The organism is Rathayibacter sp. AY2B5 (assembly GCF_002931645.1).
GTDB lineage: Bacteria > Actinomycetota > Actinomycetes > Actinomycetales > Microbacteriaceae > Rathayibacter.
Genome location: NZ_PSUE01000001.1, coordinates 130621 through 245963, shown reverse-complemented (window position 1 = coordinate 245963; position 115343 = coordinate 130621). Strand labels below are relative to the sequence as shown.

Here is a 115343-nt window from a genome sequence, read left to right as displayed (position 1 = left end):
GGCGAGGATGCCGATCTCGCCCTCGACCGTGCGAGCCGTGAGCTGCTTCGCCTCTCCGGACCACACCTCGGCGTTCGCGGACACGACGCTGACCTTCAGGGTCCCGGCCATGATCAGCCGTTCTCCTTCTGGATCTGGGTCCACTTCTCCTCGACGTCCGAGATCGAGCCGACGTTGAAGAACGCCTGCTCGGCCACGTGGTCGAACTCGCCCTTGGTGATCGCGTCGAACGACTCGATCGTGTCCTTCAGCGGGACGGTCGATCCCTCGACACCGGTGAACTTCTTCGCCATGTAGGTGTTCTGCGAGAGGAACTGCTGGATCCGGCGCGCACGCGACACCGTGATCTTGTCCTCCTCCGACAGCTCGTCGACACCGAGGATCGCGATGATCTCCTGCAGCTCCTTGTTCTTCTGCAGGATCTGCTTCACGTTCGTCGCCACGCGGTAGTGGTCGGCGCCCAGGTAGCGGGGGTCGAGGATGCGCGAGGTGGACGTGAGCGGGTCGACGGCCGGGTAGAGGCCCTTCGACGCGATCTCACGGGAGAGCTCGGTGGTCGCGTCGAGGTGGGCGAAGGTGGTCGCCGGCGCCGGGTCCGTGTAGTCGTCGGCGGGGACGTAGATCGCCTGCAGCGAGGTGATCGAGTGTCCGCGCGTCGAGGTGATGCGCTCCTGGAGCACACCCATCTCGTCGGCGAGGTTCGGCTGGTAGCCCACCGCGGAGGGCATGCGGCCCAGGAGGGTCGACACCTCCGAGCCGGCCTGCGTGAAGCGGAAGATGTTGTCGATGAAGAGCAGCACGTCCTGCTTCTGCACATCGCGGAAGTACTCCGCCATGGTCAGTGCCGACAGGGCGACGCGCAGACGCGTTCCCGGCGGCTCGTCCATCTGGCCGAAGACGAGCGCGGTCTTGTCGAAGACGCCCGCCTCCTCCATCTCGGCGATGAGGTCGTTGCCCTCACGGGTGCGCTCGCCGACGCCGGCGAACACGGACACTCCACCGTGGTCCTGCGCGACGCGCTGGATCATCTCCTGGATGAGGACGGTCTTGCCGACGCCCGCGCCGCCGAACAGGCCGATCTTGCCGCCCTGCACGTACGGAGTGAGCAGGTCGATGACCTTGATGCCGGTCTCGAACAGCTCGGTCTTGGACTCGAGCTGATCGAACTGCGGGGGCTTGCGGTGGATGGGCCAGCGCTCGGTGATCTCGAACGACTCGCCGTTGATCTTCCCGTCGGCGTCGGCGTTGAGCACCTCGCCGATCACGTTGAAGACCTTGCCCTTGGTCACGTCGCCGACCGGGACCGAGATCGGCAGGCCGGTGTCGTGGACCTCCTGGCCGCGGACGAGTCCGTCGGTGGGGTTCAGGGAGATGGCCCGGACGAGGTCGTCGCCCAGGTGCTGCGCGACCTCGAAGGTCAGCTTGCTCGAGACGCCCTCGACCTCGACGTGCGTGTAGAGCGCGTTGTAGACCTCGGGGATCGCGTCGTGGGGGAACTCGATGTCAACGACGGGGCCGGTGACGCGGGCGATGCGGCCGATGGCCCCGCCCGACGTCCCGGTCGCCGCCTCAGGTGCGGTCAGTGTCATTGCTACTTCCTTCTGTGGTCTCACCGCTCCCGGAGGGCGGAGTCGAAACTGTGTGGAGCGGAGCCCTCTTACTTGGAGGAGGACAGGGCGTCGGCGCCGCCGACGATCTCGGCGATCTGCTGCGTGATCTCGGTCTGGCGGGCGTTGTTGGCGAGACGCGTGTATGTCTTGATCAGCGTGTCCGCGTTGTCGCTCGCCGACTTCATGGCCTTCTGGCGTGCCGCGTGCTCCGAGGCCGCCGACTGCAGCATCGCGTTGAAGATGCGGCTCTCGACGTACACGGGCAGGAGGCGGTCGAGGACCGTCTCGGGGTCGGGCTCGAACTCGTAGAGCGGGTACAGCTCGCTGTTCTGCTCCTCGGCGCCCTCGACGACCTCGAGCGGCAGCAGCCGGACGACGGTCGGCTGCTGGGTGACCATGCTGACGAAGCGGTTGTAGACGAGGTGGATCTCGTCCACGCCGCCCTCCTCGTCATCGAGGTTGTACGACTCGACGACCGCGTCCGCGATCTCCTTCGCCGTCTCGAACACGGGCTGGTCGGTGCCGCCCGTCCAGACGCGGACGCTGGCCCGCTTCCGGAACGAGAAGTACGCGTTCGCCTTGCGGCCGACCAGGTAGAAGACGACCTCCTTGCCCTCGCTGCGCAGCAGCGCGGCCAGCTCCTCGGCCTCCTTGAGCACGCTCGAGGAGAACGCGCCGGCGAGGCCGCGGTCGGAGGTGAAGATCACGATCGCGGCCGTGTCCAGCTTCTCGCGCTCGGTCGTGAGCGGGTGCTCCACGTTCGAGTAGGTCGCGACAGCGGACACGGCGCGCGTGATCGCGTTCGAGTACGGCGCCGCGGCAGCGACGCGGTTCTGCGCCTTCTGGATGCGCGAGGCCGAGATCAGCTCCATGGCCCGAGTGATCTTCTTGGTCGTCTGGGCCGAGCGGATCTTCGACCGGTAGACCCGGAGTTGCGCTCCCATGTGTCTCCTGTTGTCCTAAAAGTGGCGAATCGACGGGGTGCCGCTGGTCAGCGACGGCCCTTGACGATCTTCTCCTGGCCGACCTCGTCGGCCGCGATGGCCTGGTGCTCCTCGCGCCCGACCGAGGCGAGCGGCTTGCCCTCACCGGTCTGGAACTCCAGCTTGAAGCCGTCGACGGCACGGTTGAGCTCGGCGACGGTGTCGTCGGAGAGCACGTTGGTGTCGCGGAGGGTGTTCAGCACCTGGGTGTTGCGGCCCAGGTAGTCCAGGAGCTCGCGCTCGAAGCGCAGCACGTCGGGGACCGGGACCTCGTCGAGCTTGCCGTTCGTTCCGGCCCAGATCGAGACGACCTGCTCCTCGACGGGGTACGGCGAGTACTGCGGCTGCTTGAGCAGCTCGGTCAGGCGGGCGCCGCGGGCGAGCTGACGGCGCGAGGCGGCGTCGAGGTCGGAGGCGAACATCGCGAAGGCCTCGAGCGAGCGGTACTGCGCCAGCTCGAGCTTCAGCGTGCCGGAGACCTTCTTGATCGACTTGACCTGCGCGTCGCCGCCGACCCGCGAGACCGAGATGCCCACGTCGACCGCGGGACGCTGGTTGGCGTTGAAGAGGTCGGACTGGAGGAAGATCTGGCCGTCGGTGATCGAGATCACGTTGGTCGGGATGTAGGCCGAGACGTCGTTGGCCTTGGTCTCGATGATCGGGAGACCGGTCATCGAGCCGGCGCCGAGCTCGTCGGACAGCTTCGCGCAGCGCTCCAGCAGACGGGAGTGCAGGTAGAAGACGTCACCCGGGTACGCCTCGCGTCCCGGCGGGCGGCGCAGGAGGAGCGACACGGCGCGGTAGGCCTCGGCCTGCTTCGACAGGTCGTCGAAGATGATCAGGACGTGCTTGCCGCCGTACATCCAGTGCTGGCCGATGGCCGAGCCGGTGTAGGGGGCGAGGTACTTGAAGCCGGCGGGGTCGGAGGCCGGGGACGCGACGATGGTCGTGTACTCCATCGCTCCGGCGTCCTCGAGCGCGCCCTTCACCGAGGCGATGGTCGAGCCCTTCTGGCCGATGGCGACGTAGATGCAGCGGACCTGCTTGTTGGTGTCGCCCGACTCCCAGTTGGCCTTCTGGTTGATGATCGTGTCGATCGCGATGGCCGTCTTGCCGGTCTGGCGGTCGCCGATGATGAGCTGGCGCTGGCCGCGGCCGACCGGGATCATCGCGTCGATGACCTTGATGCCGGTCTGCAGCGGCTCGTGGACCGACTTGCGCGACATGACGCCGGGAGCCTGGAGCTCGAGGGCGCGGCGGCCCTCGGAGGCGATCTCGCCGAGTCCGTCGATCGGGTTGCCGAGCGGGTCGACGACGCGGCCGAGGTAGCCGTCGCCGACGGGGACCGAGAGGACCTCGCCGGTGCGGGTGACCTCCATGCCCTCCTCGATGCCGGAGAACTCGCCGAGGACGACGACGCCGATCTCGTTCTCGTCGAGGTTCTGGGCCAGGCCCAGGACGCCGTTGGAGAAGCGGATGAGCTCGTTGGCCATGACGCCGGGGAGGCCCTCGACGTGGGCGATGCCGTCGGCGGCGTCGATGACGTAGCCGACCTCGGTGGTGGAGGCCTTGCCCGGCTCGTACGACGAGACGAAGTCCTTCAGCGCGTCGCGGATCTCATCCGGGCTGATGGTGATATCTGCCATGGGAATTCCTATTCGTTGGGTCCGTGCGAGCCGAAGAGGTCGTCGGGGCCTGACCTGGATGGTGCGGGGGTCGAGGGCAGTGCCCTCTGAGGATACGTGCGCCCGTCAGGACGCGAGCTGGAGCTTCAGGTCGGACAGCCGTGCGGAGACGGTTCCGTCGATGACCTCGTCGCCGACGTGCAGGCGCATCCCGCCCAGGAGGGAGGGATCGACCACGACGTTGACGGAGACCGGTCGGCTGTACTGGCGCGTGAGCGCCGAGCGGAGCCGGTCGAGCTGCTCGGGGGCGATCGGTGCGGCGACCGAGACCGTGGCGAGGATGAACCCGCCCTGGTCGGCGACCACGCCTGCTGCGAAGCGGACGAGCTCCGGGATGCGGCGACCGCGCGGGTGCGCGATCAGCTGCCGGAGGATCGCCAGCGTCTCGGCCGCGGCCTTGCCCTCGAGGAGGCGCTGCACGAGCGCGACCTTCGAGTCGGCGGCGGCGAGCTTGCTGCCGAGCGCGAGCTCGAGCTGGGCGTCGGAGGCGACGACCTCGCCGAAGGAGTGGAGCTCCTTCTCGAGGTTGACGCCCTCCGGAGCGGACGACGCGATCGCGCGGACCCCGACCTCCTCGACCCCGGCGACCATGTCGCTCGGGCTCGACCAGCGGTGGCCGACGATCACGGTGAGCAGGCGCTTGGCCGGCTCGCCGAAGGGACCGAACACGCGGGCGACGAGAGCCTGCTTGCTGCTCGAGTCGGCGCTCGGGTCGGCGAGGGCCGCGCGCAGCTGCGCCTGGCCGTCGATGACCCGTGCGGCCTCGAAGAGCTGCTGGGCCGTGTCGAGGGACGCCTGACCGGCGAGGGCGGAGAGCTCCGCCTTCGCCGATGCGAGTGCCTGCCTGGACGCGCTGCCCATCAGTTGTTCGCCTTCTCCGAGGCCTCGAGGTCGGCGAGGAAGCGGTCCACGATCGCGGACGCCTTCGCGTCGTCGTTGAGGCTCTCGCCGATCACGCCGGAGGCGAGGTCGATGGCGAGGGTTCCGACTTCGGAGCGGAGCGAGACCACGGCGGCCTGACGGTCCGCCTCGATCTGAGCGTGCGCGTTGTGGAGGATGCGCTCGGCCTCGACCTGCGCCTGCTCCTTCTTCGCCGCCACGATCGCGTTGCCGTCGGCGTTCGCCTTCTCACGGATCACTCCGGCCTCGGCGCGGGCCTCGGCCAGCTGGGCGGTGTACTTCTCGAGGGCGGCCTCGGCCTGTCGCTGGGCCTCGTCGGCCTTCGCGATGTTCCCCTCGATCGCGGCGGAGCGCGCGTCGAGCATCTTCTGCAGGCGCGGCAGGACCAGCCTCCAGAAGAAGAACAGCAGGATGAGGAAGATCACCCCCGACCAGAAGAAGTCGTAGAACTCCGGGATCAGAATGACCGCGGGGACGTCACCTTCTTCCGCAGCGATGTTCACAGCGGTGCTGAACACGACTACGCCGCGAAGATGAAGTAGGTGGCGAGGCCGATGAGCGCGAGCACCTCGGTGAACGCGATGCCGAGGAACATCGTGGTCTGGAGGCGGCCGGCCATCTCGGGCTGGCGCGCCATGGCCTCGACGGTCTTGCCCGCGACGATGCCGACACCGATGCCGGGGCCGATCGCTGCGAGGCCGTAACCGACCGTCGCGATGTTGCCGGTGAGTTCGGCGAGAACGGTGACTGAGTCCACGAGTGGGTCCTTTCAGTGGGGTGATCGTGAGAACGGGCGGGAGCCCGTGAGTAGTGGGGTCAGTGCTCCTCGGCGACGGCCAACTGGATGTAGACCGCAGCGAGGAGGGTGAAGATGTAGGCCTGCAGCACGGCGACGAGGAGCTCGAAGAGCGTGAACGCACCGCCGAAGGCGAAGGTCACGACGCCGAAGAGCTTGAAGCCCGGGTCGATCTGGGAGCTGAAGAGGAAGAACTGCGTGGCCGAGAAGCACAGCACCAGCAGGAGGTGGCCGACGATCATGTTCATCACGAGCCGCAGTGCGAGCGAGAGCGGACGGATGATGAACGTCTGCAGCAGCTCGATCGGCGTGAGGATGAAGTAGATCAGGAACGGCGCTCCGGGCGGGAACAGGGCGTTCTTGAAGAAGCCCATCCCCCGGTCCTTGATGCCCGCGTAGATGAACGTCACGTAGGCGACCAGGCCGAGGAAGAGCGGCATGCCCACCACGGAGGTCCCCGCGATGTTCAGGAACGGGACGATGCCGGTCAGGTTCATCGAGATGATCGCGAAGAAGATCGTCACGAGGATCGGGAGGAACCGGCGCGCGTCCTTCTCGCCGAGGATGTCCTTGGCGATGGTGACGCGGACGAAGTCGAACGCGAGCTCGACGACGTTCTGGAAGCGGCCGGGGACGAGGCGCAGCTTGCGCGTCCCGAGCCAGAAGAACAGCATCAGTGCGATGACCGCGATGAAGCGGACCAGCATGACGCGGTTGATCTCGAAAGGGGTTCCCTCGAAGAGGAAACCGGGCGGGAAGAACTCGGAGATCGACGGGGTGTGGAAGTCACTCTCACCGGTCGAGGACGAGACCAACAGGGTCACAGCGTTAGCAAACAGCGCTAGCTCCTGGAATTCGGGGCGTGGCACGTTGCAGCCGACCGAATCGAATCATTCGGACGCAACGCTCTCGCGACGACGAAAGGTGGGGTTTTCCGCTCGGACGGCGATCGTGCTCGACGACCGCCATCAACGATGAGACGATCTGAGGACACGTTCGCCTGCGGGATTCGTCCCTACTGTAGCAACAGAACGGCCTGAGAGCCGAATCGTGGTCCTCTCAGGAACCGTTCGGCTCGTCCTCATCGAGCGATGTCGCTGACGTTCGGCATGCGCGAGCGCGAGACGACGAGGACGTCGATCACCAGGGACCCCAGGACGGCGACGATGATCGTGACGAACATCGCGGTGCTGTTCAGCCACGGCTGATCGCGCAGGACCAGGGCGGCGATCACGAACAGCACGAACTTGGCGAGCCACGTGCCGAGGACGACGGCGAAGAACCCGCCGATGTCGAGGCGGTTGGCGACGAGGATGCTCGCGGCGGTGAGGAGCACCATCACGCCGCCGACGATCGCGCCGAGGAGGGCTCCGATCGCGCCCTCTCCCCCGGCGGCGATCCCGCCGACGACGGTGCCGAGAACGGCCAGGGCGAGCACGAAGAGGCCGCCCACGACCAGCGCGCGGCGCAGGACGGGGACGGACGCGGGCTGCGGACGGGGGGTGGCCGGGGAGGCTCCGGTCATGATGCTTCCTTCCGCGCCGTGGTCGGCGCTGTCGTGTCCCGGTCGATCGGGAGTCCGGCCGGCGGACGGAGCAGCTCCGTCGAGGACGCGCGGTCGAGGGGGTCGAGGACGGGTGAGGCCTCCGCGGACTGCGCCGCCGCCTCGAGCCGCTTGCGGCGGCTGAGCGGGGCGAGCGTGACGACGGTGCAGACCAGCAGACCGACTCCGAGGAAGACGAGCGGGACCCACAGCACGTCGACCACGAACATCAGCAGGCAGCTGACGGCGACGACGGCGGTCCACGCGTAGAAGATCAGCACGGCGTGCAGGTGGGAGTGCCCCATGTCGAGCAGGCGGTGGTGCAGGTGCTTCCGGTCGGCGCTGAACGGCGACTTTCCCGCGCGCAGGCGCCTGATCACAGCGAGGCCGAAGTCCATCAGCGGCACCACGAGTATCGCGAACGGCAGGATGATCGGGATGAACGCGGGCAGGAGCTCCTTCGCCGCGAGCTGGGCCGGGTCGATCTGGCCGGTGACCGCGATCGCGGAGGTGGCCATCAGCATCCCGATCAGCAGTGCGCCGCTGTCGCCCATGAACATCCGCGCCGGACGCCAGTTGATGGGGAGGAATCCGGCGCAGGCGCCGACGAGCAGGACCGCGATGAGCGAGGCCAGGTTGAAGTAGTCGGTGGGCGAGGTCTGCTGCACCAGCAGGTAGCTGTAGAGGAAGAAGACCCCGTTGGCGATCAGGGCGACGCCCGCCACGAGGCCGTCGAGGCCGTCGATGAAGTTGAGAGCGTTGGTGACCAGGACGATCGCGAGCACGGTGATGATCAGCGACATCCACGGCGAGCCGACGGTCAGGCCGCCGATCGGCAGGGAGACGATCTGCACGCCCTTCCAGGCGATCAGGCCCGCGGCGATCAGCTGACCGGCCAGCTTCGTGGTCCAGTCCAGGTCCCAGATGTCGTCGGCGACGCCGATGAGGACGATGAGCAGGCTCGCGCCGAGGATCGCGAGGATCGGCTCGGGATTGGCGAACACCAGCCGGAAGTAGGGCAGCTGGGCCGCGATGCCGAAGCCGACGAGGATCCCGAGGAACATCGCGATGCCGCCCAGGCGGGGGGTCGGCCGCGTGTGCATGTCCCTGACGCGGATCTTCGGGTAGAGCCGGTACTTCAGGCTCAGCTTCCAGATGACCCACGACAGCGCTCCGGTCACGAGCGCGACCGCGAGCGAGACGAGGGCGAAGGTGATCACCGGTTACTCACCCGGAGCGGAGTCGGTGCGGGCGGCGCCGGTGCCGGTGTTGGGCGTCGGCGCGTTCGTGCTCGACGAACCCGTGTCCGGCGCATCGGCGGAATCGACGGGAGCGGAGTCGTCCTGCAGGCGGGCACCGGAGGCCCAGTCGGGGCGCGCTGTCGGGGTCCGCTCGAAGGCGTACGGGTCGCTGCCGGTCGCGGTCTCGGCGGGCTCCTGCTGGTCCCCGGCCTGCGCCGCGCCGACCGTGGAGGCGTCGGGCTCCGACGTCTCGGCGCGGGGCGCGTCCGGATCCGGCAGCAGGTCGCCGACGACCTCGCGGATCCGCTCGGCCGACACGACGCCCTGGCGCAGGATGCGCAGGGTGCCGCCCTCGAAGCTCAGCGCTGTCGCATCGACGATCGTCGAGGACTCGCTGGCGCCCGCGGGGCGGTCGCTGTAGCGCGATCCGGCGGCGCCGGCGTCGAGATAGACGTCGACGGAGTCGCCGAGCTGGTCGAACGCCTCCTGTGCGGTCGTGGCCGAGGGCTGCCCCGTGCGGTTGGCGGAGGAGACCGCCAGCGGACCGGTCTCGGCGAGGAGCTCGATCGTCACCGGGTTGTCCGGCATGCGCAGCGCCACGGTCCCGCGCGTCTCGCCCAGGTCCCAGACCAGGGAGGGCTGGGCGTGCAGGACGATGGTGAGCCCGCCGGGCCAGAACTCGCGCGCGAGGTCGCGCACCGCCTCCGGCACGTTCTCGGCGAGGGCGTCGAGGGCGGCCACGTCCCCGATCAGGACGGGCGGCGGCGACTGCCTCGTCCGTCCCTTCGCGTCGAGCAGGCGCTGGACCGCGGCGGCGTCGAACGCGTTGGCCGCGACGCCGTAGACGGTGTCGGTGGGGATCACCACGAGCTCGCCGCGGCCGATGGCCGTCCGCGCGAGACGGGTGCCGGTCAGGAGGTCCGTGTCGACGGAGCAGTCGTAGATGCGTGCCATAACGGGTCGATGATACCGGCGCGGTCCGTGTCCGGACCGGCTGCGGCGCGGCGGTCGCGTCAGCGCCGCCCGAGGCCGGGGCTCGGCGGCCGTCGCAGCGGCGCCCGACCCGCGCCGGCCGAGGCCGCCGGAGCGCTTCCGTGAGGCACTCGGCCCGGCGTGGCGGGCGCCTCCGCCGACAGGACGCCCACGAGCGCCACGGAGACGGCGAGCGTCGCGAGCGAGTGCTGATCGCCGAACCAGGTGGTGTTGTCGGCCATCCCGTGCAGGAACGTCCAGAGGACGGCGACGGCGAGCGCCCCGACGGCGACGGCCTCGTTCCGGGCGACCCGGAGGAGCAGGCGCACGACGGCGATGGTGGCGAGGAGGAGGAACGCGAGGACGGGGAGCGCGATCAGGAGCCCGCCGTTGGTCCACGCGGTGACGAGGAGGTTGTGAGGCGGGCGCGGCTCGCTGTGCTGGGTGAACTGCGACCCGCGCGCCAGCCACAGCTCCTGCCATCCGCCGTACCCCAGCCCCAGCAGCCAGTTGTCGGGGAACGCACTCGCAGCCAGGCGCAGGAAGTCGCCGCGGGCCCCGAGCGTGAGCACGCCCGCCTCCGCCAGCTGCGGGAAGGACACGGCGACGGCGTACACGGCCGTGATCCCGGAGGGGATGGTGATCATCCAGGCGACCGGACCGAGGCTGCGTCCCTTGAGTCCGCGGATCGCGGCGACCAGCAGGGGCAGGACGATCGCGAGGACGATCGCGGTCTTGGACAGCGTGAAGAGGGCGCCGACCAGCCCGGCGACGGCGACGAGCAGGAGGAGACTCCCCCGCTGCCGTCTCCAGACGGCGAAGGCCAGCGCGCCGGTCGTGGCCATGTACATCGAGGCGATGTTGCCGTTGAGGAAGAACCCTCCCGACTTCTCCTGCAGGACGTTGTTGAAGGACGTCGTGAAGATGTCCCGCACGTAGATGTCGGAGAACAGCACCGCTTCCGGCCACCGGAGGTAGGCGGTCTCCTGCACGGGATCGAGCTGGAAGAGGATCGTGAGCGTCACCTGGAGGAGGAACACGGGCGCCGCCCAGTTGAGGGCGCGGCCGACGACACGCCAGGCGCCGTCGCCGAGCCCGCGGACGGCCAGGTACGGAGTGAGGAAGGAGACGACGGAGACCACGTCGCGCAGCGCGGCCGCGCGTGCTCCGGAGTAGGTGAGCGCGAAGAGGGTGCCGGCGATCACGAGGAGGACCACGACCACGAACCGGTCGATCCGCCCGCCGCGCAGCCGCGCCACGGAGTACGGGAGGAAGAGCAGGCTCCAGGCGACCGGAGCGGTGACGGGGCCCAGGGTGTAGAGCTGCACGACGCTCAGCGCCAGGAGCACCGCGAGGAAGACGAGGACGATCCGCTCGTGCCGCCGCTGAGCGGGATCCGCCGGCGCGCGCGACGGCCGCCCGCGGGTCTCCGGAGCGTCGGTGACGCGGGTCGCGGCGATGACGGAGGGACGAGAGGCGGTCGGGCGGCGGAGGAGGGCGTCGTCGGCGTGGCGGCCCATGTCAGAGCCGTTCCGCGGAGGTGCTGGTGGCGGCCTCCGTCTGGCGGAGCGGAGGAGCGGCGCGCCGATTCCGGGACGACGGGCCGACCTCTCGCGGCGGGAGGGTCGTCCGCGGGCGCCGGTCCGGGGCGGGAGGCGGATCGAGCAGCACGGGAGAGGCGGTGGCGTCGGCGGACGCGGGCGGGAGAGGGGATGCAGGTGGCATGTCGCGCCGACACTAATCGCGCGGCACGAGCCTCGACGGGCTTGGCGCGGAACGTCGATCCGCGTGCGCGCGGCGGCCCCGCGCCTCAGCCACGGGGGTCTGCCAGCAGCTCGTCCGCGCGGCGGGCGATGCCCGGCCAGCCGAAGTCCGCCGCTCGGCGCCGCGACGCCGCAGCGACCTCCGCGCGTCGCCGGGGATCGCGCAGCGAGGCGATGAGGGCGGGGAGCTCCGCGAGGACGGCGTCCGCGACCTCCTCCTCCGTGCCCGGCGGGACGAGGACGGATCCGTCGACCACTCCGTCGGAGGTGCGCAGGATCTCGGAAAGGCCTCCGCGCTCGACCGTCACGACGGGGATCCCCCGCGAGAGCGCCTCCACCACCACCATCCCGAACGGCTCGTCCCAGCGGCAGGGGTAGAGCAGGAGCGCCGAGGAGCCGAACAGCTCCAGCAGGTCCTCGTGCCGGAGGAACGGGAGCCGGCGCACGACGCCGGGCAGGGCGGCGACAGCCTCGTCGAGCGCTCGGACGTACGGGGTGGGCGTCGCGTCGTCCCCGAGGCCCGATGCGCCGGCGATGACCAGCCGCAGATCGGCGCCGTGCTCGGTCCGCATCCGCCTCACGATCTCGACGGCCTCGCGGGCTCCCTTCTCGGCCACCAGCCTCCCGGCGAAGACCGCCTCCGCAGTACCGCCGAGCGGCGCCGGCGGGACCTCGGGCGGAGGGACGACCCCGTTGTACAGGACGGCTGTGGCGATCAGGCCGTACCGGTCGACCGCCCGGGCGCGCAGGAACTCGCTGCAGAAGATCCACTCGTCGACCGCGTCGAGGTAGCGCCGGGCGGCGGCGGGATCGGGTGGCAGGTGATCGAGCAGGTCGTTGTGCAGGTGTGCGACGATCCGCCCCCGGTAGCCCAGGCGGCGCAGGCGCACGGCGTAGCGGGGGCGGTTGTGGATCCAGACCGTCGGGACACGGCGCAGCGACGGAGCGAGCACCAGCAGCCAGAAGCGCCCGCCGAAGGACAGCCGGCGCAGCTCGGCGCCCGGGTCGCTGTCGCGCCGATGCGCCAGGAGGAGTGCCGCGCGCCGCTGAACCGCGTAGATCCGCCGGTACAGACGATGGGGCCTGACGTCCACGCCCGGTGACGCCGACGACCACGGCGCGTGCACGGCGATCCGGAGCGAGGACCGGGACACCGTCTCGCGGACCCAGGTCGCCACGGCTCCCCCGCTGCCGTCGAAGCGCTCCTCGGCGGCCAGCACCACGGCGACCTCGACCGGGGCGGCGGAGCCGAGCCGGAGCCGGGCGGGCAGTCGCGACAGGACGAGCGATCGCGCCTCGGCGATGTCGCGGCCCGGCGCCAGGAGGGCGGTCGCTCCCAGCACGAGGCCCGCGAGCGCCAGCTCCACCGGGAGCAGCCGCAGGGGCGCGCCCTCGGGGAGCAGGCGGAGCAGGAGCAGCACGATCGCCATCGGTGCGGCGAGCAGCGGCCCCGCGGCGCACGCGCGCAGGAACGCGCCGAGGCGCACTCCGAGCACCACCCGCAGCACGGCGCAGGTGACGGCGAAGCCGAGAGCGCTCGAGAGCAGCAGCCCGCCGATCAAGCCGTCGAGTCCGAACAGCACTCCCCCGCCGACGATCATCGGGACCGTGATCGCGGTCTTCACGATGTTCACGACCAGCCCGAACCGCACCCGGTCCATCGCCATCAGGATGAAGCCGACCGGATTGCCGATCGCCCGCACCGCGCCCACCACCGTCAGTGCGCTCGTCATGCCCGCGATCCAGCCCCAGCCGGGTCCGTAGAACAGCCGCACGATCTCCTCGGAGCGCAGCGCCACCAGCATCAGCGGCGGGATGCTCGCCATGCTGAGCACCGCGGTGACGCGGAGGTGGTTCCGCGCGACGCGCTCACGGTCGTGCTGGATCGAGGAGAACACCGGGAACATCACCCGCGTCACGATCGGGTTGACCCTCGCGGGGAGGTTCACGGCGAGGTTGTATCCCAGGGTGTACCCGCCCAGCTGGGCCGGTCCGAGCAGGCGGCCGATCGCGAGCGAGCCGGCGTTCGAGCCCAGGTAGTTGACGATGCCGTCGAGGGTCTGGAAGACGCCGAAGGAGAGGAAGCGGGCGGTCTCGCGGATCCGGAACCGGAACCGCAGCCGGAACCAGCGGCGGGCCTGCACGAGGGCGAGCACGGAGCGCAGAGCCGCGGTCGCGACGAGCCCCCACGCATAGGAGAGCGCCCCCGCGCCCGAGACCGCGAGGCAGACCGTCACGGCGAAGCCGCCGACGAGAGCGGTCGTCTCGGACACGGCGACCGCTCGGAACCGGATCCCCTTCTCGAGCACCGCTCTCGGCACCTGCCCGGCTGCGCTGCCCACGAACACGAGCGAGGCGACGCTGAGGACCGGCGCCGCGGCGGCGGACCCGAGCAGGGAGGCGATCGGTGCGGCGCCCAGGAGGACGGCGACGGTGACCAGGAGCCCGACGGAGAGGTTGAGCCAGAAGACCGACGAGAGCTCGAAGCTGGTCGCCCGCCGGCGCTGGATGATCGCCTGGGCGACCCCCATGCCGAGGAAGATGTCGACGAACGCGTTGAGCAGGGCGACGATCGCGATGATCCCCATCTCGGAGGGGTCCAGCAGTCTCGCCAGGAGCGCGAACTGCCCGAGCTGCACGACGAGCGCGACGGCGAACGAGACCGCCGTCCAGGCGGTCGCGTCGACGGTGCTCCGGCGCAGGCTCACCTCTCCCGCCCGGCGGAGGCTGGACGGAGGCCCGGTCGCGGATCGCCGGCGCGGTGCTCGGCGCGGCTCATCCGCGATCTCCGTCCGTCGTCGTCGGCATCGATCGGCCGGCCGCCCGGTCGTAGAGGTCCTCGAGGTCGCGGATCCGCTCGGCGAGGTCGAACGAGGCGAGCACGCGCTCCCGCCCCTCCGCGGCCATCCGCTCCGCGCGGTCCGGGTCCCGGAGCAGGGCGGCGAGCGCCCCGGTCAGGCCGGGCACGTCCCCCTCCGGGACGAGCAGCCCGGTGACGCCGTCCTGGACCGCCTCCGGGACGCCGCCGTGGCGGTACGAGACGACAGGGACGCCTGCGAGCGCGGCCTCGAGGAAGACCATGCCGAAGCCCTCGGAGTCGCCTGTCGCCGCGGTCCGCGACGGTGCGCAGAAGACCGCGGCGCCGGCGAGGATGCGGGCGACCTCGGCGGGGGGCAGGGAGCCGGTGAAGGTCACCTGCAGGCCCAGCCGCGCCGCCTGCTCGACGAGCGCCCCCCGCAGGTGGCCGTCGCCGACGACGGTCAGGGGGACGTCGCGGATCGGTCCGGGGAGGGCGGCGACCGCCTCGAGCAGATCCGGAACGCCCTTCTTGTCGGTGAGGCGTCCGACGAAGACGATTCCCGCGCGCTCCGCAGCCGGTGCGGCCTCGGGGCGGGAGGTCGGGACGCCGATGTAGCCCACTCCGGTGCGCCGCGGGTCCGCCCCCAGGCGCAGGAGCCCGTCGGTGATGAAGCGGGAGACCCCGATCACCGCGAGCGCGGTGCGGAAGACGGCGCGGGCCTCGAGGGCGCGGTGAGCTCGGGCGAGGGGGCGGAGCAGGCGCGGAGCTCCGGTCGCGAGCGGCCAGCTGGTCACGTCGTAGCCGTGCCCCGTCACGACGAGCGGGAGGCGCCTCCTCCGTGCGTACCGCGCGATGAAGACGGCGTCGATGAGGAAGTGCGCGTGGATGAGGGCGGGCCGGTGCTCATCGACGATCGCGTCGAGCCGTCGTGACACTCCGAACCACCGCAGGAGGAGGGACCGCCGCCCGCGAGGGGTGATCGGATCGTGCAGGACGATGTCCGTGCGGTCGTGGAGGACGCCCGAGCCGGTGCGCTCGAGGCCCACTCCGAGGGCGCGCCAGCGCTCGAGTCCGTGCATCTGATTGCGGACGAACGTCTCGGAGTCCTGCAGCCACGCGCGCTTCCAGACCAGGACCAGCGGCCTCTCGGCGGCGGCGGCGACTCCCGCGTGCTCAGCGGACGGCACGGCGCACCCGGTAGCGGAGGGCCGCGACCACGCTCGGCAGCACCCGCACGGCGTCGCCCAGATAGCGCCGCCAGAGCCTGCCGGGCTCCCGGCTGAGCCGGTGCGCCCACTCGAGGCCGAGGCGCTGCACCACGAGCGGCGCCCGCGGGATCTCGCTGGCGAGGAAGTCCACGGCGGCGCCGACGCCGAGGCACACCGCTCCCGTGCCGCCGACGGCGAGCAGGCGCTCGCGGACCTCCTCCTGCTTCGGGGAGCCGAGGCAGAGCGCGACGATGCGGACGTCGGCCGCGCGCAGGGTCGAGGAGAGGCGAGCGAGGTAGGCGTCGTCCGCGAGCTCGGCCGGCTCCGGCGAGACGACGACCGGCACCTGCAGCCCGGCGAAGCGCTGCTGCAGCTCGGCGGCTGCGCGATCGCCGACTCCGGGGCGTCCGCCGATGAGAGCGATCGGCGCGCCCTCGAGCGCCGCGCGACGGCAGACCTCGGTGAAGAGGTCGATGCCTGTCACGCGGCTCGCCGTGCGGTGACCGTACGAGCGGGCCAGCCAGACCAGAGGCGCCCCGTCGAGCACCACGAGGGACGCCCGGCCGTAGTACCGCCGGAACTCGCCGGAGTGCTTCCAGCGCACGAAGTGGTCGGTGTTCGGCGTGACGACCAGCTCGTCGCGGCCGCTCCGGGACAGCTCGAGCACGGCCTCCGCCGCCTCGTCGAGCGTGGTGATGCTGGCCGGCATCCGCTCGATGCGGCCGGTGATGTAGGAGGTCATGCCGGTGCTCCTCGGGGGTAGGTGCGGGAGGGAGGGAACGGAGCTGGTGTGCGGAAGGGTCCGGTCGCGGCCGCCTGCACGGGGACGGTCACGTCGTCCACCGGGTGCTCCTCCGATCGGAGAGCCGGCGGCGGGTGTCGTGCACGGCGTAGAGGATCCGGCTGAGCGCCGTGAAGGCGGCGGGGACGTGCTTGAGCACCAGCCCCAGGACGAGCAGCCGCGGCGACCGCGCGGAGCGGAGCACGCGGACGTCGCGCAGCGCCTCGGACCCGAGCCGGACGCCGGTCTCGACGAGCGCCGCGTCGGAGTTCTGGCGGATCGGGGTGAGCGCGACGGGGACGGCGTAGAACCAGGTCGTGAACCAGTCCGACAGCGGGCGCGGCACCTCCTCGAACGTACGGGCGAGCGCCACGCGCATCTCCTCGGCGCAGACCAGGAGGTTCCGGAGGTCCGGGTCGCGCCGACGGGTGATCGAGGACGCCGTGTGGACGTAGGAGTAGAGGATCTCCGGCACGAAGAGCACCCGTTCCGCCGCCTGGACGGCCCGCAGCACGCCGACGAAGTCGGACTGGGAGCTCAAGCGCGGGAAGAGCTCCTCCTGCAGGACGGCGCGGCGGAAGAGCTTGTTCCAGAGGAAGCCGTGCAGGCGCCCGGACGCCATCCGCTCGAGAGCGAGTTCGGACGAGACCAGTTCGCGCCGGTCGAGGCCGTCGATCACACGTCCGGAGGTCGACTGCCGGGTGCGGTAGAGCGCCCGGCAGACGACGACGTCGGCCGCCGTCCGCTCGGCCTCGGCGGTGAGGGTCCGAAGGATCTCCGTGTCCCACTCGTCGTCGACGTCCACGAACCAGACGAACTCGGAGTCGATGCCGTCGAGGGCGCGGTTCCGGGCGGCAGCGACGCCGCCGTTCTGCTCGAGGAGCAGGACCCGGGCGTCCTCGCGTCCCTCGGCCCACTTCTCGAGCACCTCCGCCGTGCCGTCCGAGGACGCGTCGTCGACGAGGACGACCCGCGTCCCCGGTCCGAGAGTGAGTGCGAGCCGCGCGAGGAAGCCGTCGAGCCGGGCGATCGCGTTGTAGCAGGGAGCCACGACGGTCACCGAGTGCACGCCCCCGCTCACCGTCGGCCCCCGAGCTCGCGGTAGGCGGCGACGACGGGTCCGAAGACGGCGTCGGGCGAGGCGGCCTCGTCCACCCACGCCTTCGCGCGGTCGGCCTGCATCAGGAGCCCCTCGGGTCGCTCCAGAGCGGCGGCGAGGAGCTCGGCGATCCGCTCCCCGTCGGCGTCGGCGGGGAGCAGGAGGCCCCGACCGTCGGCGAGCAGCTCGCCCACACCGCCGACGTCGGTCGCCACGACCGGGCGACGGCGGGCCATCGCCTCCAGCATCACGAGCGGAGTCCCCTCCCACCGCGAGGTCGACAGGAGGAGGTGCGCCGCGTCCAGCGCTCCGGTCACGTCCGCCGACGGACCGGCGAAGTCGACCACTCCGGCTCCCCGGGCGCGCTCGCGCAGCACCGGCAGCATCGGACCGTCGCCGAGCCAGGTGCCGGTGACGGGCCGGACCCGGGCGAGGGCCTCGACGGCCGCGAGGAAGCGGACCGGGTCCTTCTGCTCCGCGAGCCGCCCGATGCCGAGGACGCGGACGACCGGCTCGGCGAGTTCCGGCGCGCTCGCGGGCTCCGCGGTGACGTTCGCCGGGGCGTTGCCGGTGACCACGACGCGATCCTGCGGGCGGCCGTAGCCCTCGACGACCATCCGCCCCACTGAGGCGGAGACGGCGAACACCCGCCGGGAGCGGAAGGAGAGCGCTCGCCTGTCGATCCCGGGCAGCTCGGTGTGCGCGTGCTCGACCACGGGGACACCGAGCGCGGCGCCGACGAGGAGGGCCAGCAGAGCCTCGCGGCGCTGGTGGGCGTGCAGGACGTGCGGGCGGAACCGGCGGACGGCGAGTGCGAGCTCGCGCAGATCGGCCGCGAAGCCCTGTCCGGGTCTCGGCACCACGAAGACGGGCGACTCCTGCGCGGCGCGGTCGCTGAGCGGCCCGGGACGCCCCCAGTAGGCGGTCTCGCAGCCGTGCTCGCGGCTCCACGCACACAGGGAGAGGGCCACACGCTGCGCGCCCCCGTCCTCGAAGGAGTCGAGGACGTGCAGGATCCGCAGGGAACGGGAACGGGCTGCCCTCATGAGAGCGCCCCGTCGGGAACCGCGCCCGGGAAGCGGACGTCGAGTTCGGCCAGGACGGCGTCGACGTCGCGGCCCATCGTCCCGGGGTCGACGTCGTAGTGATCGGCGAGGAGGTCGACGACCTCGTCCCGGGGCCGGCGCTGCCTGATCACGGCCTCGAAGACCGAGGCGGCGCTCAGCGAGAGCACGATCGGGGGCACCGACGGGCGGGACAGGTCGAGCACGTAGACCTGACCGTCCGTGCGCTCGACGGCGAAGCGCTGGGCCGGCGGCGCGCTGCCCCCCTGCGCCTCCGCGGAGGCCTCCACCGGATGCACGGCGCTCGCCGCGGGGTCGGACGAGGCCGGGAGGTCGCTCGCCGGCGCCGTGGCCTCCGCGATCGCCTCGAACGAGGACGCCGGGCCCTGCTCCTCGCTGCGGCCGCTCAGCGCCACCCGGGCGAAACCGGTGAGGGCGGAGGGGAGGCCTCGGAGCGCCCGCAGGGTCCGCTCCCCCCGGAGCCGGAGCCGACGCCGGACCGTCGTCGCCTCAGGATGGCTCGCCTCGAGATCCGCGCGGGTGGGGAAGGCGGCTCTCACCAGCAGGCCTCCCTTCAGGTGCCAGGGAGCGGACGCCACGGCGTGCAGCCAGTTGAAGGTGTGCCGGTCGGAGCTGCGGCGCACGTCCCAGAGAATCTGGGCCTGCCGGTAGCGCTCCTCGGGCGCGGCGGGGACTCCCCAGGAGGTGAGGAGCTCCGTCATCGGCGTCTGCGCGCCGAGCTCGACGGCCGCGTCGCGGATCGCCTCACGCTCCTCGCTCGGAAGGCCGGCGGCGTGCGCCTTCAGAACCGCCAGCGCCGTGGTCGCCGAGGCGGAGCGCGCGCTGCGCAGCTGGTGCAGGGCGTGCAGCACGAGGTGGTGCGCGCGCCCGGGGATCCGCAGGGTCTCGTCGCTCAGCGGCAGATCCTCGGCGGCCGCCCAGAGACGGTCGAAGACGATCCGCTCCTCCTCGAAGGCACCCGGGAAGGAGCGGTGGACGTCGACGTCGCACGGCCACGAGGGGTGGACGAGCGTGATCGAGTGGTCGACGAAGAGCGTCCAGCTGAGAGCCTCGGCGCGGCGGCGCCAGCCCATCGAGGCGAGCAGCCCGAGAGCCTCGTCGAAGCGCTCGGGGTCGACCCAGAGGTCGACGTCGGCCGACGTCATCGGCGCGCGGATCCCCTGGCGGTGCAGACCCTCGCCCTTCACCACGAGGCTGCGGACGCCGTGCGTCCGCAGGGTGTACTGCACCAGCACGGCGGCCAGGCGCAGGGCGACGGCGTTCGGCAGCATCGCGTCGGCGGAGGCGCCGACAGCAGGAACCGGTTCAGGCGACACGGACGCGTCCCTCCGCGAGGGCGAGGATCTCCTCGGCCGCGACGGACCACGGGCGCTCCCGCGCGAGCTCGGCGGCCCCCCGGGAGAGAGCCGTCCACTCGCGCCGGAGCCGATGGAGGGCGTCCTCGTAGTCCTCGCGCGTCGCGTCGTCGGAGAGGACCACGCCCGCCCCCGCCGCGCAGAGATCGGCCAGGACGCTCGACTCGATCGCGAGGACCGGCAGCCCGCTCGCCAGCGCGTCGAGTCCGGCGGCCGCGCCGGTCGTCGACGGCGTCAGGTGGGCGTACACGTGGGAGTGGCGGAGCACCTCGACGACGCCGTCGCGGTCCTGCTCGCCGACGGAGCGCAGCCCCGACGCGAGGTCGTCGGCGATGCCGCCGCCGTCGTCGATCACGGTGACGTACTCGGCGCCGTCCAGGCGGGCGAGGAGATCGAGCCGCTCGGCGCCCCGGTCGAGACAGGAGGCTCCCACGGCGGCGAAGCGGAGGGGCCCGTCGGGGGCGGACGGCATCGGGAACGACGCGTCCGGCAGGCCCAGGGTCACGACCGTTCCCGCGAGGGCTGACGCGAGCCGCTCCGTCGGGGTGACGACGACAGCACCGCGGCGCTCCTCTTCGAACCGGAGGCGCGGGAGTGCCGGGAGGTCGTCGGCCAGGAGGACGGTCATCGGAGCGAGCCCGGCGAGCTCCACGGCCGTCCCCGGGAGAGCCACCACGAGGTCGGGCCGCTCCGGAGCGAGCAGTCGGCGGGCCCGGCGCGTGACGACGGCGAGCCCGACGGACCCGGCGCCCCTCCGGCCGGCGGGCTCGAGGAAGCGGGCGAGCACGCTGGGGCGGAGCTCCGCCCCGCTGAACCCCTCCGGGTCACCGGTCACCACGACCACGCGGTGTCCCTGGCGGCGCCAGGCGCGCTCGAGCGGAGCCGCGTGCCAGGCATCGAGGGCGACGATCCCGATGGTCAGCACGGGCGGACTCCCCCCGTCAGGGGGAATCGGCGGCAGGGACCGGGAGACGTAAGGAGCGCGGAGTCCCGCTGGTCGATGACCTCGTGCACAGGGCGGTACCTCTCTCCGTCGCGGCAGGCGGAGCCGCGGACGTCGGAGAAGTTATCCCCGTGCCCGGCGGCCTCCGAGTGGGAGGCGCGATACGGACGCGGAGGCGGCGTGCGCGCCGCTCACGGAGTCGGATCGCGTCGGCAGCGGTCGCTCGACCGTCAGTCCCCGCCACGGGTTCCGCGCCCGCTGCACCGGCATGCGGAGGCACCGAGGCGCCGCCGATAGAGTCGGCTCCGTGACCCTCTCCCCGCAGATCTTCACGCTCCCCTCGGCGGTGCAGCGGACCCCCGCCGCCGCTCCTCACCCGGGGCTGCTCCGATGAGGGGCATCGTCCTCGCGGGTGGTTCGGGGTCGCGGTTGTGGCCGATCACCAAGGGCATCTCGAAGCAGCTGATGCCGATCTACGACAAGCCGATGATCTACTACCCGTTGTCGACGCTGATGATGGCCGGGATCGACGAGGTCCTCGTGATCACGACCCCCGAGTACAACGACCAGTTCCGCGCCCTGCTGGGCGACGGGTCGAGCCTGGGCATGCGGATCGAGTACGCCGTGCAGCCCTCCCCCGACGGGCTCGCGCAGGCGTTCCTGATCGGCGAGGAGTTCATCGGCGACGAGTCGGTCGCCCTGGTCCTGGGCGACAACATCTTCCACGGCACCGCCCTGGGCACCGCCCTCGCGGCGAACACCACGATCGAGGGCGCCGTCATCTTCGCCTACCAGGTCGCCGACCCGCGCGCCTACGGGGTCGTCGAGTTCGACGAGCACTTCCGAGCCGTCTCCATCGAGGAGAAGCCCGAGCAGCCGCGCAGCAACTACGCCGTGCCCGGCCTCTACTTCTACGACAACGACGTCGTGGCGATCGCGAAGACGATCACGCCCTCGGCCCGCGGCGAGCTCGAGATCTCGACGATCAACGAGCGCTACCTCGAGGCGGGGCGGCTGAACGTCCAGGTGCTCGACCGGGGAACGGCCTGGCTCGACACCGGGACCTTCGATTCCATGATCGAGGCGACGGAGTTCGTGCGCGTGATCGAGCAGAGGCAGGGGTTCAAGATCGGCTGCATCGAGGAGATCGCCTGGCGCAACTCCTGGATCGACGACGCCCGCCTCGCCGAGCTCGCCGCACCGCTGGTCAAGAGCGGATACGGCGCCTACCTCCACCGCCTGCTCAGCCTCGAAGGCGTGAACGCGGGCCGCTGAGCCCGGCCTCCCCCGACCTTCCCGACCTCCAGGAGAACCCGTGCGGATCCTCGTCACCGGCGGTGCCGGCTTCATCGGCAGCAACTTCGTCCACCTCACCCTGCGCGAGCGTCCCGACGCGCGGATCACCGTGCTCGACAAGCTCACCTATGCGGGCAGCCGCGACTCCCTCGCCCCCGTCGCCGACCGCGTGCGGCTGGTCGAGGGCGACGTCGCCGACGCCGAGCTGGTGGACCGGCTGGTCGCCGATGCGGATCTGGTGGTCCACTTCGCCGCGGAGTCGCACAACGACAACTCGCTGCACGACCCGACGCCCTTCCTCGCGACGAACGTCATCGGCACCTTCGCGCTCCTGCAGGCGGTGCGCGCGCACGACGTGCGGTACCACCACATCTCGACGGACGAGGTGTACGGCGACCTCGAGCTCGAGGACCCCGCGCGCTTCACCGAGCACACCCCCTACAACCCCTCCAGCCCCTACTCCTCGACCAAAGCCGCCAGCGACCTCCTCGTGCGCGCCTGGGTGCGCTCCTTCGGCGTGCGCGCCACGATCTCCAACTGCTCCAACAACTACGGCCCCTACCAGCATGTCGAGAAGTTCATCCCCCGCCAGATCACCAACGCCATCGACGGCATCCGCCCCAAGCTCTACGGCACCGGCGCCAACGTCCGCGACTGGATCCACGTCGACGACCACAACACCGGCGTCTGGGCCATCATCGACCGCGGCGAGATCGGCGAGACCTACCTCATCGGCGCCGACGGCGAGAAGAGCAACCTCGACGTCGTCACCCGCATCCTCACCGCCTTCGGACAACCCGAGGACGCCTTCGACCACGTCACCGACCGCGCCGGACACGACCTCCGCTACGCCATCGACTCCACCCGCCTGCGCACCGAACTCGACTGGCGCCCCCGCTACACCGACTTCGACGCCGGACTCGCCGCCACCATCGACTGGTACCGCGCCAACGAGGACTGGTGGCGCCCCGCGAAGGCCGCCACCGAGGAGAAGTACTCCGCTCAGGCCTGAGGCGGCCCGCCGGCGGGGATCAGTGCGGACCGACTCCGGTCGACACCCGGCCGGAGGGCCGCGGAGAGTCGCACGGGCCGGGCGTCCGCTTCGCGCGGGACCGGCCGGACAGGACGATGCGGAGCAGCTGCAGCGGCTCGAGGAGGTAGCGGGCCGCGAGCCGGCGCGGGTCGCGCGCCAGGCGGAACAGCCACTCCACGCCCAGGGCGCCCATCCACCGCGGGGCGAGCGCCTGCGTGCCGGCGATGTAGTCGAGGCAGCCCCCCCACGTTCGCGAACGCCGCCCGCGGGGCGAGGTCCCGGTTCTCCAGGATCCAGCGCTCCTGGCGGGGCATGCCCATCCCGACCAGGACGAGATCGGCACGGGCGAGCGACTCGGCGAGCGGCCGCTCCTCGCCGATGCCGTGCCACTGCTGGTCGAATCCGTCGTACGCGAGCCAGGTCATCCGGGACGTGCGGGCGGCGACCGCCTCCGCCGCTTTGGCCGAGGACTCCGGCGTGCCGCCCACGGCGACCACCACCAGAGGCTCGTCGTTCTCGATCAGCGGGAACAGCCAGTCGGTGCTGTGTAGAAGGCTTCGCCGACGTCCGTCCAGGAGCCCGCGCCGCCCGCGGTGAGAGAGAGGCTCTGATCGCTGGGCCAGCCGACCTCCCCGACCGAGCAGTGCACCCCGTACCGCCGGCACCACTGCCCGAAGGTCGTCACCGCCGCCACGAAGACCTGCTCGTCGGTGCCGCCCTGCTTGTCCGAGCGCAGGGTCGTGCCCGTGCCGCCGGGGTAGAAGTGCTGCGAGTACACGATCCGGTCCAGCGGGTCCTGGATCCACGGCCCGTCGGGTGCGATCGCGGCGACCGTGCCCGTCGTCGCCTCCCGCATCCCCTCGACCCAGATCGTGTGCCGATCGCCGGTTCCCCGGACGGCCGACACCACGGCCTGCGTGTAGGCCTTGTAGGTCTCGACGGGGACCAGCGACCGCTTCACCTCGTTGAAGAGGTCGTAGGCGGCGATGCGTCCGTCGTTCTGGAACTCCGCCGCGAGCAGGGTCCAGACCCTCTGCGCCTGGGATACCGAGAGCCCGGATCCGAACCAGACGGTCCCCTCGGGCAGATCGCCCTGGCTCGCCGGATAGGTGCCGTTGTTGTGCAGGTCGAGCACGACCCGCATGCCGGCGGCGCCGATGGCGGCGATCTCGGTCCGGAGCAGCGCGACCGCCGCCGGATCGAGCCCCTTCGCCAGAGCGTCGTCGGTGCTCTCCCCGTCGGCCTGCGGCTGCAGGAGCGACCAGGGCACCGCGAGCCGGACCAGGGTGAGCCCGCGGTCCGCCAGGAACTCGTAGCTCTCGGCCGGATTCCCGGCGGTGCAGTCGACTCCGACGTCGACGCGCGACTGCAGATCGAACACGTTGACGCCGCGGAGGTAGGACCGGCCGCCCAGGTAGTCGTCGACCGAGCCGATGGCAGGCGCGGGCGACGCGGAAACGGACGACGGCGCGCAGGCCACGGGAGCAGTTCCGTCGCTCCGCTCGAGGAGCCGCACGGCGACCACGACGAGGGCCGCGACCACCACGACGGCCAGGAAGATCAGCAGCGGGCGGCGGAGCCCATGGCGCGGCCGATCGCGTGCGGCGGCGATGCGAGCCTCCCGAGCCTGCCTGCCCGGTGCGGCCACCGGATCGCCGCTGAGGCTAGCAGAGCTCCGCGACGCCTCAGCGCACCGCCACCGTCGCGCGGTCGCGGCCGGTGAGGTCGCGCTGCGTGGTCGCTCCGCGCCAGCCGTCGGCAGTGAGCAGGGCGCGGATATCGGCGCCCTGCAGCTCGCCGTGCTCCATCACCAGCACTCCCCCGGAGCGGAGCAGGCGGAGGGCGGTCGCCGAGAGCGAGCGGACGACGTCCAGGCCGTCCTCGCCGCCGTAGAGCGCCGAGGGCGGGTCGAACAGGCGCACCTCCGGGTCGCGCGGGACGGCGGCGGCCGGGATGTAGGGCGGGTTGGAGGCGACGACGGAGACGGTGCCGTCCAGCTCGGGAAGTGCCCGGGCGAGGTCGTCGAAGACGATGCGGGCGTTCTCGAGCCCGAGCCGCTCGCGGTTGCCGCGGGCCCAGATGAACGCCTCGGGAGCGTTCTCCACGCCGATCACGCGCGCGTGCGGCACCTCGTGCGCGAGCGCGAGCGCCAGGGCTCCGCTGCCCGTGCCGAGGTCGACGGCGATCGGCTCCGGATCGACGACCGCGCGGAGCGCGTCGATCGCGATCTGCGCGACGCCCTCGGTCTCGGGTCGCGGGACGAACACGCCGGGTCCGACCGCGAGCTCGAGCGAGCGGAACGGTGCGATCCCGGTGATGTGCTGCAGGGGCTCGCGAGCCGACCGGCGCTCGATCACGCTCGCGAACGCCGCGGCGTGCTCGTCGTCGACGGTCAGCCCCGTGATGAGGCGCGCCTGCAGCCGGCCGCGGCCGAGCCCGAGCAGGTGCCCGAGAAGCAGCTCCGCGTCGACGTCCGGTGTGGGGACGCGGGCGGCGGCGAGGCGGGCGACCGCGTCCGCGAGGAGGGTGCGCGCGTCGACGCCGGTGGTCACGAGGGTCACGCCTCCTCGGAGCCGATGTCGGCCAGGCGGGCCTCCTCGTCGGCCTGGATGGCGCTCTCCACCACCGGGTCGAGCGCGCCGTTCATCACTCCGTCGAGGTTGTACGCCTTGTAGCCGGTGCGGTGGTCGGCGATGCGGTTCTCGGGGAAGTTGTAGGTCCGGATGCGCTCGGAGCGGTCCATCGTGCGGATCTGCGTCTTGCGCGCGTCCGAGGCCGCCGCGGCGATCTCCTCCTGCTGGCGGGCCAGGATGCGGGCGCGCAGCACGCGCATGCCCGCTTCACGGTTCTGCAGCTGGCTCTTCTCGTTCTGCATCGAGACGACGATGCCGGTCGGGAGGTGGGTGATCCGCACGGCGGAGTCGGTCGTGTTGACGGACTGCCCGCCGGGACCGGAGGAGCGGTAGACGTCGATCTTCAGGTCGTTCTGGTTGATCGCGACCTCCTCGGGCGCGTCCACCTCGGGGAACACGAGCACGCCCGTGGTCGAGGTGTGGATCCGCCCCTGCGACTCGGTCACGGGGACGCGCTGCACCCGGTGCACGCCGCCCTCGTACTTGAGGTGCGCCCACACGCCCTGCGAGGGATCGGTGGCGTTGCTCTTGATCGCGACCTGCACGTTCTTGTAGCCGCCGAGGTCGGACTCGTCGCGGTCCAGGATCTCCGTCTTCCAGCCCTTCGCCTCGGCGTAGTGGAGGTACATCCGGAGGAGGTCGGCTGCGAACAGCGCGCTCTCGGCTCCGCCCTCGCCGCCCTTGATCTCCATGATGACGTCGCGGCCGTCGTCGGGGTCGCGCGGGATGAGCAGGCGCCGCAGCTTCTCCTGCGCCACCCGCAGCGACTCCTCCAGCTCGGGGACCTCCTCCGCGAAGGCCTCGTCCTCGCGGGCGAGCTCGCGCGCGGCCTCGAGGTCCTCGCCGGCCTGGATCCAGGCGGAGTGGGCCGACTTGATCTGGCTCAGCTCCGCGTAGCGCCGGTTGACCTTCTTGGCGCGGGCGGCATCGGCGTGGAGGGCCGGGTCGGAGAGCTGCGTCTGCAGGTCCTCGTGCTCGGCGAGGAGGACGCTGACGGATTCGAACATGGGGTCCTGGCTTCCGGAGGTGGTCGGGGTCGGGCTCATCGCCCGGGGACGCGAAAACGCCCGCGGCCGCCCCCGGTGACAGGGGCGACCGCGGACGTCGGGGCGCTAGTGGTGGCCGTTGCCGTGGCCGGCGGTGGCCGGGCCGACGGCCGACTTCGAGACCTGCATGAGGAACTCGACGTTGGACGAGGTCTCCTTCAGGCGCGACAGGATGATCTCCAGCGCCTGCTGCTGGTCGAGCCCGGCGAGGGCGCGGCGCAGCTTCCAGGTGATCTTGACCTCGTCGGCGCTGAGCAGCATCTCCTCGCGGCGCGTGCCGGAGGCGTTCACGTCGACGGCGGGGAAGATCCTCTTGTCGGCAAGGTGACGGGAGAGGCGGAGCTCCATGTTGCCGGTGCCCTTGAACTCCTCGAAGATCACCTCGTCCATCTTCGAGCCGGTCTCGATGAGCGCCGTCGCGAGGATGGTGAGCGAGCCGCCGTTCTCGATGTTGCGCGCCGCTCCGAAGAACTTCTTCGGCGGGTACAGCGCCGAGGCGTCCACGCCGCCCGAGAGCACGCGGCCCGAGGGAGGAGCGGTCACGTTGTAGGCGCGGCCGAGACGGGTGATGGAGTCGAGCAGCACGACCACGTCGTGGCCCAGCTCGACCAGGCGCTTCGCGCGCTCGATCGCGAGCTCGGCGACGGTCGTGTGGTCCTCGGCCGGGCGGTCGAAGGTGGAGGCGACGACCTCGCCGCGCACGGTGCGCTGCATGTCGGTGACCTCCTCCGGACGCTCGTCGACCAGGACGACCATCAGGTGGACCTCCGGGTTGTTCTGCACGATCGCATTGGCGATCTGCTGCAGGACGATGGTCTTGCCTGCCTTGGGCGGCGCGACGATCAGGCCGCGCTGTCCCTTGCCGATCGGGGCGACCAGGTCGATGATCCGCTGGGTCAGCTTGCCGGGCTCGGTCTCGAGGCGCAGGCGCTCGGTCGGGTAGAGCGGCGTGAGCTTCTGGAACTCGACGCGCGCAGCGGCCTCCTCGACGGTCTGGCCGTTGATCGAGTCGACGCGGACGATCGCGTTGTACTTCTGGCGGCCGCCGCCCTCGCCCTCGCGGGGCTGGCGGATGGCGCCGACGACCGCGTCGCCCTTGCGCAGGTTGTACTTCTTGACCTGGCCGAGGGAGACGTAGACGTCGCTGACGCCGGGCAGGTACCCGGTGGTGCGCACGAAGGCGTAGTTGTCGAGGACGTCGAGGATGCCGGCGACCGGGATGAGGACGTCGTCCTCGCCGATCTCGGGCTCGAAGTCGTCGCCGATCGCTCCGCCGCGGCGCTTGCGGTCGCGGTAGCGGCTGCGGCGGCCGTCCTCGCCCTCGGCCTGCTGGCCGTTCTGGGGCTGTCCGGAGCCGTTCTGCTGAGGAGCCTGCTGGCCCTCGGACTGCGCGGCGCCGCGCGCGCCTTGGCCGTTCTGCGGCTGGGACTGCGCGGCGGGGCTCTGCTGAGCGTCGTTCTGGCGGTCGTCCCCGCGGTTGCGGTTCCGGTTGCGTCGGTTGCGGCCGCGGCCGGTGCCCTGCTGGTCGCCGTTCTGCTGCTGGTCTCCGCCCTGCTGCTCCTGCTGGTCGCCGGATTCGGAGGAGTCGGCGTCGTTCTCGGCGGGCGCCTGCTCGGCCTGCTCGGAGGCGCCCCCGCGGCTGCGGCGGCGTCCGCGGCGCTCGCGCTGGCCGCCCTCGCGGGAGGAGTCGTCCGACTCCGGCCCGTTGGGCAGCTCGATGTCGATGACGGGCTTCGCAGCCTGGTCGGCGTCGCGGTCCTGCTCGATGACGGGGAGGTCGGGGATCAGCGACTCCACGCCGGTCCCGCCGGGGATGTTGAGGTGCTCGCCGGCGGCGACGGTGCCGCTGGAGGCGCGGCGCGAGCTGCGTCGGCGGGGCGCGCGCTCGGCGGGCTCGGCGACCGGCTCGGCCGCCGCGGGGAGCTCGAGCTCGACGGGGGCCGACTCGGCGGCCGTCGCGGAGGGCTCGTCGACTATGGGCGCGGCCTGCTCGAGGACGTCGGCCGTGTCGGCCTCGGTGCTCTCGACGGGCGTCGGCAGCTCCGCCGGCGCCTCGGGCTGCGGAGCGGACTGCTCGGCCACATCGGCCGGCTCGGCCTCGACGCCGGTGGCGTCGACGTCCGGGGCGACCGCTGCGTCGTCTGGAGCGACCGCGTCGGCGATCGCGGCGGGCGCGTCCTCGGCGGAGGCGGCGCGCAGGTCCGAGATGGCCTGGACCAGCTCGCCCTTGCGGAGCTTGGAGGCGCCGCCGAGGCCGAGCCGCGTCGCGAGAGCCTGGAGCTCGGCGACGCGCAGACCGGAGAGGTCGGCGGTGAGGTCCACGGCCGAGCCGTGGGTGTTGACGTCTGTCACTGGAGAGGGTTCCTTCCCCCCGGGAACGAGTGCTCACCGGGAGAGCTCATCGACCGTGCGGTGCCATCGCGTGTTCTGATCCACGCGATGCTCTCGGCCGCCGGGACCGACTGCCGCAGAGAGCGAGGAGAGGGTCCGGAGACCAGGCGCCGGTCTGCAAGAGGAGCAGGGGCGCCCTTCACACGATGTGATGGCCGTGGTTGTCGGGACGATCCGTCGGACAGATTCCGCTCGTTACGCGGTTCCTCGGGATGCGGTCCCCACTGTAGCACCCTTGAAGTCGACGGCCAGCATGTGCGCGCGCCACGGCGTGGGGGCCTCCCGCTCCACCAGATCCGCGGCGGCGAGGCGCTGCGCGGGGTCGCTGCAGAGCACCAGGACGCTCGGTCCGGCACCAGAGACGACCGCCGCGTAGCCGTGCGAGCGCAGCAGCGCGATCAGCGCTGAGGTCTCGGGCATGGCGGCCGCGCGGTAGTTCTGGTGCAGCTTGTCCTCGGTCGCCGCGAACAGCAGCTCCGGGCTCTGGATGAGGGCGGCGATCAGGAGCGAGGAGCGCGAGACGTTGAACACCGCGTCCTCGTGCGGCACGCTCTGCGGCTGCAGCGAGCGTGCCAGCCGCGTCGACATGGTGTGCTCGGGCACGAAGACGACCGGGGACACGCCGCGGTGGACCATGAGCTTCTTGGAGCGCGGTCGCAGCGGCGAGTCGTCGGCGCCGGAGGCGTGCGGCTCGACCCAGGCGATGGTGAGGCCGCCGAACAGTGCGGGCGCCACGTTGTCGGGGTGCCCCTCCATCTCGGTGGCGATGCGGAGGAGGTCGTCCGAGTCGAGCTCGACGACGCCCTCGAGCAGGCCCTTCGCGGCCATGATGCCGGAGACGATCGCGGCGCCGGACGAGCCCATCCCGCGGCCGTGCGGGATGATGTTGCGCGCGATCACCTCGATGCCGGGCATCTCCTGCCGCTGGTCGGCGAACGTGTACGCGATGGCCTGCACGACGAGGTTCGTCTCGTCGGTCGCCACCTCGCCCTCGCCGACTCCGTGCACGGTGACCCGCGCACCCGTGGCCGCGACGGCCGTCACATCGAGCTCGTCGTAGAACGAGAGCGCCAGGCCGAGCGTGTCGAAGCCGGGGCCCAGGTTCGCCGAGGTGGCGGGGACCTTGACGTGGACGGTGCGGCCGACGGGAACCGCCGAGGTCATGCGCCGGCCAGCCCCAGCACGTCCGCGATCGCGGCGGTGTCGACCGGGACGACGGTCGGCGTGATGTCCGCGCCGTCGGCCGTGCGGAGCGCCCACTGCGGGTCCTTGAGCCCGTGGCCGGTGACCGTCAGGACGACGGTCGCGTCCTTCGGGATCGCTCCGGCCTCGGCGCGCTCGAGGAGCCCCGCGACGCTGATCGCCGACGCCGGCTCGACGAAGACGCCGACCTCGCCCGCGAGGATGCGGTACGCCTCGAGGATCTTCTCGTCGCTGATCGCGCCGAAGTAGCCGTCGCTGACGGTGCGCGCGTTCAGGGCGAGCTCCCACGAGGCCGGGTTGCCGATCCGGATCGCGCTGGCGATCGTCTCGGGGTGGCGGACCGGGGCGCCGTGCACGATCGGAGCGGAGCCCTCGGCCTGGAAGCCGAACATGCGCGGGAGGCGGGTCGACTCGCCGCGCTCCAGCTCCTCCGAGTAGCCGCGGAAGTAGGCGGTGTAGTTGCCCGCGTTGCCGACCGGGACGATGTGGAAGTCCGGCGCGTCGCCCAGCACCTCGACGACCTCGAAGGCCGCGGTCTTCTGGCCGGCGATGCGGTCCGGGTTCACCGAGTTGACCAGGTGGACCGGGTAGTTCTTCGCGAGGTCGCGGGCGATGTCGAGGCAGTCGTCGAAGTTGCCCTGCACCTGCAGCAGCTGCGCGTTGTGCGCGATCGCCTGGCTGAGCTTGCCCAGGGCGATCTTGCCCTCCGGCACCAGGACGGCCGCGGTGATTCCGGCGTGCGTCGCGTAGGCGGCGGCCGACGCGGAGGTGTTGCCGGTCGAGGCGCAGATGACGGCCTTCGCGCCGTGCTCGACGGCCTTCGAGATCGCCATGGTCATGCCGCGGTCCTTGAAGGAGCCGGTCGGGTTCATGCCCTCGTACTTGACCCACACCTTCGCGCCCGTGCGCGCCGAGAGCGCCGCCGCGGGGATGAGCGGCGTGCCGCCCTCGCCGAGAGTGATGACCGGGGTCGCCTCGGTGACATCGAGGCGGTCCGCGTACTCGTGCAGGACTCCGCGCCACTGCTTGGCCATCTCAGGCTCCTTCAACTCGTAGAACGGACGTCACGGCGCCGACGAAACCATGCGAATGGAGGGCGGTGACGGTGGCCGCCAGATCGGATTCCGCCGCGGCGTGCGTGCCGATGACCAGGGTAGCGGTCGGCTCGCGCCGCTCCGCACCGCCCTGCTCCTCCAGCGGGTCGGCGCCGGGCGGGGTCTGCACCAGGGTCTCGACCGAGACGCCGTGGTCGGCGAAGACGCCCGCGATCTGCGCGAGCACGCCGGGGCGGTCGAGCACCTCGAGGGTGACCTGGTACCGGGTGGTGACGTGGCCGATCGGGAGGACCGCGAGCCCGGAGCTCGCGCTGGTCACCAGGCCGGGGCCGCCGACGACGTGGCGGCGGGCGGCCGACACGACGTCGCCGAGGACGGCGGAGGCCGTCTCGATCCCGCCGGCGCCGGCGCCGTAGAACATCAGGTCGCCGGCCGCCTCCGCCTCGACGAAGACCGCGTTGTTGGCCCCGTGCACGGCCGCGAGCGGGTGGGAGCGGTGCACGAGCGCGGGGTAGACCCGCGCGGACACGCCCTCCACGCCGGTCTTGGCGTCGGTCAGCCGCTCGCAGATCGCGAGCAGCTTGATCACGTAGCCGGAGTCGCGGGCCTGGTCGACCTGCGCCTTCGTGATGCCGGTGATGCCCTCGCGGTGCACCAGGGTGACCGGGACGTCGGTGTGGAACGCGAGGCGGGCGAGGATCGCCGCCTTCTGCGCCGCGTCGTAGCCCTCGATGTCGGCGGTCGGGTCGGACTCGGCATAGCCGAGCTCGGTCGCGCGGGCGAGCGCGTCCTCGAGGCTCGCGTGCTCGGTGTCCATCCGGTCGAGGATGTAGTTGGTCGTGCCGTTCACGATGCCGAGGATGCGGTGGACCCGGTCGCCCGCGAGGCTGTCGCGCAGCGGACGGATGATCGGGATCGCGCCGGCGACGGCCGCCTCGTAGTTGAGCTGGGCGCCCACCTGGTCGGCGGCCTCGAAGAGCTCGTTGCCGTGGGCGGCGAGCAGCGCCTTGTTGGCTGTGATCACGTCCGCGCCCGACGAGATCGCCGTGAGGATGTGGCTGCGGGCGGGCTCGAGCCCGCCGATCAGCTCGACCACGATGTCGGCGCCCAGGATCAGCGACTCGGCGTCGGTGGTGAGCAGGTGCTTCGGGATGTCGGCGGTGCGGGGCGCGTCCACGTCCCTGACGGCCACGCCCACGAGCTCCAGCGGCGCCCCCACGCGCTGGGCGAGCTCGTCGCCGTGGTCGAGCAGGAGGCGCGCCACCTGGGCACCGACGGACCCGGCGCCCAGCAGGGCGACGCGGAGGCTGCGGTACTCGATCATCGGGAGGTGGCCTTTCGTTCGATGCCGGCGTCGCGGCGGAGGAGGTCCTCCTCGGTCTCGCCGCGCACGAGGACGCGCGAGCGCCCGTCGCGGACGGCGACCACCGGGGGGCGCCCGAGGTAGTTGTAGTTGCTGGCGAGCGACCAGCAGTAGGCGCCGGTCGCGGCGACGGCGAGCAGGTCGCCCGGCCGCACGTCCGCGGGCAGGAAGTCGTCGTGGACGACGATGTCGCCCGACTCGCAGTGCTTCCCGGCCACCCGCACGAGGGCGGGCTCGGCCGAGGAGGAGCGGTCGGCGATCCGCGCCGTGTAGTCGGCGCCGTAGAGCGCCGGACGGGCGTTGTCGCTCATGCCGCCGTCGACGCTGACGTAGCGGCGGACCGCGGTCGAGCCCTCGGAGCCGACCGTCACGTCCTTCACGGTGCCCACCTCGTAGAGGGTGACGCCGGCGGGCCCGATCAGCGAGCGGCCGGGCTCGATCGCGATGTGCGGCACCGGGACGCCGCGGGCGGAGCACTGCTCGGCGACCGCGTCGGCGACGGCGGCCGCGATCTCGGCGATCGGGGTCGGGTCGTCGGCACTGGTGTACGCGATGCCGAAGCCGCCGCCGAGGTTGAGCTCCGGCACGGGGCCGTCCGCGAGCAGTGCCGCGTGGACGTCGAGCAGGCGCGACGCCGACTCCGCGAACCCGGCGGAGCCGAAGATCTGGGATCCGATGTGGCAGTGCAGCCCGAGGAACCGCAGGGAGGAGAAGGAGCGGATGCAGGCGACCGCGGCCGGGCAGTCGGCGAGTGCGAGGCCGAACTTCTGATCCTCGTGCGCCGTGGCGAGGAACTCGTGGGTGTGCGCGTGCACTCCGCTGTTGACCCGGAGGCGCACCGCCTGCACGCGGCCGTGCCGCTCGGCCGCGGCTGCGACGCGCTCGATCTCGACGAGGCTGTCGAGCACGATCGTGCCCGCGCCCACCTCGACGGCCCTGTCGATCTCGCGGAGCGACTTGTTGTTGCCGTGGAGGCCGAAGCGCTCGGGCTCGATCCCGGCGGCGAGGGCCACTGCCATCTCGCCGCCGCTGGAGAGGTCGAGGTTCAGGCCCTCGTCGCGCATCCAGCGGGCGACCTCGGTCGAGAGGAACGCCTTGCCCGCGTAGTAGACCGTGACGCCGGTGCCGATGCGGCCGAGCTCGCGGGCGAAGACCTCGCGCATCTCGACGGCCCGGCGGCGGGCGTCGGCCTCGTCCACCACGTAGAGAGGAGTGCCGTGCTCGCGCACCAGCTCGGCGACGGGCACTCCGGCGATCCGGATCCCGCCGTCCTCGCCGCGCTCGGCGCTGTCCGGCCACACGCCGTCGGCCAGGGCGTTCGGGTCGGCGGGCGTGTGCAGCCACTCAGGCGCGAGCGGATGCCGGGGGGCGCGGGCGCGGGCGTCGACGGTGTCCACGGGTGAGACCTCACAGGAGAGAGTGGGAGCGTCACTGCGGGGCGAGCGGGTCCGGATTGACCCCTGAAGCCAGCGATGTCAGTGTTCGGCCCGCGGAAGACGCCGGCACAGGGCTCCGATCCTACCGGTCCGGGGCGGCGGCGCCGCGCGGGCTCAGGCGCACGTGCCCGGTTCCTGCTCCGCGGGGTCGCTGAGGAACGTCGGAGAGAGCGCGAAGCTCGCGTTCAGCGACTCGTCGGCGACCTCGACTCCGGTCAGCGTCAGTCCGCGCGGCACCGAGTCCGCGATGCACACGGAGGACGGAGCGAGCAGGTCGCCGGAGACGGCGCCGAAGCGGTCGCGGAAGTCGGTCGCCGAGAAGGTCGCACCGGCGGCGGAGACCTCGGCCGGGGTCAGCCGGATGGCGCCGTCCACGGCGGCGAGCTCCATCCCCACGCCCGCGCCGAGCCGGAGACCCAGCACCTCGACGGAGGCGGTCACGCGCACGAGCGGAGCGTCCAGGGTCACCTCGTCGACACGAACGGTGCTGCGCTCGCTGACGAGCCGCGAGACCGAGGCCGCGTCGATCGCGACCGTCGTGCTGCCCGACTCGACAGCTCCGACGCCGCTCACCGGCACCCCGATCAGGGTCGCGGCGACGTCGCCGTCGAGCTCGCCGAACGTCACGTCCGGGCTGCGCAGGTCGAGCCGGTCCAGCCGCCCCGAGACGAGCTGCGGGAGCACGGCCCAGCCGGCGACGTCGACGTCCACCGCCCGGTCCGCGGGCAGTGCGAGCGCCTCGCGGAGGCTCGCGGCGGCGCGGTCCGCGACGGCGCGGCGGGCGAGCGAGTCGCCCACCACCGCCGCGACCACGAGCAGCACCAGCACCACGACGACCACCACGGCCGCGCGTCCCCCGCGCCGGCGCCGCGGCGCCGCCCCCGACGCGCTCACATCCGGTCCGGGGCCGTGACGCCCAGCAGGGAGAGCCCGTTGCGGAGCACCTGCCCGGTCGCCTCGTTCAGGCGCAGCCGGGTCGAGTGCACGGACTCGACCGGGTCCTCGCCCTGCGGCACGACCCGGCAGTTGTCGTACCAGCGGTGGTAGAGGCCGGCGACCTCCTCGAGGTACCTCGCGACGCGGTGCGGCTCGCGCAGCTCCGCGGCGTGCGCCACGATGCGCGGGAACTCCTGCAGGCCGCCGAGCAGCGCCGACTCGGTCGGATGCACCAGCGTCTCGGGCGCGAACGGCTCGACGGGGACGCCCGACGCCGCGGCCTTCGCCGCGACCTGGCGGGTGCGCGCGTGGGCGTACTGCACGTAGTAGACGGGGTTGTCGTTGCTCCGCTTGGTCAGCAGGTCGAGGTCGATGTCGAGGGTCGAGTCGGCCGAGGAGCGCACCAGCGAGTAGCGCGCGGCGTCCACGCCGACGGCCTCCGTGAGGTCCTCCATCGTGACGACGGTCCCCGCCCGCTTGGACATCCGGACCGCCTCGCCGTCGCGGAGCAGGTTGACCAGCTGGCCGATCAGGATCTCGAGGTTCACGCCCGGGGTGTCGCCGAACGCCGCGCACATCGCCATCATCCGGCCGATGTAGCCGTGGTGGTCGGCGCCGAGCATGATGATCGCCCGATCGAAGCCGCGCTCGCGCTTGTCGAGGTAGTAGGCGAGGTCGCCCGCGATGTAGGCCGCCTCCCCGTCGCTCTTGATGATGACGCGGTCGCGGTCGTCGCCGAACGAGGTGGTCCGCAGCCAGGTGGCGCCGTCCGCCTCGAAGATGTGCCCGAGCTCGCGGAGGCGCTCGATCGCGCGGTCGACGGCACGCGACTCGTGCAGGGAGTTCTCGTGGAAGTACACGTCGAAGTCGACGCCGAACTCGTGCAGGCTCTGCTTGATCTCGCCGAACATCAGCTCGACGCCGATCGAGCGGAAGGTCTCGGCGAGCTCTTCCTCGGGCAGGACGGCGAGGTCGCCCGGGTAGGCGGCCGCGACGCGCTCGGCGATGTCGCCGATGTAGGCGCCGCCGTAGCCGTCCTCCGGGGTCGGCTCGCCGCGGTGGGCGGCGAGGAGGCTCCGCGTGAAGCGGTCGATCTGCGCGCCGTGGTCGTTGAAGTAGTACTCCCGGGTCACCTCGGCGCCCTGCGAGAGGAGCATCCGGGCCAGGCTGTCGCCGACCGCCGCCCAGCGCGTCCCGCCGATGTGGATGGGGCCGGTGGGGTTGGCGGAGACGAACTCGAGGTTCATCCGGACGCCGGCGTAGGCGGACCCGGTGCCGTAGGCCTCGCCCGCCTCGACGATCGCGCCGGCAAGGGCGCCCGCGGCCGCGGCCTCGAGCCGGACGTTGAGGAAGCCGGGACCGGCGACCTCGACCGTGGCGACGCCCTCGACCGCGCCCAGCCCCTCGGCCAGCTCGGCGGCGAGCTCGCGCGGGTTCGCGCCGACCCGCTTCGCGAGCTTCATCGCGATGTTCGAGGCCCACTCGCCGTGGTCGCGGTTCTTCGGGCGCTCCAGCACGACGTCCGAGAGCTCGACGCCCGCATCGCTCCCCCGTCGCTGCACGGCGTCGAGGACGAGGGCGTGCAGGGAGGCGGCGAGCTGTTCGGGAGTCACGGGGAGCGATTCTACCGGCCGCCGCGCCCGCGCCCCCCGTCCCTCCTGCACCGCGGGGCCGCTCGGCAGGGCGGCGTTGCTAGGGTGCGACGCATGCGCCGTCCCGCCGCCCTCCTCCTCGTCGCCCTCGCCGCGGCGGCCCTCTCCGGCTGCTCCCCCGCGGCCGACCCGGAGCCGAGCGCGAGCGGCGCCGTCAGCGGCACGCCGATCCCCCTCGCCTGCGAGCAGCTGGTCCCGGCCTCGGCGCTCGCGGGCCTGTGGGGCGGATTCTCCCCGGACGACGGCATCGGGACCACTGCCGTCTCCGAGGAGATCGCCCAGTACGACGGCCTGGTCTGCGGATGGTCCGACGATTCGGGCGCCGAGCTGCAGCTGGCCGTGGCCCACCTCGACCCCGCGGTGATCGAGGCGCTCAAGAACGAGTTCTTCACCACCAGCAAGGCCGTCCCCACTTACGGCAAGCCGCCGGAGATCGAGGGCTACTACCAGGTGGCCGAGGGGCGGGGCGTCGCGGACGCCTTCGTCGGCGAGTACTGGATCGAGGCGTCCAGCGCCTCCTTCGTCGAGCCGGGCGACCCCGAGCCGCTCGTGCGGTCGGCGATCGGCGTCCTCGCCGACTGAGCCCCGGCGTCAGCCCAGGCGCACCGGCGAGACGTGGTCGTCGACGAGCGCCGCGTCGCAGTCGGCCTCCACGCTCATCCCGGTCAGGCGCAGGTCCGTCAGGTAGCTGCTGAGGAACGCGGTGTCGGCCGTGTCCCGGCCGGACGAGATGCGCAGCATCGACCCGCGCGGAGCCAGCCGGGTCGCGTCCACGACGTGCCAGGCGCCGCCGGCCCAGGCCTCCGTGACCGCGTGGAAGTCGCGTGGCTCGAGGCCCGGCGCGTAGACCGCCGTCACCCGGGCGGGGATGTCGAGAGCGCGGAGCAGCCCGGCGACCGTGTGCGCGAAGTCCCGGCACACGCCCTGGCCGCTCTCGATGACCTGCGCCGCTCCCCCGGTGCCGACCGTCGAGCCGTAGACGTACGACAGGTGGCCATGCACCCATTCCTCGACGGCCGTCAGCGCCTCGAAGCCCCGGGCCCGCCCGAACTCGCGCCGGGCGATCCCTCCGAGCACGTCCGCCTCGGCGTACCGGCTCGGCCGCAGGTACTCGACGAGCTCGAGCTCGCTCGGCTCGTCCGGAGCGCCGTGCCCGGCGACCCGCGCCCGGTACTCGACCCGCAGGTCGCCCTCGTTCCCCGCGACGCGGTGCACGCGGGCGCCGTGCCGCGCCGGGAACTCCCGCACCGGCACGTCCTGCCCGTCGAGCCGGACGGTGAAGGAGTCCTCGAACGAGTCGCCCGTGGGCGTCGCCGCCACCAGGAAGATCAGGTCGGTCGGGCCGTTCAGACGCAGATCCAGCGAGGCGGAGACAGTGCGCAGCATGGCTCCATCGTGGCATGCGCGAGGACCGCTCCCGGCGTCGGGGCCCGCCCCGCCCGGGTGCTAATGTGGTCAGGCACTCCTGGCCCCCATAGCTCAGGGGATAGAGCACTGCCCTCCGGAGGCAGGGGCGTAGGTTCGAATCCTACTGGGGGCACACCCGCGGTCCTCCGCTCTCCTTCCTCGCACATGGGCGCTCAGCTCCGGTGCTCGACGCCCCTCGAGGCGCACCCCTCCATCACGGACCGAGCGGCGTCACCCGGTGGGCGACCGAGTCCGACCGTGGCGCTCCTCACCCGGCGCTCCGACACTCCCGAGACAGCACGAAGGCCCGCGATCGTCGATCACGGGCCTTCGGGACGTTCACCACCGGCACTCGGCCGGTCGGGCTCACTCGTAGAGGTGGAAGGTGCCGGCGCAGTCGGCCGAGCAGAAGCCGTCGCGGCGACGGGCCGAGGCCGCTCCGCAGGCTTCGCAGCGGCGGCGTCCGAGCATCCGCGAGATCAGGCTCTGAGGCGCCGACGCGACCACCGAGACCGGGGTGTCGGGGCGCACGGGGGATCCCGTGGTCGAATCGAGCTGGATCCCAGCGGTGTCGAGCGTGGCGCGGAGCATCCGCGTTCCTTCCGATCGGTGAACCATGTGCGAGCACTGTATTGCCAGTCCCTGAGATTCTGCGAAGGGCTTGACGCGGCTCGCGATCGAGAGGAGCCGAAATCGACATCTGTCGGTCAGTCGGGATCGACCCGGGGAACGACGAACAGCCGCGCCCCCTCCTGGCGGAGAGAGGCAGGCTGTTCGGGCGTCGGGGATCGGTGGGCGGACGACGCCGGAGCTCATGGGAGCGGGGCGTCGAGCCCGGAACGACCGGGAAGTGGGCCTAGTACGCGCCGCTGGTGCTCCGGGTGTCGATCGCCACCGTCGGTGCGGGAACCGGCACCGGTCGCAGGGCGGGGAGCGAGGCGCTCCTGCCCGTGCGGAACGGCAGCAGGACGAGCATGACGGGAAGAACGACGATCCACAGGAGGACCGACAGCGCGAGACGCGCCCAGATGGAAAGAATATTGAGCATTTTTGTGCCGCCTTCGGGTGACGGTAGAGGTGAACTTCGCGAACAGGATCATCGGGCCGACGGGGAGAGAAGAGTAGAAATGCGCCACTGATCGCGCCTCTCCCGCCACGCCCCCGAGCGGTCTGTTGCTCCTCATTCGTCGCCCAGCGCCGATCGGATGGGTCGATCCCGCATCCGATCGACACACGGCCCGCCCAGTGCGTCCTCCTGGGAGCCGGGCCGTAGGGTGAGCGCGTGAAGATCCTTGTCGTCGAAGACGATCCAGCCATGGGTGAGGCCCTCGTCGGCGGCCTCGAAGACGCCGGCTACGAGGCCGTGCTGACCACGAACGGCATCGACGCGCTCGTCGCGTTCAGCAACGCCGAGTTCTCGGCCGCCATCGTGGACGTCATGCTGCCGGCGATGTCGGGCTTCGAGATCTGCCGCCGGATCCGCGAGCTCGGCCGGCCCACGCCGATCATGCTGCTGACCGCGCGGGACGCGATCGAGGACCGCGTCTTCGGCCTCGACGCCGGAGCGGACGACTACCTGACCAAGCCGTTCGCGTTCACCGAGCTCAACGCGCGCCTCCGGGCCCTCCTGCGCCGCAGCCCGTCGCTGATGTCCACCTCGATCGACGTCGGACGCATCACCGTGGACGGATCGAGCATCCGGCGCACCGCCGACGGCTCGCGCATCCACGTCAGCCCGAAGGAGCTCGAGCTCCTCAAGCTCCTCATCACTCCCGTCGGCTCCGTCGTGACCCGCCAGCGGATCCTCTCCGAGATCTGGGGCGGCGGCGAGATCGTCGACAACAACATCGTCGACCAGTACGTCAGCTACCTGCGCAAGAAGCTCCCGACCGAGGACACGGGCGTCAGCATCGTTACCGTCCGCGGCAAGGGCTACTTCCTCCGCCCGGTCGAATAGCCCGTGTCGCGGATGAGCACGGCACGCCGCCGGGTCGGCGCGCTCTCGATCCGCGCGAGGATCACCGTGGGAACGGTCGCTGTGGCGACCGCCCTCTTCGCGCTCGCGGCGCTGCTCTTCTACCAGGTGGTCACCGGCATCGTCGACCGCAGCGAGCGGACGATCCTGATGTCGATCGAGGACGAGGTGCGCCGCGACATCTCGGCGGGCAACGTCCCGCGCACGCAGGGCTCGTCGACGGGCCAGCTGTTCCTCGCTCTCGCGCCCGACGGGAGCGTCAGCACCTCGACCATGCCCTCGCGCCTGAGCGGCGAGGTGCTCAGCGCTCTGGCGGAGGAGCCGGCCGACACCTCGCCCCGGTACGCCGACGTGACGACGGCGAACGGCAGCTACCTGGTCCGCTTCACGGCCATCGAGAGCGATCGCGGCGTCTGGCAGGTCGCCTCCGCCCGCGATCAGGCCGCGTCGCAGCTCGTCCTCGACGACTTCGCCCACGTGCTCGTCTACGCCGCGATCTTCCTCGTCGTCACGTTCGGGCTCGCCTCGTGGATCCTGACGGGCGCGGCCCTCGCCCCGGTGCGCCGGATGCGGGCGCGCGCGGATCAGATCGCCGCCGAGCCCGGGCAGGGCGACCAGCTCCCGGTCGTCGGCACGCGCGACGAGATCGACGAGCTCGCGGTGACGCTGAACGCGTTCCTGACCAAGCAGACCGCGTCGCTGGCCCGGGAGAAGCAGATGGTGTCGGATGCGAGCCACGAGCTCCGCACTCCCCTCGCCGCGCTCTCCGCCCAGCTCGAGATCGCCCACCACCGCGTCGACGACCCGGTCGCGGTCGACCGGGTCATCCTCGACGCGCAGAAGAGCGTCGACCGGCTCGTGCGCCTCGCATCCGCCCTCCTCGACATCTCGCGCATCGAGAGCCGCACCGTCCGCCCGACCGCTCCCTTCGCCGAGCTCGTCGACGAGCTGGTGGGCGCCGTCGACCGCACCCGCCTGCTCGCCTCGGAGTCGGGGGTGGAGATCGACTACGAGATCGACGAGCGCGAGCCGGTGCGGCTCTACGCGGTCGCGTCCCAGGACTTCGGCCGGGTGATCGACAACCTCGTGAGGAACGCGATCCAGGCGATGAACGGCGGCGGCATGATCGTCGCCTCCCTCTCGCAGTCGGACGGGCGCCTGATGCTCAGCGTCTCGGACGACGGACCGGGGATGCCCGACGCCTTCATCCCGGTCGCCTTCGACCGCTTCTCCCGCCCGGACGACTCCCGGACCCTCGCCTCCGGCGGCAGCGGTCTGGGGCTGGCCCTGGTGCACACCACCGTGCTCTCGGCCGGCGGGACGGTCGCCCTGGTCAACCGCTCCCCCCGGGGTCTCGCGGTCGACATCGTCCTCCCGCCCGTCGGCTCCGCCTGAGCCGCCCCGCCCCCGGAATGACGAAGGCCCCCGGCGGACCGGGGGCCTTCGTGGAGGATCGTCAGCGCGGGTCGTCCTCGGGGCGGACGGGCTGCGGCTGCGGGTCGCCGACCGCGGCGGGCGGCGGAGCCCAGGCCGTCTGCGGCGCCTCCGCCGGGGAGGTGCCGCCGTCGAGCAGGTTGCGCGCGCGGTTGACCACCTCGGGGTCCACGAGCACGGAGTAGCTTGTCGCGATCACCTGCATGGTCGAGGTGAAGTCGCGACGGCGGCGGTTCACGGCGTAGGAGGCGAGCCCGAAGAGCATCCCGAAGCCGGCGCCGAGGAGGACCGCCGCGATGAGGAAGGAGAACTCCGTCGTCGGCGAGAAGATGATGAGCAGGAGGCCCAGGAAGACACCGAGCCAGGCGCCGGAGGCCGCTCCGGCGAGGGCGACGCGGCCCCAGGTGAGCTTGCCGGTCACCCGCTCGACGCTCTTGAGCTCGTTGCCGATGATGGCGAGCTGGCGCACCGGGAAGTCGGCGCGGGCGAGCACGTCGACGGCGGCCTGCGCCTCCTGGTACGTGTCGAACGTGGCGAGGATCTCCCCGCGCGGGATCGTGGGGAAGGCCGGCCCTCGGCCGCTGAACGGCGTCTGCTGAGTCACCCGGACAGAATCGCACAGGCCACTTGAAGGTCTCTGAACGGATTCGGAGAACCGGCCGAGGGCGAGCCGGGAACGCTCGGCGTCCGCCCGGCTGCACGGGACTAGGTTTGTAGCCGTGAGTTCCGCCAGAGTCTTCGTCGCGCGCTTGGCCGGATGCAGTGTCTTCGACCCGGCCGGCGATCGCGTCGGCAAGGTCCGCGACGTGCTCCTGGTCTACCGGCAGAACGACGCCCCGCGGGTGGTCGGCCTGGTGGTCGAGATCCCCGGGCGCCGTCGGGTCTTCGTGTCGATCGGCCGGGTCACCAGCATCGGCAGCGGCCAGATCATCACCACCGGGCTCATCAACGTGCGCCGCTTCGAGCAGCGGGGCGGCGAGGTCCGCGTCATCGCCGAGCTCCTCGGCCGCCGGGTGAGCTTCGTGGACGGCTCCGGTGACGCGGTCGTCGAGGACGTCGCGATCGAGGAGGCCGCTCCCGGCGAGTGGGAGCTCGCGCAGCTCTTCGTCCGCCGGCCCAAGACCAGCCCCTCCCCCTTCGCCAAGGGCGCGACCGCCTTCGCCGGCTGGCGCGAGGTCCGCGAGAGCGTCTCGACCGAGGCGCAGTCCGCCGAGCAGTACGTCGCCAGCCTCTCCGAGCTCAAGCCCGCCGACCTCGCCAGCACGCTCCTCGACCTGCCGCAGCAGCGGATGCTCGAGGTCGCCGGCGAGCTCTCGGACGACCGCCTCGCGGACGTGCTCGAGGAGATGCCCGAGAGCGAGCAGGTCGAGATCCTCGGCCGGCTCGACGACGACCGCGCCGCCGACGTCCTCGACCAGATGCAGCCGGACGACGCGGCCGACCTGATCGCCCAGCTCTCGGAGGAGCGCGGCGAGGCGCTCCTGGAGCTGATGGAGCCGGAGGAGGCGGACGACGTCCGCATGCTCCTCACCTACGCCCCGGAGTCCGCCGGCGGTCTGATGACCACGGAGCCGATCATCGTCTCCTCCGAGGCGACCGTCGCCGAGGGTCTCGCCCTCATCCGCCGCCACGAGCTCGCCCCGGCCCTCGGCGCCGCCGTCTGCGTCACGCTGCCGCCCTACGAGCCGCCGACCGGCCGCTTCCTCGGCATGGTGCACTTCCAGCGGATGCTCCGCTACCCGCCGCACGAGCGCCTCGGCACCCTGCTCGACCAGAGCATGGACCCGATCACGCCCGAGACCTCGGCGGCCGAGGTCGCCCGGATCCTGGCCAGCTACAACCTCGTCTCGGTGCCCGTCGTCGACGCGTCCCACCGCCTCGTCGGCGTCGTGACCATCGACGACGTCCTCGACTACCTCCTCCCCGACGACTGGCGCAGCCACGGCGACGACGACGAACCGAGGAAGCCGGTGACGACGGCGACGCAGGGCGTCCCGCTCGTGCCGCCGGCACCCGCGGCGACAGGCAGGACACGACGGGGACGGAGGGGCGCGCGTGGCTAGGGACACCAAGCAGGACCGGCGCCTGGACGCTCCCAAGGGCTTGCGCACCCGCGTCCTCTCGCGGCGGAACCGCCCGAGCAGCGACCGCTTCGGCCGCCTGACCGAGTCGTTCGCCCGCGGCATGGGCACGCCGTGGTTCCTGGTCGGCATGACGATCTTCTGCGTCTTCTGGCTGATGTTCAACACCTACGGGCCCGCGGACGCGCGCTTCGACTCGCAGGCCCTCGGCTTCACGGTGCTGACGCTGATCCTCTCGCTGCAGGCCTCCTACGCCGCGCCGCTGCTGCTGCTCGCGCAGAACCGCCAGGACGACCGCGACCGCGTCCAGATCGAGCAGGACCGGCAGCGGGCCGAGCGCAACCTCGCGGACACCGAGTACCTCGCGCGCGAGGTCGTGGCCCTGCGCCTGGCGATACGCGACATGGCGAGCAAGGACTTCATCCGCTCGGAGCTGCGCGGCCTCCTCGAGGAGCTCGAGAAGGATCGGGCGCAGGAGCCCGAGCGGCGCGATGCCTGACGTCGCCGCCATCGAGACCGCCGTCAGGACGGCGCTGGCCCGGGTCGTCGATCCGGAGATCCGGAAGCCCATCACCGAGCTCGACATGCTCGAGTCGGTCGAGGCGGCCGTCGACGGAGCGGTCCGCGTCGCGATCCGGCTGACCATCGTCGGCTGCCCGGCCGCCTCCGCGATCGAGCGCGACGTACGCGAGGCCGCGGCCTCGGCTCCCGGAGTCACGGCGGTCGACGTCGTGGTCGGAGTGATGACGCCGGCGCAGCGCACCGCCCTCACCGAGCGCCTCCAGGGCGGCCGCCGGAGCATGCCCTTCGGCCCGGACTCGCTCACCCGCGTGTACGCGGTCACCAGCGGCAAGGGCGGTGTCGGCAAGTCGACCGTCACCGCCAACCTCGCGGTCGCCCTCGCTCAGCGGGGGCTCGCGGTCGGCCTCGTAGACGCCGACGTGCACGGCTTCTCCATCCCCGGCCTGCTCGGCCTGATGCACGACGGGCGCGTCGCGGGGCCCACCCGCGTCGGCGAACTGATGCTGCCGCCGGTGGCGCACGGCGTGAAGGTCATCTCGATCGGGATGTTCCTCGAGGGCGACACCCGGGGGGCGGCCGTCTCCTGGCGCGGACCCATGCTGCACCGCACGATCTCCCAGTTCCTCACCGACGTGTACTTCGGCGACCTCGACGTGCTCCTGCTCGACCTGCCTCCCGGCACGGGGGATGTGGCGATCTCCATCGGGCAGCTGCTCCCGCATGCGGAGGTCCTCATCGTCACCACCCCGCAGCCGGCGGCCGCCGACGTGGCCGAGCGCAGCGGCGCGCTCGCCCGCCAATCGGGCCAGCGCATCGTCGGAGTGGTCGAGAACATGTCGGGGCTTCCGCAGCCCGACGGCTCGGTGCTGGAGCTCTTCGGCAGCGGAGGCGGGGCCGAGGTCGCGCGTCGGCTCACTGCGACGGGCGACGAGGTGCCGCTACTCGCGTCGCTGCCGATCTCCGTCGCGCTGCGGGCGGGGGGCGACGAGGGCGTGCCCGTCGTCGTCGGCGATCCGGAGGATCCTGCCGCCCGGGCGATCGACGCCCTGGCGGCGACGCTCGCCGCGCGGCCGCGGGGACTGACCGGCCGTCGTCTTCCGCTCGCCGTCGGCTGACGCCTCCGCGCGGCTTCGTGCGGGCGGCGTCGGTCGAGACGCCCGCCCGACGCTCCTCGCGGAGCAGGGCTCAGGTGGCCTCGGAGTCGATCGGCGGCGGCGCGACGCTCGAGAGCGTGCCGGACGAGACGGAGCGCTGCATCGTCGTGTAGTAGCTGTCCTGCGCGGAGCCGGTGCCGCCCGGCACGACCGGAGCGGCGACAGCGGTGGGCGGCTTCACGGTGGGGGCCGGATCGTCCTCGAGCAGGGCGTCGCGGATGATGCGGCGGGGATCGTACTGGCGCGGGTCGAGCTTCTTCCAGTCGACGTCGTTGAACTCGTCGCCCATCTCGTCCTTGACGCGCTCCCGGGCCTGCGTGGCGAATCCGCGCACCTTGCGCACGAGCTGCCCGAGCTGGGCGGCGTAGTGCGGGAGGCGGTCGGGACCCAGCACGAAGACAGCGATGACCCCGATGATGAGGAGCTTGTCGAACGTCAGACCGAACACGAGGACAACACTAACCCGCCGCGCCTCCCTCGCGGAGCCCGCGCGCCACCGTACCCTGACGATGCCCGGGCGCGATCCGCTCGGTGCACCGATCAGAGGAGCGCCCCCGTGTCCGACAAGGATGCCAACTGGAAGTACGCCGAGGACGCGGTCGTCGAGTCGGAGGCCATCGCCTCGGCCCGCCGGCTCTCGGTCGAGCTGGGCATCGACGCCGTCTCCCCCTCGATCGGAGCGCAGGCCGCGCTGGTCGCCGCCGCGGCGCGCGCGACCTCCATCATCGAGATCGGCACCGGCACCGGAGTGAGCGGCCTGTGGCTGCTCGACGGCGCCCCCGAGGCCATGCTCACCTCGATCGACTCCGAGGCGGTGCACCAGCAGCACGCGCGCGCCCAGTTCCACGAGGCGGGCATCTCGCCCAACCGGCTCCGGCTCATCCCGGGCCGCGCCCTCGAGGTGCTGCCCCGCATGAACGAGAACTCCTACGACATCGTCTTCGTCGACGGCGATCCGCTGCAGGTCATCGAGAACGTCGAGCACGCGCTGCGGCTCGTCCGTCCGGGCGGGACGGTCCTCGTCCCCCACGCGCTCTGGCGCGGACGCGTGGCCAATCCCGCGCAGCGCGACGAGATCGCGACGGCGTTCCGCACGCTGGTGGCCGAGGTCTGCGCCTCCCCCGCCGTGGTCAGCGTGCTCTCGCCGATCGGCGACGGCCTGCTGCAGGCCAACAAGCGCCGCGCCTGACGAGCGCGGCCGACCGAGGAAAGACGGAACGCCCGCCGCACGGTGTGCGACGGGCGTTCACGACGGTGCGGATCAGGCGGGAGACACCACCGACGCGAGCGCGTCGTGCAGCTCTTTCGCCTCTGCATCGTTGACCGAGACGACGAGGCGTCCGCCTCCTTCGAGCGGAACGCGCACGACGATGAGTCGGCCCTCCTTAACAGCCTCCATCGGTCCGTCTCCGGTCCTCGGCTTCATGGCCGCCATAGAGTTCCCCTTTCGTGACGTATCCCCCTATTATCGTGCATCCGCGGGGGTGTTCCGAACCGCGCCCGGAAGTCGGGCGTCAGCCGATCACGGCGGGGACCAGTCGCCCGGGGTGAACACCCAGCACAGCAGCACCCAGACGATCTGCCCGACGATCGATGCGGCCACCACGAACACCCTCAGGAGGGTCGACCGCGGCACCGCGAGCGCCCCGGCCAGCGGGAACATCGGCATCAGGATGCGGAACGTGCTCGACTGCGGGTAGAAGAACGCGAAGAGGTAGATCGCGTAGCCGCCGACCCAGAGCCGCGAGAAGACGTCGAGGCTGCGCGTGGCCCGCGAGAACAGGATCGCCAGGAATCCGAGCACCACCACGACGGTGATGCCCATGCCCGTGATCGGCGAGCCGAACCAGAGGCCTCCCCACCAGCCCCCGCCGGCGAACCAGGAGGTGAAGGGGATGAGCTCGCCCTCGCCGATGAAGACGCTGCGCCAGGCGAGCTCGGTGTCGGTGTACGCGGTGAAGGAGCCGGTCACGGCCCAGGCGATGAGCAGCCAGGCGAACCCCACCGCGAGGGACCAGACCGTGAGGGAGACCGTGAAGGCGAACTCCCGGCGGGCGAACGGCTCGGTGCCGCGCACGTGCCGCCAGACGCGGTAGAGGAAGTAGAGGCCCGTCATCGCCGCGATCGCGAGACCGCTCGGGCGCAGGAGCCCCACGACCAGCACGACGGGGAACGTCCAGATCCACTTGCGGCGCACCAGCAGGAGGAGCAGCACGGCCGTCAGGAGGATGCCGCCGGACTCCGCGTAGCCGATCTGCAGGATCGGGGACGTCGGAGCGACGCAGAAGAAGACGATCCCCATCAGCGCCTGGCCCTCGCTGAGCGAGACGCGGAACAGCCGGTAGATCACCAGGCACGCCGCTGCACTGCAGACCAGGGCGACGAGCACCGCCGCGTTCGCCCAGTCGAGCCCGGTGATGTTCATCAGGCCGCGGACGGTGAACGGGTAGACGGGCATGAACGCCCAGGGGTTCTGCTCCACGGCTCCGGACGGCGAGAGCGGCAGGACCGACGGGTACCCCGTCATCCCGATCCGCTCGTACCAGCCGCCGTCCCACGTCGTCGCGAACCGGACGTAGGTGTCGCGGAGTCCCGTCCACTCGACGCCCTGACGCACGGCGCCGACACGGAGCATGATCACGGTCGTGACGACCCGGGACACGGCGAAGACCAGGAGCACCTGGATCCACCACGGGATCCTCCGGAGCAGACCCCAGCGGGAGCGGGACGGAGAGGCGTCCTCCGTCTCCGGCGCGATCGCGGTGGCGCTCACGCGAGCGGCCCGCGGTCCGTCGAGGAGGCGGAGGGGGTCGTCAGCGGGGAGCGGGCGGGTGTCGCCGCGGCTCGCCGGCGGGACGGCCGGAGGAGGGGCGACGCGTGTCGCGGCTCACCGGCTGGCGTGAGGGGAGACATTCCGACGAGCATACCCGTGCGGGAGTCGGGAGTCCCGGGAGGAGCACCGCGCCGGGCGGGCGCGCGGCACGATCACGGCGGGGTCCAGTCCGATCCGGCGACGGCCCAGCAGATCGAGATCCAGACGATCTGGCCGCCGATCCCGAGCAGGACCAGCGCGACCCGGAAGACCGGCGAGCGCGGCACCGCCAGCGCTCCGACGAGCGGGAACATCGGGCCCAGCAGCCGGAAGGTGCTCGACTGCGGGAAGAAGAACGCCAGCAGGTAGACGCCGTACCCGGCGACCCAGGCCCGGCTGAAGAGATCGAGCCGCCGTGTCCACGGTGCGGCGAGGATCCCGACGAACGCAGCCAGGAGGAGCACCACCAGCACGACGCCGACGGCCGGGGCCCCGAACCACCACGAGCCCCACCAGGCGCCGCCCTGGAACCACGGGGTCAGCGGGAGCAGCTCCTGGTAGCCGATGTAGACCGCACGCCACGCCAGCTCGGTGTCGGTGTAAGCGGTCATCGACCCGGTGACGGCCCACGCCACGGCGGGCCAGAGGAAGCCGACCACGAGCCCCCACGCCGTCAGGCCCACGGCCGGCAGCCACTCCGACCGCGGGAACGGCTCCGTGCGGCGCCGGACGAACCGGTAGACGACGTACAGGCCGAGCGCGGCGGCGAAGGCGAGCCCGCTCGGCCGGGTCAGGCCCAGCAGCAGCACGACGGGCACGACCGCGAGCCAGCGCCGCCGCACCAGGAGGAGGAGCGTGACCGCGGTCAGGAGCATCGCCATCGACTCCGCGTAGGCGAGCTGCATCAGCGGCGAGGTCGGCGCCACGCAGAACAGCAGCACCGCCGTCAGCGACTGCGACTCGCCGAGGGAGTGCCGGAAGAGGCGGTACAGGACGAGGCAGGCTCCGGCTCCGCACAGGACGGAGACGGTCACGGCGGCCGGAGCCCAGGTGAGGCCGGTGAGCGCCATCAGCGCCTTCACGACGCCCGGGTAGAGCGGCATGAAGGCCCAGGCGTTCTCCCCCACGTGGCCGTCCTGCGTGATCGGCAGGAAGCCGGGATACCCGGTGGCCGCGATGATCTCGTACCAGCGGCCGTCCCACATCGACGCGAAGGCCGAGTAGGACGGGGAGGGTCCGGTCCACGGGTTCGCGAGCTGGTGCGCGGCGAACTGCAGCAGGATCACCGTCGTGACCACGCGGGTCGCGATGTACACCAGGAGGACGCGCGCCCACCACGGGACCAGGCGCAGGCGGAGGCGGACGGGGACGGCCGTGGCGGTCGCGCTCACGAGGACGCGGTCAGCCAGCGGCGGAGGCCCTCGGTGCACTCGGTGATCTCGTGCACCGCCACGCGCTCGTCGTCGGCGTGGGCCCGGAGCGGGTCGCCCGGTCCGTAGTTGACAGCCGGGATGCCCATGGCGGAGAACCGCGCGACGTCGGTCCAGCCGTACTTGGGCTTCGCCTCGGCTCCGACGGCCGCGAGGAAGGCCTGGGCCAGAGGTGCGTCCAGCCCCGGGCGGGCGCCCTCGGCCAGATCGTCCACCGTCACCTCGAACCCCTCGAAGAGCTCCTCGAGGTGGGCGAGCGCCTCCTCCCCGGACCGGTCGGGGGCGAAGCGGTAGTTGACCTGCACAGTGCAGAGGTCCGGGATCACGTTGCCCGCGACCCCGCCGGTGACGCGCACGGCGTTGACGCCCTCGCGGTACACGAGGCCCTCGACCTCGACCTCGCGCGGCACGTAGGCGGCGAGGCGGTCGAGGATCGGCGCGGCCGCGTGGATCGCGTTCTCGCCGACCCAGCTGCGGGCGGAGTGGGCGCGGACGCCGCGGGTGACCACGTCGACCCGGAGCGTCCCGTTGCAGCCGCCCTCCACTGCTCCGCTCGTCGGCTCGCCGAGCACGGCGAAGTCGGCGGAGAAGAGGTCGGGGCGGTGCCGGGAGAGACGGCCGAGGCCGTTAAGGTCCGCTGCGACCTCCTCGTTGTCGTACCACATCCAGGTGATGTCGACGGCCGGATCGGAGAGCTCGGCGGCGAGGACGAGCTGCACCGCCACTCCGGCCTTCATGTCGACGGTCCCGCGGCCGACCAGGTGCTCGACGCCGTCGATCGTCTCGGCGACGACGGGCAGGTTGCCGTTGACCGGCACCGTGTCGAGGTGCCCGGCGATCACGACGCGCTGGGCGAGGCCGAGGTTCGTCCGCGCCACGACGGTGTGGCCGTCGCGGATGACCTCGAGGTGGTCGTACTGCTCGAGCGCCCACTGCACCGCGTCCGCGATCTCGAGCTCGTCGCCCGAGACGGACGGGATGTCGCAGAGGATCCGCGTCAGGGCGACCGGATCGGTGCGCAGATCGAGCGGAGGGGCGGTGGTCGGATCGGCCATGCGCCCCAGGGTAGCGGCCGGACGCTCCGCGCTACCCTGATCGGCATGACCCTCGAGCACTCCGCAGACTCCTCCGCGCCCGCCTCCGCCTGGGGATACGGGCTCGCCACCGTGGCCGCCGACGGCACCGTCCTCGACACCTGGTTCCCGGAGCCGCGCCTCGGCACCATCCCGGCCGGCCGCGACCCCTGGATCGTGCCGGCGGAGTTCGAGGAGCAGGCCGGCGAGGATCCGCGCCGCGAGGTCCGCATCGACGTGGTCACGCTGCAGATCGACGTGCAGGCGCCGCCCGCCTCCACGTCCGACGCCTACCTGCGGCTGCACCTGCTCTCGCACCTCCTGGTTCGCCCGAACGAGGTGAACCTCGACGGCGTCTTCGCCCACCTGCCGAACGTGGTGTGGACGAACGCCGGTCCGGTCTCGCCGGAGTCGTTCACCCGCCTGCGGCCCTCGCTCCGGCGCCACGGCATCCAGGCCACCGGCATCGACAAGTTCCCGCGGCTGACCGACTACGTCACCCCCGCGAAGGTGCGCATCGCGGACACCTCGCGCGTCCGCCTCGGCGCGCACCTGGCACCCGGCACGACGGTGATGCACGAGGGCTTCGTCAACTTCAACGCCGGGACTCTCGGCAGCTCGATGGTCGAGGGGCGCATCTCGCAGGGCGTCGTGGTCGGCGACGGCTCGGACATCGGCGGCGGCGCCTCCATCATGGGCACCCTCTCGGGCGGAGGAGTGCAGCGCGTCTCGATCGGCGCGCGGGCGCTGCTGGGTGCGAACTCGGGCATCGGCATCTCCCTCGGCGACGACACCGTCGTCGAGGCCGGCCTCTACGTGACCGCCGGCACCAAGGTCGTCGTGGTCGGCGGAGCGCCGCGCGCCGACGGCGCCCCGCAGACCGTGAAGGCCGTGCAGCTCTCGGGCGTGCCGAACCTGCTCTTCCGCCGCAACTCACTCACCGGAGCGGTCGAGGTCCTCCCCCGCACCGGCGCCGGCATCGAGCTGAACGCCGCCCTGCACGCCTGAGGACGGGCGTCCCGCGCCGCCGGGCCCAGCAGGCGGCACCCCGGGACGAACCGTGCTGATCGAGTCCGCGGCGACCACGCCGCTCTGCGTCCCGCCTCGAAGAAGCGGTTCGAGCCTCGGACGGCCGACGAGAGGCGGGTGCGCCGCACGGCGAGAGCCCGCCCCCGGCGGGGACGGGCTCTCGGGGACCGGTCAGCGGTCGGTCGGCCAGTGGCGCTCGGGCGAGCCCATGTAGAGCTGCTGCGGGCGGCCGATCTTGGTCTGCTTGTCGGTGTTCATCTCGCGCCAGTGGGCGATCCAGCCGGGCAGGCGGCCGATCGCGAAGAGCACGGTGAACATCCGGGTCGGGAAGCCCATCGCCTTGTAGATGACGCCCGTGTAGAAGTCGACGTTCGGGTAGAGGCGCCGCTCCTTGAAGTAGTCGTCCTCGAGAGCGAGGGCCTCGAGCTCCATCGCGATGTCGAGCAGCGGGTCCTTCACGCCGAGGGCCTGCAGGACCTCGGAGGCGCTCTCCTTGACCAGCTTCGCGCGCGGGTCGTAGTTCTTGTACACCCGGTGGCCGAAGCCCATCAGGCGCACGCCCTCCTCCTTGTTCTTCACCCGCTCGACGAACGTCGACACGCTCTCGCCCGACTCGCGGATCCGGCCGAGCATGGTGAGCACCGCCTCGTTCGCTCCGCCGTGCAGAGGGCCGAACAGGGCGTTGATGCCGGCCGAGACGGAGGCGTAGAGGTTCGCCTCGGTGGAGCCGACGAGGCGGACGGTCGACGTCGACGCGTTCTGCTCGTGGTCCTCGTGGAGGATCAGGAGGCGGTCGAGCGCCTTCGAGAGCACCGGGTCGACCTGGTACTGCTCGGCCATCGTGCCGAAGTTGAGGCGGAGGAAGTTGTCGACGAAGCTCAGCGAGTTGTCCGGGTAGAGGAACGCCTGGCCGATCGCCTTCTTGTGGGCGTACGCCGCCATCACGGGCAGCTTCGCCAGGAGGCGGATCGTGGTGAGCTCCACAGCCTCCGGATCCTTCGGGTTGGAGCTGTCCTCGTAGTACGTCGACAGGGCCGAGACTCCGGCCGAGAGCACCGACATGGGGTGCGCGCTGTGCGGGAGCGCGTCGAAGAAGCGCTTGAGGTCCTCGTGGAGGAGCGTGTGGCGGCGGATGCGCTCGTCGAAGCCCGCGAGCTCGTCGGCCGTCGGCAGCTCGCCGTAGATGAGGAGCCAGGCCACCTCGAGGTAGGTCGCGTTGGTGGCCACCTCCTCGATCGGGTAGCCGCGGTAGCGGAGGATCCCCTGGTCGCCGTCGATGTAGGTGATCTGCGACTTGGTCGCCGCCGTGTTCACGAAGCCGTAGTCGAGCGACATGAAGCCGGTCTGCTTCGACAGGGTCGAGAAGTCGATGCTCGAGGAGCCGTCGACGCTGCGCAGGACCGGGAAGTCCGCGGTGCGGTCGCCGAAGGTGAGCGTGACCTTCTCGGGGAGCTCCTGCTCCGCCGGCGCGGGAGGCGATGTCGTGGCGCTCCCGGTCGCGGGCTCCGTGGAGCCCACCGTCGCGGTTCCGTCGCTCTGCGTGCCGGATTCGGTCACAACGCCTCCCAGGTCGTCGCGGTCGCACCCCGGAAGCGCTCGCGCGGAGCGGGCGGCGCCGGGTCTGGATCGTGGTGCAGCCGGGGCCTCGCGAGGCGCCGTCGACCGAACCACATACAGCCTATGGGCAAAGCGGGGGCACTGTGACATCGCCCAGCGCTGGGGCCGGGTCCTTGTCGGAACCCGCCAGGATCGGCCGGGTCGAGCGCCTCAGAGGCCGCCGGACAGGCGCTCGACGGCCGCGTCGATCCGCTCGTCGGAGGCCGTCAGCGAGAGGCGCACGTGCTCGGGGAAGCCCTCCCCGTAGAAGACGCCGGGGCCCGCGAGGACGCCGAGGCGGGCGAGCCGGTCGATGGACTCCCAGGCCGCGCGGCCCTCGGTCGCCCACAGGTAGAGGCCGGCCTCGCTGCGGTCGATCCGGAAGCCCGCGGACTCGAGGGCGGGCCGGAGGCGGTCGCGGCGGGAACGGTAGCGCTCCTTCTGCGCGGCGACGTGCTCGTCGTCGGCGAGGGCGACGATCATCGCCTCCTGCAGCGGACCGGGCACGATCATGCCCGCGTGCTTGCGGACGGTCACCAGGCGCGCGATCAGGGCCGCGTCCCCGGCGACGAAGGCGGCGCGGTAGCCGGCGAGGTTCGACTGCTTGCTCAGCGAGTAGACGCCGAGGACCCCGGTGCGGTCCTCCCCCACCACGCGCGGGTCGAGGACGCTCGGGATCGGCTCGTCGGCCCAGCGGCCGTCCCAGCCGAGCTCGGCGTAGCACTCGTCCCCCGCGATCACGGCCCCCAGCTCACGGGCACGCGCGACGGCGCGCTGCAGGGCGGGCACGTCGAGCACGGCGCCATCGGGGTTGCCGGGAGAGTTGAGCCAGACCAGGCGGGTCGTCGCGGGCCATTCGGCCGGGTCGTCGGAGGCGAGCGCCTCGGCGCCGGCGATCGCCGCGCCCATCGCGTACGTCGGGTAGGCGGCGCGCGGATGCACGACCACGTCCCCCTCCCCGAGTCCGAGGAGGAAGGGCAGCCAGGCGACGAGCTCCTTGGAGCCGATCGTCGGCAGGACCTCGTCGATCCCGAGGCCCTCGACTCCGCGCCGCCGCGCGTACCAGGCGGCGATCGCCTCGCGCAGAGCGGGGGTGCCCACGGTCGTGGGGTACGCGTGCGAGTCCGTCGCGCGGGCGAGCGCGTCGCGGATCGGGGCGGGCGTCGGGTCCACCGGCGAGCCGATCGACAGGTCGACGATCCCGCCGGGGTGCTCCGCCGCCGTGCGGGCGAAGGGCGCCATCAGGTCCCAGGGGTAGTCGGGCAGCGCGCCGAGGGCCACGGGAGCGGCCTCAGTGGCTCTGCGGAGGCAGCGCCGCGATGACCGGGTGGTCCTTCGCGATCACGCCGACCTTGGCGGCTCCACCCGGGGAGCCGATCTCGTCGAAGAACTCGACGTTGGCCTTGTAGTAGTCGGACCACTCCTCGGGGAGGTCGTCCTCGTAGTAGATCGCCTCGACGGGGCAGACCGGCTCGCAGGCACCGCAGTCCACGCACTCGTCCGGGTGGATGTAGAGCGAGCGCTCGCCTTCGTAGATGCAGTCGACCGGGCACTCGTCGATGCAGGCGCGGTCTTTGACATCGACGCACGGAAGTGCGATCACGTAGGTCACGGTGCTCCAGGTCCCTTCGAACAGTGTGTCTATCGTACGGGGGCCGACGGGGCGTCGGCGTCCGCGGGCCGCGGGGCGGCGGCGGGAGCGGCCGCCCGCAGCCGCGGCCAGGCGATCACGACGAGGGCGATGAGGGCGGGGAGGAAGGTCCAGGCCACGCCGAGGCCGTTCGCCGGGACGAGGACGGATCCGCCGGCGCTGCGCAGGGCGAGCAGCCCGATCATCCCGAGCAGGCCCATCGCGGTGCAGAACGCGACGAACCGGTCGATGAGCACGAGGCGCAGCCCGAGCAGGAGCAGCAGCACGCCGGCGAGGGAGGCGGCGAGGCCGACCGGGAGGACGACACCGCCGACCGACACGGTGCTCTGATGGGCGACGGTCGTGATCGCTCCGACCACCGCGCCGACCAGGACTCCGGCGACGCCCGACAGCACGCGCGATCCCAGCGTCGGACGCTCCTCCGGCAGCGGCGCCGGACGCCCCGCCTGCGCGACCGGGCGGAAGCGCTCGATGCGGCCGATGGGGAACGGCGGACCGCTCGAGAGCCGGGCCTCGTCGCCCTCGACCACCAGCTGCGTCGCGTGCGCCTCGAGGGCCGCGCGCTTGCGGGCGTGGTCCTCGGCGGACAGCTCGATCACGACGTCCCCGGGGAGGGGCGGGGCCGCGTCGGGGAGGACGGCGAGGAAGCGCAGGCCCAGGCGCTCGGCGGCGCGCTCGGCGACCCGGGCGGTACGGACGTGGTCCGGGTGGCCGTAGCCGCCACCCGCGTCGTAGGACAGCACGACGCCCGCGTCGACCTGCCGGAGGACGGCGACGAGATCCGCCACCTCCTCGTCCTCGGGCGCGGCGGTGAAGGACGCGGGATGCACCGGCTCGAGCGGCACCGGGACGCGGCCTGTGCCCCACTGCATGCCGGAGTCCCGGTAGACGCGCGGAGCGAGGCCGGGTGCGCGGGCGCCCGCCTCGCCGAGGAAGCGGTGGTCGGCGACGCCGAGGGCCGTCAGGGCGACGACGAGCTCGGTCGTCCGGTGCGCGGCCAGCTCGGCCGAGCCCTCGAGCGGAGCGAGGTCCTCGGGGATGACCTCGCCGCACTCGCCCCGCGTGGCGGTGACGACGGTCACGGAGGCGCCCTGTGCCACCAGCCGCGCCAGGGTTCCGCCCATGGTGATCGTCTCGTCGTCGGGGTGGGCGTGCACCGCCACCACCCGCTCCGCTGCTGCGTCCCGGCCCGCGTCCACTCTCCGCCTCTCGTCCTGCGCGGCCTCCGCTGCGGGCGCTTCTGGACAGCGACCGGGCAGCGGACTACAGTCGACCCGGGTTAGGCAAGGCTTACCGAACAACGGAGGCCCGCCGACCGGATCGACTCGGGGCGGGAGTCGCCCCCTCCTCGTCCACCATCGACCAAGAGAACACGCGTGCTCGCAAACTACCTCATCGGCCTCCGCGAAGGCCTCGAAGCCGGCCTCGTCGTCGGCATCCTCGTGGCCTACCTGACCAAGCTCGGCCGGCGCGACGTGCTGCCGCGGCTCTGGACCGGTATCGCCGCCGCGATCGCGATCTCACTCGTCACCGGTGCGATCCTCACCTGGGGCCCCTCGACCCTGTCGTTCCAGGCTCAGGAGCTCATCGGCGGCGGCCTCTCGATCCTCGCGGTCGGCCTGGTCACCTGGATGATCTTCTGGATGGGCGCGAACGCCCGCAGCATGAAGGGCGACCTCGAGTCCCGGCTCGACGGCGCCGTCGCGGGTTCGGCCCTCGGCATCGTGGTCCTCGGCTTCATCAGCGTCGGCCGCGAGGGCATCGAGACGGCGCTCTTCGTCTGGGCGAGCGTGTCCTCGAGCACTGCGGGGTCGGGATCCAGCGCGTGGGTCGGCACGGTCGGCGCGATGCTGGGCATCCTCAGCTCGGTCGTCATCGCGTACCTGATCTTCCGGGGCTTCGTCCGGATCGACCTCGGGCGCTTCTTCACCTGGACGGGCGGCTTCCTCATCCTTGTCGCGGCCGGCGTCCTCTCCTACGGCGTCGGCGACCTGCAGGAGGCGTCGCTCCTGCCCGGCTGGGGCACCCCGCTGTTCTCGCTCGGCCCGATCCTCCCGCCGCCCGTGACCGCCGTGGTCGGCGGCCTCTTCAACTACACGCCCGAGCCGACCGCTCTGCAGTTCGCCGCCTGGCTGCTCTACCTCGTCGTCGTCGGCGCCCTGTTCGTCCGCCAGGTCCGCCTGCGCGGTCCGCGACGGGGCAGCGCGGCCCCGGTCGCCGCTCCCGCTCCCACCTCCGTCTGACCCGCTCCGGCACCGCCGGCGCACTCGCCCCGATCCAGGAGAAGCATGTCCTCGCGCGCTCGTCCCACCCTCCCCCGCGTCACCCTCGGCCTCGCCGGCGCCGGCGCCCTGGCGCTGATCCTCACGGGCTGCGTGCCGAACACCCCCGCGTCCTCCTCCTCCGCCGCGCTCGACGTCGCGATCAGGGACGACGCCTGCGAGGTGTCGACGGCGACCGCCGAGGCGGGAGCGGTGACGTTCTCACTGACCAACGGCGGCTCGGACGTCAACGAGTTCGAGATCCTGGCCGAGGACAAGCTGCGGATCGTGGGCGAGAAGGAGAACGTGACCCCGGGCCAGAGCGTCTCCTACGTCGCTCAGCTCGAGCCGGGCACCTACTACACCGCCTGCAAGTTCCAGCAGGTCGGCGCCCCGGTCGGGCTGAGCGAGTTCACCGTGACCGGTGAGGCCACCGCGCAGTCGGCGGATGAGAAGGCGGCGACGGAGGCGGCGGTCACCAACTACGTGGCGTACGTGAAGTCGCAGGTGGGCGAGCTGCTCCCCGCGGTGGCCGAGTTCGCGCAGGCCTACGAGGCCGGCGACGACGAGAAGGCGCGCGGCCTCTTCGCGTCGACCCGCGTCTTCTACGAGCGGATCGAGCCGACCGCGGAGGCGTTCGGCGACCTCGACCCGCGCATCGACTACCGCGAGGTCGACGCCGTCGCCGAGGGCCTGGACTGGACCGGCTTCCACCGCATCGAGAAGGACCTGTGGGCCCCCGCGGAGGGTGCGCTCAACTCCGACGGCACGAGCGCGCTCCTCGACTGGGCGCCCTCCACCCCCGAGCAGCGCGCGCAGTTCGGCCAGGGCCTCGTCGACGACGTGCAGAGCCTGGCCGACCTCGTGAACGCGCCCGGCTTCACCGTCTCGGTGGGCGACATCTCCAACGGCGCCATCGGCCTGCTCGACGAGGTCGCGGCCGGCAAGATCACGGGCGAGGAGGACTGGTGGTCGAGCACTGACCTCACCGACTTCGCCGCGAACGTCCAGGGCGCGGAGGTGGCGTTCGGCAACGTCGAGCCGATCGCGACCGCCAGCGGCGACGAGGGCGCCGACCTCACCGGACGGATCACGCAGCGGTTCTCCGAGCTCGACGCCCTGCTCGCGCAGTACGGCTCGATCGACTCCGGCTTCGCCGCGTACTCCACCGTCACCGCGGAGCAGAAGAAGGAGCTCTCGGACGCGGTCAACGCTCTCTCCGAGCCGCTCTCGCAGCTGACCCACACGGTGCTGGGCGTCGAGGAGCCGGCCGCGTAGTGGGCGCCGAGCAGCACGAGGGAGCCCGGCCGACGGATTCCGAGCAGCCCGCCGACGAGCCCCGCCGCCTCTCGCGGCGCGGGCTGCTCGGCCTCGTCTCGGCGGGGACGGCCGGGCTGGCCGCCGGAGTGGGCGGCACGGTGGCCGTCACATCGTCCGCGAGCGCGACGGCCTCCTCCGCCCCGCGCACCGTGCCGTTCTTCGGCGCGAACCAGGCGGGCATCACCACCGCCGCGCAGGACCGGCTGCACTTCGCCGCGTTCGACCTCGCCGCGGGCACCACGCGCGAGGACCTCGTCGAGCTCCTGAAGGACTGGACGCTCGCCGCCTCCCGGATGACCCAGGGCCTCGAGGTCGGCGAGAACGGCGCGGTGGACGGGCCGGACACGGCTCCCCCGGAGGACACCGGAGAGGCGCTCGGGCTCGACGCCGCGTCCCTCACCGTCACGGTCGGCTTCGGACCCACCCTCTTCACGGACGAGTCCGGCGCCGACCGCTTCGGCCTCGCCGACCGCCGGCCTCCGCAGCTGCAGGCCCTGCCCCGCTTCCGCGGCGACGCGCTCGTCCCCTCGGCCGGCGGCGGCGACTTGTGCATCCAGGCCTGCGCCGACGATCCGCAGGTCGCCGTGCACGCCATCCGCAACCTGAGCCGGATCGCGTTCGGCCGGGCCTCGCTCCGCTGGTCTCAGCTCGGCTTCGGCCGCACCTCCTCGACGTCCACCGCCCAGGCGACTCCGCGCAACCTCTTCGGCTTCAAGGACGGCACGGCGAACGTGAAGTCCGAGGAGGCCGACGCCGTCCAGGAGCACGTCTGGGTCCCCTCCTCCGACGGCCCCGCGTGGATGGTCGGCGGCAGCTACCTGGTCGCGCGGAAGATCCGGATGATCATCGAGACGTGGGACCGCAGCCAGCTGGGCGAGCAGGAGCGGGTCATCGGCCGCAGCAAGGGGTCCGGAGCGCCGCTCTCGGGCGGCACGGAGTCCACCGAGCCGGACTTCGCAGCGGCCGGCGCCACCGGTGCCCCGCTGATCGATCAGGAGTCGCACGTGCGCCTCGCGCATCCGAGCGTGAACAACGGAGTGCGGCTCCTGCGCCGCGGCTACAACTTCGTCGACGGCAACGACGAGCTCGGACGCCTGAACGCGGGGCTGTTCTTCCTCTCGTTCCAGCGCTCCCCGGAGCAGTTCGTCACCGTGCAGCGGAACCTCGCGACGGACGCACTGAACGAGTACGTGAAGCACGTCGGCTCGGCCGTGTTCGCGGTGCCGCCCGGTGCCCGCGACGAGACCGACTTCCTCGGCTCCGGCCTCTTCGCCTGATCCCTGAGAGGACCCGCACTCCGTCCCAGGATCCGGCGGGCTCACTCCACGGCGCGCCGAAGCCTCCGACCGTAGCGTCGTCGGCGATGTCCGGGAACAGTGCGAGAAGCGGCCTGACCAAGCGCGAGCGCCAGGAGCTCGCCCGAGCGCAGGCGCGGGAGCGCCGCGAAGCCGAGAGGCGCCGGCGGCGCCGGAACCGGCTGCTCGGGCAGGGCGGAGCGGTCGTCGGGCTCCTCGCGGTCGTGGCCCTGGTCTGCTGGAACGTCTGGTCGCAGCAGGAGGTCGCGAGCGCCGGCCCGGCGAACATGCTCAGCGACGGCATCGTCCTCGCGGGCGACGGCTCGGCCGTGACGGCGACGACGAGCGCGGCGATCGCTCCGGGAGCATCCCCCGTCCCGACCGATGAGAGCGCCACGCGGGCGGGCGGAGTCGTCGCCGTCGACCTCTACGTCGACTACCTCTGCCCGTACTGCGGGCAGTTCGAGAAGGCGAACGCCGAGCAGCTGCAGTCTTGGCTGACGAAGGGGGCGATCACGCTCGAGATCCACCCGGTGGCGATCCTCGACTCCTCCTCGGCCGGCTCCGAGTACTCCAGCCGGGCCGCGAACGCCGCGGCGTGCGTCGCCGACGAGGATCCAAACCGCTTCCTCGCCGTGAACGCGGCGCTCTTCGCGCAGCAGCCGGCGGAGGGGACGACGGGCCTCGACGACGACGCTCTGCGGGCGCTGGTGACCGGAGCGGGCGTCACCGACGACGACGTCCTCGCCTGCATGACCGGGGGCGAGTTCCGGCCCTGGGTGAAGGCCGCGACCGAGCGGGCCACCTCGCTCCCCCTCGCGAACTCCTCGCTGCCGAAGCTGGAGTCGACGCCCACCGTGCTGGTGAACGGCGAGCAGTACACGGGGAAGCCGGACGACGCGGCGGCGTTCGTCTCCTTCGTCACCTCGACGCTCGAGGCGGAGTCCTCGACCCCCTCTCCCTCTCCGAGTCCGGCGGGCTGATCCGGACCGCGAGGGACGGGATCGGCGCTGCACGCTGCAGCACCGGGGCGGAGACGACGAGACCGGCCGGAGCATCGCTCCGGCCGGTCTCGTCGTGGGCGGGCGCCGAGGCGCCCGGGGCTCAGCCCTGCTTCTTGAGGCGGCTCGTCATGCGCGCGCGGGCGTTCGCATCGAGCTCCACCTTGCGGATGCGGACGACCTCGGGGGTGACCTCGACGCACTCGTCCTCGCGGGCGAACTCGAGGCACTCCTCGAGCGTCAGCTGACGCGACGGCGTCATCGACTCGAAGGTGTCGGAGGTGGACTGACGCATGTTGGTCAGCTTCTTCTCCTTGGTGATGTTGACGTCCATGTCGTCGTTGCGCGAGTTCTCGCCGATCACCATGCCCTCGTAGACCTCCTCGGTGGGGTTCACGAAGAAGGTCATCCGCTCCTGGAGCGCGATGATGGCGAACGGGGTCACGACTCCGTTGCGGTCCGCGACGATCGACCCGTTGTTGCGGGTGACGATCGCGCCGGCCCACGGCTCGTAGCCGTGCAGGATCGCGTTCGCGATGCCGGTGCCGCGGGTGGTGGTGAGGAACTCGGTGCGGAAGCCGATCAGGCCGCGCGACGGGACGATGAACTCCATGCGGACCCAGCCGGTGCCGTGGTTCGACATGCCGTCCATGCGGCCCTTGCGGGCGGCGAGGAGCTGCGTGATCGCGCCGAGGTACTCCTCCGGAGCGTCGATCGTCAGGTGCTCGAAGGGCTCGTGCGTCTTGCCGTCGACCTGGCGGGTGACCACCTGGGGCTTGCCGACGGTCAGCTCGTAGCCCTCGCGGCGCATCTGCTCGACGAGGATGGCCAGCGCGAGCTCGCCGCGGCCCTGGACCTCCCACGAGTCGGGGCGTCCGATGTCGACGATCTTGAGCGACACGTTTCCGATGAGCTCGCGGTCGAGGCGGTCCTTGACCATGCGCGCCGTGAGCTTGTGGCCCTTCACCTTGCCGACGAGCGGCGAGGTGTTGGTGCCGATCGTCATCGAGATCGCCGGGTCGTCGACCGTGATGGCCGGCAGCGGGCGGATGTCCTCGGGGTCGGCGATGGTCTCGCCGATGGTGATCTCGGGGAAGCCCGCGATCGCGACGATGTCGCCGGGGCCCGCGGACTCGGCCGGGTAGCGGTCGAGCGCCTTGGTGATCAGCAGCTCGGTGATGCGCGCGTTGGTGTGGGTGCCGTCGTGGTGGACCCAGGCGACCGTCTGCCCCTTCTTGATCGTGCCGTTGAAGACGCGGAGGAGGGCGAGGCGGCCGAGGAACGGCGACGCGTCGAGGTTGGTGACGTGGGCCTGGAGGGGCGCGTCGTCGTCGTAGGTCGGCGCGGGGATGTGCTTGAGGATCGCCTCGAACAGCGGCTCCAGGTCCTCGGCGTCCGGCAGCGTGCCGTCCTCGGGCTTGTTCGCCGAGGCGCGGCCGGCCTTGCCGGAGGCGTAGACCACGGGGACGTCGAGGATCGCGTCGAGGTCGAGGTCCGGCACGTCGTCGGCCATGTCGGAGGCGAGGCCGAGGAGCAGGTCCTGGCTCTCGGCGACGACCTCGTCGATGCGCGCGTCGGGGCGGTCGGTCTTGTTGACCAGGAGGATGACGGGGAGCTTCGCCTCGAGCGCCTTGCGCAGCACGAAGCGGGTCTGGGGCAGCGGGCCCTCGGACGCGTCGACGAGGAGGCAGACGCCGTCGACCATCGACAGGCCGCGCTCGACCTCGCCGCCGAAGTCGGCGTGGCCCGGGGTGTCGATGACGTTGATGGTGATGGGACCGTCGCTCGCGTGCTTGCCGCTGTACGAGACAGCGGTGTTCTTCGCGAGGATCGTGATGCCCTTCTCGCGCTCGAGCTCGTTGGAGTCCATCGCGCGCTCGTCCACGTGGGCGTGCGCGTCGAAGGAGTTCGTCTGCTTGAGCATGGCGTCGACCAGCGTGGTCTTGCCATGGTCGACGTGGGCGACGATCGCGACGTTGCGCAGGTCGGAGCGGGTGGCACTTGCCATGGATACGGACTCGTCTCGTGTTCTCGTGCAAAAGGGGGACCATCCATCGTACCGCAGCGAGGCGTCCGCACGGCGAAGGGCCCCGGATCCCCGCTCCGGAGGGCTCCGAGGAGCGCTCCAGGCGGGGCCGGGGCCCTGGTGACGGTCGGTCAGACCGCGAACTCGATGCCGGCGCCGGGGATGGCGTCGAGCAGCTCGCGGGTGTACTCCTGCTGCGGCGAGTCGAACACGGTGTCCGTCGGGGCGTGCTCGACGATCCTGCCCTTCTGCATCACGCAGACGTCGTCGGCGATCACGCGGACCACCGCCAGGTCGTGCGTGATGAACAGGTAGGTCAGCCCGAGCTCGGCCTGCAGGTCGGCGAGGAGGCGGAGGATCTGCGCCTGGACGAGGACGTCCAGAGCCGACACGGCCTCGTCGAGCACCACGATCTCCGGCTTCAGCGCGAGCGCGCGGGCGATCGCCACGCGCTGGCGCTGGCCGCCGGAGAGCTCGTTCGGGTACCGGCTCGCGATCACGCGCGGGAGGGACACCTGGTCGAGCAGCTCGAGGACGCGCTCGCGCTGCGACGTCCGGTCGCCGACCTTGTGCACTCGCAGCGGCTCCGAGATGGTGTTGCCGATGTTGTGCAGCGGGTCGAGCGAGCCGTACGGGTCCTGGAACACCGGCTGCATGGAGCGCCGGAGCGCCAGCATGTCGCGGCCCTTGAGCTTCTCGGTCCGGCGACCGGCGATCGAGATCGCTCCGGACGTCGCCGTCTCGAGGCCCAGCACCAGGCGGGCGATCGTCGACTTGCCCGATCCGGACTCGCCCACGAGCGCCGTGGTGGTGCCCTTCGGGATCGAGAACGACACGTTGTCGACGGCGGTGAAGTCCTCGGCCTTCAGGCCGCCGCGGCGGATCTTGAAGACCTTCGTGAGGCCGTCGACCTCGATCATCGGGGCGCCCGAGGCGACCGCGCCGGCGTGGTGCGCGGCGCCCGCGCCGACCAGGTCGACCTCGCGCACGGCCTCCGACTCGCCGGAGACCGACTCCACGGCCCGGCCGGCCGTCGACTGGATGCGGCGCGACGCGAGGCTGGGCGCCGCCGCGATCAGGCGCTGCGTGTAGGGGTGCTGCGGGTTCTGCAGCACCTCCACCGAGGCGCCGGACTCGACGATGCGGCCCTTGTACATGACGATGAGCTTCTCGGCGCGCTCGGCGGCGAGGCCCAGGTCGTGCGTGATGAAGAGCAGCGCGGTGCCGTCGGTCTTCGTCAGCGTCTCGAGGTGGTCGAGGATCCGGCGCTGGACCGTGACGTCGAGCGCCGAGGTGGGCTCGTCGGCGATCAGCAGCTGGGGAGCCGCGGCCAGGCCGATGCCGATCAGCACGCGCTGGCGCATGCCGCCCGAGAACTGGTGCGGGAACTGCTTGAGGCGCTTCTCCGCGTCGGCGAGGCCCGCGTTCTGCAGGACCTCGATCGCCTTGGCGCGCACCTCCTTGCGACCGGTCGCGAGGCCGTTGGCCTTGATGGTCTCCTCGACCTGGAAGCCGACCGACCACACGGGGTTCAGGTTCGACATCGGGTCCTGCGGGACGTAGCCGATCCGGCGGCCGCGGATGTCCTCGAGCTCGGTCCTCGTCGCCTTCGCGAGGTCCTTGCCGTCGAACAGCACGGAGCCGGCGGTGACCTGGCCGGTGCCGGGGAGCAGGCCGATGATCGCGGCGGCGGTCGTCGACTTGCCGGAGCCCGACTCCCCCACGATCGCGACGGTCTGGCCGTGCTCGATCGTGAGGCTCACGCCGCGGAGGGCGGGGACCAGTCCGCTGCCGGTCTGGAAGCCGACCTCGAGGTCGGTGACCTCGAGCAGCGGCCCGTGCGGTGCGTTCGGTGTCGTGGCGGTCATCGGAGGGCCCTCGCCTTCGGGTCGAGCGCGTCGCGGAGCGATTCGCCGAGGAGGATGAAGCTCAGCACCGTGACCGTCAGGGCGATCGACGGGTAGATCAGCGTCTGCGGGTTGGTGCGCAGATCGCGCTGGGCCTGGCTGATGTCGTTGCCCCACGACATGACCGAGCCGGGAAGGCCGACGCCGAGGAACGACAGCGTCGCCTCCGCGGTGATGGCCGCGCCGAGCGAGATCGTCGTGACGACGATGACGGGAGCGATCGAGTTCGGCAGCACGTGCCGGAACAGGATCGCCATGCGGGAGAGGCCGGTCGCGGTGGCGGCGCCGACGAAGTCGGCCTGCTTCACGCGGAGGACCTCGGAGCGCAGGACGCGCGCCGTCGTCGGCCAGGCGAACGCGCCGATCGCCAGGGCGATGACGAACACGTTCCGGTAGGCCGAGAAGACGGACATGATGACGACCGCGGCGAGGATGTAGGGGATCGAGAAGAAGATGTCGCCGAGGCGCATGATCACGGTGTCGACCCAGCCGCCGAAGAAGCCGGCCAGAGCGCCGCCGATGACGCCGGAGACCGTCGTGATCACGATCACGATGAGGCCGACGGTCAGCGACGTGGACGTGCCGTGGATGATCCGCGAGAAGACGTCGCACCCCTGCTTGGTGTAGCCGAGCAGGCTGCCGTCGCCGGGGCCCTGGTTGCTGAACGAGAGCGCGCACTGGCGGGGGTCCACCGAGGTGAACAGGCCCGGGAACAGCGCGACGGCGATGATGACGAGGATCAGGACGCCCGAGATCCAGAACATGGGCCGCTTGCGCAGGTCGCGCCACGCGTCGGTCCAGAGGTTGCTGGGCTTCTCGTCGAGGCTGACGGCGTCGACCGACGCGATCGGCGTCTCCTCGAGCGGGGCCACGAAGTGGTCGATGCGGCGGGCCTTCTGCGCGCCGCCGGTGGACTCATTTGGCATAGCGGATCCTCGGGTCGAGTACGGCGTAGAGCAGGTCGACGAGGATGTTCACCACGAGGTAGAACAGCACCATGACCGTGACGAAGGAGACGACGGTCGGCCGCTCACCTCGGATGATCGCCTGATAGAGCGTGTTCCCGACTCCGGGAACGTTGAAGATGCCCTCGGTCACGGTCGCGCCGACGATCAGGAGGCCGAAGTCGGCTCCGAACTGCGTCGTGACCGGGATGAGCGAGTTGCGCAGGACGTGCACGGGGATGACGCGGCGTCGCGAGAGCCCCTTGCTGTACGCGGTGCGGACGAAGTCCGAGCCGGCCGTCTCGATGACCGAGCCGCGCGTGAGGCGGATGGCCGAGGCGACCACGAAGAGGGCGAGCACGATCGCGGGCAGCAGCAGCCTCTGGAACGACGCGTCGGCTCCGACGGTCGGAGGGAACCATCCCAGCTGGATCGCGAAGAAGGACTGCGCGATGAAGCAGAGCACGAAGATCGGCACCGACACGAGCAGGAGGCTGACGACCAGCGCGCTCGCGTCGAAGAAGCTGCCCTTGCGCAGACCGCTGATGAGACCGATGGTCAGCGCGACGACGATCTCGATGACGATCGCCATCATGGCGAGCGTCAGGGTGACCGGGAAGGTGCGGGCGAGGATCTCGTTGACGGACTGGCCGGAGAACGAGATGCCGAAGTCGCCGCGGACGACGCCTCCCAGGTAGTACAGGTACTGGACGAAGAAGGGCTCGTTCAGGTGGTACTGCTCCTCGAGGCGGGCGAGGAGTGCGGGGCTCGGCGTCTTGTCGCCGAAGAGCGACAGGAGCGGGTTCCCCGGCATGGAGAAGACCATGAAGTAGATGAGGAACGTGGTGCCGATGAGCACGGGGACGGCTTGCAGGATGCGTCGGACGATGTAGGCGAGCATGTCAGCCCAGCCGGTTCCGGAGTCGCATGGATGGGGACCTCATTCGATTGTGACCGAAACAGGGCGCTCCGCCCGTGCCGTGACCTGGTGGCCGACGGCACGGGCGAAGCGCCCCAGTGGTTCGAGCTTAGTTCTTGGTGATCTCGTAGTAGAGCGGCACCGAGTTCCAGCCGAACTCGACGTTCGACACGCCCTCGCCGTAGCCGCCGGTCACGTTCGCGTACCACAGGGGCAGCGACGGGAGGTCCTTCAGGAGGATCTCCTGGGCCTGCTGGAACGTCGTGTTCGCAGCGTCGGCGTCGGCGTCCGACAGGCCCTGCTGGAGCAGGGTGTCGAACTCGGGGTTCGAGTAGTCGCCGTCGTTGGACGAGGCGCCGGTCACGTAGAGCGGTCCGAGGAAGTTGTAGAGGCTCGGGTAGTCGGCCTGCCATCCGGTCCGGAACGCGGTCTCGATCGAGCGGTCGACGATCTTGGTGCGCGCCTCGGCGAAGGTCGGGTACGCGTCGCCCTCGGCGTCGATGCCCAACGTGTTCTTGATCGAGTTGGTCACCGCGTCGACCCAGCCCTGGTGGCCGCCGTCGGCGTTGTAGGCGATCTTGAAGGTGCCGTCCCAGGGGCTGATCGCGTCGGCCTGAGCCCACAGCGCCTTGGCCTCGTCGGGGTTGTATTCGAGCACGTCGGCGCCGGAGAGGGCGTCGCTGTAGCCGTCGATCACCGGGGAGGTGAAGTCGGAGGCCGGGGTGCGGGTGCCCTCGAAGATCACGTCGGTGATCTCCTTGCGGTCGAAGGACATCGAGATCGCCTGGCGGCGGAGCTGGCCCTCCTCGCCGTCGAAGTGCGGGAGACGGCCCGGGATGGTGAAGGACTGGAACACGGCCGAGGGCTGGTTCACGGCGCGGTCGCCGAGGTCGCTCTCGAAGGTGCCGAAGGCGGAGTCCGGGATCTGGTCGATCACGTCGACGTTGCCGCCGAGGAGGTCGGCGTAGGAGGCGTCCTGGGTGGCGTAGAAGACGATCTTCAGGCCGCCGTTCTGGGCCTCGCGGGGGCCGGTGTACTCGTCGTTCTTGACGAGCTCGATCTGGACGTCGTGCTGCCACGCGTCGTCGCCGTCGAGCTTGTACGGGCCGTTGCCGATCGGGTTCTCACCGAAGGCGGCCATGTCGTCGAACGCGGCGGCGGGCAGCGGGTAGTACGCCGAGTAGCCGAGGCTGATCGGGAAGTCCGACTGCGGGGACTTGAGCGCGACGGTGAAGGTGGTGTCGTCCACGGCCTTGAGGCCGGTGAGCTCGCTGTCCTCGGTGTCGCTGAAGCCCTCGAAGTTCGAGAAGAACGACGCGCTGAGCTGGTTGTTCGACAGCTTGGCGCCGTAGTTCCAGGCGTCGATGAACGAGCTGGAGGTGACCGGGTCGCCGTTCGTGAAGGTCAGGCCCGACTTGATTGTGATCGTGTAGTTCTGCGCGTCGTCCGACTCGATGGACTCGGCGACGTCGTTCTCGGGGGCGCCCTTGGCGTCGTAGTAGACCAGGCCCGCGAAGATCTCGTCGAGGATCTTGCCGCCGCCCACCTCGTTGGTGTTCGTCGGGATCAGCGGGTTCTGCGGCTCGGAGCCGTTCGTGGAGATGATCGCGGCGGCGTCGCCTCCCGATGCACCTCCGCCCGAGTCGTTCGAGCTGCTGCAGCCGGCCAGGACCAGCGTGCCCGCGGCGACGAGCGCTAGAGCCCCGAATCCGTAACGTCTGATGTTCACTATTCCTCCAGTGATGTGGGGGCGCGCGAGAAGTGGTTTCCCTGACGCGTGGAGTGCCGTGCGCGTGGCGACGGCGGCGGCGCACGAGACTGGTGGCCGTCGCGCGGATGCCTTCAACGAGACTATGTATTCGCCCGCTATCTGCACAAAAGCATGTGGCAACCGTTACACAGCGGTAACCGGGAGGTGGAATCCTTGCGCTGTTCTGCACGAAACGTGCGTACCGGGCGGCCGTCGCGCAACACATCGACTTCAGAGGAGACGCACGGAGTGTCCACCGACCTGTCAGGATCCGCGCCCGGACGGCGCCGGATCCGCATCGAGATCCTGCTGGTCCTCGGGCTCTCGCTGGGCGCCTCCGCGGTCTACTCGGTGGTCTCCATCGCCAACCGGCTCACCCGCTCGACCGCACTGGCCGACCAGACCGCGACGATCAACGGCGCCCTCAGCGACCGCCCGGGCTTCGACCTCGTCTACCAGCTGCTCGCGCTCTTCTTCGACCTGGTGCCGGTGGCCCTCTGCGCGTTCCTGCTCTGGCAGAGCTCGGGCCGTCCGCTCGGGCGCCTGGGGCTCGACCTGCGCCGGCCGTTCGCGGACCTGGGGACCGGGACCGTCCTCGCGGTGGCGATCGGCGCGCCGGGCATCGCGCTGTACGCCGTCGGACGCGCGCTGGGCATCACCGTGGCGGTGGTGGCCTCGCCGCTGGACGCGTACTGGTGGACGGTGCCGGTGCTCGTGCTCTCCGCGATCCGGGCGGGAGTGCAGGAGGAGGTCGTCGTGATCGGGTACCTCTTCGCCCGCCTGGGCGATCTGGGCTGGGGGCGGTGGCGGATCCTGGTGACCAGTGCGCTGCTCCGGGGCAGCTACCACCTGTACCAGGGCATCGGGCCCTTCATCGGGAACGTGGTCATGGGCCTGGTGTTCGGACTGTTCTACCAGCGCTTCGGCCGCACCCCGCCCCTGGTGATCGCCCACTCGATCATCGACATCGTCTCGTTCGTCGGGTACCCGCTGGCCGTCGCCCTCTGGCCCGAGCTGTTCGCGCCGCCGGCTCCGCGGACGTGACGTCGGACCGATCGCATCCGAGGAGCCGCAGGACCGCGCCGCGGCTCTCCACTGCCGCGGCCTGACGCCCGCACGGTGGAGCTGCTCGCTCGTCGCGACTCCGTCGAGCCCTGCCGGCACCTCCACCACGCGTTCCACACGGTCGGGCTCCCTCGTGCATCGGAGTCGCCGTGCGCCGTTCCCCCCGGATCGGGAGGACTGCGACCCACTCCGCGCCTGTGAGGGACCGACCGTGTCTGCAACCGAGGGTCGGAGAGCCGAGGACGGGCTCGGGGCTCCGTTCCTGCTCTCTCACCCTCGGTTGCGGACGAGCGCGTGCGGGCGGATCAGGCGAAGGCCTCGATGGGCGGGCAGGCGCAGACGAGGTTGCGGTCGCCGTAGGCCTGGTCGATCCGGCGGACCGGCGGCCAGTACTTGCCGCGCACCAGCGAGCGGACCGGGTAGACGGCCTCCTCGCGGCTGTACGGGTGCGTCCACTCCTCGGCCGTCAGGCACTCGGCGGTGTGCGGGGCGCCGCGCAGCGGGTTGTCGTCCACCGGCCACTCCCCCGCGCCGACGCGGTCGGCCTCGGCCCGGATCCCGATCATCGCGTCGATGAAGCGGTCGATCTCGGCGAGGTCCTCGCTCTCCGTCGGCTCGACCATCAGGGTCCCGGCGACGGGGAAGCTCATGGTCGGCGCGTGGAAGCCGTAGTCGACGAGGCGCTTGGCGACGTCGTCCACGGTCACTCCGCTCGCCGCCGTCAGCGGGCGGATGTCGAGGATGCACTCGTGGGCGACGAGCCCGTTGTCCCCCGTGTAGAGCACCGGGTAGTGCCCGCGGAGGCGCGCAGCGACGTAGTTGGCCGAGAGGACGGCCGCCCCGGTCGCGGCCCGCAGGCCCTCCTCGCCCATCATCCGGGCGTACGCCCACGAGATCGGCAGGATGCCGGGGCTGCCGTAGGGAGCTGCCGACACCGGTGCGCCGCCGTGGACGATCCGCTCGCCCTGCGTGCCCACGCCGTGCTCGAGCCGCTGCGCGAGCGGGTGGCCGGGCAGGAACGGCGCGAGGTGCGCCTTCGCGGCGACGGGACCGACGCCGGGACCGCCTCCGCCATGCGGGATGCAGAACGTCTTGTGCAGGTTGAGGTGCGAGACGTCGCCGCCGAAGTCTCCGAAGCGGGCGAAGCCGAGGAGTGCGTTGAGGTTCGCGCCGTCCACGTACACCTGTCCGCCGGCCTCGTGGATGAGGCGGCAGATCTCGGCGACCTCGTGCTCGTAGACGCCGTGGGTCGACGGGTAGGTGATCATCAGCGCGGCGAGGGAGCCCGCGTGCTCGGCGATCTTCGCCCGGAGGTCGTCCAGGTCGACGTTGCCGAGCTCGTCGCAGGCCACGACGACGACGCGCATGCCGGCGAGGACCGCGCTCGCGGCGTTGGTGCCGTGGGCGCTCGAGGGGATCAGGCAGACCGTGCGGTCCTCGTCGCCGTTCGACCGGTGCCAGCCGCGGATCGCCAGCAGGCCCGCGAGCTCGCCCTGCGAGCCGGCGTTGGGCTGGAGCGACACGGAGTCGTAGCCGGTGAGGTGGGCGAGCCACCCCTCCAGCTGGTCGATCAGCGCCAGGGAGCCCTGCACGTCCGCCTCGGGGGCGAACGGGTGCAGGTCCGCGAACTGGGGCCAGCTGACCGCCTCCATCTCGGTGGCGGCGTTGAGCTTCATGGTGCAGGAGCCGAGCGGGATCATGCCGCGGTCCAGCGCGTAGTCCGAGTCGGCGAGGCGCTTGAGGTAGCGCATCATCGAGGTCTCGCTGTGGTGGCTGCTGAAGACCGGGTGCACGAGGAACGGCGTGCGGCGGTCGAGCTCGGCGGGGATGCTCCGCGCGGAGCCGCTGAGGAAGCCGAACGACGAGTCCAGCTGCCCGACGGCGGTCGCGACGGCGATCACCTCGAGGTCGGTGACCGTCTCGTCGATCGACACCGAGACCGTGTCGGCGTCGACCAGGCGCACGTCGAAGCCGGCCTGGCGGGCGCGGGCGACCGCCGCCTCCGCGCCGCCGGGCACGACGACCGAGACGGTGTCGAAGAAGTCGGCGTGCCGGAGGGAGTGGCCCCGGTCGAGGAGGAGGCGCGCGAGGAGCGCGGCCCGGCCGTGCACGCGCTCGGCGATCGCGGCGAGCCCGTCCGGCCCGTGGTAGACCGCGTACATCGCCGCCATGACCGCCAGGAGGACCTGCGCGGTGCAGATGTTCGAGGTCGCCTTCTCGCGGCGGATGTGCTGCTCGCGGGCCTGGAGAGACAGGCGGTAGGCGGGGTGGCCGTCCGCGTCCTGGCTGACGCCGACGAGGCGGCCGGGCAGCTGGCGCTCGAGTCCCTTGCGGACGGCGAGGTAGCCGGCGTGCGGTCCTCCGAAGCCCAGCGGGACGCCGAAGCGCTGCGTGGTGCCGACCGCGACGTCCGCGCCGAGCTCGCCCGGCGAGCGCACCAGGGTCAGCGCGAGCAGGTCGGCGGCGACGACGGCCAGGCCGCCGTGGGCCTTCACCGCGGCGAGCACCGCCGACGGGTCCCAGAGGTGCCCGGACGCGCCGGGGTACTGCACGAGGGCGCCGAAGCACTCCGGCACCTCCTCCGCGGCGGTGCGCGAGAGCGGGAGCTCGACGATGCGGATGCCGACGGCCTCCGCCCGGCCGCGCAGCAGCGCGAGGGTCTGCGGGAGAGCGTCGGAGTCGACGACGAAGACGTCGGTGCGCGCCTTCGAGGCGCGGCGCGCGAGCAGCATCGCCTCGACGACGGCCGTCCCCTCGTCGAGCATCGACGCGCCGGCCGTGTCGAGGCCGGTGAGGTCGGAGACCATCGTCTGGAAGTTGATCAGCGCCTCCAGGCGCCCCTGCGAGATCTCGGGCTGGTACGGCGTGTAGGCCGTGTACCAGCTGGGGTTCTCGAGCACGTTGCGCTTGATCACGGCGGGGGTGTGCGTGCCGTAGTAGCCGAGGCCGATCATCGGCCGACGCACCGTGTTCCTCGCGGCGAGGGCGCGCAGCTCGGCGAGCGCCTCCGTCTCGGTGGCCGGAGCGGGCAGCACCTGCGGGAGGTCGCGGACGTGGATCGACTCGGGGACGGCGGCGGTGACGAGCTCCTCCACGGAGTCGTACCCGAGAGCCGCGAGCATGGTGCGCTGCGCGTCGGCGTCGGTCCCGATGTGGCGGGACTCGAAGGCGCCGGGGGTCCTGGTGGCCGCCATCTACTCGCCGACCAGCTCGGTGTAGGCGGCGGAGTCGAGGAGGCCGTCGGGCAGGGCGTCGAAGCGGACCCGGATCAGCCACCCCTCGCCGAACGGGTCGGAGTTGACGAGCTCGGGGCTGTCGACGACGGCCGTGTTGGCCTCGAGGACCTCGCCGTCGACGGGGGCGAACAGCTCGCCCACCGACTTGGTCGACTCGATCTCGCCGACGACGCTGCCGCCCTCGACGCGGGCTCCCGCCTCGGGGAGCTCGACGAAGACGACGTCGCCCAGCTTGTCCGCGGCGTAGGCGGTGATGCCGACGGTCGCGACCTCTCCGTCGACCCGGATCCACTCGTGGTCGGAGGTGTACTGCAGCTCGGTGGGCACGGCCATGTCAGTTCTTCTTTCTCGAGTAGAAGGGGAGCTCGGTGACGGTCATCGGGAGGCGCGTGCCGCGGATGTCGACGGCGAGCGCCGTCCCGGGCTGCGCGGAGGCGGGGGCGACGTAGGCCATCGCGATCGGGACGCCCAGGGTCGGCGAGAGGACGCCGCTGGTGACCACTCCGACCTCGTCGTCGCCGGAGAGGACGGTGTAGTCGGCACGGGCGGCGCGGCGGCCCTCGCCGACGAGCCCGACGAGCACGGGAGCGTCTCCGGAGGGACCCTCCTCGCTGGCCGCGCGGCCGACGAAGTCGATCGGCTTCCCGAAGGCGACGACGCGGCCGAGGCCGGCCTGTGCGGGGAAGACGTCGCGGGAGAGCTCGTGGCCGTAGAGCGGCATGCCCGCCTCGAGGCGGAGGGTGTCGCGGGCGGCGAGGCCGGCGGGGACGAGGCCCGCTCCGGCGCCGGTCTCGGCGAGAGCCTGCCAGAGCGTGGGAGCGGAGTCGGGCGAGACGTAGATCTCGAAGCCGTCCTCGCCTGTGTACCCGGTGCGCGCGATCAGGATCGGGTGCGCCTCGAAGGTCGCGGGCACGGCGCGGTAGTAGCGCAGCTCCGCGAGCAGGCGGGCGGCGTCGTCCGTGTCGAGCACCGACTCCGCTCCCCGCTCGGTCTCGACGGCGAGGCCCTGGACGTTCTGCAGGATCTCGAGCGAGCGCGGGCCCTGCAGCGCGATGAGGGCGACGTCGTCGCTCTCGTCGAACAGCTCGCACTCGAACATCGCGGTGCGGTCGCGGAGCGTCTCGACGACGATGTGCCGGTTGGCCGCGTTCGCGACGACCATGAAGCGGTCCTCGCCCGTGCGGTAGACGACGAGGTCGTCGATCACGCCGCCCGTGCGCTCCAGGAGGAGGGTGTACTTCGCGCGGCCGGCGGCGACGGCCGAGATGTCGCTCGCCAGCGCGTAGTCGAGGGCGTCGACCGCCTCGGGGCCGACGACGAGGATCTCGGCCATGTGCGAGAGGTCGAAGAGGCCGGCGGCGGTGCGCACGGCGTGGTGCTCGGCGAGATCGCCAGAGTAGCGGACCGGCATCTGCCACCCGGCGAAGTCGGTGAAGGACGCGCCGGCGGCGACGTGCACCTCGTGCAGGGGCGAGTAGCGGGCTTCGGGGCTGGTCGTCGGGGTCTCGGACATGAGTTCTCCATTTCGTCGCAGTGCTGGACTCGCGCCGCGTTCGCGGCAGAGCACAGCAGTGCCGTGGGAACTCCCCCTCTGTCGTGGAGCCTGAGAGATTCGCGCCGCCCCGAGGGGTCGAGCGCTTTCACCATGGGCGGATCCGAGCGGATCGCTTTCCAGAGTGGCCAGTTCGACGCGGTACAAGACCTGAGAGATTGGCGGGGAGGCTTGCTCCTTCGGTGCCGACCGGAGTCGGCTCTCCCGCGTCGCGTATTGCGGCCCGGTATTCGGTTGTGCGGTCAGCCTAGCGGGCGGGGCGGGCCCGTAGCGGCGTGTCGCTTCTCCCGCTAGGTGTTCAGGTGTTGGTGACACTAAGGTGATCCCAGCACTTACAGTCGGTGCGACTCTTAGTAGGGGGCATCGGATGCCGGACGTGCAGCTCGCCGTGTCGACGGTGATCTTCGCCCTGCGGCCGCACCCGGAGACCGGAGCGAGCACCGTCTGGATCCCCGTCGTCCGGCGCATCCGCGAGCCGTTCGAGGGACTCTGGGCACTGCCCGGCGGACCGCTGCATCCGGACGAGGATCTCGCCGAATCGGCCCGCCGCACTCTCCGCGAGACCACGGGCCTGGCTCCGCGCTACCTCGAGCAGCTCTACGCCGTCGGCGGCACCGACCGCTCCCCCGGTGAGGACCGCGTCGTGTCGATCGTCTACTGGGCGCTCGTGCGCTCCGCCGAGGCCGACGAGGCCATCGTGGGAGAGAACGTCGCCTGGCTCTGCACCGATCTGCCGCTCGAGCTCGCCTTCGACCACGGACTGATCGTCGACTACGCCCTCTGGCGCCTGCGCAACAAGATGGAGTACTCCCGCATCGCGCAGGCCTTCCTCGGCGGCGCCTTCACCCTGTCCCAGCTGCGGGAGGTCCACGAGGCCGTCCTGCAGAAGCCCCTCGACCCGGCCAACTTCCGCCGGACGATCGAGAGCTCCGGCACCGTGGTGCCCACCGGGGAGCGCCTGACGGGCACCCGCCACCGTCCCCCGCGCCTCTACCGCTACGACGAGTCGGCGGCGCTCGTCGACAACGGCCCGCTGCCCGTCTGAGCGCGCCGCCCGACTCCCCCACCCGCCTCACGAGGAGAACACCGTGACATCCGTCGACAGCACCATCCGGCTCATCGAGGGCGGCTCCGCGCCCGGCGCCACCTGCGCGCCCGAGCTCGCGGAGGCCCCCTGGTCGTTCGACCTCGGCCTGCCCGCCTACGGGCCCGGCGCCTCCCAGGCCGACCCGATCCCGGCCGACGCCCCGGTCCAGGGACGTCTGCCGGAGGAGTACACGACGGCGAGCGCCGACGAGCTGCACCACCGCATCCTCGCGGCGAAGGAGACCCTCGGCGAGCGGGTCGTCGTGCTCGGGCACTTCTACCAGCGGGACGAGGTGGTGCAGTACGCCGACTACGTGGGCGACTCGTTCCAGCTGGCGAAGGCGGCGACGAGCCGGCCCGACGCCGAGGCGATCGTCTTCTGCGGCGTGCACTTCATGGCGGAGACGGCCGACATCCTCTCCGGACCGGAGCAGGCCGTGATCCTCCCGAACCTGGCGGCCGGCTGCTCGATGGCGGACATGGCCGACATCGACTCCGTCGAGGACGCCTGGGCCGAGCTCACCGAGCTCTACGGCACCGAGCCGGACGCCGACGGCCGCGTGCCGCTCGTCCCGGTCACGTACATGAACTCCTCCGCCGCGCTGAAGGCGTTCTGCGGCCGCAACGGAGGCGTGGTCTGCACCTCCTCGAACGCGGCGACCGTTCTCGAGGACGCGTTCGCGCGCGGGCAGCGGGTGCTGTTCTTCCCCGACCAGCACCTCGGCCGCAACACCGCCAAGGCGATGGGCGTTCCGCTGGAGCGGATGCCGATGTGGAACCCGCGGAAGCCGCAGGGCGGCTCCGACACCGCGACGCTCCTGGACGCGCAGGTGATCCTCTGGCACGGCTTCTGCTCGGTGCACAAGCGCTTCACGACGGCCCAGATCGCGAAGGCGCGCGCCGAACACCCGGGCGTGCGCGTGATCGTGCACCCGGAGTGCCCGATGGCGGTCGTCGACGCGGCCGACGAGTACGGCTCGACCGACTACATCGTGAAGGCGATCCAGGCGGCACCCGCGGGATCGACCTTCGCGATCGGCACCGAGATCAACCTGGTGCAGCGCCTCGCCGTCCAGTACCCGCAGCACACGATCTTCTGCCTCGACGACGTGGTCTGCCCCTGCTCGACCATGTACCGCATCCACCCCGGCTACCTCGCCTGGGTGCTCGAGGGACTGGTCGCGGGGACGGTGCTCAACCGCATCGAGGTCGCGGAGTCGGTGCAGGCCGAGGCGCGCATCGCCCTCGAGCGGATGCTCGCGGCCGTTCCGCCCGCCGGGCCGACGGCGGTCTGACATGGCGCGGGTCGTCGTCGTCGGCAGCGGCATCGCCGGGCTGGTCGCTGCGCTGACGGCGCAGCGCCGCCACGAGGTGCTGCTCGTCACCAAGGGCGCGCTGGCGGAGTCGTCGACGCGCGCCGCGCAGGGCGGGATCGCCGCGGTCACGGCGCCGGGCGACTCCGTGGCGCTGCACGTGGAGGACACGCTCACCGCCGGTGCGGGCCTCGCCGTGCGCTCGGCGGTCGAGGTGCTCTGCGCCGAGGGGCCGGAGGCGGTCGCGGTGCTGCAGGAGTGGGGCGTCGGCTTCGACCGCGAGGGCGGCGAGCTGGCGCGGGGACTCGAGGGCGCCCACTCGCGTCCGCGGATCCTGCACGCCGGCGGCGACGCGACGGGCGCCGCGATCGAGGCCGCTCTCGTGGCGGCGGTGCGGGCCTCGTCGGTCGAGGTGCGCGAGCACGCCGCCCTGGTCGACCTGGTGCGGGAGGGCGGCTCGGTCACGGGCGCCGACGTCCTGCACGACGGCGTGCTCGAGCGCCTGGCAGCCGACGCGGTCGTGCTGGCCACCGGAGGCGCCGGGCAGCTCTACCGGCACACCACCAATCCGTCCGTCGCGACCGGGGACGGGCTCGCCGCCGCCCTGCGGGCCGGAGCGGAGACGGCGGACCTGGAGTTCTACCAGTTCCACCCGACCACGCTCGCGCTGCCGGGAGGCTTCCTCGTCTCGGAGGCGGTGCGCGGCGAGGGCGCGGTGCTGCGCGACGCCGCCGGCGAGCGGTTTCTGGCCGGGGTGCACCCCGAGGCCGAGCTGGCGCCGCGCGACGTCGTGGCGCGCGCGATCGCGGAGCGGATGCGGCTGCAGGGCGGACTGCCCGTGCACCTGGACGCCCGGGCGATCGACTCCGAGGTGCTGGCGAAGAGGTTCCCGACGATCTCGGCGGCCTGCCGCGAGAACGGGCTCTCGCTCGCCGACGACCTGCTGCCCGTGACTCCGGCCGCGCACTACTGGATGGGCGGGATCGCGACCGACCTGGACGGGCGCACCAGCCTCCCCGGGCTGCTCGCGGTCGGCGAGGTCGCCCGCACCGGCGTCCACGGCGCGAACCGCCTCGCCTCCAACAGCCTGCTCGAGGGCGTCGTGTTCGCGCGCCGCGCGGCGCTCGCCCTCGACTCCCTCTCCTGGAGCGGGGGCCCGGTCGCCCCTCCCCGCGCCGTCGTCCCGATGACGCTCGACCGCACCGCTCTCCAGGACGCGATGTGGGCGGGAGCCGGCCTCTCCCGGGACGCGGCGGGGCTCACAGCGGCGCGCGGCGCGCTCGTCGCCTCCGCCTCGCCCGCTCCGCTCGGACTGAGGACGCTCGAGGACGCGAACCTGCTGACCTGCGCCCTCGCTCTCATCGACGCCGCGCTCGCGCGCACGCACTCCGTCGGCGCCCACCACCGCATCGACTCCCCCGACCCCGCGACGGCGAGCGCCGCCGCCCCCACCAGAGAGGCGGCCCTTCCGTGCTGACCCGCCAGAGCATCGACCGCGTCGTCACCCTCGCCCTCGAGGAGGACGCGCCCTGGGGCGACCTGACCTCCGACACCCTCCTCCCCGCGGACGCCACCGCGAGCGCAGCCCTCGTGGCCCGCGAGCCCGGCGTCTTCAGCGGCGGCGCCGTCCTCGTCGGCACGATGCGGCAGGTCGACTCCCGGATCCGCTGCTCGGTGCTCGTAGAGGACGGCGCGGTCTTCGAGGCCGGGCAGACCCTCGCCCGGATCGAGGGCCCCGCGGGCGGCGTGCTCCGCGGCGAGCGGGTCGCGCTCAACCTCGTGCAGCGGATGAGCGGCATCGCCACCCTGACGGCGCAGTACGTCGCCGCGGTGGAGGGGACGCGCGCCCGCATCGTCGACACCCGCAAGACCACGCCGGGCCTGCGCGCGCTCGAGAGGCACGCCGTCCGCAGCGGCGGCGGCCGCAACCACCGCTTCTCGCTCTCGGACGCGGTGCTGGCGAAGGACAACCACCTCGCGGTGCTCGCCGCGCGCGGGATCGACCTGACCGCGGCCCTGCGGGCGGCGCGCGCCTCGATCCCGCACACGGCGCACCTCGAGGTCGAGGTCGACCGGCTCGACCAGATCGAGCCCGCGCTGGCGGGAGGCGCGGACACGATCATGCTCGACAACTTCACCCCCGAGCTGCTCCGCCAGGGCGTCGCCCTCATCGGCGGGCGGGCCGTGGTCGAGGCGAGCGGCGGCGTCGACCTCTCGACCGTGCGCGCGATCGCGGAGGCGGGGGTCGACGTGATCTCCGTCGGCGCGCTCACCCACAGCGTCCGCTCGCTCGACCTCGGCCTGGACATCGCGGTCGAGTGATCTACCTCGACCACGCCGCGACCTCGCCCGTGCGCCGCGAGGTGCTGGAGGCCATGTGGCCGTTCCTCACCGCCGAGTACGGCAATCCGTCGAGCAGCCACTCGCTCGGCGACGCCGCGGCGCGCGCGCTGGAGGCGGCGCGCGCTCACGTGGCCCGCTTCCTCGGCGGCCGCGCCTCCGAGACGCTCTTCACCTCCGGCGGCACGGAGTCGATCAACACGGCGGTCAAGGGCCTCGCGCTGGGATCGCCGCGCGGACGGCACCTGGTGATCTCGGCGCTCGAGCACGAGGCGACCGTCGAGTCGGCCGACCACCTCCGGCGCCTGCACGGCTTCGAGGTGTCGACGGCCCCCGTCGACGCGACCGGCCTGCTCGACCTCGACGCGCTCGCCGCGCTGGTCCGGCCGGACACCGCGCTGGTCTCGGTGCTCGCGGCGAGCAACGAGATCGGGACGGTGCAGGACGTTCCGGCGATCGCGGCGCTCTGCCGATCGCGCGGCGTGCCGCTGCACGTGGACGCCGTCCAGGCCGCCGGCTGGCTGGACGTCGCGGGCTGGGGCGCCGACGCGGTCTCGGTCTCGGGGCACAAGCTCGGGGCGCCGAAGGGCGTGGGGGCGCTGCTGCTGCGCAGCCGGCTCCCGTTCGAGCCCCTGCTGCACGGCGGCGGCCAGGAGCGGGAGCGGCGCTCGGGCACCGAGAACGTGGCCTTCGCGGTCGCGCTCGGCACCGCGGTGCGCCTGCTCGATCCGGACCGCGCGGCGCGGGTCGGAGCGGTCCGGGACGCGTTCGCCGAGCGGGTCGCGGCCCTGGCGCCCCGGGCCGTGCCGCTGGGCTCCGCGGCGCACCGGCTCCCCTCGATCGCCGCGTACGCCGTCCCCGGGCGCAGCGGCGAGTCGACGCTCCTCGAGCTGGAGGAGCGCGGCGTCGTCGTCTCGAGCGGCTCGGCGTGCGCCGCCGGGCGCGACGAGCCCTCGCCCGCGCTGCTGGCCCTCGGCCTCGACCCCGACGTCGCCCGGACCGCCGTGCGGTTCAGCTTCGGCGAGGGCGCCACGCTCGAGGAGGCCGAGGCCGCGTCCTCCGCGCTCTCCACGGTCCTCACCTGAGACCTCTCGCAGCGGATCCCCGTCGATCGGGAATGTCCGGGGCGTCCGCCGCTGTTCTCCCTCCGTACCCCGCATCCGCGCCCGCGAGTCGAGCCGTCGATGCGCCCCTCACACCGATCCCCTCACGACCGGAGAACACCTGTGACCGAGCGCAGCACCCTTCCCGCCGCGCGGCCCGCCGCACCCGCCGCCGCCACGACCCTCGAGCCGCGCAGCCGCCTGGTCATCAGCCTCCTGCTGGTGTCGGCGTTCGTCGTGATCCTCAACGAGACGATCATGAGCGTGGCGCTGCCCGACCTCATGCGCGACTTCGACGTCGAGGCGCACGTGGGCCAGTGGCTCTCGACCGCCTTCATGCTCACGATGGCCGTCGTCATCCCGATCACGGGCTACCTGATCCAGCGGCTGCACACCCGCACGCTCTTCGCCGCCGCGATGATCCTCTTCAGCCTCGGCACGCTCACCGCCGCGCTCGCCCCGACCTTCGCGGTCCTCCTGGCGGCCCGCGTGGTGCAGGCCGGCGGCACGGCCATCATGATGCCGCTGCTGATGACGACCGTGATGACGCTGGTGCCCCCGGCGATCCGCGGCCGGATGATGGGCAACATCTCGATCGTCATCTCGGTGGCTCCGGCCGTCGGACCGACGATCTCGGGCGTCATCCTCAACTTCCTCGGCTGGCGCTGGATGTTCTGGATCGTGCTGCCGATCGCGATCGGCGCGCTTCTCCTGGGCCTGCGCAAGGTCGAGAACGTCACCGAGCCCCGCTCCATCCCGATCGACTCGCTCTCGGTCGTCCTCTCGGTCTTCGGCTTCGGCGGCCTCGTCTACGGCCTGTCGAGCCTCGGCGAGGGCGGAGGCGCTGTCGTCGCGCCGTGGATCCCGTTCGTCGTCGCGGGCCTCGGCCTCGCGGGCTTCATCGCGCGCCAGCTGCTGCTGCAGCGCACCGACCGGGCCCTGCTGGACCTCCGGACCTTCTCCTCCGCGAACTTCACCATCGTCATCGCGATGATGGCGGTCAGCATGTCGGCGCTCTTCGGCACGCTGATCCTGCTGCCCCTCTACACGCAGAACGTGCTGGGCCTCACTCCGCTGGAGACCGGGCTGCTCCTGCTCCCCGGCGGCCTGCTGATGGGCCTGCTCGCGCCGTTCGTCGGCCGCGGCTACGACCGCTTCGGCCCGCGCGTGCTGCTCGTGCCCGGCTCGATCGTCGTCGCCGGCGCACTGTGGGGGTACACCCTGCTCGCGGCGGACTCGTCGCCCTGGTTCGTCCTCTCGCTGCACGTCACCCTCAGCCTGGGCCTCGCCTTCGTCTTCACGCCGCTGTTCACCGCCGGCCTCGGCTCGGTGCGCCCCTCGCTCTACTCCCACGGCAGCGCCATCATCGGCACCGTGCAGCAGCTGGGCGGCGCGGCCGGCACGGCGCTGTTCGTCACCGTCCTCTCGATCCGGTCGGCGGAGCTCGCGCAGGGCGGCGCCGACGAGGTCGCCTCCTACGCCGGCGGCATCCACTCCGCGTTCCTGTGGGGCGCGTCGATCGCGACGGTCGCGATCGTGGCCGCGTTCTTCGTCCGCCGCCCGGCGGAGTCGGACGCGCCGCTCCCGATGGCGCACTGAGCCGGGGGGGCCGACCCCGCCTGTTCACCTCCGCGTCACTCCGCCTCCCTACGGTGTCGCCCCGGCCGCCGCGCTCCCGATCGCGCGGCCGGGACGGAGACGAGACGTGACCGAGACGGCCGGCCCCCAGGACGTGCTCGACGCCGGAGCGGCCACCCCGCCTCCCCGCACGCTGGTCGACGTCCTCCGCGACACCGCGGAGCGCCACCCGGACGCCTCCGCCCTGGAGGACCCGGCCGGCGCGCTCAGCTACCGGGAGCTGCTGGCCCGCACGGTGCAGCTCGCGGGCGAGCTCACCGCCGCCGGGGTCCGACGCGGCGACCGTGTCGGGATCCGCATGCCCAGCGGCTCCCGCGAGCTCTACCTCGCGATCCTGGCCGTCCTCGCCGCGGGAGCCGCGTACGTCCCGGTGGACGCGGACGACCCCGAGGAGCGGGCGCGCCTCGTCTTCGGCGAGGCCGCCGTCCGCGGCGTGATCACCGGCTCCGGCCGCTTCGAGCGCACCGGCGCCGACGAGCCGGCCGCGCGCCTGTTCACCGCGAGCGCGCCGCACCCGAGCACGGCGTCGATCCCGCTGCTGCAGCCGCCCTCGCTCGAGGACGACGCCTGGATCATCTTCACCTCCGGCTCCACCGGAACCCCCAAGGGAGTGGCGGTCAGCCACCGCTCCGCCGCCGCCTTCGTCGACGCCGAGGCGCGCCTGTTCCTCCAGGCGGAGCCGCTCGGCCCCGGGGACCGGGTGCTGGCCGGTCTCTCGGTCGCGTTCGACGCGTCCTGCGAGGAGATGTGGCTCGCCTGGCGGCACGGCGCCTGCCTCGTCCCCGCTCCCCGCTCGCTGGTCCGCAGCGGCATGGACCTCGGCCCCTGGCTGACCACGCACGGCATCACCGTGGTCTCGACCGTGCCGACCCTCGCGGCGCTCTGGCCCGCGGAGTCGCTCGAGAACGTCCGCCTGCTGATCTTCGGCGGCGAGGCGTGCCCGCCGGAGCTCGGCGAGCGCCTGGCCGTCGAGGGCCGCGAGGTCTGGAACACCTACGGGCCGACCGAGGCCACCGTCGTCGCCTGCGCCGCGCCCCTCGGCGGGCCTCCCCCGGTGCGCATCGGGCTGCCGCTGGACGGCTGGCGGCTCGCCGTCGTGGACGCGGACGGGCAGCGGGTCGGCGAGGGCGAGGTCGGCGAGCTGGTCATCGGCGGGGCCGGGCTCGCGCGCTACCTCGACCCGGTCAAGGACGCCGAGAAGTACGCGCCGGCACCGCTCCTGGGCTGGGAGCGGGCCTACCGCTCCGGCGACCTGGTGCGCTTCGAGAGCGCCGGCCTGATCTTCCAGGGGCGCGCGGACGACCAGGTGAAGCTCGGCGGTCGGCGGATCGAGCTCGGCGAGGTCGAGGCGGCGCTGCAGGCGCTCCCCGGAGTCTCGGGGGCGGCGGCCGCGGTCCGCACCACGGCGGCCGGCAACCAGGTCCTCGTCGGCTACCTGGCCCTCGCCGGCGGCCGGGAGCTCGACCGCGACGCGGCGCTCGCCCGCCTGCGTGAGGAGCTGCCCGCATCCCTCGTGCCGCTGCTGGCCGTGGTCGAGGAGCTGCCGACCCGCGTCTCCGGCAAGGTCGACCGCGCCGCACTCCCCTGGCCGCTCGCCGTGGGCACGACCGAGGACGCCTCCCTCGACCCCGAGGAGGCGTGGCTCGCCGCCCTCTGGCGCGACGTGCTCGGCGTGCCGGTCGACGAGCGGGCGAACTTCTTCGACCTCGGCGGCGGCTCCCTCGCCGCCGCCCAGCTGGTCGCGCGGATCCGCGAGCGCGACCCCGAGTTCACGGTCGCCGACGTCTACGCCCACCCGCGTCTCGCGGCGATGGCCGCCGAGATCCAGAGCCGCTCGACCGGCACTGCGGAGGTGTCCGCTCACCGCATCGCGCCGGTCCCCCTCAGGATGCGCGTGCTGCAGACCCTCCTCGGCGCACCGCTGCTCGTGCTCGGCAGCGCCCGCTGGGTCACTGCGATCCTCACCGTCACCGCGGTGCTCGACCTGGTGCCGGGGTTCGGCTGGCTGCCCACCGCTCCGCTCGCCGCGCTGATCCCCGCGTTCGCGCTCTTCCTCACGCCGTTCGGGCGGATGGGGCTCACCGTCCTCGCCGCGCGCACCCTGCTGCGCGGGATCCGAGCCGGAGACCACCCGCGCGGCGGGAGCGTGCACCTCCGGCTCTGGCTGGCCGAGCAGATCGCGTTCCAGCTCAAGGCCGTGAGCCTGGCGGGCGCGCCCTGGGTCGCCTACTACGCCCGCGCGCTCGGTGCCCGCATCGCCGACGACGTCGACCTGCACTCCCTCCCTCCGCTGACTGGGATGCTCACGCTCGGGCGCGGCGCCGCGATCGAGCCCGAGGTCGACCTCTCCGGCTACTGGATCGACGGCGACGTCCTGCGCGTCGGCGCCGTCCGGGTCGGCGCGGGCAGCACGGTGGGCGCGCGCAGCACGCTCCTCCCCGGCGCCCGGATCGGCAAGCACGCGCAGATCGAGCCGGGATCGGCCGTCTTCGGGCGGGTGCCGGCCGGGCAGCGCTGGGGAGGATCCCCCGCCCAGCGGCTCGGCAGGGCGAACGCCGGGTTCCCCTCGGAGCGCCCGGCGCGCCGCCCGGGCTGGGTCTGGGCGTACGGAGCGTCCGCGGTCGGCCTCGCAGCGGTCCCGGTCCTCGCCCTCGCGGCCGGGCTCGCCGTCGTGGCCGCCGCCGTGCGCGGCTCGGCCGGCCTCGGCGCCGCGCTCGGGCCCGCTCTCGCCGCCCTCGTGCCCGCCGTCGCCGTCTCCGGAGTCGTCCTCGCCGCCCTCGTCGTCGTCCTGGTGCGCCTGCTCGGCCGGGGCGTCGAGCCGGGCACCCACCCCGTGCGCGGTCGGATCGGCTGGCAGGTCTGGTCGACGGAGCGGCTGCTCGACTCCGCGCGGGTCCTGCTCTTCCCGCTCTACTCGGGCCTGTTCACCCCGGTCTGGCTGCGGCTCCTCGGCGCGAAGGTCGGACGCGACGTCGAGGCCTCGACGGTGCTGCTCCTGCCCGCGATGACGACCATCCGCGACGGCGCGTTCCTCGCCGACGACACGCTCGTCGCCTCCTACGCGCTCGGCGGCGGCTGGATGCGGCTCGCCCGCGCCGAGATCGGCGAGCGCGCGTTCCTCGGCAACTCCGGCATGGCGGCTCCCGGTCACACCGTGCCCGCCGGCGGACTCGTCGCCGTCCTCTCCTCCGCGCCCCGGAAGTCGAAGGCGGGCTCGTCGTGGCTCGGCTCACCGCCCGTGCGGCTGCGGCGCACCGTCGTCGAGGCGGAGTCGGCGCGCACCTTCCGCCCGGCCCGCCGACTCCGCGCGGCCCGCATCGCGTGGGAGCTCGGCCGCTTCGTCCCGGTGGTCGTCTCGGTCGCGATCGGCCTCGGCGTGGTCGCCGGACTGCTCGCGCTGATCCAGACGCTCGGGGCGGTGCTCGCCGCGCTCGTGGGAGGCGTCGTGCTGCTGGCCGCCGGGGCGGTCGCCGCGGCCGTCTCCACCGCCGCGAAGTGGATCCTGATCCAGCGGGTCGAGCCGAGCGAGCAGCCGCTGTGGTCCTCGTTCGTCTGGCGGAGCGAGCTGGCCGACGCCTTCACCGAGATGGTCGCCGCGCCCTGGTTCGCCCACGCCGCCGCGGGCACTCCGGCGCTGGTCTGGTGGCTGCGGAGCCTCGGCGCCCGGATCGGACGCGGCGTCTGGTGCGAGAGCTACTGGCTCCCCGAGGCCGATCTGATCTCGCTCGGCGACGGAGCGACCGTGAACCGGGGCTGCGTCGTGCAGACGCACCTGTTCCATGATCGAATCATGAGCATGGATCTCGTGAGCCTCGACGCCGGCGCCACCCTGGGCCCGCACAGCGTGATCCTCCCCGCCGCGCGGATCGCCGAGCACGGCACGGTCGGCCCGGCCTCGCTCGTGATGCGGGGGGAGCTCGTGCCCGCGGGCAGCCGCTGGAGCGGCAACCCGATCGGCCCGTGGCGCGAGGTGCGCGTCGCCGACTACCACGCGCCCGTCGCGTGAGCCCCGCGCTGACCGGGCTCGAGACCGCCGGCGACCCCTACGTCCCCGGCATCGGGAACACCGGCTACCGCGTCGAGTCCTACGACCTCGACCTCGACTACCGCGTCGCCTCGAACCGCCTGACCGGCCGGGCCGTGCTGCGGATCGTCGCGCTGCAGTCGCTCCGGCGGTTCTCCCTCGACCTCTCCCGGCTCCGCGTGGCCCGCGTCCGGATCGACGGACGCCGCGCCCGCCACGAGCAGGCGCCGCACAAGCTGCGGGTGTCCCCCGCCGAGCCGCTGGCCGCCGGCGAGAGCGTCGACGTCGAGATCGAGTACAGCGGCCACCCCGCCCCCCGCGCCACCCACTGGGGCGAGCTCGGCTGGGAGGAGCTGGAGGACGGGGTGCTCGTCGCCTCGCAGCCCTCCGGCTCCTCCACCTGGTTCCCCTGCAACGACGACGTCGCCGAGAAGGCTCCGTACCGCCTGCGCGTCACCGCCGAGGAGGGCTACGCCGTGCTCGCGAACGGGGTGCTCATCGACTCGAGCGCCCGCTCCGGCCGCCGCACCTGGCTCTACGAGCAGCGCGAGCCCAGCGCCGCGTACCTCGCCTCGGTGCAGATCGGCCGCTACGCGATCGAGGAGTGCGTGCTCGCCGGCGTCGCGGTGACCCTCGCCCGCCCCGCCGCCCTGGCCGCTCGGGTCGCGCACGACTTCGCTCCGCTCGAGCGCATGCTCGCCCTGTTCACGCGGCTGTTCGGGCCCTACCCCTTCGCCCGCTACTGCGTCGTCGTCACGGCGGACGAGCTGGAGATCCCGCTCGAGGCGCAGGCGATGGCGGTGTTCGGCGCCAACCACGCCGACGGCCGCGGCGGCTCGGAGCGCCTCATCGCGCACGAGCTCGCGCACCAGTGGTTCGGCAACAGCGTGGGCATCGCCCGGTGGCGCCACATCTGGCTCAACGAGGGGTTCGCCTGCTACGCGGAGTGGCTGTGGTCGGAGGAGTCGGGCCGCGCCACCGCCGACGCCTGCGCCCGCCGCCACCACGCGGTGCTGCGGGATGCGGCGCAGGATCTCGTGCTCGCCGATCCGGGGCCGGTCGCGCTCTTCGACGACCGCGTCTACAAGCGCGGCGCGCTCACCCTGCACGCGCTGCGGCTCACCGTCGGCGACGAGCCCTTCCTCCGGCTGCTGCGGGAGTGGACGTCCCGCTACTCCTCCGCCGCCGTCACCGACGAGGAGTTCCGCGAGCTCTGCACCGAGGTCCTCGGCGAGGGCGTGGACGACCTGCTCGACACCTGGCTCCTCGACGAGGAGCTGCCGCCGCTACCGTCCCGGCGCTGACACCAGCGAGTCCGCGAGCGCGTCGCCGTGCTCGCGCCGCCAGCCGATGATGGGCCCGGCGCCCGCGTCCCCCATCGGTCCGAGGGCGACGCTGACCCGCAGCGCGGGGTCCAGCTGCGGCTCGGCCAGCCGGAAGCGGACGCCGTCGATCCGCGCCTCCGCCGCGTGGTGCGACTCGTGCACGTGCACCCGGCGCGGGTCGAGCTCGAGCCCGCGGCCGTCCGCCTTCAGCGCGGCCTCGATCCGGGTCCAGTGCAGGACGGGGTCGGCGGGGCGCATCCCGCCCGTGGCGAAGGGCGCCCCGGCGATGCGCGTGATCCGCTCCCCGCGCTCGGGCGTGCCCAGCGTCGGCTCCACATCGACGCCGACCGCACCGGCGCTGCTCACCGCGACCACGACGGCGCCCGCGCAGTGCGCGATGCTCACCGACAGCAGCTCGAGCGCGATCCCGCGTCCCTCCAGCCGCGGCCGGCCGTGCGCGCCCCCGCAGCGAGGGCAGCACGCGACGACCCGGACCTCCGACGCGCGCGTCCCCGTGAGCTCGGCCGCGAGCATCCGCAGGAGCACCCGCCCGAAGACGAAGCGCTCGGCCGCCGACGCGGCGACCGTGCCGGCGTAGCGCTCGCGCTCCTCGTCGCTCAGCAGCGGCAGCAGCCGCTCGGCGTCCAGCGTCTGCTCGTCGAGCGCCAGCCAGCGCAGGTGCACCCCCGGCAGCTCCGCGCCGATCCCCGACTCCCCCATGTCCGTCCCCCCGGTCAGCTCGTCGCGGCGTGCTCGCCGCGCTCGTACACGTCCGCGGCCGATCCGACGATCAGCGGGTCCGGACCCAGCGGGCCCACGACCTCCTCGTCGCGTCCGTCGTAGTCGTAGAGGCTCAGGACGTAGCGCATGGCCTCGAGCCGGGCGCGCTTCTTGTCGTTGCTCTTCACGATGGTCCAGGGAGCGTCGGCGGTGTCGGTCGCCGCCATCATCGCCTCCTTGGCCGCGGTGTAGTCTCCCCACTTGTCGAGCGAGGCGAGGTCCATCGGCGAGAGCTTCCACTGGCGCACGGGGTCGATCATGCGGATCGTGAACCGGGTGCGCTGCTCCTCCGCCGAGACCGAGAACCACAGCTTCACCAGGTCGATGCCGTCGCCGACGAGCATCCGCTCGAACAGCGGCGTCTGGCGGATGAACTCGTCGTACTGCGCCGGCGTGCAGAAGCCCATCACGCGCTCCACGCCGGCCCGGTTGTACCAGGAGCGGTCGAAGAGGACGATCTCGCCGGCGGCCGGCAGGTGCGAGACGTAGCGCTGGAAGTACCACTGACCGGCCTCGCGCTCGGTCGGCTTCTCGAGCGCGACCACGCGGGCTCCGCGCGGGTTGAGGTGCTCGGTGAAGCGCTTGATGGTGCCGCCCTTGCCCGCGGCGTCGCGCCCCTCGAACACGACCACGAGTCGGCGCCCGTGCTTCTTGATCCAGTTCTGCAGCTTCAGCAGCTCGATCTGGAGGAGGCGCTTGCCCGCCTCGTACTCCTCGCGCGACATCCGCTCGTCGTAGGGGTAGCCCTCGCGCCAGGTGTCGATCTGCGTGCCGTCGCGGCGCAGGAGCACCGGATCGTCGTCGTCCTCGTCCAGCACGACGAGGTCCCGCGCGTCGGCGGGCGTGAGCGTGCGGAGCAGCTCGGGAGTGGGACGGAGGGCGTCATCGGCGGTGTCGGGCACGGAGGGACGCTAGTGCGCCCGTGCAACGCTCCGGTGAACGGCGGGTATCCCCGCGTCTGCGGGGAGGACGGTCGGACGGGCTGCCGCGCCGATAGCGGACCCGGCCGCCGGACGCGCAGGCTGACCACGACGGCTGTACGCGACCGAGGCTGCAGTGCTCGATCCGGTGCGTTCCCGCGAGGATCGACCGGCTCCGCCTCGTCTCGGGACGGCGTCAGCCGGGGAACGCCGCAGGAGGCAGGTCGGTCTCGCCGTCCTCGACCGCGTCGAGCAGCCGGTCGACCACGTCCTGCGGCGCCAGACCCGCGCCGAAGCGGGGCGCGTCTCCCGCGAGCGGGTGTTGGGACAGCTCGGTCTCGGTGTGGCCGGGGCGCGCGTCGAGCAGGAGGACGCCCGCCCGCTTGTACTCGCGGGCCGAGGCCTTCACGAAGGAGTGCAGTGCCGCCTTCGAGGCGGAGTACGCGGCGAGTCCCGCGGTCGGAGCCTCCGCCACCACGCCGCTGATGGTCAGCGCGAACGGCTCGCGCCCCTCGCCCGCCGACGCGACGAGCGACGGCAGCGCGGCGGTCAGCACCCGGATCGGCGCCAGCGCGTTCACCTCGACGAGCTCCTCCAGAACGGCCGGATCGAGCTCGGCGGAGGGCCCGAAGGCCACGACGCCCGCGGCCACGACGACGCCGTCGAGGCGCCCGTGCCGCTCGAGCACCTCGGCGACCACGCGCCGGGGCTCGTCCTCCCCGCGCAGGTCGGCGACCAGGGGTGCCTCGCCGAGCGCCGCGGAGTCGCGCCCCGAGCGCACCGCGACGGCACCGCGCGCCTCCAGCGAATCGGCCAGGAGGCGGCCGAGGCCGCCCGAGGCTCCGAGGACGAGGACGACGGCACCGTCGAGACGAGTCATGTGGCGAGCCTAGACGGGTGCGCTGTCGCGGATCGGCACTACCGTCCGAGCGACCGGGCCCCTACCGTGAGGCCCATGACACGACTGCAGAGCCGTGCCGTGCTGCACCGCCTGCTCGAGGTCCTCGAGGATCCCGCCCCCGTCACCATCGGCCACGCGCGTCACGTCCGGATGCTCGTCCGCGAGGCTCTGGAGTGGATCGCCGGCCCTCGGGCGCACGAGTCCGGTGCGTGGAGCGGCCCCGCTTCGGGAGAGCCCGCGGCCGCGCTCGCCCCCGAGGATCCCGCCGCCACGGACCCGGGTCTCTGACGCTCCCGCCCTCCTCGTAGACTCGTTCGCCGGAGGAACGGGGGGGGTCGATGGACGAGGGTGCGCCGGCGGGCTGGTACCGCGACGAGGCCGATGCGGCCGAGATGCGCTGGTGGAACGGCAAGCGGTTCACCGAGGCGCGCCGCTCCGCGCAGGACAGTGCCGCGGTGGTGCGGGACGCACCCGTCACCCCCGTCACGGAGCGCGTCGTCTACCGCCTCCCGAACGCCGACGGCGCCCCGAGCGTCGACGCCCTCGCCGAGGCCGAGCGGATCGAGGAGATCGCCGATCTGATCGGCCGCACGCTCGAGCAGGGCGAGATCGACGAGCGGACCCTCGAGGTCGACCTGATCCCCGAGCCCGACCACCCCACCGGCCTCGACGCCGTCTCGGTCCGGGTCGGCGGCCGCGTCCTCGGCTACCTGCCGAACGCCTCCGCCCACCGGGCCGCTCTCGACCGGGTCGTGGCGAGCGGAGCCGTCCCGGTCACGACCGCGCGCCTCCGGGTCGAGCGCGGCGAGGAGGGCCTGCGGGCCGTCCTCCGCGTCGCCCTGGTCGCCCCCGAGCTGCTCGTGCCGCTCAACGAGCCGCCCGTCGAGCGCCACTCGATCCTCCCCTGGTCGCGGGGCCTGCCGATCCTGCGCGAGGACGAGCACTTCGCCCGCCTCTCGACGGTCGTTCCGGCGAGCGGTCGCGGCCTGCTGCTGGTGACCCTGCACCCGGCCGGCGACCTCGTCGAGCTCCGTCTCGACGGCGAGCGGGTGGGCGAGCTCTCCCCGACCCTCTCGGCGGATTTCGCCCCGACCCTCCGCCACCTCGCGAGCCTCGGCCTCACCGCCGCCGCCTACGCCTCCCTCCGCGGATCCCCGCTGAAGGTCGAGCTCACGCTGCAGGCCGCGAAGGCCGCGGAGCTGCCCGCCGAGTGGGTCGACGGCCGTCCGGTCACTCTCCCCCGACTCCTCCCGCCGGCCCGGACCTACTCCGTCCCGCCCGCGTACACGGCGCCGCTGCGTCCCACTCCCCGCAGCTCGGAGGCGGTCTCCCGCTCGGTCCGCCTGACCGTCGCCTGGGTGGTCGTCGGCGTCTGCACCCTCGTCGGGCTGTCGAGCTGGCTGATCGGGGACGTGCTGAACTGACGGGGCGGGGCGGACGTCCGGGGATGTGACCGGCCTCGTGTCGGACTCCCGGGGTCGGCGATCCCGCACCTCCGCGCAGAAGCGCCCGGCTCGCGGATCCGGGGATCCGAGCGAACCGGGCGCCTCGAGCCGAGCGCGGCCGTCTTACACGTTGAAGCGGAACTCCACGACGTCGCCGTCTTGCATGACATAGTCCTTGCCCTCGATGCGGGCCTTGCCCTTCGCGCGGGCCTCGGCGATGGAGCCGGTCTCGACGAGGTCGTCGAACGAGATGATCTCGGCCTTGATGAAGCCCTTCTGGAAGTCGGTATGGATCACACCGGCGGCCTGGGGCGCGGTCCAGCCCTTCCCGATGGTCCAGGCGCGCGTCTCCTTCGGGCCGGCCGTGAGGTACGTCTGGAGGCCCAGGGTGTCGAAGCCGATGGTCGCGAGCTGGTTGAGGCCCGACTCCGTCTGGCCGGTCGACTCGAGCATCTCGGCGGCGTCGGCCTCGTCGAGGTCGATCAGCTCGGACTCGATCTTCGCGTCGAGGAAGATCGCCTTCGCCGGCGCGACCAGGGCCGCGAGCTCGGCCTTCCGGGCGTCGTCGGTCAGCACGGCCTCGTCGACGTTGAAGACGTAGATGAACGGCTTGGCGGTCAGCAGGCCCAGCTCGCGGATCGGCTCCAGATCGATCGAGGAGGCCGACAGCGGCTTGCCCTGGTCGAGGAACTCGCGCGCCTTCTTCGCGGTCTCGACCACGATCGGCTCGATCTTCCTGCCCTTGAGCTCCTTCTCGTAGCGGGCCTCGGCCTTCTCGAGGGTCTGGAGATCGGCGAGGACCAGTTCGGTGTTGATCGTCTCCATGTCGCTGGCGGCGTCGACCTTGCCGTCGACGTGGACGACGTCGGAGTCCTCGAAGCCGCGGATGACCTGCGCGATGGCGTCGGCCTCGCGGATGTTCGCGAGGAACTTGTTGCCCAGGCCCTCGCCCTCGGACGCGCCGCGCACGATGCCGGCGATGTCGACGAAGGAGACGGGCGCCGGGAGGATGCGCTCGGAGCCGAAGATCCCGGCGAGCACCTCGAGGCGGGAGTCGGGCAGGTTCACCACACCCACGTTCGGCTCGATCGTCGCGAACGGGTAGTTCGCCGCGAGCACCGTGTTCTTGGTCAGTGCGTTGAAGAGCGTCGACTTGCCGACGTTGGGGAGACCGACGATTGCGATAGTGAGAGCCACGGGCATCCATCCTACGGCGTGGCGGCGGAAGGGCCGGGCGGGCGGGGCGCGGAGGAACGGGAGGCGCCCGCCCGCGGCCGGCGGGTGCTCCCGCCCGCTCGTGGCGACGCGCGCGCGACGCTCCCTGCGGCGTCGGAGGTGCGTGAGAGGCTGGAGCGTGCCCATCGACTTCACCGCCATCGACTTCGAGACCGCCAACTCGCACGGGGCCTCCGCCTGCTCCGTCGGGCTCGTGAAGGTCCGCGACGGCCGCGTCGTCGACCGCGCCGGCTGGCTCATCCGCCCGCCGTTGGGGTACGACGACTTCCTCGAGTGGAACACGCGGATCCACGGCATCCGCAAGCACGACGTGCACGCCGCCGCCTCCTGGGTCGACCAGTTCGCCGACCTGGCGGCCTTCGCCGGCGAGGACGTGTTCGTCGCGCACAACGCCGGCTTCGACATGGGCGTCATCCGCGCAGCCTGCGCGGCGACCTCCCTCGAGCACCCCGAGTACGACTACCTCTGCTCGCTGCAGCTCGCCCGCAAGACGTACGAGCTCGACTCCTACCGCCTCCCCGTCGTCGCCATGGCAGCGGGCTTCGAGGACTTCCGCCACCACGACGCGTCGGCCGACGCCGAGGCGTGCGCCGCGATCGTCGTGCACGCGGCCCGGCGGCACGGCGCCGCGAGCATGGCCGAGCTCGGCGAGCTGGCCGGCGTCTCCGTGAAGCGCCTGCGCCCGAAGGCCCCCGTCGCCGCCTGACGTCCGTCATGCCGAGCCGGCTCGAGACGATCGGCTCAGCCGCGGGGGTCGCCGAACCAGGTGCTGAAGATGCGCCAGAAGTTCCGGTTCCCGTAGGCCGAGCAGTCGTCGCCCTCGCCGTAGAGGTTCGCGAGCGCCGCCGCATTCGGCTGGTACGGCGTGTAGTAGTAGAGACCCGCCGTGGCCGCGTTGGCGATCGTCACCGGGGCGGTACCGCAGGACTCGTCCGGGGAGTAGCGGACGTCGCCGGCCGCGCCGACCGGGTACCAGTCGAAGCTCGAGTCCGGATTCCGGTAGCGCTGGAACTGCCACGCCGCTCCGTACACCTGCGCGGCGAAGCCGTAGGAGTCCGTGTCGCAGTCCGCGGTGTCCGGGCAGCCGTAGCCCGTGGCGCTGCGGAACTGCCGCTCGCTCGGCTCCGGATCGGTCACGAGCGACTGCTCCTTCTGCAGCAGCACCAGGAGGACGGCCGGATTCACGCCGCACGCGCCGGCGACCGAGGTGATGATCTCCGCGGCCGGGACGTCGCGTCCGGCGGGCAGCGCATCGCACTGCTCGTCGGCCGTGATCGCCGCGGTGTCCTCGGCGTAGTCGCGCAGGCACGGCACCGGCCCGCCCGCGCAGTCGGGGACGCGGGCGTCGAGGAACGCCTGCACCGTGAGCGGTCCGAGCGCGTCGCCGGCGAAGAAGACCTCGTCGGAGATCAGGTCGCCCGGGTCGAAGTCGGCCGCGACGGGGCCCGGCTGGAGGAAGGTCCACAGCCGGACGGTCTGCGGCTCGGACGGCACCGCTGCGAGGCGCGTGCCGTCGACGGAGCCTCCCAGCAGGAGTGCCACCAGCGCCGCGACGACGACGACCGCACCGCCCCGCCGGCGTCGGAGGCCGGTCGGGGACGGTGCGGTCGGGGTCATCCCTCCACGCTAGTGGCGGGGTCGCGGGCGATCAGCCGCAGGGGGTGAGCCGCGCGACGTCCTCCGAGAGGGTGGTGGGACCGCCGAGGAGGACGACCCGCTGAGCTCCCGACTTCGCGATGTCGGTCAGGACGGCGCGGGGCACGCAGGTCGTCGGCACGGCGAACAGCGGGCTGTTCGAGTAGCCCGCCGCCGTGGCTCCGGCGAGGGCGTCGGGAAAGTTCTCGCCCGTCGCCAGGAACACGGTCTCGGCCCTCGAGAAGGCGGCCCGGTTCAGCTGCTCCGATGTGTCGTAGCGGTCGACTCCGCCGATGCGGGTGATCGTCGGCACCGGAAGCGAGTTCTTGATCCCCTCGCTCACCGACAGGGAGCTGCCCGCGATGGTGAGGTTCTGCACCTTGAGCTTCGAGAGGATGCCCTTCGTCACGGCGTCGGCCGTGCTGCCGGTGCCGTTCACGAGGACGACGGGTGCGTCGACGGAGCCGGCCGCGGCGCTCGCGCCGAGCGCGTCGGGGAACTTCTCGCCCGTGGCGAGCCAGGCGCGCGACGAGCCGCTCGGGAACGCGCTCTGGATGATGAGCCTGGACGTGTCGTAGCGGTCCTTCCCTCCGATGCGGTCCACCGTCGGCGAGTAGGACCTCAGCTGGTTCAGCAGGCCGTCGCCGACGCTCAGTGCGGAGCCGACCACGACGATCCTCGCCGGCTTGAGCCGGCTGAGCTCGTCGCGAACGGGCTGCGACATCGAGTCGCGGTCGACCAGGAGCAGCGGACCCTTCTGCTTGGCCGCGACCGGGGCGGCGCTCAGCGCGTCGGGGAAGTTCGCGCCGGTCGCGATGTAGACGACGGGGACGTTCGGGCCGAAGACGGCCTTCGAGATCGCGACGGCGGTGCCCTGGCGGTCGGTGCCGGCCAGACGCAAGACGTCGATCCCGGCCGACGTGCTCACGGACGAGCAGCCGAGATCCTTCCGGCCGGGGCCCCGGGAGTCGCCCGTCCCGACCCAGCGGTTCCAGTCGACGGAGTCGGCGGAGACGCAGACCTGGTAGGTGCCGGGTGCCGAGACGGGCGTGGTGGCGCCGAAGCCGTGGGCGCGGCCGGCGACGGAGTACTCGCCCGGGATGTCGCCGCGGTCGCCGTTCGCGGTCTGCGTGCGGACCGTGCGGGTGCCGTCGGGGCCGGTCACCGTGACCGTCGTGGTCAGCGCGGCCTGCTGCGTCGTCGGGTCGACGGCCCAGCCGGACACGCTCAGCGTGCTGCCCGAGATGCGCGGGGCGTCGACGCGTCCCGCGGGGGCGATCCCGGCGTTGGCCAGGGTGCCGTTCGGGTTCCAGTCGCTGAAGAGGTACCAGAAGTTGATGTTGCCGTATGTCGCGCAGGCCGCGTTGCCGGAGCCGGTGAGCGCGTAGTCGTTGGGCTGGTACGGCGTGTAGTAGTAGAGGTCGGCCGTGGCCTGGTTGCGGATGGTGACCGGCGAGGAGCCGCACGCGGTGCTCGGGTAGTAGGCGACGTTCGGCGTCGTGCCCGGAGCGTAGGTGGTGAAGTTCGAGCCGGAGCCGGGCGGGTTGGCGTAGCGCTTGAACTGGCGGGCCGCGCTGTAGACCTGCGTGAAGAAGCCCGCCGAGCCGGGGTCGCACGCCGCGGTGTCCGGGCAGTTGTAGCCGGTCGCCTTGGCGTAGTCCTCGGGGCTCGGCGTCGTGTCGGTGACGAGGCTCCGCTCCTTCTGCACGAGCACGACCAGGGCGAGCGGGTTGATGCCGCAGGCCAGGCCGACGCGCGTGAAGATCGAGGCCGACGACTCGCTGCCGGAGCCCTGGTAGGCGCTGCACATCGCGTCCGCCGCCTTGGACGGCGTCGCCTGCGAGAAGTTCTTGAGGCAGGGGGCGGTGCCGGCGGTGGAGCACCGGCTGCCCTTCTCGTTCAGGAGCGACTGCACCTGACCGGTGCTCAGCGCGTCGCCGTCGAAGAACTGGGCGTCGCTGACGATGAAGCCGGCGCGGAAGCTCTTCGTCTCCTCGGCGCTGTACTGCGTCGACTGGTCCGGGACGCCGAGGTCGGCGCGGTCGAGGGACGCGTCGAGAGCGCCGGTCTCGACCGAGACGGTCGACGGCGCGTCCTCGGCGGCGGAGGCGGAGGTGATCGGGACGAGGGCGGTGCCGAGCCCGACGGCGAGAGCGAGCGCGGCCGTGAGCAGGCGCGATGAGCGGTGGTGATTCCCCATGATCGCGAAGTCTACGAGGCGGTCGCAGGGCGTCCTGGCCCTCGTTCGGTGGTCGTGGCGCGTCGATCGATCGATGTCGGAGGTGCGTGGTGTCATCGGCGGCATGGATCTCTCCTTCGTCCTCGGCCTGGTGGTCGGCGCGCTCCTCGCGGGAGTCGTGGCCGTCCTCCTCGCCCGCTCCCGCACGCCCGACGCCGCCCTCGCCCTCGACCTCGCGACGGCCCGCGCCCGCGCGGAGGGCCTGGAGGAGCGGCACGAGGCCGTCGTCGAGCAGCACCGCGAGCACCTCGGCTCCGCCCGCGACCAGATCCGCGAGCTCCAGGAGCAGCTGCGCGTCGTCGCCGAGCGCGAGCGGCACGACGCGCGCATCCTGCAGACCCTCTCCCCCGTCGCCGAGAGCCTGCGCGGCATGCAGGAGGCGGTCGGCCGGCTCGAGCGCGAGCGCGCCGCCCAGTTCGGGGCGATCACCGAGCAGCTCGAGGGGCAGCGGGCGGCGGGCGAGCAGCTGCGCTCGACGACCGAGACCCTCGCGTCCGCGCTCCGCTCCACCACGAGCCGCGGCGCCTGGGGCGAGACGCAGCTGCGGAACGTCGTCGAGGCCGCCGGGCTCACCCAGCGGGTCGACTTCGACGTGCAGTTCGGCCTCGAGGGCGAGGCGGGCCGCGGCCGCGCCGACATGGTGGTCCGCCTGCCCGGCGGCAAGGCGATCGCGGTGGACGCCAAGGTGCCGTTCGACGCGTACCTGGAGGCGAGCGCGATCCCCGCGGGCGCCGGCGGAGAGGAGGAGGCGCGGCGCGCGGGGCTCCTGCGCGCGCACGTCCGCGCCCTCCGCGGCCACGTGGACGCGCTGGCCGCCCGCTCCTACTGGACCGGGCTCCCGGCGAGCCCCGAGTTCGTCATCGCGTTCGTGCCGAGCGAGCCGCTGCTCGCGAGCGCGCTCGACGCCGACCCGAGCCTGCTCGAGTACGCGTTCCGCAAGCGCGTCGCCCTCGCCTCGCCCGTGACCCTGTGGTCGGTGCTGAAGACCGTCGCCTACACCTGGCAGCAGGACGTGCTCACCGACGACGCCAAGCGCCTGCTCGACCTCGGCAAGACGCTCTACGCCCGTCTCGGCACCCTCGCCGACCACGCCGAGGGCCTGCGCCGCTCGCTCGAGAAGACGGTCGACTCCTACAACGCCTTCGCCGGCTCGCTCGAGAGCCGCGTGCTGGTCACCGCGCGCCAGTTCGACTCCCTCGACGAGTCGCGCGTCATCGCCCCGGTCGGAGGAGTCGCCTCCTCGCCGCGCCGCCTCACCGCCGTCGAGCTGCTCGCCGCGGACGACGAGTCCGAGCGGAGCGCGTAGGGTCCCGGGTCCCCGCTGAGCGAGCACCGGGCGTGCAGGCCGGGCGCGAGCGGCGCCGTCCATCCGGCTCGACACCCGGACGACCGCAGCTCGCGACGGCGCTCCACCTCCGCGGCTCGGCGAAGGAGCGCCCGCGAGGCGTCTCGAGACCCGCCGCGGCCCCGCCCGCTCGCCTCGGTGACCGAGGCCGGTGTCCTTCCGCGTCCTGCACGCCGAGACGCCGCCGCACTCGACGAGTGCGCCGTCAGCGGAGCGGCGCCTCGGCAGCAGTGCGGCGTCTCTGAGAGAGCGTGACGGCCTAGACCCACTTCTCCGCGAGGTGCTGGGCGGTCACGCGGCGGATGGTGCCCGAGCGGGAGCGCAGCACGATGGACTCCGTCGTGATGACGTGGCCCTCCTTGCGCACGCCCTTCACGAGCCCGCCGTTCGTCACTCCGGTCGCGACGAAGTAGGTGTTGTCGCTGCGGACGAGGTCGTTGGCGTGGAGGACGCGATCGAGGTCGTGCCCGGCGTCGATGGCGCGCTGGCGCTCGTCGTCGTCCTTCGGGCGGAGGATGCCCTGGATCACTCCGCCGAGCGCGCGGATGGCGCAGGCGGTGATGATGCCCTCGGGCGTGCCTCCGGTGCCGACGCACATGTCGAGTCGGGAGTCGTGGCGAGCGGCGTTGATGCCGCCCGCGACGTCGCCGTCGAGCAGGAGGCGCGTGCCGGCTCCGGCCGCGCGGATGTCCTCGATCAGCTGAGCGTGGCGCGGGCGGTCCAGCACCGCGATGCGCATCTCCTCGACGGGCTTGCGCTTGGCGCGGGCCAGGGCGCGGATGTTCTCGCCGATCGGGCGCTGGATGTCGATGATCCCGACGCCCTCGGGCCCGGTGACGATCTTCTCCATGTAGAACACGGCGGAGGGGTCGAACATCGCGCCGCGGTCGGCGACGGCGATCATCGAGAGCGCGTTCTGGCGCCCGGCCGCGGTCAGCGAGGTGCCGTCGATCGGGTCGACGGCGATGTCGGCGGCGGGCCCCGAGCCGTTGCCGACATGCTCGCCGTTGAAGAGCATGGGCGCGTTGTCCTTCTCGCCCTCGCCGATCACGACGACTCCGTCGAAGTTCACGGTCCCGAGGAAGGTGCGCATGGCGTCGACCGCTGCGCCGTCGGCGGCGTTCTTGTCGCCCTTGCCGATGAAGGGCACGGCGCGGATCGCGGCGGCCTCGGTGGCGCGGACGAGCTCCATGCCGAGGTTGCGGTCGGGGTGGAGGTAGAGCGAGTCGTTGTCGATCACAGAGCGGAGTCCTTCGTCGTCGAGTTCGTGCACGTCGTCGCAGGACCCGCGGAGCGGATCCCCATCCCTGCCCGAAGCCTAGTCCAGGGCCCTCCACGGGCGGAGGGACCGCGGAGGGGCGCCTCGCTAGACTCGTCCGCGACGCGGGCCTCGCCCGACCCCCCCCTTCGTTCATCCGTCAAAGGAGATGCCATGCCCGTCGCTACCCCGGACCAGTACGCAGAGATGCTCGACAAGGCGAAGGCGGGCGGCTTCGCCTACCCGGCGTTCAACGTCTCGTCGTCGCAGACGATCAACGCGGTCCTCCAGGGCCTCACCGAGGCGGGCTCGGACGGCATCATCCAGGTCACCACCGGAGGCGCGGACTACTTCGCCGGCCACACCGTGAAGAACCGCGCGGCAGGCGCGATCGCCTTCGCGAGGTTCGCGACCGAGGTCGCCAAGAACTACCCGGTCACGGTCGCGCTCCACACCGACCACTGCCCGCAGAACGCGCTCGAGGGCTTCGTCTACCCGCTGATCGCCGCCTCCGCGGAGGAGGTCAAGGCCGGTCGCGAGCCGCTCTTCCAGTCGCACATGTGGGACGGCTCCGCGATCCCGCTCGACGAGAACCTCGCCATCGCGAAGGAGATCCTCCCGCGCGTCAAGAACATCAACGCCATCCTCGAGGTCGAGATCGGCGTCGTCGGCGGCGAGGAGGACGGCGTCTCGCACGACATCAACGAGCACCTCTACACCACGCTCGACGACGCGATCGCGACCGTCGAGGCCCTCGGCTTCGGCGAGCAGGGCCGCTACATGGCCGCCCTCACCTTCGGCAACGTCCACGGCGTCTACAAGCCGGGCAACGTCCGACTGCGCCCGGAGCTGCTCCGCGAGATCCAGGACGGCCTGCAGGCGAAGTACGGCACCGGCGCGCTCCCCCTCGATCTCGTCTTCCACGGCGGCTCGGGCTCGACCGACGAGGAGATCGCCGAGGCGGTCCGCAACGGCGTCGTCAAGATGAACATCGACACCGACACGCAGTACGCGTTCAGCCGCTCCGTCGCGGACACCGTGCTGAAGAACTACGACGGCTTCCTCAAGGTCGACGGCGAGGTCGGCAACAAGAAGGTCTACGACCCGCGCTCGTGGGGCAAGATCGCCGAGACCGCGATGGCCGCGCGCGTCGCCGAGGCGACCCGTCAGCTCGGCTCGGCCGGGAACTCCGGGAAGTAGGGCACCGCTCCGTGACGAACGCACACGATCAGCCGGGCGACAGGCGTCCGGAGCCGCAGTACGGCGAGTACGCGCCGCCCGGCTGGTCGTGGCAGCCGCCGGAGGATGCCGTGGTCGTCCCCGACCCGAGGGGGTCGGAGACCGATCCGAGGCCCGCGACCGCTCCGGCCGCGAAGCCCGTCGCGCATCCCGTCGACCGCCTGCTCACGATCGTGCTGCTCGCGCTCGGCGTGTTCTTCGCCGTGCCGACGCTGCTCGATCCCTCGAGCTTCGCGACGACCCTCCAGGAGCTCTACCGCTCCCAGGGCATCGGCACCTACGCGTCGCCGGAGCTCGCACGGATCCTCGGCGTCGTGGTGGCGCTCGCGCAGTCGCTGATCGTCGCCTTCGCGGTGTGGATCTCGATCCGGCGGCTCCGCGCCGGCAAGCGCGCCGTGCTCGTCCCGATCCTCGGGATCGCGGCGACCGTGCTGCTCTCCCTGATCGTCGCGGCGATCGCCATCCTGGGCGACCCGACGTTCGCGGAGTACGTCACGCGCATGTCGGGCTCGCAGAGCGGCGCCGGCACCGACGTCTAGCGTCGATCCCCGTTCCACCGCACACGGAAGAGGCCGCCGCTCCCGAGGGAGGGCGGCCTCTTCCGTGTCCGGGCCGGAACGCTCTAGGCGCCCGCTCCCGCGCTGATGCGTCCACCGACGCCACGGGCGTCGCGCTTGCCGGCGACGTCCTTGCGCAGCTCCTTGGGGAGCGAGAACATCAGGTCCTCCTCCGCCGTCTTGACCTCCTCGACGTCGCCGTACCCGGCGGCGGCGAGGTCGTCGAGGACCTCCTGGACGAGCACCTCGGGCACCGAGGCGCCGCTGGTGACGCCGACGGTGCGGATGCCCTCGAGCCACTCCTGCTTGATCTCGCTCGCGTAGTCGACCCGGTAGGCGGCCTTCGCGCCGTACTCGAGGGCGACCTCGACGAGGCGCACGGAGTTGGAGGAGTTCGCGGAGCCGACGACGATGACCAGCTCGGCGCCCGCGGCGACCTTCTTGATCGCGACCTGGCGGTTCTGCGTGGCGTAGCAGATGTCGTCGCTCGGCGGGTCCTGCAGGTTGGGGAAGCGCTCGCGGAGACGGCGCACCGTCTCCATCGTCTCGTCGACCGAGAGCGTCGTCTGCGAGAGCCAGACGACCTTGTCCGGGTCCTTCACGACGATGTTCGGCACGTCGTCGGGGCTGCCGACGAGGGTGACGTGATCGGGAGCCTCGCCCGCGGTGCCCTCGACCTCTTCGTGGCCCTCGTGGCCGATGAGGAGGATCTCGAAGTCGTCGCGCGCGAAGCGGACGGCCTCGCGGTGCACCTTCGTCACCAGGGGGCAGGTCGCGTCGATCGCCTGGAGACCGCGGTCGGCCGCGCCCTGGACGACGGCCGGCGAGACGCCGTGCGCGCTGAAGACGATGTGCGATCCCTCGGGCACCTCGTCGACCTCGTCGACGAAGATGGCGCCCTGGCTCTCGAGCGTGGAGACGACGTGCACGTTGTGCACGATCTGCTTGCGCACGTAGACCGGCGCACCGTAGTGCTCGATGGCCTTCTCGACGGCGACGACCGCGCGGTCGACTCCGGCGCAGTAGCCGCGGGGCGCGGCGAGGAGGACGCGCTTGCGGCCCTCGACGGGGACGTCGCGCAGACGCCCTGTGGCGCGGGGCATGCGCGGCATGGGCAGGCTGATCGGGACTTGGCTCACCCCCCGATTCTACGTGGTGCATCCTGTGCCCGGGCCGTCCCGGTGTCGGACCCGTCCCGTACCGTTGTCGTCGCGGGAGGGCGCTCCCGCTCCCCCCGTCCCTCCGAGCAGAGGCAGCGATGACCGACGCCCCACCCACCGCCGACGCACCCTGGCCGGTCGGCCTGCTCGCCAGCAAGATCAAGGGCTGGATCGAGCGCCTCGGCACCGCGTGGGTCGAGGGCGAGATCACCCAGTGGGGCGCGTCCGGCGGCAACGTCTACGGGAAGCTGAAGGACCTGTCCGGAGACGCGACGGTCGGCTTCACCGTCTGGTCGTCGGTGCGGAGCCGCCTCCCGGCCGACCTCAAGCAGGGCGATCGGGTCATCGCGCTGGTGAAGCCCAACTACTGGGTCAAGGGCGGAACGCTCTCGATGCAGGTCTTCGAGATGCGCCACGTCGGCCTGGGCGATCTGCTCGAGAAGCTCGAGCGGCTCCGCCGGCAGCTCGCGTCGGAGGGGCTGTTCGACGCCTCCCGCAAGAAGCCGCTGCCGTTCCTCCCGCACGGCGTGGGCCTCATCACCGGCAAGGACTCGGACGCCGAGAAGGACGTGCTGCGGAACGCGCAGCTGCGCTGGCCGGCCGTGCGCTTCCGGGTGGTCCACTCGGCCGTGCAGGGCGACCGGACGGTCCCGGAGGTGCTCTCGGCCCTGCGGACCCTCGAGGCCGACGACAGCATCGACGTGATCGTCATCGCCCGCGGAGGCGGCGACTTCCAGAACCTGCTCGGCTTCAGCGACGAGGCGCTCGTGCGCGCCGTCGCCGCCTGCTCCACTCCGGTCGTCAGCGCGATCGGCCACGAGGCCGACCGCCCGCTGCTCGACGACGTCGCCGACCTGCGCGCCTCCACTCCCACCGACGCCGCGAAGAGGGTCGTGCCTGACGTCTCCGACGAGCTGCTGCGCGTGCAGCAGGCCCGGCTGCGGATGACCGGCCGCGTGAGCGGGCTCGTCTCGCACGAGATCGACCGGCTCTCGCAGCTGCGCTCGCGGCCGGTGCTCGCCCAGCCGCACGTGCTGGTCGATCGGCACTCCGAGGAGCTGACCCGCTGGGTCGCGCGCGGCGCCGAGCTGGTGGACCGCCGCCTCGAGCGCGCGCACCTCGAGGTCGAGCGCCTGCACGGCCACCTGCGCGCCCTCTCCCCCCAGCACACCCTCGACCGCGGCTACGCGATCGTCCAGAACGCGGCCGGGCACGTCGTCCGGGCGCCCGGTGACGCGCCGGCCGGCGGCGCACTCGTCCTCACGCTCGCGGAGGGGGCCGTCGGCGCCCGCTCCGAGGGGCCCACCGGCGATCCCGCCGGCCGGTCCTGAGCCCGCCGCGCCACCCGTCCCCCTCAGCCCCGATCGATAGGATCAGACCCATGCCCGACTCCCCCGACGCCCCGGCGACCGACTCCGACGTCTCGGGATTCTCCTACGAGCAGGCGCGCGACGAGCTCGTCCGCGTCGTCTCCGAGCTCGAGCAGGGCAGCTCCACCCTCGAGCGCTCGCTCGCCCTGTGGGAGCGCGGCGAGGCCCTCGCCGCCCGCTGCGAGGAGTGGCTGATCGGAGCACGCGCCCGGCTGGACGCGGCCCGCTCCGGAGGGGCGGCCGCCGGATGAGCCGCGCGAAGCCCGCGCGGGTCGTCGCCGAGCTCGGGCGCCCGGAGACGGCGGCCGAGACGGCCGCACGCAAGGCCGAGAACTCCCGGCTCTACCGTCAGCGCAAGACGGTCAACAACCTCGTCTTCTCGCTGCTCGCGACCGTCGGCGCCGTAGCGCTCATCGTCCTGCTCGTCCCCCGCGGCGACACCGTGGAGCTCTCCTCGGTCGACGTCCCCCGCGTCGCCGCACAGGTCCAGCTGGGCGAGGAGCAGACGCTCGCCGTGCCCTCCCTGCCCGACGGCTGGAAGGCCAACGCGGCCGAGCTCCGCCGCGAGAACGGCACCGACTACTGGTACGTCGGCCTGATCACCCCGAAGGCGGGCTACATCGGCCTGAGCCAGGGGCTCGACGCGGACGCGGCCTGGGTCGCGACGCAGCTCGACCGCCGGGCGGCGACCGGCGTCGAGACGATCGACGGCCGCGACTGGACCGTCTACGACCACCGCGACTCCGGCGAAGACACCGGCAACACGCCCTACGCACTCGAGACGACGGAGGGCTCCAGCACCTACCTCGTCTACGGCACGGCCCCGACGGACGAGATCCGCCTGGTCGTGGACGCCATCACCCCGCAGATCGGCCAGGAGGAGTCCCGATGAGCCTCGGAACCAGCAGCACCGTCCCCCGCGAGTCCCGCCCGCCGGCGTGGGTCTGGAAGGAGATGCTCCGCGGCAACCAGCGCTTCGTCGCAGGCGAGCCCCGCCACCCCCGCCAGGACGTCGAGCGCCGCGCCGAGCTCGCCGCCGCGCAGGCCCCGCTCGCCGCGCTCTTCGGCTGCAGCGACTCCCGCCTCGCGGCCGAGATCATCTTCGACCTGGGGCTCGGCGACCTCTTCGTCGTCCGCAACGCCGGCCAGGTGATCGCCGACTCCATCATCGGCTCGCTGGAGTACGGCGTCGCCGTCCTCGGCGTGAAGGTGCTGCTCGTGCTCGGCCACGACGAGTGCGGAGCGGTCCGGGCGGCGATCCAGTCGCAGGCGCCCGGCGCCGAGCGGCTCCCCCCGCACATCGAGCACCTGATCGAGCCGATCATCCCCGCGGTGCGCCGCCTCGTGGGCGCCCAGCCGGACGGCCGCGTGCTCGTCGACCCGTCGGCGACCGACGCGCTGGCCGTCGGCCGCGAGCACCTGCGCGACACGGTCGCCGAGCTGCTCCAGCGCTCCCCGCTGATCGCCGACGCTGTCGCGACCGGGCGGCTCGCCCTCGTGGGCGCCAACTACCGGCTCTCGGACGGCACCGTGATGTCCGATGTCGTGCTCGGCATCGATCCGCCCGAGCTCAGCCCCTACGTCTCCGAGCTGGAGCGCGACTCCGGCTCGGCCTCCTCCGCCGCCGCTCCGAGCGCGGTGGGATCGGATCCCGCGTGAGCGGCTCCGGACAGCACAGCACCAACCGATCAGACAAGGACGAACACAGCGTGGTGGATCACTCCCCGACCGACGACTCCGGCGACTTCCGCATCGAGCACGACACGATGGGCGAGGTGCGGGTCCCCCGCGACGCCCTCTACGCCGCGCAGACCCAGCGGGCGGTCGAGAACTTCCCGATCTCCGGTGCGGCCCTCGAGCCTGCCCAGATCGCGGCCCTCGCCCGCATCAAGAAGGCGGCGGCGCTGGCCAACGCCGAGCTGGGCGTGCTCGACGCCGACATCGCCACGGCGATCGCCGACGCGGCCGACCTCGTCGTCGGGGGCGGCTACGACGCGCACTTCCCGATCGACGTGTACCAGACCGGCTCGGGCACGTCCTCGAACATGAACATGAACGAGGTGCTGGGCTCGCTGGCGACCACGGCCCTCGGCCGCACCGTGCACCCGAACGACCACGTCAACGCCTCGCAGTCCTCCAACGACGTGTTCCCCACCTCGGTCCACGTCGCCGTCACCGGCGCGCTCATCGAGTCGCTGATCCCCTCGCTCGAGCAGCTCGCCGAGTCGCTCGAGGTCAAGGCGGAGCAGTGGGCCGAGGTCGTCAAGGCCGGCCGCACCCACCTGATGGACGCCACCCCCGTCACGCTCGGCCAGGAGTTCGGCGGCTACGCCGCGCAGATCCGCCTCGGCATCGAGCGCGTGCAGTCGGCGCTCCCCCGCGTCGCCGAGGTCCCGCTCGGCGGCACCGCGGTCGGCACCGGGATCAACACCCCCGCCGGCTTCCCGCAGAAGGTCATCGCGCGCCTCGCGGAGGAGACGGGCCTTCCCGTCACCGAGGCCCGCAACCACTTCGAGGCCCAGGGCGCGCGGGACTCGCTGGTCGAGGCCTCCGGAGCGCTGCGCGTGCTCGCGGTGAGCCTGACCAAGATCAACAACGACCTCCGCTGGATGGGCTCCGGCCCCAACACCGGCCTCGGAGAGCTGCGGATCCCCGACCTCCAGCCCGGATCCTCGATCATGCCCGGCAAGGTGAACCCGGTGATCCCGGAGGCCGTCCTCATGGTCTGCGCGCGCGTGATCGGCAACGACGCCACCATCGCCTGGGCAGGCGCCTCGGGTGCCTTCGAGCTCAACGTCGCGATCCCCGTCATGGGGACGGCGCTGCTGGAGTCGATCCGCCTGCTCGCGAACTCCGCCGTGCTGCTCGCCGACAAGACCGTCGACGGCCTCGAGGCCGACGTCGAGCACGCCCGCGCCCTCGCCGAGTCCTCCCCCTCGATCGTCACCCCGCTCAACAAGGTGATCGGCTACGAGGCCGCCGCCAAGGTCGCGAAGAACTCGGTCGCCAAGGGGATCACCGTCCGCGAGTCGGTCGTGGACCTCGGCTTCGTCGAGCGCGGCGAGGTGACGGAGGAGCAGCTCGACAGCGCCCTCGACGTCATGTCGATGACCCACCCCGGCTGAGCCCGGCCCTCCGACGGCCCGTCCCTGCGCTCGGCGCGGAGGCGGGCCGTCAGACCACCAGCCAGAACCCTGCGAGCAGGAACGGTCCGAACGCGACCCGCCCGCGGACGCGCAGCACGAGCACCCACAGCCCTGCCACCGCGAAGCCGACAGCGGGCGCGGCGACGACGTGCTCGGGTCCGAGAGCCGCGAGCGGCGGTGCGAGGGCCGCCTGGAGCTTCACGTCGCCGAGGCCCAGCCCGCCCGCCGCATGCAGCACGCCCAGGCACAGCACCGTCGCGAGGACGGCGAGAAGCGTCCCCGCCGTGGGCGCGAGGACGGCTCCGACCACCAGCAGCGGGAGCGTGACCGCGTTCGGGAGCCGGTGCCCGCGCACGTCCGCCAGCACCAACGGCACGCTCGCGAGCGCCACCGGGACGAGGCCGGGCGCCCGACCCAGGTGCGGGGCCCCGATCAGGAGGAGCACCAGGGCGCCGAGGAGCAGGGCGGCCCGGTCGAGCAGAGATCCGCGGAGCATCCGCCGAGACTAGGGGGCGACGCCCTCGGGGCGTCGGAGTTCTCCACAGGGCGGCCCGCCGGCGTGCTCGGGCGGCGGCGGGTCCCATCCCGGCCTCAGTCGTGCGGCGGCAGCGGTCCCAGCAGGAGCGACGCCCAGGCGCCGTGCGCCGACGCGTCGTCGGAGGGGTGGAACTGCCCGGCGAGCACGTCGCGGTAGAGGCGACCGAGCTCCGACCGGCGCTGGTACGCCGAGCCGCCCGCGATCCGGACGGCGCTCTCGACCACGCGGAGCGCTCCCTCCGTGGTGCGGATCTTCACCCCGACCAGCGAGGGGAACCAGCGCGCGCCGCGGTCGACGAGCGCGTCCACGTCGGCCGCCGCCGAGCGCAGGGGCGCCTCGAGCCCGTCGAGCAGCATCCCGGTCTCAGCCACCCGGTGCCGCACCTCGGGGTCCTCCGCCAGTGGCCGCCCTCCCGCCCGGAGGGAGGCCCGTCGGCGGACGGAGGCGACGGCGAGCTCGAGCGCGCGCTGCGCGACACCGAGGTAGACCGAGGAGATCAGCAGCTCGAAGGCCGCGAAGACGGCGAAGACGAAGGGGTCGGCGGTCGGTCCGACGGGCAGCGAGCGGATCATCCGCTCGGCCGGGACGACGACGCCGTCGAGCACCGTCGTGCGGCTCTGGGTCGCCCGCATGCCGAGCGTGTCCCAGTCGTCGCGGACCTCGAGCCCGGCGACCGGCGAGTCCGGGCGCTCACGGTGCACGAAGCCGTGCACGAGCCGCGGCTCCGACCCGCTGTCGTCGCGGCCGAACACGCCGAGCCGCGTCCAGGCGGGCGCGAGGGAGGTGAAGACCTTCGTGCCGGTGAAGCGGTAGCCGCCGTCCCCGAGCGGCTCCGCCCGCGTCAGCGAATCCGAGAGCACCAGGTCGTTGCCCGCCTCGCTGTTGCCGAAGGCGAAGACGTGACCCGTCGCGGCGTCGACGAGAACCGAGCGGAGGGAGTCGTCGCCCCGCTCGAGCAGGAGTCGCGCGATCCCGGTCCAGACCAGGTGCATGTTGACGGCGAGCGCGGTCGCGGGCGCGGCCGTCGCGAGGCGCGTCTGCTCGGCGGCCGCCTGCTCCAGGCCGAGGCCGGCACCGCCGAGCTCCTCGGGGACGAGCAGCGCCAGGTACCCGATCGAGCGCAGCTCCTCCAGGTCGTCCGCGCAGAACGCGTTGCGCTCGTCGTAGTCGGCCGCGCGGGTGCGGAAGCGCTCGAGGAGCGCGTCGTCGAGGATGCTCACCCGTCCACGCTACGCCCCGGTGCCCTGCAGGGACGCGCCCGGCCCGGGGATCCTCGGATCCCACGGGCCGGACGCACGGCGAGCCCGTCAGGCGAGCTCGTTCGATTCCAGCATCTCGGTGACCAGAGCGGCGATCGCCGAGCGCTCGGAGCGGGTCAGCGTGACGTGCGCGAACAGCGGGTGGCCCTTCAGCGTCTCGATCACGGAGGCGACCCCGTCGTGCCGGCCGACCCGGAGGTTGTCGCGCTGCGCCACGTCGTGGGTCAGCACCACCCGGGAGTTCTGCCCGACGCGCGAGAGCACCGTGAGCAGGACGTTCCGCTCCAGCGACTGCGCCTCGTCGACGATCACGAACGCGTCGTGCAGCGAGCGCCCGCGGATGTGCGTGAGCGGCAGCACCTCGAGCATCCCGCGCTCGATCACCTCGTCGAGCACGTTCTGCGACACCAGCGCCCCGAGCGTGTCGAAGACCGCCTGCGCCCAGGGGTTCATCTTCTCGGCCGCGTCGCCGGGCAGGAAGCCGAGGTCCTGGCCGCCCACCGCGTAGAGCGGCCGGAAGACCATGATCTTCTTGTGCTGGCGCTTCTCCAGCACCGCCTCCAGGCCCGCGCAGAGCGCCAGCGCCGACTTGCCGGTGCCGGCCCGGCCGCCGAGCGAGACGATGCCGACCTCCGGGTCGAGCAGCAGGTCGATCGCGAGCCGTTGCTCCGCCGACCGCCCGTGCAGGCCGAACACGTCCTTGTCGCCGCGGACCAGCGTGATCTGCCGCTTGCCGGTGACCCTCGCGAGAGCGGAGCCGCGGTCGGAGTGCACGACGAGTCCGGTGTTGACCGGGATGTCGGCCACGACGTCCGTGAAGAGCCGCTCGCGGTCGTAGAGCTCGCTCATCGCGTCGCCGCCGAGCGTCACGTCGTCCATGCCGGTCCAGCCGGACTCGGGGGCCTGCTCGGCCAGGTACTCCTCGGCCGCGAGGCCGATGGAGGCGGCCTTGACGCGCATCGGCATGTCCTTGGACACGACGGTGACCGCGGCGCCCTCGCTCTGCAGGTTGAGCGCGACGGCGAGGATCCTCGCGTCGTTGTCGCCCATCTGGAGCCCGCTCGGCAGCACCGACATGTTCGAGTGGTTGAGCTCGACGCGGAGCGTGCCGCCGCGGCCGACGGCGATGGGGAAGTCGAGGCGCTCGTGCTGCACGCGCAGCTCGTCGAGGCGGCGCAGGGCCTGCCGGGCGAAGTAGCCGATCTCGGGATCGTTGCGCTTCCCCTCGAGCTCGCTGATGACGACGATCGGCAGCACGACGGCGTGCTCCGCGAACCGGAACATCGAGGACGGATCCGACAGCAGCACCGAGGTGTCCAGGACGTAGGTGCGGAGGAGCTGATCGGCCGGATCCGAGGAGCCGTGCTGGACACGGCGGTGGACGCCGCCCTGCGTCCCGGTCTGCGGATCCATGCCCTGGGGAACTGTCACGACGACTCTCCACACTCCGGGGGCCGGAGCCCCCGGCTCATGTCCTCGAGCCGGTCTCATCGGTGCGTGTCGTGCACCGCGCAGTGTCCCTTCGGCGTCTGCGCGATGTCGAGCCGTACTTCTGTGGCCGTCTCGACCAGGCGCTGTACCTGATGACTCGAACCTAACCCGGCGAATGACATCCGTGTGCTTCTCACCGCTACGAATGTGTAACCAGTGTGTGAACGCGCGGAATCCGGCCTAGTAGTCGATGTTCGTGGCCGACGAGATCAGGGCGGCGCGGAGCAGCGCGAGGGTCGCGTCGGTGGTGCCGGCGTGCGCGCTGAAGCGGACGGTGCTCGGACGCAGGCGCGCGGTGACGCCGTGCGCGGCGAGGGAGGCCGCCAGCGGGGCCAGTTCCTCCGGCTCCGGCTCGACGACCACGATGCCGGCGCGCTCGTGCTCGCCGCGGGAGCCCACGACCGCCAGTCCGAACTCGTCCGCGAGGTCGACGATCGCGCTGACCCGCTCCGCCACGAGCGCGGCGATCGTCGACTGCCCGACCGCGGCGACCTCCTCCAGCGCCGACGCGAGCCGGGCCTGGGCGATCGGGTCCGGGTTGCTGATGCTGAAGGCGCGGGCGTCGCCGCGCGGCGGAGCCACCTCGTCCCACGGCTCCGCCTGCTCCGATCCCGTCCAGCCGGAGAGCACCGGGGTCAGCCGCGACAGCGCCCGCTCGCTGAGCGCGAGGAAGCCCGTCCCCCAGCCGGCGCGGAGCCACTTCTGGCCGCCGGTGACGACCACGTCCGCCAGCTCGTAGGGCGCGTCGACGACGCCGAAGCCCTGGATCGCGTCGAGGACGAGCATCCGGTCGCCGATCACGTCACGGATCGCCGCGACGTCCGCGAGGTAGCCCGTGCGGGAGTCGACCAGGCTCACCGCGACGGTCGTCACGTCGCCCGTGAGCTGCTCGCGGACCGCCTCCGGCGTCACCCGTCCCTGCTCGGTCCGCAACCAGCGGGGCTCCACCGAGCCGAGAGCCTGCGCCGAGCGCACCGCCGCGAACGGCAGGCTCGGGAACTCCGCGGCCGACAGCAGCACCGCGCCCGAGGCGCCGAACAGCGCGTGCAGGAGGCCGGTCGAGGTGTTGGGCTGGAAGACGACGCGGTCGGCGGGGACGCGCACGAGCGCCGCCGCCGCCTCCCGGACGCGCTCGTCCTGCCGGAACAGCTCGTCGAGGGTGCCGCTGCGCGCGCGCACCAGCAGCTCGACGGCCGCCTCCTGCTCGGCGGCGACGGTCGCCGAGAGCGGGCCCACCCGGCCGAAGTCGAGGTACCCGGTCTCCTCGCCGAAACCGGCGAGGTAGTCCTCGGTCGTGGTGGAGGTGGCCTCGTTCGAGCTCATGCCGGCCCTTCCGGTCGGTGGTGCGGCAGGAGCCGCGAGGTCAGCTGCCGAAGCGGCGGTGCCGTCCGGCGTAGTCGCGGAGCGCGCGGAGGAAGTCGACCTCGCGGATGTCGGGGCCGAGCGCCTCCATGAAGTAGAACTCGCTGTGCGCGCTCTGCCAGAGCATGAAGTCGGAGAGGCGCTGCTCCCCCGAGGTGCGGATGACCAGATCGGGGTCGGGCTGCCCGCTGGTGTACAGGTGCTCGCCGATGAGCTCCGGGGTCAGCAGGCCCGCGACGTCCTCGATGGAGGAGCCGCGCTTGCCGTGCTCCTCCAGGATGCTCCGCACGGCCTGGGCGATCTCGTGCCGCCCGCCGTAGCCGACCGCGAGGTTGACGTGCAGGCCCGTGTGGGAGGCGGTGCGCGCCTCCGCCGTGTCGAGCGCGGCCACGAGCGAGGGCGGGAGGCCCTCGTCGGAGCCGACGTGCTGCACGCGCCAGTCGGGCTGCTGCGAGACCTCCTCGGCGAGGTCGGCGATGATCGCGATCAGCTCGGTCAGCTCGCTGCTGTCGCGGCCGACGAGGTTGTCCTGCGAGAGCAGGTAGAGGGTGACGTGGCGCACGCCGAGCTCGTCGCACCACTGCAGGAACTCGTGCACCTTGGCGGCGCCGGCCCGGTGGCCGTGCGCGGCGGTCTCGAGGGCCCGCTGCCGCGCCCAGCGCCGGTTGCCGTCGATGATCATCGCGACGTGGTTCGGCAGGGAGTCGGGGGGAAGGCTCGAGCGGAGGCGCTTCTTGTAGACGCCGTAGAGGAGGTCCCTTCCCACAGGCAGTCTCGGCTTCGGCACAGTGACACGGTAGTCGACCCGGGGCGCTCCTCGAAGCCCGGCGGCGCTCGGCGTCGGCCCGGGACGGCGTCGTAGTCTGTCCGGCATGAGCCAGCGGCCGACGCCTCCCCCGTCCGATCCCCGCGCCCGCACCGACCGCGGCGGAGACGCCGTCGGAGCGGACGGCCCGGACCTGCCCGCCCTCCCCCTCGTCGAGGACGCGATCGAGCACGACTCCTCGGCGGAGGTCCGGCCCACCTGGCGCGGCTGGATCCACGCCGGCCTCTTCCCGCTCGCGATCGTCGCCGGAGTGGTGCTGATCGTGGTCGCGGAGGGGACCGCGGCGAAGTGGGCGGCCGCGGTGTTCGCGACCACGTCGCTCCTGCTCTTCGGCAACTCCGCTCTGTACCACCGCTTCGACTGGAAGCCGCGGACGAAGATGATCCTCAAGCGGATCGACCACGCCAACATCTTCCTGCTGATCGCCGGCACCTACACGCCGCTGGCCGTGCTCGCCCTGCCGCCCGCGCAGGGCACGCTCCTGCTGGTCCTGGTCTGGGCGGGGGCGCTGCTCGGGATCGGCTTCCGCGTCTTCTGGATCGGCGCGCCGCGCTGGCTCTACGTGCCGCTCTACCTGCTGCTGGGCTGGGCGGCCGTCATGTACCTCGGTCCGCTCTTCGAGGCCAGCGCGACGATGATGGTGCTCGTCCTCGTCGGCGGTCTCTGCTACTCCGCGGGCGCCGTCATCTACGGGATCAAGAAGCCCAACCCGGTCCCGGGCGTCTTCGGCTTCCACGAGATCTTCCACGCGCTCACTGCCGTGGCGTTCCTCTGCCACTGGACGGCGGCGCTGATCGTCTCGCTCCACCCCGCGTACAACGCCTAGAGAGGCCCGGGCCCACCGCTGTGGGCCGGGCTCAGCCCTCGCTGCGCTCCGCCTCGTCGGCGTCGAGCCGCTCCTTCACCTGGGCGGTGTAGGTGGTGCGCCGCACGCGCCGGACCATGTCGAGCGCGAGGAGGACGGCCGCCAGAGCGATCACGAGCATCGTGATGAAGCCGAAGAGGCCCGGCGTGACCGTGTCCTCGTTGAACTCGGGGCCGGGGGTCGGCACCGTCGTGGAGGCGAGGACGACGGCGCGCTGGGCGCCCTCGAGCAGCGCGGCGATCACGCGCGCACCTCGTCGGCGACGACGACGCCGGAGCCGTCGGGCTCCGGGGACACCGGGGCGTCCCCCGAGGGCTCGGGGTCGGGAGCGATCGGCGGGACGACTGCGGTCGGGCCCGGGGCGAGCTCGGCCAGGTCGAGACCGGCGAAGAGATCCGTCTCGGGCGTCGGCGCGTCGACCCGGCTCTCGACGAGCTGGAAGTCGTCGGTCGGCCAGGCGGCGTCGATCGCCTCGTGCGGGAGGAAGAAGAAGGCGTTGTCCGGAGCGACCTGGCTGGCGTGGGCCAGCAGGGCCGCATCGCGCCGATCGTGGAAGCCGGAGATCACGACCCGCGTGGTCGCGAGGTACGGGGTGTCCTCGTTCCAGCGCTTCATCTCCTCGAAGACCGACAGGCGCGGGTCCTCCGGGTCGATCGAGCGCAGGTGCTCGGCGATCGCCCGCAGCTTCTGGCCGCTGAAGACGCGGTCGTAGTACAGCTTCGAGACCGACCACGGAGCGCCCGTGTCCCGGTACTCCTCGGCGAGGCCCGCCGCGCGGTACGCCTCGACGGCGACCTGGTGGGCGCGGATGTGGTCGGGGTGCGGGTAGCCGCCGTTCTCGTCGTAGCTGATGATCACGTGCGGCCGGAACCGGCGGACCAGGCGCACGAGCGGAGCGGCGGCCGTGGCGAGCGGCAGGCCCGCGAACGAGGCGGCGTCGACCTTCCCGTCCTCGGGCATGCCGGAGTCGACGAAGCCGAGCCAGGCGTGCTCGACGCCGAGCGCCTCGCGAGCGGCCGCCATCTCGTACCGGCGGAGGCCGCCGATGTCGCGCTCGGCGTGCGCGCGGGCCTCGAGGCCCTCGTTCAGCACGGAGCCGGCCTCGCCTCCGGTGCAGGAGACGACCATGACCTCGGCGCCCCGCGAGGCGTAGGCGGCCAGCGTCGCCGCGCCCTTGCTCGACTCGTCGTCAGGATGGGCGTGCACGGCGAGGAGGCGCGGAGTGTCCCGCACCTCCGAATCGACGGAGACCTCGACGGCCTGGGACACGATCGCTCGATTCCTCGGGGTTTAATGTGATCGGCGCTCCCGTCCGCGAAGGACGCGCGCCACCCGTCCAGAGTAGACGCATCACCCAGGGAGTTCCGTGGCCGCCCGCACGTCCGAGAGCGTCGAGGGAGCCGCCGCGCCCGCGCTCGATCCGGACGCCGTCCGCGCCGCTGGACCCCTCGCCACCCGCTACGGCCGCACGACGCGCACCCGCCGCGGCAACCGCTGGCTCTTCGGCGGCGTCGCGCTCGCCTTCGTCGCCGTCTTCGCCGCCTGGGTCGTCTGGGCCGGACTCGACGGAGCACGCGGCGGGGTGGACGTCCAGGACACCGCGCACCAGGTCGTCGACGACCGCACCGTCACCGTCTCCTTCGATCTCACCGCGCCCGTCGGCCGCGGGGTCGCCTGCGCGGTCCAGGCCCTCAACGAGCAGTCCGCCGTGGTCGGCTGGCTGGTCGTGGAGTACCCCGCCTCGACGGAGCGCTTCCGCTCCTACACGGAGACGGTCCGCACCACCGAGCTCGCGAACACAGGTTTGATCTCCTCCTGCTGGCTCCCGTAGGCTTGCCCGAAGCCCTGACGGACTCGTCGGGGCCTCGCCATTCCCACCGCCGCCTGACGCCGGCCGTCCCCACCGCCGGACGCGGACACCTCCGCACGGTGCTGCCGGGCGCCGCGAGCGCGGCCCGCAGAGCAGGAGCCCACCATGGCCGACCAGTCACAGGTGACCTGGATGACCCAGGAGTCGTACGACCGCCTCGAGGCGGAGCTCACCGAGCTGTCCACCAACGGACGCGAGGAGATCGCCAAGCGCATCGAGGTCGCCCGCGAGGAGGGCGACCTGAAGGAGAACGGCGGCTACCACGCCGCGAAGGACGAGCAGGGCAAGATCGAGGCCCGCATCCGCCAGCTGACCTCCCTCCTCCGCGAAGCCGAGATCGGCACGCCCCCCGAGAGCCACGGAGTCGTCGAGGCCGGCACCATCATCACCGCCGAGATCGCCGGCGACGAGTCCCGCTTCCTCCTCGGCAACCGCGAGATGGCGGGCGAGAGCGACCTCGACGTCTACAGCCCCCAGAGCCCCCTCGGATCGGCGATCATGGGCCTGAACGTCGGCGACACCGCCCGCTTCACGGCACCCAACGGGCGGGAGATCGAGGTCCGCGTCGCCAACGTCGAGACCTGGTCCGGCCACTGATCGCACGTCGCGGCGCTCTCCGAACGGGAGCGGGGCGCCGGCTTCGCGGCGACAGCGTCGGGCGCGATACCGCCGGTACCGCTTCCTCCTCCGCCTTGCGGAGAACGCCGCGACGCACGATCAGCCCTCTCCGAACGGGAGCGGGGCGCCGGCTTCGCGGCGACAGCGTCGGGCGCGATACCGCCGGTACCGCTTCCTCCTCCGCCTTGCGGAGAACGCCGCGACGC

General features: G+C 72.3%; 103 protein-coding genes, 1 tRNA gene, 1 pseudogene and 1 riboswitch (1 of these 106 running past the window's edge). Of the genes and pseudogenes, 38 read left to right on the top strand and 67 right to left on the bottom strand.

Going from position 1 to position 115343, the window contains the following annotated elements; translation table 11 throughout:
- The 19 genes from C5C30_RS01070 to C5C30_RS00980 form a co-directional block, all read right to left on the bottom strand.
- On the bottom strand, nt 1-111 hold the 5' portion of the coding sequence (locus C5C30_RS01070) for a F0F1 ATP synthase subunit epsilon (RefSeq protein ID WP_104223026.1). Its footprint begins 153 nt before the window's first position; 111 of the gene's 264 nt are visible here — the first part of the coding sequence; it begins with the start codon at nt 109-111; its stop codon lies off the left edge, out of view.
- 2 nt (nt 112-113) lie between these two features.
- Entirely contained in the window at nt 114-1589 is a 1476-nt protein-coding gene (atpD, locus tag C5C30_RS01065) for a F0F1 ATP synthase subunit beta (RefSeq protein WP_104223025.1), read from the bottom strand.
- 68 nt (nt 1590-1657) lie between these two features.
- On the bottom strand, nt 1658-2554 hold the full coding sequence (locus C5C30_RS01060) for a F0F1 ATP synthase subunit gamma (RefSeq protein ID WP_104223024.1): 897 nt from the start codon (nt 2552-2554) through the stop codon (nt 1658-1660).
- Between the two features lie 47 nt (nt 2555-2601).
- Nucleotides 2602-4239, bottom strand: coding sequence for a F0F1 ATP synthase subunit alpha (atpA, locus tag C5C30_RS01055; RefSeq protein ID WP_104333009.1), 1638 nt, complete (start codon nt 4237-4239; stop codon nt 2602-2604).
- Nucleotides 4240-4344: 105 nt separating this feature from the next.
- Nucleotides 4345-5139 (bottom strand): F0F1 ATP synthase subunit delta, encoded by a 795-nt coding sequence (locus C5C30_RS01050; protein WP_104232703.1) that lies wholly within the window; start codon nt 5137-5139, stop codon nt 4345-4347.
- The gene (locus tag C5C30_RS01045) at nt 5139-5696 is read right to left on the bottom strand and encodes a F0F1 ATP synthase subunit B (RefSeq protein ID WP_244229449.1); all 558 of its coding nucleotides are present in this window, start codon (nt 5694-5696) and stop codon (nt 5139-5141) included. Before C5C30_RS01045 ends, C5C30_RS01050 begins: the two co-directional genes overlap by 1 nt.
- A 2-nt stretch (nt 5697-5698) precedes the next feature.
- Nucleotides 5699-5935: an ATP synthase F0 subunit C gene (locus C5C30_RS01040; RefSeq protein WP_055794702.1), complete on the bottom strand. Its 237-nt coding sequence runs from the start codon at nt 5933-5935 to the stop codon at nt 5699-5701.
- 59 nt (nt 5936-5994) lie between these two features.
- Nucleotides 5995-6798 carry a F0F1 ATP synthase subunit A gene (atpB, locus tag C5C30_RS01035; RefSeq protein WP_068254016.1) on the bottom strand — a complete coding sequence of 268 codons (804 nt, stop codon included), beginning with the start codon at nt 6796-6798 and terminating at the stop codon, nt 5995-5997.
- A 257-nt stretch (nt 6799-7055) separates the two neighbouring features.
- The gene (locus C5C30_RS01030; protein WP_104223021.1) at nt 7056-7499 is read right to left on the bottom strand and encodes a hypothetical protein; all 444 of its coding nucleotides are present in this window, start codon (nt 7497-7499) and stop codon (nt 7056-7058) included.
- Nucleotides 7496-8737 carry an MraY family glycosyltransferase gene (locus C5C30_RS01025; protein WP_181131408.1) on the bottom strand — a complete coding sequence of 414 codons (1242 nt, stop codon included), beginning with the start codon at nt 8735-8737 and terminating at the stop codon, nt 7496-7498. The genes C5C30_RS01030 and C5C30_RS01025 overlap by 4 nt, the downstream gene beginning before the upstream one ends.
- 3 nt (nt 8738-8740) lie before the next feature.
- Complete coding sequence (locus tag C5C30_RS01020) at nt 8741-9712, bottom strand: L-threonylcarbamoyladenylate synthase (protein ID WP_104323882.1); 972 nt, start codon at nt 9710-9712, stop codon at nt 8741-8743.
- Nucleotides 9713-9771: 59 nt separating this feature from the next.
- Nucleotides 9772-11250 carry an O-antigen ligase gene (locus tag C5C30_RS01015; protein ID WP_104327273.1) on the bottom strand — a complete coding sequence of 493 codons (1479 nt, stop codon included), beginning with the start codon at nt 11248-11250 and terminating at the stop codon, nt 9772-9774.
- A gap of 290 nt (nt 11251-11540) precedes the next feature.
- Nucleotides 11541-14201, bottom strand: coding sequence for an MOP flippase family protein (locus C5C30_RS01010; RefSeq protein ID WP_104333008.1), 2661 nt, complete (start codon nt 14199-14201; stop codon nt 11541-11543).
- A 67-nt stretch (nt 14202-14268) separates the two neighbouring features.
- Nucleotides 14269-15480 carry a glycosyltransferase gene (locus C5C30_RS01005; protein ID WP_104333007.1) on the bottom strand — a complete coding sequence of 404 codons (1212 nt, stop codon included), beginning with the start codon at nt 15478-15480 and terminating at the stop codon, nt 14269-14271.
- Nucleotides 15467-16243 carry a WecB/TagA/CpsF family glycosyltransferase gene (locus tag C5C30_RS01000; protein WP_104319111.1) on the bottom strand — a complete coding sequence of 259 codons (777 nt, stop codon included), beginning with the start codon at nt 16241-16243 and terminating at the stop codon, nt 15467-15469. Before C5C30_RS01000 ends, C5C30_RS01005 begins: the two co-directional genes overlap by 14 nt.
- Nucleotides 16244-16331: 88 nt before the next feature.
- The gene (locus C5C30_RS00995; RefSeq protein ID WP_181131406.1) at nt 16332-17351 is read right to left on the bottom strand and encodes a glycosyltransferase family 2 protein; all 1020 of its coding nucleotides are present in this window, start codon (nt 17349-17351) and stop codon (nt 16332-16334) included.
- An 8-nt stretch (nt 17352-17359) separates the two neighbouring features.
- Nucleotides 17360-18427 (bottom strand): glycosyltransferase family 4 protein, encoded by a 1068-nt coding sequence (locus C5C30_RS00990; protein ID WP_104260109.1) that lies wholly within the window; start codon nt 18425-18427, stop codon nt 17360-17362.
- Nucleotides 18424-19782: a PqqD family peptide modification chaperone gene (locus tag C5C30_RS00985; RefSeq protein WP_146081460.1), complete on the bottom strand. Its 1359-nt coding sequence runs from the start codon at nt 19780-19782 to the stop codon at nt 18424-18426. The genes C5C30_RS00990 and C5C30_RS00985 overlap by 4 nt, the downstream gene beginning before the upstream one ends.
- Nucleotides 19772-20746 carry a hypothetical protein gene (locus tag C5C30_RS00980; protein WP_104333004.1) on the bottom strand — a complete coding sequence of 325 codons (975 nt, stop codon included), beginning with the start codon at nt 20744-20746 and terminating at the stop codon, nt 19772-19774. The genes C5C30_RS00985 and C5C30_RS00980 overlap by 11 nt, the downstream gene beginning before the upstream one ends.
- A gap of 408 nt (nt 20747-21154) precedes the next feature.
- On the opposite strand from C5C30_RS00980, the gene rfbA reads away from it, so the two are divergent.
- Complete coding sequence (gene rfbA / locus C5C30_RS00975) at nt 21155-22039, top strand: glucose-1-phosphate thymidylyltransferase RfbA (protein ID WP_104223010.1); 885 nt, start codon at nt 21155-21157, stop codon at nt 22037-22039.
- Nucleotides 22040-22079: 40 nt separating this feature from the next.
- Nucleotides 22080-23072, top strand: a complete 993-nt coding sequence (gene rfbB, locus C5C30_RS00970) for a dTDP-glucose 4,6-dehydratase (RefSeq protein ID WP_104223009.1) — start codon at nt 22080-22082, stop codon at nt 23070-23072.
- 19 nt (nt 23073-23091) lie between these two features.
- Here rfbB and C5C30_RS17920 read toward each other — a convergent pair whose 3' ends face one another.
- The 12 genes and pseudogenes from C5C30_RS17920 to argS all read right to left on the bottom strand — a co-directional run bounded on the left by C5C30_RS17920 (nt 23092) and on the right by argS (nt 36769).
- Nucleotides 23092-23436 carry a WecB/TagA/CpsF family glycosyltransferase gene (locus tag C5C30_RS17920; RefSeq protein WP_219813756.1) on the bottom strand — a complete coding sequence of 115 codons (345 nt, stop codon included), beginning with the start codon at nt 23434-23436 and terminating at the stop codon, nt 23092-23094.
- A pseudogene (locus C5C30_RS18195) lies at nt 23402-23581 on the bottom strand (hypothetical protein); the annotation flags it as partial. The gene C5C30_RS17920 and the pseudogene C5C30_RS18195, both read right to left, overlap by 35 nt.
- Before the next feature lie 32 nt (nt 23582-23613).
- Nucleotides 23614-24639 (bottom strand): glycoside hydrolase family 5 protein, encoded by a 1026-nt coding sequence (locus C5C30_RS00960; RefSeq protein WP_181131404.1) that lies wholly within the window; start codon nt 24637-24639, stop codon nt 23614-23616.
- A gap of 139 nt (nt 24640-24778) precedes the next feature.
- Nucleotides 24779-25654, bottom strand: coding sequence for a peptide chain release factor N(5)-glutamine methyltransferase (prmC, locus tag C5C30_RS00955; protein WP_104333002.1), 876 nt, complete (start codon nt 25652-25654; stop codon nt 24779-24781).
- Complete coding sequence (prfA, locus tag C5C30_RS00950; protein WP_104225564.1) at nt 25651-26733, bottom strand: peptide chain release factor 1; 1083 nt, start codon at nt 26731-26733, stop codon at nt 25651-25653. Before prfA ends, prmC begins: the two co-directional genes overlap by 4 nt.
- 105 nt (nt 26734-26838) lie before the next feature.
- On the bottom strand, nt 26839-29124 hold the full coding sequence (rho, locus tag C5C30_RS00945) for a transcription termination factor Rho (RefSeq protein ID WP_104323891.1): 2286 nt from the start codon (nt 29122-29124) through the stop codon (nt 26839-26841).
- A 234-nt stretch (nt 29125-29358) separates the two neighbouring features.
- Entirely contained in the window at nt 29359-30327 is a 969-nt protein-coding gene (thrB, locus tag C5C30_RS00940) for a homoserine kinase (protein ID WP_104223004.1), read from the bottom strand.
- The gene (gene thrC, locus C5C30_RS00935; RefSeq protein ID WP_104223003.1) at nt 30324-31400 is read right to left on the bottom strand and encodes a threonine synthase; all 1077 of its coding nucleotides are present in this window, start codon (nt 31398-31400) and stop codon (nt 30324-30326) included. Before thrC ends, thrB begins: the two co-directional genes overlap by 4 nt.
- 1 nt (nt 31401) lies before the next feature.
- Nucleotides 31402-32745, bottom strand: a complete 1344-nt coding sequence (locus C5C30_RS00930; protein WP_104223002.1) for a homoserine dehydrogenase — start codon at nt 32743-32745, stop codon at nt 31402-31404.
- Nucleotides 32742-34181 carry a diaminopimelate decarboxylase gene (gene lysA / locus C5C30_RS00925; protein ID WP_104309058.1) on the bottom strand — a complete coding sequence of 480 codons (1440 nt, stop codon included), beginning with the start codon at nt 34179-34181 and terminating at the stop codon, nt 32742-32744. Before lysA ends, C5C30_RS00930 begins: the two co-directional genes overlap by 4 nt.
- A 153-nt stretch (nt 34182-34334) precedes the next feature.
- Nucleotides 34335-35063, bottom strand: coding sequence for an LmeA family phospholipid-binding protein (locus C5C30_RS00920; RefSeq protein ID WP_181131402.1), 729 nt, complete (start codon nt 35061-35063; stop codon nt 34335-34337).
- Between the two features lie 47 nt (nt 35064-35110).
- Entirely contained in the window at nt 35111-36769 is a 1659-nt protein-coding gene (gene argS, locus C5C30_RS00915) for an arginine--tRNA ligase (protein ID WP_104323894.1), read from the bottom strand.
- A gap of 93 nt (nt 36770-36862) precedes the next feature.
- On the opposite strand from argS, the gene C5C30_RS00910 reads away from it, so the two are divergent.
- Nucleotides 36863-37390, top strand: a complete 528-nt coding sequence (locus C5C30_RS00910; RefSeq protein WP_104333000.1) for a hypothetical protein — start codon at nt 36863-36865, stop codon at nt 37388-37390.
- Nucleotides 37391-37399: 9 nt separating this feature from the next.
- On the opposite strand, the gene C5C30_RS00905 is transcribed toward C5C30_RS00910, so the two are convergent.
- Nucleotides 37400-38194, bottom strand: a complete 795-nt coding sequence (locus tag C5C30_RS00905; protein ID WP_104323895.1) for a transglutaminase family protein — start codon at nt 38192-38194, stop codon at nt 37400-37402.
- 82 nt (nt 38195-38276) lie between these two features.
- Here C5C30_RS00905 and C5C30_RS00900 point away from each other — a divergent pair.
- A tRNA-Arg gene (locus C5C30_RS00900) sits at nt 38277-38348 on the top strand.
- A gap of 233 nt (nt 38349-38581) precedes the next feature.
- Here the strand turns inward: C5C30_RS00900 and C5C30_RS00895 are convergent.
- The gene (locus C5C30_RS00895; protein ID WP_104222996.1) at nt 38582-38806 is read right to left on the bottom strand and encodes a hypothetical protein; all 225 of its coding nucleotides are present in this window, start codon (nt 38804-38806) and stop codon (nt 38582-38584) included.
- Between the two features lie 265 nt (nt 38807-39071).
- A complete protein-coding gene (locus tag C5C30_RS00890) occupies nt 39072-39263 on the bottom strand; it encodes a hypothetical protein (RefSeq protein ID WP_104332999.1) in 192 nt (63 codons plus the stop codon).
- A 234-nt stretch (nt 39264-39497) separates the two neighbouring features.
- Between C5C30_RS00890 and C5C30_RS00885 the strand changes: the two genes are divergently transcribed.
- Nucleotides 39498-40172: a response regulator transcription factor gene (locus tag C5C30_RS00885; RefSeq protein WP_258059273.1), complete on the top strand. Its 675-nt coding sequence runs from the start codon at nt 39498-39500 to the stop codon at nt 40170-40172.
- Nucleotides 40173-40184: 12 nt separating this feature from the next.
- Nucleotides 40185-41585, top strand: a complete 1401-nt coding sequence (locus tag C5C30_RS00880; RefSeq protein WP_146078762.1) for a cell wall metabolism sensor histidine kinase WalK — start codon at nt 40185-40187, stop codon at nt 41583-41585.
- A gap of 61 nt (nt 41586-41646) precedes the next feature.
- On the opposite strand, the gene C5C30_RS00875 is transcribed toward C5C30_RS00880, so the two are convergent.
- Entirely contained in the window at nt 41647-42228 is a 582-nt protein-coding gene (locus tag C5C30_RS00875; RefSeq protein ID WP_258063423.1) for a general stress protein, read from the bottom strand.
- Nucleotides 42229-42343: 115 nt separating this feature from the next.
- Between C5C30_RS00875 and C5C30_RS00870 the strand changes: the two genes are divergently transcribed.
- Genes C5C30_RS00870 through C5C30_RS00860 form a run of 3 tightly spaced genes read left to right on the top strand, consistent with a single transcriptional unit; the run spans nt 42344 to nt 45342 of the window.
- A complete protein-coding gene (locus C5C30_RS00870) occupies nt 42344-43687 on the top strand; it encodes a magnesium transporter MgtE N-terminal domain-containing protein (protein ID WP_104225554.1) in 1344 nt (447 codons plus the stop codon).
- On the top strand, nt 43680-44204 hold the full coding sequence (locus C5C30_RS00865) for a DUF1003 domain-containing protein (protein WP_104222991.1): 525 nt from the start codon (nt 43680-43682) through the stop codon (nt 44202-44204). The genes C5C30_RS00870 and C5C30_RS00865 overlap by 8 nt, the downstream gene beginning before the upstream one ends.
- Entirely contained in the window at nt 44197-45342 is a 1146-nt protein-coding gene (locus tag C5C30_RS00860) for an Mrp/NBP35 family ATP-binding protein (protein ID WP_104232735.1), read from the top strand. The genes C5C30_RS00865 and C5C30_RS00860 overlap by 8 nt, the downstream gene beginning before the upstream one ends.
- Nucleotides 45343-45412: 70 nt before the next feature.
- Here C5C30_RS00860 and C5C30_RS00855 read toward each other — a convergent pair whose 3' ends face one another.
- The gene (locus C5C30_RS00855; RefSeq protein WP_146076468.1) at nt 45413-45829 is read right to left on the bottom strand and encodes a twin-arginine translocase TatA/TatE family subunit; all 417 of its coding nucleotides are present in this window, start codon (nt 45827-45829) and stop codon (nt 45413-45415) included.
- 108 nt (nt 45830-45937) lie between these two features.
- Between C5C30_RS00855 and C5C30_RS00850 the strand changes: the two genes are divergently transcribed.
- The gene (locus tag C5C30_RS00850; protein ID WP_104222989.1) at nt 45938-46570 is read left to right on the top strand and encodes an O-methyltransferase; all 633 of its coding nucleotides are present in this window, start codon (nt 45938-45940) and stop codon (nt 46568-46570) included.
- Between the two features lie 72 nt (nt 46571-46642).
- Here C5C30_RS00850 and C5C30_RS00845 read toward each other — a convergent pair whose 3' ends face one another.
- From C5C30_RS00845 to dapE, 4 genes are all read right to left on the bottom strand, one after another.
- Nucleotides 46643-46816 carry a DUF3117 domain-containing protein gene (locus C5C30_RS00845; RefSeq protein WP_068208299.1) on the bottom strand — a complete coding sequence of 58 codons (174 nt, stop codon included), beginning with the start codon at nt 46814-46816 and terminating at the stop codon, nt 46643-46645.
- Nucleotides 46817-46903: 87 nt separating this feature from the next.
- Nucleotides 46904-48154 (bottom strand): hypothetical protein, encoded by a 1251-nt coding sequence (locus tag C5C30_RS00840; protein ID WP_104222988.1) that lies wholly within the window; start codon nt 48152-48154, stop codon nt 46904-46906.
- Nucleotides 48155-48366: 212 nt separating this feature from the next.
- Complete coding sequence (locus C5C30_RS00835; RefSeq protein WP_258065743.1) at nt 48367-49584, bottom strand: hypothetical protein; 1218 nt, start codon at nt 49582-49584, stop codon at nt 48367-48369.
- Nucleotides 49581-50678 carry a succinyl-diaminopimelate desuccinylase gene (gene dapE, locus C5C30_RS00830; protein ID WP_104272627.1) on the bottom strand — a complete coding sequence of 366 codons (1098 nt, stop codon included), beginning with the start codon at nt 50676-50678 and terminating at the stop codon, nt 49581-49583. The genes C5C30_RS00835 and dapE overlap by 4 nt, the downstream gene beginning before the upstream one ends.
- Before the next feature lie 45 nt (nt 50679-50723).
- On the opposite strand from dapE, the gene dapD reads away from it, so the two are divergent.
- On the top strand, nt 50724-51704 hold the full coding sequence (gene dapD / locus C5C30_RS00825; RefSeq protein ID WP_104232738.1) for a 2,3,4,5-tetrahydropyridine-2,6-dicarboxylate N-succinyltransferase: 981 nt from the start codon (nt 50724-50726) through the stop codon (nt 51702-51704).
- A 192-nt stretch (nt 51705-51896) separates the two neighbouring features.
- On the opposite strand, the gene C5C30_RS00820 is transcribed toward dapD, so the two are convergent.
- The 4 genes from C5C30_RS00820 to C5C30_RS00805 form a co-directional block, all read right to left on the bottom strand.
- Nucleotides 51897-53282 (bottom strand): citrate synthase, encoded by a 1386-nt coding sequence (locus C5C30_RS00820; protein ID WP_258065742.1) that lies wholly within the window; start codon nt 53280-53282, stop codon nt 51897-51899.
- Between the two features lie 210 nt (nt 53283-53492).
- The gene (dapC, locus tag C5C30_RS00815) at nt 53493-54602 is read right to left on the bottom strand and encodes a succinyldiaminopimelate transaminase (RefSeq protein WP_104246606.1); all 1110 of its coding nucleotides are present in this window, start codon (nt 54600-54602) and stop codon (nt 53493-53495) included.
- A gap of 10 nt (nt 54603-54612) precedes the next feature.
- Nucleotides 54613-54933, bottom strand: coding sequence for a ferredoxin (gene fdxA / locus C5C30_RS00810; RefSeq protein ID WP_104222984.1), 321 nt, complete (start codon nt 54931-54933; stop codon nt 54613-54615).
- Nucleotides 54934-54962: 29 nt separating this feature from the next.
- A complete protein-coding gene (locus C5C30_RS00805) occupies nt 54963-56171 on the bottom strand; it encodes a PIG-L family deacetylase (RefSeq protein WP_146081459.1) in 1209 nt (402 codons plus the stop codon).
- A 177-nt stretch (nt 56172-56348) separates the two neighbouring features.
- Between C5C30_RS00805 and efeU the strand changes: the two genes are divergently transcribed.
- From efeU to C5C30_RS00785, 4 genes are all read left to right on the top strand, one after another.
- On the top strand, nt 56349-57215 hold the full coding sequence (gene efeU, locus C5C30_RS00800; protein ID WP_104225548.1) for an iron uptake transporter permease EfeU: 867 nt from the start codon (nt 56349-56351) through the stop codon (nt 57213-57215).
- A gap of 45 nt (nt 57216-57260) precedes the next feature.
- Nucleotides 57261-58511, top strand: coding sequence for an iron uptake system protein EfeO (gene efeO, locus C5C30_RS00795; RefSeq protein WP_104237549.1), 1251 nt, complete (start codon nt 57261-57263; stop codon nt 58509-58511).
- Complete coding sequence (efeB, locus tag C5C30_RS00790) at nt 58511-59830, top strand: iron uptake transporter deferrochelatase/peroxidase subunit (protein ID WP_104291539.1); 1320 nt, start codon at nt 58511-58513, stop codon at nt 59828-59830. Before efeO ends, efeB begins: the two co-directional genes overlap by 1 nt.
- 86 nt (nt 59831-59916) lie before the next feature.
- Nucleotides 59917-60831 carry a thioredoxin domain-containing protein gene (locus C5C30_RS00785; protein ID WP_104291540.1) on the top strand — a complete coding sequence of 305 codons (915 nt, stop codon included), beginning with the start codon at nt 59917-59919 and terminating at the stop codon, nt 60829-60831.
- A 121-nt stretch (nt 60832-60952) separates the two neighbouring features.
- Here C5C30_RS00785 and typA read toward each other — a convergent pair whose 3' ends face one another.
- From typA to C5C30_RS00760, 5 genes are all read right to left on the bottom strand, one after another.
- Nucleotides 60953-62857 carry a translational GTPase TypA gene (gene typA, locus C5C30_RS00780; RefSeq protein ID WP_104222978.1) on the bottom strand — a complete coding sequence of 635 codons (1905 nt, stop codon included), beginning with the start codon at nt 62855-62857 and terminating at the stop codon, nt 60953-60955.
- A 149-nt stretch (nt 62858-63006) separates the two neighbouring features.
- Entirely contained in the window at nt 63007-64743 is a 1737-nt protein-coding gene (locus tag C5C30_RS00775) for an ABC transporter ATP-binding protein (RefSeq protein WP_104260189.1), read from the bottom strand.
- The gene (locus C5C30_RS00770) at nt 64740-65708 is read right to left on the bottom strand and encodes an ABC transporter permease (RefSeq protein WP_104222976.1); all 969 of its coding nucleotides are present in this window, start codon (nt 65706-65708) and stop codon (nt 64740-64742) included. Before C5C30_RS00770 ends, C5C30_RS00775 begins: the two co-directional genes overlap by 4 nt.
- A complete protein-coding gene (locus C5C30_RS00765) occupies nt 65698-66627 on the bottom strand; it encodes an ABC transporter permease (protein ID WP_104222975.1) in 930 nt (309 codons plus the stop codon). The genes C5C30_RS00770 and C5C30_RS00765 overlap by 11 nt, the downstream gene beginning before the upstream one ends.
- Nucleotides 66628-66754: 127 nt before the next feature.
- The gene (locus tag C5C30_RS00760; RefSeq protein ID WP_104332997.1) at nt 66755-68374 is read right to left on the bottom strand and encodes an ABC transporter substrate-binding protein; all 1620 of its coding nucleotides are present in this window, start codon (nt 68372-68374) and stop codon (nt 66755-66757) included.
- A gap of 270 nt (nt 68375-68644) precedes the next feature.
- Between C5C30_RS00760 and C5C30_RS00755 the strand changes: the two genes are divergently transcribed.
- Entirely contained in the window at nt 68645-69439 is a 795-nt protein-coding gene (locus C5C30_RS00755) for a CPBP family intramembrane glutamic endopeptidase (RefSeq protein WP_258065741.1), read from the top strand.
- 326 nt (nt 69440-69765) lie between these two features.
- Here C5C30_RS00755 and gcvP read toward each other — a convergent pair whose 3' ends face one another.
- Genes gcvP through gcvT form a run of 3 tightly spaced genes read right to left on the bottom strand, consistent with a single transcriptional unit; the run spans nt 69766 to nt 74209 of the window.
- Nucleotides 69766-72654, bottom strand: a complete 2889-nt coding sequence (gene gcvP / locus C5C30_RS00750; protein WP_104332995.1) for an aminomethyl-transferring glycine dehydrogenase — start codon at nt 72652-72654, stop codon at nt 69766-69768.
- Entirely contained in the window at nt 72655-73029 is a 375-nt protein-coding gene (gcvH, locus tag C5C30_RS00745; RefSeq protein ID WP_104237541.1) for a glycine cleavage system protein GcvH, read from the bottom strand.
- A gap of 1 nt (nt 73030) precedes the next feature.
- Entirely contained in the window at nt 73031-74209 is a 1179-nt protein-coding gene (gene gcvT / locus C5C30_RS00740) for a glycine cleavage system aminomethyltransferase GcvT (RefSeq protein ID WP_104222970.1), read from the bottom strand.
- A gap of 168 nt (nt 74210-74377) precedes the next feature.
- Nucleotides 74378-74465: riboswitch (glycine riboswitch) on the bottom strand.
- A gap of 150 nt (nt 74466-74615) precedes the next feature.
- Here gcvT and C5C30_RS00735 point away from each other — a divergent pair.
- The 8 genes from C5C30_RS00735 to C5C30_RS00700 all read left to right on the top strand — a co-directional run bounded on the left by C5C30_RS00735 (nt 74616) and on the right by C5C30_RS00700 (nt 87056).
- The gene (locus tag C5C30_RS00735) at nt 74616-75293 is read left to right on the top strand and encodes an NUDIX domain-containing protein (RefSeq protein WP_104222969.1); all 678 of its coding nucleotides are present in this window, start codon (nt 74616-74618) and stop codon (nt 75291-75293) included.
- Between the two features lie 43 nt (nt 75294-75336).
- The gene (nadA, locus tag C5C30_RS00730) at nt 75337-76629 is read left to right on the top strand and encodes a quinolinate synthase NadA (protein WP_104332994.1); all 1293 of its coding nucleotides are present in this window, start codon (nt 75337-75339) and stop codon (nt 76627-76629) included.
- A 1-nt stretch (nt 76630) separates the two neighbouring features.
- Nucleotides 76631-78124 (top strand): L-aspartate oxidase, encoded by a 1494-nt coding sequence (gene nadB, locus C5C30_RS00725; protein WP_104332993.1) that lies wholly within the window; start codon nt 76631-76633, stop codon nt 78122-78124.
- Nucleotides 78118-78969: a carboxylating nicotinate-nucleotide diphosphorylase gene (gene nadC / locus C5C30_RS00720; protein WP_104266935.1), complete on the top strand. Its 852-nt coding sequence runs from the start codon at nt 78118-78120 to the stop codon at nt 78967-78969. The genes nadB and nadC overlap by 7 nt, the downstream gene beginning before the upstream one ends.
- Nucleotides 78966-80072, top strand: a complete 1107-nt coding sequence (locus C5C30_RS00715; protein WP_104246615.1) for a cysteine desulfurase family protein — start codon at nt 78966-78968, stop codon at nt 80070-80072. Before nadC ends, C5C30_RS00715 begins: the two co-directional genes overlap by 4 nt.
- A gap of 99 nt (nt 80073-80171) precedes the next feature.
- Nucleotides 80172-81689: an MDR family MFS transporter gene (locus C5C30_RS00710; RefSeq protein WP_104246616.1), complete on the top strand. Its 1518-nt coding sequence runs from the start codon at nt 80172-80174 to the stop codon at nt 81687-81689.
- Between the two features lie 106 nt (nt 81690-81795).
- The gene (locus C5C30_RS00705) at nt 81796-85734 is read left to right on the top strand and encodes a Pls/PosA family non-ribosomal peptide synthetase (RefSeq protein ID WP_258063162.1); all 3939 of its coding nucleotides are present in this window, start codon (nt 81796-81798) and stop codon (nt 85732-85734) included.
- Nucleotides 85731-87056 carry a M1 family metallopeptidase gene (locus tag C5C30_RS00700; RefSeq protein ID WP_258065740.1) on the top strand — a complete coding sequence of 442 codons (1326 nt, stop codon included), beginning with the start codon at nt 85731-85733 and terminating at the stop codon, nt 87054-87056. The genes C5C30_RS00705 and C5C30_RS00700 overlap by 4 nt, the downstream gene beginning before the upstream one ends.
- Here C5C30_RS00700 and C5C30_RS00695 read toward each other — a convergent pair.
- From C5C30_RS00695 to C5C30_RS00685, 3 genes are all read right to left on the bottom strand, one after another.
- The gene (locus tag C5C30_RS00695) at nt 87039-87797 is read right to left on the bottom strand and encodes a 4'-phosphopantetheinyl transferase superfamily protein (protein ID WP_104317624.1); all 759 of its coding nucleotides are present in this window, start codon (nt 87795-87797) and stop codon (nt 87039-87041) included. The two genes, C5C30_RS00700 and C5C30_RS00695, sit on opposite strands and share 18 nt — an antisense overlap.
- Nucleotides 87798-87811: 14 nt before the next feature.
- On the bottom strand, nt 87812-88672 hold the full coding sequence (ppk2, locus tag C5C30_RS00690) for a polyphosphate kinase 2 (protein WP_244229668.1): 861 nt from the start codon (nt 88670-88672) through the stop codon (nt 87812-87814).
- A gap of 301 nt (nt 88673-88973) precedes the next feature.
- Complete coding sequence (locus C5C30_RS00685) at nt 88974-89657, bottom strand: SDR family oxidoreductase (protein WP_104317623.1); 684 nt, start codon at nt 89655-89657, stop codon at nt 88974-88976.
- Between the two features lie 75 nt (nt 89658-89732).
- Here C5C30_RS00685 and C5C30_RS00680 point away from each other — a divergent pair, with 75 nt between their 5' ends.
- Nucleotides 89733-89966: a hypothetical protein gene (locus C5C30_RS00680; RefSeq protein WP_104222960.1), complete on the top strand. Its 234-nt coding sequence runs from the start codon at nt 89733-89735 to the stop codon at nt 89964-89966.
- A 50-nt stretch (nt 89967-90016) separates the two neighbouring features.
- The gene (locus C5C30_RS00675) at nt 90017-91102 is read left to right on the top strand and encodes a DUF2510 domain-containing protein (protein ID WP_104332992.1); all 1086 of its coding nucleotides are present in this window, start codon (nt 90017-90019) and stop codon (nt 91100-91102) included.
- A 144-nt stretch (nt 91103-91246) separates the two neighbouring features.
- On the opposite strand, the gene ychF is transcribed toward C5C30_RS00675, so the two are convergent.
- The gene (ychF, locus tag C5C30_RS00670) at nt 91247-92320 is read right to left on the bottom strand and encodes a redox-regulated ATPase YchF (protein ID WP_104222958.1); all 1074 of its coding nucleotides are present in this window, start codon (nt 92318-92320) and stop codon (nt 91247-91249) included.
- A gap of 157 nt (nt 92321-92477) precedes the next feature.
- Between ychF and C5C30_RS00665 the strand changes: the two genes are divergently transcribed.
- The gene (locus C5C30_RS00665) at nt 92478-93065 is read left to right on the top strand and encodes an exonuclease domain-containing protein (RefSeq protein ID WP_104224410.1); all 588 of its coding nucleotides are present in this window, start codon (nt 92478-92480) and stop codon (nt 93063-93065) included.
- A 35-nt stretch (nt 93066-93100) separates the two neighbouring features.
- Here the strand turns inward: C5C30_RS00665 and C5C30_RS00660 are convergent, their stop codons facing one another.
- Both C5C30_RS00660 and C5C30_RS00655 read right to left on the bottom strand, forming a co-directional pair.
- On the bottom strand, nt 93101-93976 hold the full coding sequence (locus C5C30_RS00660; RefSeq protein WP_104332991.1) for a hemagglutinin: 876 nt from the start codon (nt 93974-93976) through the stop codon (nt 93101-93103).
- Between the two features lie 31 nt (nt 93977-94007).
- Nucleotides 94008-96194, bottom strand: coding sequence for a cell wall-binding repeat-containing protein (locus C5C30_RS00655; protein WP_104332990.1), 2187 nt, complete (start codon nt 96192-96194; stop codon nt 94008-94010).
- Between the two features lie 103 nt (nt 96195-96297).
- Between C5C30_RS00655 and C5C30_RS00650 the strand changes: the two genes are divergently transcribed.
- Complete coding sequence (locus C5C30_RS00650) at nt 96298-97539, top strand: DNA recombination protein RmuC (protein ID WP_219812324.1); 1242 nt, start codon at nt 96298-96300, stop codon at nt 97537-97539.
- A 298-nt stretch (nt 97540-97837) separates the two neighbouring features.
- Here the strand turns inward: C5C30_RS00650 and glpX are convergent, their stop codons facing one another.
- Nucleotides 97838-98770: a class II fructose-bisphosphatase gene (glpX, locus tag C5C30_RS00645; protein WP_097165697.1), complete on the bottom strand. Its 933-nt coding sequence runs from the start codon at nt 98768-98770 to the stop codon at nt 97838-97840.
- Between the two features lie 240 nt (nt 98771-99010).
- On the opposite strand from glpX, the gene fbaA reads away from it, so the two are divergent.
- Together fbaA and C5C30_RS00635 are read left to right on the top strand one after the other, a co-directional pair.
- On the top strand, nt 99011-100036 hold the full coding sequence (fbaA, locus tag C5C30_RS00640; RefSeq protein WP_104332989.1) for a class II fructose-bisphosphate aldolase: 1026 nt from the start codon (nt 99011-99013) through the stop codon (nt 100034-100036).
- Between the two features lie 11 nt (nt 100037-100047).
- Nucleotides 100048-100614 carry a DUF6264 family protein gene (locus tag C5C30_RS00635; RefSeq protein WP_146081458.1) on the top strand — a complete coding sequence of 189 codons (567 nt, stop codon included), beginning with the start codon at nt 100048-100050 and terminating at the stop codon, nt 100612-100614.
- 83 nt (nt 100615-100697) lie between these two features.
- Here C5C30_RS00635 and C5C30_RS00630 read toward each other — a convergent pair whose 3' ends face one another.
- Entirely contained in the window at nt 100698-101744 is a 1047-nt protein-coding gene (locus tag C5C30_RS00630; RefSeq protein ID WP_104225527.1) for a 4-hydroxy-3-methylbut-2-enyl diphosphate reductase, read from the bottom strand.
- Between the two features lie 146 nt (nt 101745-101890).
- Between C5C30_RS00630 and xseA the strand changes: the two genes are divergently transcribed.
- The 5 genes from xseA to C5C30_RS00605 are packed head-to-tail and all read left to right on the top strand — an operon-like array spanning nt 101891 to nt 106287.
- On the top strand, nt 101891-103123 hold the full coding sequence (gene xseA, locus C5C30_RS00625; RefSeq protein WP_104224417.1) for an exodeoxyribonuclease VII large subunit: 1233 nt from the start codon (nt 101891-101893) through the stop codon (nt 103121-103123).
- Nucleotides 103124-103173: 50 nt separating this feature from the next.
- Nucleotides 103174-103413 (top strand): exodeoxyribonuclease VII small subunit, encoded by a 240-nt coding sequence (locus C5C30_RS00620; RefSeq protein ID WP_104224418.1) that lies wholly within the window; start codon nt 103174-103176, stop codon nt 103411-103413.
- Nucleotides 103410-104054 (top strand): DUF4245 domain-containing protein, encoded by a 645-nt coding sequence (locus C5C30_RS00615; RefSeq protein WP_104246627.1) that lies wholly within the window; start codon nt 103410-103412, stop codon nt 104052-104054. The genes C5C30_RS00620 and C5C30_RS00615 overlap by 4 nt, the downstream gene beginning before the upstream one ends.
- On the top strand, nt 104051-104821 hold the full coding sequence (locus tag C5C30_RS00610; protein ID WP_208543312.1) for a carbonic anhydrase: 771 nt from the start codon (nt 104051-104053) through the stop codon (nt 104819-104821). Before C5C30_RS00615 ends, C5C30_RS00610 begins: the two co-directional genes overlap by 4 nt.
- A 50-nt stretch (nt 104822-104871) precedes the next feature.
- On the top strand, nt 104872-106287 hold the full coding sequence (locus tag C5C30_RS00605; protein WP_104332987.1) for an aspartate ammonia-lyase: 1416 nt from the start codon (nt 104872-104874) through the stop codon (nt 106285-106287).
- A gap of 49 nt (nt 106288-106336) precedes the next feature.
- On the opposite strand, the gene C5C30_RS00600 is transcribed toward C5C30_RS00605, so the two are convergent.
- The 5 genes from C5C30_RS00600 to C5C30_RS00580 form a co-directional block, all read right to left on the bottom strand.
- Complete coding sequence (locus C5C30_RS00600) at nt 106337-106804, bottom strand: prepilin peptidase (protein ID WP_104332986.1); 468 nt, start codon at nt 106802-106804, stop codon at nt 106337-106339.
- Nucleotides 106805-106899: 95 nt separating this feature from the next.
- A complete protein-coding gene (locus tag C5C30_RS00595; protein ID WP_104246630.1) occupies nt 106900-108066 on the bottom strand; it encodes an acyl-CoA dehydrogenase family protein in 1167 nt (388 codons plus the stop codon).
- Between the two features lie 87 nt (nt 108067-108153).
- Nucleotides 108154-109518: a PhoH family protein gene (locus C5C30_RS00590; RefSeq protein ID WP_104224423.1), complete on the bottom strand. Its 1365-nt coding sequence runs from the start codon at nt 109516-109518 to the stop codon at nt 108154-108156.
- Between the two features lie 258 nt (nt 109519-109776).
- On the bottom strand, nt 109777-110919 hold the full coding sequence (locus tag C5C30_RS00585) for an aminotransferase class V-fold PLP-dependent enzyme (RefSeq protein WP_104332985.1): 1143 nt from the start codon (nt 110917-110919) through the stop codon (nt 109777-109779).
- Between the two features lie 40 nt (nt 110920-110959).
- A complete protein-coding gene (locus tag C5C30_RS00580) occupies nt 110960-111724 on the bottom strand; it encodes an isoprenyl transferase (protein WP_279630826.1) in 765 nt (254 codons plus the stop codon).
- 106 nt (nt 111725-111830) lie between these two features.
- Between C5C30_RS00580 and C5C30_RS00575 the strand changes: the two genes are divergently transcribed.
- Nucleotides 111831-112610, top strand: a complete 780-nt coding sequence (locus C5C30_RS00575; protein ID WP_104268443.1) for a hemolysin III family protein — start codon at nt 111831-111833, stop codon at nt 112608-112610.
- Nucleotides 112611-112641: 31 nt separating this feature from the next.
- Here C5C30_RS00575 and C5C30_RS00570 read toward each other — a convergent pair whose 3' ends face one another.
- Entirely contained in the window at nt 112642-112893 is a 252-nt protein-coding gene (locus C5C30_RS00570) for a hypothetical protein (RefSeq protein ID WP_104332984.1), read from the bottom strand.
- Nucleotides 112890-113918 carry a mycothiol conjugate amidase Mca gene (gene mca, locus C5C30_RS00565; protein WP_258063623.1) on the bottom strand — a complete coding sequence of 343 codons (1029 nt, stop codon included), beginning with the start codon at nt 113916-113918 and terminating at the stop codon, nt 112890-112892. The genes C5C30_RS00570 and mca overlap by 4 nt, the downstream gene beginning before the upstream one ends.
- Nucleotides 113919-114015: 97 nt before the next feature.
- On the opposite strand from mca, the gene C5C30_RS00560 reads away from it, so the two are divergent.
- Together C5C30_RS00560 and greA are read left to right on the top strand one after the other, a co-directional pair.
- Complete coding sequence (locus tag C5C30_RS00560; RefSeq protein WP_104332983.1) at nt 114016-114480, top strand: DUF4307 domain-containing protein; 465 nt, start codon at nt 114016-114018, stop codon at nt 114478-114480.
- 144 nt (nt 114481-114624) lie between these two features.
- The gene (gene greA, locus C5C30_RS00555; protein ID WP_104225519.1) at nt 114625-115116 is read left to right on the top strand and encodes a transcription elongation factor GreA; all 492 of its coding nucleotides are present in this window, start codon (nt 114625-114627) and stop codon (nt 115114-115116) included.
- Nucleotides 115117-115343: the final 227 nt, after the last annotated feature.

What these genes read in the sequence shown, in the direction of transcription:
- atpD (WP_104223025.1), bottom strand. Translation starts at nt 1,589, where the DNA reads ATGACACTGACCGCACCTGAGGCGGCGACCGGGACGTCGGGCGGGGCC.
- C5C30_RS01060 (WP_104223024.1), bottom strand. Translation starts at nt 2,554, where the DNA reads ATGGGAGCGCAACTCCGGGTCTACCGGTCGAAGATCCGCTCGGCCCAG.
- atpA (WP_104333009.1), bottom strand. Translation starts at nt 4,239, where the DNA reads ATGGCAGATATCACCATCAGCCCGGATGAGATCCGCGACGCGCTGAAG.
- C5C30_RS01050 (WP_104232703.1), bottom strand. Translation starts at nt 5,139, where the DNA reads ATGGGCAGCGCGTCCAGGCAGGCACTCGCATCGGCGAAGGCGGAGCTC.
- C5C30_RS01030 (WP_104223021.1), bottom strand. Translation starts at nt 7,499, where the DNA reads ATGACCGGAGCCTCCCCGGCCACCCCCCGTCCGCAGCCCGCGTCCGTC.
- C5C30_RS01020 (WP_104323882.1), bottom strand. Translation starts at nt 9,712, where the DNA reads ATGGCACGCATCTACGACTGCTCCGTCGACACGGACCTCCTGACCGGC.
- C5C30_RS01015 (WP_104327273.1), bottom strand. Translation starts at nt 11,250, where the DNA reads ATGGGCCGCCACGCCGACGACGCCCTCCTCCGCCGCCCGACCGCCTCT.
- C5C30_RS01000 (WP_104319111.1), bottom strand. Translation starts at nt 16,243, where the DNA reads ATGACCTCCTACATCACCGGCCGCATCGAGCGGATGCCGGCCAGCATC.
- C5C30_RS00990 (WP_104260109.1), bottom strand. Translation starts at nt 18,427, where the DNA reads ATGAGGGCAGCCCGTTCCCGTTCCCTGCGGATCCTGCACGTCCTCGAC.
- rfbA (WP_104223010.1), top strand. Translation starts at nt 21,155, where the DNA reads ATGAGGGGCATCGTCCTCGCGGGTGGTTCGGGGTCGCGGTTGTGGCCG.
- prfA (WP_104225564.1), bottom strand. Translation starts at nt 26,733, where the DNA reads ATGTTCGAATCCGTCAGCGTCCTCCTCGCCGAGCACGAGGACCTGCAG.
- thrB (WP_104223004.1), bottom strand. Translation starts at nt 30,327, where the DNA reads ATGACCTCGGCGGTTCCCGTCGGCCGCACCGTCCACGTCAAGGTCCCC.
- thrC (WP_104223003.1), bottom strand. Translation starts at nt 31,400, where the DNA reads ATGGCCAAGCAGTGGCGCGGAGTCCTGCACGAGTACGCGGACCGCCTC.
- C5C30_RS00930 (WP_104223002.1), bottom strand. Translation starts at nt 32,745, where the DNA reads ATGATCGAGTACCGCAGCCTCCGCGTCGCCCTGCTGGGCGCCGGGTCC.
- C5C30_RS00910 (WP_104333000.1), top strand. Translation starts at nt 36,863, where the DNA reads ATGCGCCGTCCCGCCGCCCTCCTCCTCGTCGCCCTCGCCGCGGCGGCC.
- C5C30_RS00905 (WP_104323895.1), bottom strand. Translation starts at nt 38,194, where the DNA reads ATGCTGCGCACTGTCTCCGCCTCGCTGGATCTGCGTCTGAACGGCCCG.
- C5C30_RS00895 (WP_104222996.1), bottom strand. Translation starts at nt 38,806, where the DNA reads ATGCTCCGCGCCACGCTCGACACCGCTGGGATCCAGCTCGATTCGACC.
- C5C30_RS00890 (WP_104332999.1), bottom strand. Translation starts at nt 39,263, where the DNA reads ATGCTCAATATTCTTTCCATCTGGGCGCGTCTCGCGCTGTCGGTCCTC.
- C5C30_RS00880 (WP_146078762.1), top strand. Translation starts at nt 40,185, where the DNA reads ATGAGCACGGCACGCCGCCGGGTCGGCGCGCTCTCGATCCGCGCGAGG.
- C5C30_RS00860 (WP_104232735.1), top strand. Translation starts at nt 44,197, where the DNA reads ATGCCTGACGTCGCCGCCATCGAGACCGCCGTCAGGACGGCGCTGGCC.
- C5C30_RS00845 (WP_068208299.1), bottom strand. Translation starts at nt 46,816, where the DNA reads ATGGCGGCCATGAAGCCGAGGACCGGAGACGGACCGATGGAGGCTGTT.
- dapE (WP_104272627.1), bottom strand. Translation starts at nt 50,678, where the DNA reads ATGGCCGATCCGACCACCGCCCCTCCGCTCGATCTGCGCACCGATCCG.
- dapD (WP_104232738.1), top strand. Translation starts at nt 50,724, where the DNA reads ATGACCCTCGAGCACTCCGCAGACTCCTCCGCGCCCGCCTCCGCCTGG.
- efeO (WP_104237549.1), top strand. Translation starts at nt 57,261, where the DNA reads ATGTCCTCGCGCGCTCGTCCCACCCTCCCCCGCGTCACCCTCGGCCTC.
- C5C30_RS00785 (WP_104291540.1), top strand. Translation starts at nt 59,917, where the DNA reads ATGTCCGGGAACAGTGCGAGAAGCGGCCTGACCAAGCGCGAGCGCCAG.
- typA (WP_104222978.1), bottom strand. Translation starts at nt 62,857, where the DNA reads ATGGCAAGTGCCACCCGCTCCGACCTGCGCAACGTCGCGATCGTCGCC.
- C5C30_RS00775 (WP_104260189.1), bottom strand. Translation starts at nt 64,743, where the DNA reads ATGACCGCCACGACACCGAACGCACCGCACGGGCCGCTGCTCGAGGTC.
- C5C30_RS00770 (WP_104222976.1), bottom strand. Translation starts at nt 65,708, where the DNA reads ATGCCAAATGAGTCCACCGGCGGCGCGCAGAAGGCCCGCCGCATCGAC.
- C5C30_RS00765 (WP_104222975.1), bottom strand. Translation starts at nt 66,627, where the DNA reads ATGCTCGCCTACATCGTCCGACGCATCCTGCAAGCCGTCCCCGTGCTC.
- gcvP (WP_104332995.1), bottom strand. Translation starts at nt 72,654, where the DNA reads ATGGCGGCCACCAGGACCCCCGGCGCCTTCGAGTCCCGCCACATCGGG.
- gcvH (WP_104237541.1), bottom strand. Translation starts at nt 73,029, where the DNA reads ATGGCCGTGCCCACCGAGCTGCAGTACACCTCCGACCACGAGTGGATC.
- gcvT (WP_104222970.1), bottom strand. Translation starts at nt 74,209, where the DNA reads ATGTCCGAGACCCCGACGACCAGCCCCGAAGCCCGCTACTCGCCCCTG.
- C5C30_RS00735 (WP_104222969.1), top strand. Translation starts at nt 74,616, where the DNA reads ATGCCGGACGTGCAGCTCGCCGTGTCGACGGTGATCTTCGCCCTGCGG.
- nadB (WP_104332993.1), top strand. Translation starts at nt 76,631, where the DNA reads ATGGCGCGGGTCGTCGTCGTCGGCAGCGGCATCGCCGGGCTGGTCGCT.
- C5C30_RS00710 (WP_104246616.1), top strand. Translation starts at nt 80,172, where the DNA reads ATGCGCCCCTCACACCGATCCCCTCACGACCGGAGAACACCTGTGACC.
- C5C30_RS00695 (WP_104317624.1), bottom strand. Translation starts at nt 87,797, where the DNA reads ATGGGGGAGTCGGGGATCGGCGCGGAGCTGCCGGGGGTGCACCTGCGC.
- C5C30_RS00685 (WP_104317623.1), bottom strand. Translation starts at nt 89,657, where the DNA reads ATGACTCGTCTCGACGGTGCCGTCGTCCTCGTCCTCGGAGCCTCGGGC.
- C5C30_RS00680 (WP_104222960.1), top strand. Translation starts at nt 89,733, where the DNA reads ATGACACGACTGCAGAGCCGTGCCGTGCTGCACCGCCTGCTCGAGGTC.
- C5C30_RS00675 (WP_104332992.1), top strand. Translation starts at nt 90,017, where the DNA reads ATGGACGAGGGTGCGCCGGCGGGCTGGTACCGCGACGAGGCCGATGCG.
- C5C30_RS00660 (WP_104332991.1), bottom strand. Translation starts at nt 93,976, where the DNA reads ATGACCCCGACCGCACCGTCCCCGACCGGCCTCCGACGCCGGCGGGGC.
- C5C30_RS00655 (WP_104332990.1), bottom strand. Translation starts at nt 96,194, where the DNA reads ATGGGGAATCACCACCGCTCATCGCGCCTGCTCACGGCCGCGCTCGCT.
- C5C30_RS00650 (WP_219812324.1), top strand. Translation starts at nt 96,298, where the DNA reads ATGGATCTCTCCTTCGTCCTCGGCCTGGTGGTCGGCGCGCTCCTCGCG.
- glpX (WP_097165697.1), bottom strand. Translation starts at nt 98,770, where the DNA reads ATGGAGCTCGTCCGCGCCACCGAGGCCGCCGCGATCCGCGCCGTGCCC.
- fbaA (WP_104332989.1), top strand. Translation starts at nt 99,011, where the DNA reads ATGCCCGTCGCTACCCCGGACCAGTACGCAGAGATGCTCGACAAGGCG.
- C5C30_RS00630 (WP_104225527.1), bottom strand. Translation starts at nt 101,744, where the DNA reads ATGCCGCGCATGCCCCGCGCCACAGGGCGTCTGCGCGACGTCCCCGTC.
- xseA (WP_104224417.1), top strand. Translation starts at nt 101,891, where the DNA reads ATGACCGACGCCCCACCCACCGCCGACGCACCCTGGCCGGTCGGCCTG.
- C5C30_RS00620 (WP_104224418.1), top strand. Translation starts at nt 103,174, where the DNA reads ATGCCCGACTCCCCCGACGCCCCGGCGACCGACTCCGACGTCTCGGGA.
- C5C30_RS00615 (WP_104246627.1), top strand. Translation starts at nt 103,410, where the DNA reads ATGAGCCGCGCGAAGCCCGCGCGGGTCGTCGCCGAGCTCGGGCGCCCG.
- C5C30_RS00610 (WP_208543312.1), top strand. Translation starts at nt 104,051, where the DNA reads ATGAGCCTCGGAACCAGCAGCACCGTCCCCCGCGAGTCCCGCCCGCCG.
- C5C30_RS00600 (WP_104332986.1), bottom strand. Translation starts at nt 106,804, where the DNA reads ATGCTCCGCGGATCTCTGCTCGACCGGGCCGCCCTGCTCCTCGGCGCC.
- C5C30_RS00590 (WP_104224423.1), bottom strand. Translation starts at nt 109,518, where the DNA reads ATGGATCCGCAGACCGGGACGCAGGGCGGCGTCCACCGCCGTGTCCAG.
- C5C30_RS00585 (WP_104332985.1), bottom strand. Translation starts at nt 110,919, where the DNA reads ATGAGCTCGAACGAGGCCACCTCCACCACGACCGAGGACTACCTCGCC.
- C5C30_RS00575 (WP_104268443.1), top strand. Translation starts at nt 111,831, where the DNA reads ATGAGCCAGCGGCCGACGCCTCCCCCGTCCGATCCCCGCGCCCGCACC.
- greA (WP_104225519.1), top strand. Translation starts at nt 114,625, where the DNA reads ATGGCCGACCAGTCACAGGTGACCTGGATGACCCAGGAGTCGTACGAC.